Source organism: Paraburkholderia sp. LEh10, from assembly GCF_017814945.1.
Classification (GTDB): domain Bacteria; phylum Pseudomonadota; class Gammaproteobacteria; order Burkholderiales; family Burkholderiaceae; genus Paraburkholderia.
In genome coordinates this window covers 1-91,047 of the sequence record NZ_JAGIPX010000032.1, presented here as the reverse complement: position 1 = coordinate 91,047, position 91,047 = coordinate 1, and the positions used below count along the sequence as shown (strand labels likewise).

The following is a 91,047-nucleotide window of genomic DNA, read 5'->3' as shown; positions in this document are numbered from 1 at the left end:
CGGCGGTCCGAAAACCGCCGCGCGCTCGCCATCGAGCACCCACACTTATCGGCTGTTGATTTTTAAAGAACATTCGCAGGAAGCGCCTTGCTTTCACCGCGTTGCTGCGTCAGCAGCAGAGAAACGAAATTATGAAGAACCTTTTTGCTGCTGTCAACTGGTTTTTTTCAACATCGCCTGAAAAAACCCGCCGACTCCACCGTCGCGCCCGTTTCTGCCGCGACCCCGTTGCGTCGCATCGACTGCCTGCGCCACAAACGAGGACGCGAATCTTAGGCCATCCCGCGCCGCATGACAAGGGTGTGACGGGAGATTTTTTCCGGTCACTTTTTTGCAGCGCCTAGCACCGCCGACAGCGGAATCGCGTCCGCCATCGCCGCATACCCAGCGTCGCTGGGATGAATATGGTCGCCACTGTCGAATGCGGGTCGCAACCTCGTCGGTTCGGCGGCATCACGCAGCGCTGCGTCGAAATCCACTACGCCGTCGAACGCCCGAGCCGTCCGTATCCAGCCATTCACCTGCGTCCGGATTGCCTCACGCTCGGACGGCAAAGCCGCCGGCGTCAACGTCGCCCCGAAAATGCGCAGTCCGCGAGCGTGCGCCGCGGCGATCACACGCTGATAGCCAGCAATCAGGCTGTCTGCCGTCACCTGGGTATGCGGGGCATCGCAATCCAGGCCGGCTCGCACCGGCATTGCAGCGAAGTTGATGTCGTTGATGCCGATCAGCAGGATCACCGTCTTTACACCGGGTTGCGCCAGTACGTCGCGTCCAAACCGCGACAGGAGCGCATCGCCATAGCAGGGCGAGTCGCTCAGCAGTCTGTTTCCGCTGATCCCGAGATTTACGACGGCCGCCGACCTGTCACCGCTTTGCGCCACTTTGCGTGCAAACGCGTCAGGCCAGCGACGATTCTGGTTCAGGCTCGAACGCATGCCGTCGGTAATGGAGTCGCCGATCGCCGCAACCGTCGAGGACGAGCCCCCGTCCACCTGCAACCCGGTCACCCAGGCAAATTGCGTGAAGCGCTGGCGGTAAGCCTCGGCCGAAGAATCGTCCACATGATCGCCAGGCGTCGACACGTAGTTCACCTGACTCGACACACGATGCCACGCGACCATCTTCTGATCACGTCCCATATAACTGCTGATCGCGTAGGCAGTTCCGGCCGAAATTCCCACTCGGACCGGATCGCTATCGATCTCTCCACCAGCGGGCAAGCTCACCGCCGTCTTCCCACCGAACGTCACCCGCGCCTCGGTACCGCTCTTCGTGGCAGCGCCCGCGCCAGCTCGAGCAATCCTGAGCTCGTCGACGGCGAGCGCCGCCTTTCCGTACGCGTTACTTATATGGATGCGCGCAACGTCCCCGGACAGCGTCGGATAAACGATCTGCCGAACCGTGCGCCCCGCGACATCGGGCGCACGGTACAGCGCGGGAGGATTGGGCATCTGGGGAATCGGCTGCAGCGCGGTCGCCCACGCAGTCACCCAGCGCGGCTGGGTGTCGGCCGCGAAAACCGGGTGCGAGGCAATCACAAGGAAAGACAGGGCAGCGCCGCACGCGGCGGCCAGAGAACGAGTGGTCATTGCGACTGATCGGTGAAAAACGGTTAAGGGCGGAAGCCGCTCATTGTGCACGATCGCATAGTGCAAACCCCTACCAACCTATCCCGAAAAATTTATTAACCGACCGGACGGTTGGTTTATACTGCCGAACACACACCCACCAGCACGAGAGCGTTCGACATGTACACGCAATCCCTCGACATTCCTGGCAACGTTGCCCCGCTCGACGCGGCCGCCAGTTCTCCCGAGCAGGCCCGCTTCGACGCGGTCATGGCCGCTGACGGCAAGATCGAGCCGCAAGACTGGATGCCCGACGCCTACCGCAAGACGCTGGTTCGTCAGATCTCGCAGCACGCGCATTCGGAGATCGTCGGCATGCTGCCGGAAGGCAACTGGATCACGCGTGCGCCGAGTCTCAAGCGCAAGGCCATCCTGCTTGCAAAGGTGCAGGACGAGGGCGGCCACGGTCTCTATCTGTACAGCGCAGCCGAAACGCTCGGCGTCTCGCGCGACGAGATGATCGACGCGCTGCACGCCGGCAAGGCGAAATACTCGAGCATCTTCAATTACCCGACGCCGACGTGGGCAGACGTCGGCGTGATCGGCTGGCTGGTCGACGGCGCGGCGATCATGAACCAGATTCCGCTGTGCCGCTGCACATACGGTCCGTACGCACGCGCAATGATCCGCATCTGCAAGGAAGAGTCGTTCCATCAGCGTCAGGGCTTCGACGCACTGCTCGCAATGATGAAAGGCACCGACGCGCAGCGCGAACTCGTTCAGCAGGCGGTGAACCGCTGGTGGTGGCCGGTGCTGATGATGTTCGGGCCGAGCGACAAGGATTCCGTCCACAGCAATCAGTCGGCGAAGTGGGGCATCAAGCGCATCACGAACGACGATCTGCGCCAGAAATTCGTCGACGCGACCGTCGAGCAGGCAAAGGTGCTCGGCGTCACGCTGCCCGATGAGAAGCTGAAGTGGAACGAGGAACGCGGCCATTACGACTACAGCGACCTCGACTGGGAAGAATTCTGGCGCGTCGTCAACGGCGACGGTCCGTGCAACAAGGAACGCCTCGCCACCCGCGTGAAGGCGCACAACGACGGCGCGTGGGTCCGCGAAGCGGCCCTCGCCCACGCCGGGAAACAGCGCCAGCGCGCGCAGCAACACGCCGCCTGAGTGGCGCCCTCGAATCTGGAAGGACAGCAAGGAGATACTGATGAACAAGGAATGGCCGATCTGGGAAGTCTTCGTGCGCAGCAAGCAGGGGCTCGACCACAAGCATTGCGGCAGCCTGCACGCGGCGGACGCGTCGATGGCACTGCGGATGGCGCGCGACGTCTACACGCGCCGCCAGGAAGGCGTGAGCATCTGGGTGGTGCCGTCGTCGGCGATCACGGCATCGGCGCCGGACGAGAAGGCTGAACTGTTCGAACCGGCTGGCGACAAGATCTATCGCCACCCGACGTTCTATCAGCTGCCCGACGAAGTCAACCACATGTAAGCGCGCCTCATGGATATCACGCCCCAACACCTCGCCTACGTGCTGCGCCTCGCCGATACGGCGCTGATCCTCGGTCAGCGCAACGCGGAATGGTGCGGCCACGGCCCGATTCTCGAAGAAGATATCGCGCTGTCGAACATGAGTCTCGATCTGGTCGGCCAAGCGCGCCTCCTGTATACGCACGCCGCCGAACTCGAAAAGACGCTCACGGGCAAGACTCGCACGGAAGACGACTACGCATACTTTCGCGCCGAGCGCGAGTTCGCGAACTACACGCTCACCGAGCTGCCGCACGTCGGGCCGCTCGCGGGCACCGCGCACGCGGACAAGGATTACGCCGTCACGATCGTGCGCAACTTCCTGTATTCGACCCTGATGCTGCACGTGTGGTCCGCCTTGACGGGCTCGACGGATGGGCAACTGGCCGCGATCGCTGCGAAGTCGATCAAGGAAACGCAGTACCACGCGCATCATTCGCGCGAGTGGCTCGTGCGCTTCGGCGACGGCACGGACGAATCGCATCGTCGCGCACAGGCCGCGCTCGACTATCTGATTCCGTACACGCGTGAGTTCTTCAGCGCCGACGCAACGGAAGACGCGATCGCCGCGGCGGGCATCGGACCAAAGACGTCCGGACTGGAAACGCTATGGCTCGAAGACGTGCGCGCCGCGCTCGACGAAGCGACGCTCAAACTGCCCGAACCCGTCAAGCACATCACGACGGGCAAACATGGCGAGCATTCGGAGCACATGGGCTTTCTGCTCGCGGAATTGCAAAGTCTCGCGCGCCAGCATCCAGACGCAAGCTGGTAATCAGTTGATCCAACAGGTGAGTCAAACGATGACTTCGACCGCTCAATCAGCAGCCGTTGCACGCGATCACGCGCTCGACCAGGCGTGGGCCGTGCTGGAAGCTGTGCCCGATCCGGAAATTCCCGTTGTGTCGATCCGCGAGCTGGGCATTCTGCGCGACGTGCGCCGCGCCGCCGATGGCGCGCTCGAAGTCGTCATCACGCCGACTTACTCGGGTTGCCCGGCAATGTCGCAGATCGCGGAAGACATCTGCGTTGCGCTCGACGCCGCCGGCTTCGCGCCGTACCGCGTTCAGACCGTGCTCGCGCCCGCATGGACCACCGACTGGATCACCGACGACGCGCGCGCCAAGCTGCGCGCCTACGGCATCGCACCGCCGACAGGCAACTGCGGCAGCAGCGCACATGACGCGAACGCCGCCGCTGGCACGAAACAGAAAGTGATCCGCTTCGTCCCGCGCTCGCTGCCCGCGCCCGCTTGCCCGCGCTGTGGTTCGGTGCACACCGAACGACTCGCGCAATTCGGCTCGACGGCATGCAAGGCGCTGTACCGCTGCATCGACTGCCGCGAACCCTTCGACTATTTCAAACCGTACTGATATGGCCACCCCGCAATTTCATCCGCTGCGCATCCGGGAAGTGCGGCCCGAAACCGCCGACGCGGTTTCCGTCGCCTTCGAAGTCCCCGTCGAACTGCGCGAGCAGTACCGTTTCACGCAGGGACAGTTCGTCACGCTGAAGACGCACATCGACGGTGAAGAAACGCGCCGCTCGTATTCGATCTGCGTCGGCGTCACCGATTACGACCGCGACGGCGAGCTGCGCATCGGCATCAAGCGCGTGCGCGGCGGCCGCTTCTCGAACTTCGCGTTCGACACGCTGCAGCCCGGCCACACGATCGACGTGATGACGCCGGACGGCCGCTTCTTCACGCACCTGAACGCGGATCATGGCAAGCAGTACGTCGCGTTCTCCGGCGGCTCGGGCATCACACCCGTGCTCGCGATCATCAAGACGACGCTCGAAATAGAGCCGCGCAGCACGTTCACGCTGATCTACGGCAACCGCAGCGTCGATCAGATCATGTTCGCCGAAGAACTCGAAGATCTGAAGAACCGCTTCATGAACCGGTTCGTGCTGTATCACGTGCTGTCCGACGATATCCAGGACGTCGAACTGTTCAACGGCGTGCTCGATCAGCAGAAGTGCGCGTCATTCCTCGAGACGCTCGTGCCGGCGGACGCGATCGACGAAGCGTTCATCTGCGGCCCCGCGCCGATGATGGACGCCGCCGAAGCCGCGCTGAAGGCAGCGGGCGTCCCGCAAGACAAAGTGCACGTCGAGCGCTTCGGCACACCGCTGCCGCAGGCGGGCGTGCCCGTCGCGGAAATCACCGACGACACGCCGACCGCCGACCTCGAGATCGTCCTCGACGGCAAGAAGCGCAAGCTGCGTCTGCCGTATCAGGGTTTGAGCGTGCTGGACGTGGGCTTGCGCGCCGGACTGGCGCTGCCTTACGCGTGCAAGGGCGGCGTCTGCTGCACGTGCCGCGCGAAGGTGCTGGAAGGCGAAGTGAAGATGGAAAAGAACTACACGCTGGAAGAGCATGAGATCCGCGACGGGTTCGTGCTGACCTGCCAGTGTCATCCCGTCAGCGACAAGATCGTGGTCAGCTACGACGAACGCTGACGCCCGCATCACGCATGGCGCGCCGTGTCGTTACCATGTGGGCGCCATGCGCCGTTTGCGCGCATCGTCGCTTTCGGCGCACACGCGATCCGCTTACACTAGGGGCCGCCCGTCACAGGAAAGTCATTTCCTTCGACGCGCGGCCTTTTCCTTTACATGACCGAGCACTGCTGACCGAAACGCTCGCTGCAATCCGCACCGCCCCTGACAATGAGCACGATCCACATCACCAACGGCGACGTTGCCGCCGAGTCACTGCGCAAGGCGCTCGAGCAGGCCGGCCGGACGGATGCCGTGCTGCCTTTGCGCGACGATCTGGCAGTCGGCCCGTTGCGCGGTGTGGATGAGACGCCGCACATGCGCGCCAACTTCTGGCGACGCGTCAGCGGCGACACGACGCGCGATTTCGTCGCCGAATTCGATGGGCAGGCGGACGTTCTGGATGCGCTAGTCCGCGGGACCTCGCATGTCGTCGTGTGGCATGGCCAGAGCGCGGCCGATCAGCTGACGCTGCGCCGCGTGTGCTTTTATCTGCGCGAGATGCCGCACCGGCTCAACGAAGTGCACCTGTCGATCGACGATCTGACGGGCGACGCGAGCGCACCTCTGCGCCGCCCCGATCGGGCGACGTCCGTCGGCATGTTTTCGCCCGATCTGCTCCAGCAATACTTGTCGCGCGCCGCGCCGATTTCGGCATTGCGCATCGGCAGCCTTGCGCTCGAATGGCAGGAGGTGAAGCTCGCCGACGCGGAACTGCGCCGCTGGCGCGGCAATACGTACACGAGCGGCACGTTCGAGGAACTGGACGCGCTGATCTTCGAGAACGCCGTCGAAGGGTGGCAGTCGGCGGGACGTGTCGCCGCGTCCGTCATGGTTGCCGATAACGGCCTGCTGATCAGCGATGCCATCGTGCTGTGGCGTCTGCGTGAGCTTGCCGCCGCCGGCCAGTTGCAACTGCGCGGCAACGCGGATATGTGGCGCTCGCTCGAAATCAACGTCACGCCCACCAATCTTTCCCCCGCTTAAAACCAACTAGAACAACCATGGCCCGTACACGAGCCCCAGACCACGAGAGCCAGCGCGACCAGATCCTCGAACTGGCCGCTGCAAAATTCGCTCAAACGAGTTACCCGAGCACGTCAATGGCCGATCTCGCAGCGGCCAGCGGCACGTCGAAGGCGCGTCTCTACCACTATTACGAGAGCAAGGAAGCGATCCTTTTCGACCTGCTCGACCGCTACACGAAGCGGCTGATGCTGATCATCGCCGAGGTGGAAGGCGCGAGCCAGCGGCGCGGACTCACCGAACGCGAGACGTTCGCCGAACTGATCCGCGCGTTCCTCTCCGAGTACGAGACGTCGCACAGCCGGCACGTGGCGTTGCTCAATGACGTCAAGTATCTGGTCGAGTCGCAGCGCGAAATCATCCTGAACCGGCAGCGCGACGTCGTCGCCGCGTTCGCGCGCCAACTGGCCCGCGCCTACCCCGAACGCGTGACACGCGAAAACCAGACGGCCCTCACGATGATGGTTTTCGGGATGATCAACTGGACGTTCACGTGGCTCAAGCCGGGCGGGCGGATGGGTTACAAGGAATTCGCGGAACAGGTGGTCGCGATGGTCGATCACGGGCTGGTCAGGGGCAAGCCGATAGCAGGCGCCGAGGGCAGTTGAGCCTCTGGCGCGTTCCAGGCGGTTGCACCCGGGCTCGCAAACAGCGGCTTGATGCTGTGATGCAGCATGCCCACCGTCCCGTTGCGGCACGACGACGCTGCGATCGCACGATCATTCTAAATTTTTCATTTCAAAATCATATAGATACGTCATTGCGTGTTTAATTTTTAGATCATCCGCTCGATTGACTTCAGGGTTTTCCCTAGTGAGAGTTCGGGTTTTCCATTAGAATGCGTTTTGCGGCGCGTCATGCCGCATGACTATAGGAGAACCCCATCCATGAGCGAGCAAACTATCCGCGCCTCCGAGCCGATCGCAGTCGATCGCTTGCTGAACGTCGCCGGTCGCGCGCCTGTTCTGGTGCGGGAGCTCGGCGAAAAAGACCGCAAGCGCCTGCTCGCCCACTTCCTCGAGTTGGGCGAAGAAGACCGTCTGCTGCGCTTCGGCCAGGTTACGCCGGACCACGTCATCGAAAACTACGTCCGCACACTGGATTTCACCCGGGATACCGTGTTCGGCGTGTTCGACCGCCATCTTCAACTGGTCGGTGTCGGCCATCTGGCCTATCTGCCCGCCGAAGGCGAAACGCGCACGGCCGAATTCGGCGTGTCGGTGTCGGAGAGCGTGCGTGGCCAAGGCATCGGTACGAAGCTCTTCGAACGCGCCGCGATTCGCAGCCGCAACACGCACGTCACGTCGCTGTACATTCACTGCCTGTCGCGCAACACGACGATGATGCACATCGCCAAGAAGGCCGGCATGAAGATCGAATACGCGTACGGCGAAGCGGATGCCTATCTGACGCTCGCTCCGGCGGATCAGAACAGCATCATTTCGGAAATGCTGCAGGAACAAGCGGCCGTGTTCGACTACGTGCTCAAGCGCCAGGCGCGTAGTACGTCCCAGCTGATCGAATCGTTCATTCCGACCGCGATCGCCGCGTAAGCGCAGCAAGACGCAATAGCACCGCAGGGCGGCTCGTCAACGAGCCGCCCTTTTTCGTTTTTGCACGCCGCGCTCAATAGCCAGCCGATCACAAACGCAGCGCGGTCGTCTCCTTGAACTTCTCCAGCGAAAAGCGGCGAAGGCATTCAGCACATCGCGCTCGGCACGAACGATATCTACAGGACAATCGACGGCCTGCGCGGCGCGAACATCTCGCTGCTCGATACGATCGATACCTACTACGAACTCGTCGACCGCCGCGTGTCGAATGACAGCGAGCCGCTGGAAGAACTGCGCAAGCGCAAAATCCTGATCGACGGGGCGCGCGAAGAGCTGCTGCTGCAAATCTTCACCGAAAACCAGATATGGCCGATCTTCTTCGAGATCATCCGGCGCAAGGGCAGTCAGGGATTTGGCGAGGGCAACTTCAAGGCGCTGTTCGAATCGATCGAACTGGATCAGATTCGTCGCGGAGTCGTGCGGGACAAAGCCTAAAACGCGCTTCAGCGGATCCGCCGATAGAGAAAAGGCGAGGATCGCACGATCCTCGCCTTTCGGTTTCTGAAACCAGTGACTTCGCGTCGACCGGCCCTCATTGTTCACAAGCGGGCGATCGCGCCGATCACCCGCGACCGAGTCAGCCACGCCGCTGCGCGTCTTCGGACGAGCGCCTCTGGTTCACGGCGACCGACGTCGCTCCGACCTGCGTGGTGCGCGTGACGGCATTCGCAAGCGCATGAGCGCCGCTGTTCGGGCGCATCGACGCGCTCATCGCGAAGAATGCCGCTGAGACCATCAGGAAGGTCTGAATGTGTTTCGTGTTCATGCGTACTCCTTTTTCGACTGCACAGCGAAGCTCCGCAACATGCGGAACGTTGCGATTCGTGCAAGTGGGGAGTTTAGACCGGCATCTCAAGCGCCGTTCCTGCCGTTTCATGCTCTTACACGCTGTTACACGACGACACCGAAAAGCCCGCGAAACGTCATACGCGTGACATTTTTGTCCGTGTTCCATCCCGCATTGTGGTGTTTTCAACGATAGGCGGCGGGTTTTCACCAGTGCTACCATCGCGAAAAAGCCGTCAATATGGCGACCCCGGCCGGAGCATTCACAAGATGCCGAGGCCTATAAGGTTTTGGCGATCCCAAACTGGGTGGAGGAGTACACATAATGAATGCCCCGCTAGACGCTGGTCAGCGAGCCTCGCTCGAAGCCGCGTTGACTTCCGTCACGCTCGACGACAAATACACGCTTGAACGCGGCCGCGCGTACATGAGCGGCATCCAGGCGCTGGTCCGCCTGCCGATGCTGCAGCAGGAACGCGACCGGGCCGCCGGGCTCAATACCGCCGGGTTCATTTCGGGCTATCGCGGGTCGCCGCTCGGTGGTCTCGACCTGTCGCTGTGGAAGGCGAAGAAGCATCTCGCCGCGCACCAGGTCGTATTCCAGCCAGGCGTCAACGAAGACCTCGCCGCCACCGCCGTGTGGGGCTCGCAGCAGGTCAATCTCTATCCAAGCGCCAAGTACGACGGCGTGTTCTCGATGTGGTACGGCAAAGGCCCCGGCGTCGACCGCTCGGGCGATGTGTTCAAGCACGGCAACTCGGCGGGCTCGTCGCGACATGGCGGCGTCCTCGTGTTGGCCGGCGACGATCACGCGGCCAAATCGTCGACGCTCGCGCACCAGTCGGAACACCTGTTCAAGGCATGCGGCCTGCCCGTGCTGTTTCCGTCGAACGTGCAGGAATACCTGGACTTCGGCCTGCACGGCTGGGCGATGAGCCGCTACTCGGGCCTGTGGGTCGCGATGAAGTGCGTCACCGACGTCGTCGAGTCGTCTGCTTCCGTCGATATCGATCCACACCGCACACAAATCATCCTGCCGACCGACTTCGATATGCCCGAAGGCGGTCTCAACATTCGCTGGCCCGATCCGCCGCTCGTGCAGGAAGCGCGTCTGCTCGACTACAAGTGGTACGCCGGCCTCGCCTACGTGCGCGCGAACAAGCTCGATCGCGTCGAGATCGATTCGCCGCACGCGCGTTTCGGCATCATCACGGGCGGCAAGGCGTATCTCGACGTGCGTCAGGCGCTGACCGATCTCGGCCTCGATGACGAAACCTGCTCGCGCATCGGCATTCGCCTGTACAAGGTCGGCTGCGTGTGGCCGCTCGAAGCGCAAGGCGCGCAGGCGTTCGCGCGCGGGCTGGAGGAGATTCTGGTCGTCGAAGAGAAGCGGCAGATTCTCGAATACGCGATCAAGGAAGAGCTGTACAACTGGCCCGACGCACAGCGACCGCGCGTGTTCGGGAAGTTCGACGAAAAGGACGGCGCAGGCGGCGAATGGTCGGTGCCGATGGGCAACTGGCTGCTGCCCGCTCATTACGAGCTGTCGCCGGCGATCATCGCAAAGGCAATCGCGACGCGGCTAGAGAAGTTCGACCTGCCGTCGGATGTGCGCGCGCGCATCGCCGCGCGCGTTGCCGTGATCGAAGCAAAAGAGAAGGCGCTTGCCCGTCCGAAGGTCGCGATCGAGCGCAAGCCGTGGTTCTGCTCGGGCTGTCCGCACAACACGTCGACGAATGTGCCGGAAGGCTCGCGCGCGATGGCGGGCATCGGCTGCCACTACATGACCGTGTGGATGGACCGCAACACGAGCACGTTCAGCCAGATGGGCGGCGAAGGCGTCGCGTGGGTTGGCCAGGCGCCGTTCACGAACGACAAGCACGTGTTCGCCAATCTCGGCGACGGCACCTACTTCCATTCGGGCCTGCTCGCGATTCGCGCGGCGATCGCGTCGAAGGCGAACATCACGTACAAGATTCTGTATAACGACGCCGTCGCGATGACGGGCGGCCAACCCGTCGACGGCACGCTGACCGTGCCGCAGATCACGCATCAGCTCGCCGCCGAAGGCGCGAAGAAGATCGTCATCGTGACCGACGAGCCCGAGAAGTACGACGCGAACGTCGGCCTCGCGCCCGGCATCGCGATTCACCATCGCGATCAGCTCGACGACGTGCAGCGCCAATTGCGCGAAATAGAAGGCACGACGATCCTGATCTACGACCAAACCTGCGCAACGGAGAAGCGCCGCCGCCGCAAGCGCGGCGCCTATCCCGATCCGGCAAAGCGCGTCGTGATCAACGAAGCAGTGTGCGAAGGCTGCGGCGACTGCTCGGTGCAGTCGAACTGCCTGTCCGTCGAGCCGCTCGAAACCGAGTTCGGCACGAAGCGGCAGATCAACCAGTCGACCTGCAACAAGGATTTCTCGTGCCTGAAGGGCTTCTGCCCGAGCTTCGTGACCGTCGAAGGCGGACAGTTGCGCAAGCCGAAGGCGGCGGGTGCGTCCGGCGCTTCGGGCGACGCGATGCCGCCCGTACCCGATCCGGAGGTTCCGGCGATTGCCAAGCCGTATGGCGTGCTGGTGACGGGTGTCGGCGGAACGGGTGTCGTGACGATCGGCGCGCTGCTCGGCATGGCCGCGCACCTCGAAAGCAAGGGCGTCACGGTGCTCGATGTGACGGGCCTCGCGCAAAAGGGCGGCGCCGTGATGAGCCACGTGCAGATCGCCAATCATCCCGCGGATATCCACGCGACCCGCATCGCGATGGGCGAGGCGAACCTGGTGATCGGTTGCGATTCGATCGTGACGGCGAGCGATGAATGCGTGTCGCGGATGCAGAACGGACGCACGCGCGTCGTGCTGAACAGCGCGCCGACGCCGACAGCCGAGTTCATCAAGAACCCGAACTGGCGCTTCCCGGGCGCGAGCGCGGATGCGGACGTGCGCGCAGCGGCGGGCGACGACAACGTATCGGCCGTCGACGCAAACCATTTCGCGGTCGCGCTGCTCGGCGATGCGATCTACACGAACCCGTTCGTGCTGGGCTACGCCTGGCAGAAAGGCTGGCTGCCGCTCACGCACGAGTCGCTGATTCGCGCGATCGAGCTAAACGCAGTGCAGGTCGAAAAGAACCGCGCAGCGTTCGAATGGGGCCGCCGCGCCGCGCACGATCTGGCTGCCGTGCGCATGCTTGCGCGTTCGCAGGACGGGATCGACGACGCCAACACGGCCAACGCCGCGAACGGCAAGATCATTTCGCTGCACACGCCGAAGTCGCTCGACACGCTGATCGACAAGCGCGCGCAATACCTCGTCGCGTATCAGAACGATGCGTACGCGACGCGCTACCGCAAGCTGGTCGACGAAGTGCGCACCGCCGAATCGAAGCTCGATGCCGCCGACGGCCAGATGCCTTTGACGGAAGCCGTCGCGAAGAACCTGCACAAGCTGATGGCGTACAAGGACGAGTACGAAGTGGCGCGTCTCTATTCGGACCCAGCGTTCGTCGAGAAGCTGAAGGCGAATTTCGAAGGCGACTGGAAGCTGAAGTTCCATCTCGCCCCGCCTTCGGCAGCGAAGAAGGACGCGCACGGCCATCTGGTGAAGAAGCAGTACGGCCCGTGGATGCTCAACGCGATGCACGTGCTCGCGAAAATGAAGTTCCTGCGCGGCACCGCGCTCGATGTGTTCGGCAAGACGGAAGAGCGTCGCACCGAGCGCACACTGATCGTCGAGTACGAAGGGCTGGTGCGCGAGCTGATCGGCGGGCTGACGGCTGACAAGCGCGCACTCGCCGTCGAACTGGCGAATCTGCCCGACGGCATTCGCGGCTACGGCCACGTGAAGGAGAACAACCTAAAGGGCGTGCGCGCGAAGTGGACGTCGTTGCTCGCGAAGTGGCGCGCGCCGGCGGGCAGCGTCGAACGGCACGTCGCGTAAGCGTCATTCGGGCGTTTTCCGGTTGCAACAAAAAGGGCACCTCGCGGTGCCCTTTTTTCATTGCATCAACGCAGTGAGATTACTTCGCTGCGTGTCGGTTCGCGCTGGCGTTCGCCGAAGCGATCGCCGTCATGTTGATGATCCGGCGCACGGTCGCAGCCGGCGTCAGGATATGCACCGGCTTGGCTGCGCCGAGCAGGAACGGGCCGACCGTCACGCCCTCGCCGCCGATCATCTTCAGCAGGTTGTACGTGATGTTGGCCGCTTCGACGTTCGGCATGATCAGCAGGTTCGCTTCGCCCGTGAGCGTCGTGCCGGGGAATGCGGCCTTGCGCACCGCTTCCGACAGCGCCGCGTCGCCGTGCATTTCGCCGTCCACTTCGAGGTGAGGCGCGCGTTCGGCGATCAGCTTGCGCGCCGTGGACATGCGTTGCGACGAAGCCGACGGAGCGCTGCCGAAGTTCGAATTCGACAGCAGGGCGACCTTCGGCACGATGCCGAACTTCTCGATCTCGCGCGCGGCGAGAATCGTCATGTCGGCGAGCTGTTCCGCCGTCGGCACTTCGTTCACGTACGTATCGCTGATGAAGAGGTTGCGGCCCGGCAGCATCAGCAGGTTCATCGCGGCGTAGTTGTCGACGTGCTCCGCCTTGCCGAGCACCTGTTCGACGAACTTCAGATGCTCGTGGTACGTGTCGATCAGACCGCAGATCATGCCATCCGCGTCGCCGAGATGCACGAGAATCGCGCCGATCAGCGTGTTGAACTTGCGCATCGCGGCCTTCGCGACTTCCGGCGTCACGCCTTCGCGCGCGCCGATCTCGTGATACGCCTGCCAGCTCTTGTGATAGCGCGGATCGTCTTCCGGGTTGACGATCTCAAGGTCTTCGCCGCACTTGAGCTTCGAGCCCATCTTCTTCAGGCGCATCTCGATCACGCTCGGACGGCCGACCAGAATCGGTTTCGCGATCTTTTCGAGCAGCACGAATTGCGCCGCGCGCAGCACGCGTTCGTCTTCACCTTCAGCGAATACGATGCGTGCCGGTTGCGCCTTCGCCGCCGCGAATACCGGGCGCATCACCATGCCAGTGCGGTAGACGGTTGCACCGAGTTGCTCGCGGTACGCGTCCATGTCCTGGATCGGACGCGTGGCGACGCCAGAATCCATTGCCGCCTGCGCGACGGCGGGCGCGATCTTGATAATCAGGCGCGGATCAAACGGCTTCGGAATCAGATAGTCAGGACCGAATTCGAGCGAGTGGCCTTCATAGGCCTTCGCGACCTCATCGCCCTGATCGGTTTCTTCCGCGAGTTCGGCGATCGCGCGCACGCACGCGAGCTTCATTTCTTCCGTAATGGTCGTTGCGCCGACATCCAGCGCGCCGCGGAAAATGAACGGAAAGCACAGCACGTTGTTGACCTGGTTCGGATAGTCCGAACGGCCCGTCGCGATGATGCAGTCCGGGCGCACCTTCTTCGCTTCTTCCGGGCGGATTTCCGGCTCCGGGTTCGCGAGTGCGAGGATTAGCGGCTGCGTGCCCATCTCCTTGACCATTTCCGGCTTCAGCACGCCTGCGCTCGAGCAGCCGAGGAACACGTCGGCGCCCTTGATCGCGTCAGCCAGCGTGCGCGCTTCCGTATTCGCCGCGTAGCGCTCCTTCGACGGGTCCAGATTGCCGCGGCCTTCGTAGATCACACCCTTCGAGTCCACGACCAGCACGTTCTTCTTCGACAGACCCAGATTGACGAGCAGGTCCAGACACGCGATCGCCGCCGCGCCCGCGCCGGAGCACACCAGCGTGACTTCTTCGAGTTTCTTGCCGACCACTTTCAGGCCGTTGAGAATCGCCGCCGACGCAATGATCGCGGTGCCGTGCTGGTCGTCGTGAAAAACGGGAATCTTCATGCGCTCGCGCAGCTTCTTCTCGATATAGAAGCATTCGGGCGCCTTGATATCTTCGAGGTTGATGCCGCCGAGCGTCGGCTCCAGCATCGCGATCGCTTCGACGAGCTTGTCGGGATCGGACTCACTCAGCTCGATATCGAACACGTCGATGCCGGCGAACTTCTTGAAGAGACAGCCCTTGCCTTCCATCACCGGCTTCGCGGCGAGCGGCCCGATGTTGCCCAGCCCCAGCACGGCCGTGCCATTCGTGATTACGCCGACCAGGTTGCCGCGCGACGTGTACTTCTGCGCGTCGAGCGGTTCATCGTGAATCGCCATGCACGCGGCTGCGACGCCCGGCGAATACGCCAGCGACAGGTCCAACTGGTTCGAAAGCGGCTTGGTCGGCGTGACCGAAATCTTGCCGGGCTTCGGATTCTGGTGATATGCGAGAGCGCTTTGCTTAAGTTGTTCGTCCATTTTCTAACCTGCGAGACGTTGATAATTGGGCCCGACTCAATGTCACGTGCTGCGCTGGCCATTGTCGAAAAATTGCTCGACGGCGGCGTTTCTCGCGTGCGCCCGTCAGGCGCGGCGTCAAACCTCAGCGGAAAGCAAGCAACGCTGAGCTTTTTCGGGTCGATTAGTGTACACCCCGGATGAGTCGGTTCGGGGTAGGTTTTGTACTGGATAGATAAAAACGCAGCCGGGCCGGACCTTGCTGCGGCGCGGTATGAAAGCCCTTCCACCCGCTTGCCGACAGGCTGCGGCGGGGCCTCACTCGAGCACTGCGCCGCGTCGTTCGGGGATAAGAAAGAGCGTCGCGAAGATATCGAGCAGATAAATCGAAGCGAGCACGCCGAGGGCCGCGCCAAACGAGAAGCGTGCGGCCAGTGCGCCAACGGCGACGGGTCCGAACCCGCCCACCGCGCGGCCGATGTTGAACAACACGTTTTGCGCGGTGGCGCGGGCGTCCGTTGGATACAGTTCGGAAATCAGCGCGCCGTAACCACCGATCATGCCGTTCACGAACACGCCCATCACCGCGCCGCCGACCAGCAATGCGAGCGGCGCGCTCAAGTGCGCGTAGACGAACACCATCACGACTGCGCCCGCCTGATAAAACAGAAACGCAGGCTTGCGGCCGAAGCGGTCGGCAGCGACGCCGAACAGCCAGATGCCAATGGCCATGCCGAGCACGGTTGCAGCCGTCCAAAAACCGGAGCGCGTCAGCGAATAGCCGAAGTTCTTCGACAGATAGGTCGGCAGCCAGATCATCAGGCCGTAGTAGCCGAAGTTCTGCACCGAGCAGAGAACCGCCACGCCGAGGCTCGCGCGGGCCGCGCGGGCATCGGCGACGAGCAGTTTCAGCGGCGCCTTGGGCATGCCGCGCGCGGCGCGTTCGGTGAAGAGCGCCGGCTCCTCGACGCGCCGCCGCACGAAAAACGACGCCACGGCCGGCAGCAACCCGAGCGCGAACATCCCACGCCAGCCGATCAGCGGCAACAGCCATGGCGTCAGCAACGCGGCCGCCAGCACGCCCAGTTGCCAGCCCAAGCCGACATACGACGACACGCGTGCCCGCTGCGCCGCCGGCCACGCCTCGGCGACGAGCGTCATGCCGATGCCGAACTCCCCGCCGAGACCGATCCCGGCGATCGTCCGGTACGCGAGCAGATCCGCGTAGCCGCGCGCGAGCGCGCACAGGCCCGTGAAGACCGCGAAGATGAGAATCGTCCATGTGAGCATGCGCACGCGCCCGAAATAGTCGCTCAGCACGCCGAAAATCATGCCGCCCATCACCGCGCCGACCAGCGTCCATGTCACCAGCGACCCGGCTTGCGTCGATGAAAGATGCAGATCGGCGGCGATGGCGGGCAGCATGAAGCCGAGAATCAGCAGATCGAAGCCGTCCATCGCGTAGCCGAGCACCGACGCGATCAACGCCCGCGCGGCATAGCCGGGACGGACGTGCTGCATGGCAGATTTCGGGCAAGTGGCGATATTCATGGGCGGCAAGGTCGATACGGACATGGGCGGAAGGCCGTTCGCGGGCCGTCCGGGGAAATTTCGCGTGAGTGTAAAGGCCGCATTCCGGCGTCACAACCTGGCCGAAAAGCATAGGAACGGTGTGCGCCCAGCCGCCGCCCCTACCCGCTTGCACCGCCCAGGCGCCCTAAGAACAGTCCGAATCGGGTAAAATATCGGGCTACGCGCGCAGCGAACCGGCCCGTTTTTTCAACTTGTCCGGCACGTTTCGCCCATCAGGGCGCGAAAAGTCACGCTCGCTGCGCCATCGGGCCGTGCGCCCGCCCTCCCAGCTCACCACACCCAAGGATTCCGCCCATGACAGGCTTCGATCGCCAGACGATCTCCGACACGACCGCAAAAATGCTGCTGGAAGTCCAGGCAGTGCATTTCAACGCGGACAAACCGTACATCTTCACTTCCGGCTGGGCGAGCCCGGTGTATATCGATTGCCGCAAGCTGATCTCGTATCCGCGCGTGCGACGCGGCCTGATGGAGATGGCTGAAGCCACGATTTTGCGCGACGTCGGTTACGAACAGATCGACGCTGTCGCCGGCGGTGAAACGGCCGGCATTCCCTTCGCCGCCTGGCTGTCGGACCGCCTGATGGTGCCGATGCAGTACGTGCGCAAGAAGCCGAAGGGTTTCGGCCGCAACGCGCAGATTGAAGGGCTGCTGACGGAAGGGCAGCGCGTGCTGCTGGTCGAAGACCTGACTACCGACAGCCGCAGCAAGATCAACTTCATCAACGCGCTGCGCACGGCGGGCGCGCGGGTGAATCACTGCTTCGTGCTGTTCCACTACAACATCTTCAAGGAAAGCGTGTCGGTGCTGAAGGATATCGACGTCGATCTGCACGCGCTCGCTACGTGGTGGGACGTGCTGCGCGTCGCGAAGGAGCAGGGCTACTTCGAGACGAAGACGCTCGACGAGGTCGAAAAATTCTTGCACGCACCCGCCGAATGGTCGGCTGCTCATGGCGGCGCCACGGCAGCACCGCAGTAAGCGTAATGCGCGGGGCTGATCCGCGAACGTAACGAAAAAAACCGCCTGTTGCGTAGACAGGCGGTTTTTTGTGAGATCCGTATAAGTGGACCTGAAGAACAAAGCAAGCGCGTGAGACTACTCCGGCGCCGCGCTTCCCGTATCCGCGTCACCGGGCGCATACGACGACAGATTCATTAAGCCGTTACTCTGCGCATACTGAAAAAGTTCGGAGTCCCTTTCGAGTCCCAGCTTGCGCATTGCGGTGTTCTTTTGGGTGCTGATCGTCTTGATGCTGCGGTTCAGCTGCTCGGATATTTCCTTGATGGTCATGCCCGACACAAACAGCCGCACGACTTCCAGTTCGCGCTTCGACAGGATCACCTCGTCGCTCTTGCCGCCCGCGTTCATTCGCAGCGTGTCCAACGACGCCTTCACCGACGGGCTCATATATTCGAGGTGACGACTGACGTGCTGCACCGCAAGCCCGATGTGGCTCAAATCGTCTGATTTATTCACCACGGAAACAACGCCGAGCTCGTTCAGGCGCTTCAACAGTGCGGCGTTTTCGAGCATCGTCAGCACGACTATCGGCAAGTCCGGAAAATTCCGACGCAGATAGCCGATCAATGGCAAGCCATCGCCGTATTGTCCGCCGGGCATCGCGAGGTCTGTGACGAGCACATCGCATGGCGTCGTCTGCAGCACCTTCACCAGTTCTGTCGACTGCTTCGCGCGCGCGACCACGCGTATGCCCTGAAACTTGAGCAACGCCTGTTCGGCACCAAAGAGAATGACCGGATGGTCATCGGCGACCACGACCCTGATGGGATCTTGCATGGCCTTTCCTTCAACTGACAATCCGCGCTCCGAAACTTCAGTCATGCAACCGTTCTTAGTTCTAAATTTATAGGACTTGTCTGCTTGCATACAACCGCCGACGATTGCAGCGACTATAGCCGATTTCGGGCCCCCACGCCCCTCTTCGAGCACAAATGCCTTCATAACACGTAATGTTAGACTCAACCTGTCGCCGGAGCACAAAAATGGACAATAATCGCTCATAAGGACAATTCTTTACGAGCCTGACAGGAGATTCGGCACATGCGCTTGCGTTGCCCGGTCGTTACACCTGCTTCGCCCCATTCGTTCCTGCCGCTTCTGTCTCTCGCGCCATTGCGCACCGCGTTCGCCATCGCGCTCGTGGCCACGCTTCAAGCGCCCGCCGTTTTCGCCGACACCGTGTTCACGGTCACGAGCGCCAACTTCCGCGCCGGCGGCACGGTCGACAATGCCCAGGTGTTCGACCGCGACGACTGCAAAGGCGGCAACCGTTCGCCCCAGCTTACCTGGCACAATCCGCCGGACGGCACGCGCAGTTTCGCCGTCACCATCTTCGATCCGGACTCGCCCGGACGCGGCTGGTGGCATTGGGCGGTGGTCGGCATTCCCGCGACCGTCGATCGCCTTCCGGAAAACGCAAGTGCATCGGGCTTTCTTAAGAAGCTCGGCGCAGTCGAGGCGCGCAACGACTTCGACATCGACGGCTATGGCGGCCCCTGCCCGCCGCCGGGCAAGCCTCATCGCTACGTGATCACGGTGTTTGCGCTGAACACGCCGAACCTGAGGCTCGCGCAAGGCAGGCCGTCGCTGATGTTCGATCACGAGATCAGCACCGCGACGCTCGGCTATGCACGCATGATCGTCACGTACGGCCGCTAGCGTTCCGGGACGCGGCCAGCGGCGCTGCCGCGCCTTTCCAAGGCGTCTGAAACAACTCGCGTCTGGTGACAGAATGAATGCGGCTGCGGTTCCCCCTCACGCTTTCGCTACTTCTTTTTCTTGCAACGACGGAGCTGTTCATGTCGAAGATCATGATCGTGTATCACAGCGGCTACGGCCACACGAAGAAACTCGCTGAAGCCGTCCTCGCGGGCACGCTGGACGGCGGCGCCGACGCGAAGCTGATTGCCGTCGGCGAACTGGACGATGCGGGCTGGGCCGAGCTGGACACGGCGGATGCGATCATTTTCGGCGCGCCGACTTACATGGGCGGACCGTCCGCCGATTTCAAGAAATTCGCCGACGCGAGTTCCAAGCCGTGGTTCGCACAGAAATGGAAGGACAAAATTGCTGCCGGCTTCACCAATTCGGCAACGATGAACGGCGACAAGTTCTCGACCATCCAGTATTTCGTCACGCTCGCGATGCAGCACAGCATGATCTGGGCTGGCACGGGCATCATGCCGTCGAACACGAAAGCGGCGACGCGCAACGATCTGAACTACGTCGGCGGCTTTACGGGGCTGCTCTCGCAATCACCCGCCGACGCCACGCCCGACGAAGCGCCGTTGCCCGGCGACCTCGAAACGGCCAAGGTGTTCGGCGCGCGAATCGCGGCCGTCACGGCACGCTGGAAGGCCGGGCAGCCGGCCTGAGCGCGTCGCGTCCGGGGGCGGGAACTCGCGCTGTCATGGCGCTGTCACTGTGGCGGGGCAACGTGCTTTTACAGTGAATCCGCACACGCGCCGCCCAGCAGTCTTAAAATGGCGTTCCGGCGCAACCAGCGCCCCGTTTTTTCGTAAGCCAGCGAGATCCAGATGAGCACGAAAGTTTTTGTCGACGGACAGGAAGGCACGACCGGCCTGAAGATTTTCGAATACCTGTCGCAGCGCGCAGACGTTGAAATCCTCCGCATCGAAGAAGCAAAGCGTAAGGATATCGACGAGCGCCGTCGTCTCATCAATGCTTCCGATGTCACGTTCCTGTGCCTGCCGGACGTCGCGTCGCGCGAATCGGCGTCGCTCGTCGAGAATGAGCGCACCGTCCTCATCGACGCGAGCACCGCCTTTCGCACCAGCGCCGACTGGGCGTACGGCCTGCCCGAACTGGCCCGTGCACAGCGCGAGCGTCTGCGCGCGGCCAAACGCATCGCCGTGCCGGGCTGTCATGCGTCGGCATTCGTGCTGGCCATGCGGCCCCTCGTCGATGCGGGCGTCGTGTCGGCGGATTTCGCCGCGCACAGCTACTCGATCACCGGCTACAGCGGCGGTGGCAAGAAAATGATTGCCGACTACGAGGCGGGCGGCAACGCGAAACTCGACAGCCCGCGCCCCTACGCACTGGGCCTCACCCACAAGCACTTGCCGGAAATGGCGGCACACACCGGCTTGAAGAACGCGCCGATCTTCACGCCGATCGTCGGCAACTTTTACAAAGGCCTCGCCGTCACGACGTATTTCACGCCGGGCCAACTGGCCAAACAAGCCACGCCGAAAGAAGTGCATGCGCTCTTTGCCGAGTACTACAGTGGCGAGCAGTTCGTGCGCGTCGCGCCGCTCAACGCCGACGACAACCTCGATAGCGGCTTCTTCGATGTCCAGGCGAACAACGACACGAATCGCGTCGACCTGTTCGTCTTCGGCAATGACGAACGGTTCGTCACCGTCGCGCGACTCGACAATCTCGGCAAGGGCGCGTCGGGCGCGGCGATTCAGTGCATGAATCTCGCCATCGGCGCGGACGAAGCCACGGGATTGAAACGCTGACACGACGCGGCGGACGGCATGCGCCGTCGGTCAGTGAAAAAGCCGGCATCCAAACGCCGGCTTTTTTTCTTTTGGGATTGCCCTGATCTCGTCCGGCAATTGCCGCGAAAGGGTCGTGTGAATCTGCTTCGGGACGGGACGCGGGCAAAAAAAAGCCCGCCTGGTTGGCGGGCTGAATCCATATCAGAGGAGACATGGAGGAGACAAAACGAACTATAGCAAAATGTTTGGTGCGACGCAACAAACGATACTAGAGCGCCTCTTCTACCCTGGCAAAGGGCGACCTATCGCCGCGGGGTGCCGATTTCGCCCGTTTATTGTGCTTCGCATCATGAAGGCGCGAGCGTCAGTGGCGCACCAGCGCCATCATCGCGCCGAAGCCGACGAACACGCCGCCCGTCAGCCGGTTGAACGCTTTCGCGACGCTGCGGCTCTTCAGCTTCGCGCCGATCCGCGTGCCGCAGCCAGCATAGACGATGTACCAACCCACTTCGAGCACCGCCGTCGTCGCGACGAGAATCCCAAACTGCGGAAGCGTCGAGCGCGTCGCATCGATGAACTGTGGCAGCAGCGCGGCCGAAAACAGGATCGCCTTCGGGTTGCTGCTGCCGACGAGAAATCCGTTGCGAAAGAGCGCGCCGCGCGAACGGACGAGCTTGCCGCCCGGCTGCCCGGACGAAGCATCCAGTTGCGCTGCGGCGATCTCGCTGGCGGGCGCGCGCCACGCCTTCACGCCGAGCCGGACCAGGTACCCCGCGCCGAGCAGACGCAGCACGTTGAACATCGTCGGCCAGGCTTTCAAAAACACGCCGAGGCCGGCGACGGAAACAGCGAGCATCAGCATCAGCGACATCAGACAGCCGGCCATCGCGGCCGTCGTCTGACGCATGCCGTAGCGCGCACCGTGCGTCATCATCAACAGCATGTTCGGACCGGGGATCGCGCAAACAACGAAGACTGTGGCCACGTACAGCCACCAGGTATGCAAACTCATGATTCGTATTGCTCGATGAAGGAAAGCGGACGGACATTATGCCCCGCCCCGCCCGCTCCAAGCCGACGCGTCGCGCTCGCCACCGCTAATGACAGCAAGGAACGACAAGTTGGCCGGGCCGCTAACCCGCTTCCCAGCCGCAGCAGACGGCCAGCAAACAATCGACAGATGACAAACAGGCGGCGAGTTGCAGCCCGCCGACAACCCGCACTCAGCGCCCCGCGCGACGCGACGCGACCTGCCCCAGTACCGCGAAATCCTTTTCGCCGTCGCCATGTGCAACGGCTTCGATCAGGCTGTCGCGCACGACGCTCGCCACCGGCAACGGCGTCGACACCGTCTCGGCGGCCGCCAGCGCGAGACGCACATCCTTCAGCCCGAGGCGCGCCTTGAAGAGCGCCGGTTCATACCGTTGTTCGGCGATCATCTTGCCGTAGCCCTGGTACACGGGGCCCGGGAATACGCTATTCGTGATGACATCGAGAAAGTCCTGCATCGCGACGCCATGGCCCCCGAGCAGCGCCGATGCTTCGCCGAGCGTCTCCACCGCCGATGCCAGCATGAAGTTGGCCGCCAGCTTCACGACGTTCGCCTGCTGCGGCAGCGAGCTGATGCGCCAGGTCTTCTGGCCGATCGAATCGAACACCGGCTGCACGCGGTCGATCGCCTCGGCGGGTCCGGCGGCGACGATCGTCAGCTTCCCGGCCGCCGCGACATCCGGCCGTCCCATCACGGGCGCCGCCACGTAGTTCAGGCCGCGCCCGGCGTGCGCCGTCGCGAGTTCCTCGGCGAGCGCAACGGAAATCGTCGCCATGTTCACATGAATCAGTCCGCGCGGCGCGTGCTCGAGCAGCGACGCGCCGATCACCTCGCGCAGCGCGGTATCGTCGGCGAGCATCGAGAATACCGCGTCGCCCGTGAAAGCCTCGACGGGAGAACCGACCACCCGCGCGCCCAGCGCGGCGAGCGGCTGTGCCTTGTCCGGCGAGCGGTTCCACACGCGTACGGCATGCCCGGCTTTCAACATGTTTGCGACCATCGCGGCGCCCATTTCGCCGAGACCGATAAAACCGATGTCCATCAATAGCTCCTGTTCAACTGAACCAGAAGTAGAGCACAGCCGCGCGCGCCGTGCAGGTAATTGCCCATCGGCACGGCGCGGGACGCAGTGCGATACTCGCGTCATGGTCACCGCGACTTTCCGCTTCTACGAAGAATTGAACGACTTCCTGGCGCGGCCGCTGCGTCGGCAGTCGTTTGCCTGCGAGTGCGCGCGCGCCGCCACGACGAAGCACATGATCGAGGCGCTCGGCGTGCCGCACACGGAAGTCGAGCTGATCCTCGTGAATGGAGAATCGGTCGGCTTCGAGCATCAGTTGCGGGACGGCGATCGCGTGGCCGTCTATCCGAAGTTCGAGGCGCTCGACATCCAGCCGCTGTTGCGCGTGCGCGAGCGGCCCTTGCGCGTCGTGCGCTTCGTCGCCGACGCGCATCTCGGCGGGCTCGCGCAACTGCTGCGGCTCGCCGGCTTCGACACGCTCTACGACAACCACTACGCGGACTCGCATATCGAGTCGATCGCGTCCGATGAAGACCGCATCGTCCTTACGCGCGACCGGGAACTGCTGAAGCGCCGTACGATCACTCACGGCTGCTATGTGCGCGCGCTGAAGCCGCAAGCGCAGTTGCGCGAGATCTTCGACCGGCTCGACCTGGCGGGCAGCGCGCGGCCGTTTCGGCTGTGCCTCACGTGCAATGCGCCGCTGCGGCGCATTGCGAAAGACGAGGCCGTTGGACGCGCGCCCGATGGCGTACTCGAACGGCATTCGCAGTTCGTCACCTGCGACGTGTGCAGGCGCGTCTTCTGGGAAGGCTCGCACTGGCGGCGCATGCGCGCGCTGATGGATGCCGTGACGGGCGTGCAGTCACCTGTGAAATAGCCGCGCACAGCTCTCGTCGCGAGGCCCCGCCTTCCGGCAGCGCGCGATGCGTACAATGGCGGATTGCTTATCCGTTAGAGGCCCTCCGCATGGCAATGAAGAAGTTCGACCTTGAGAAGAACAAGGCGCTGAAGCTGGGCAACCAGATGAAACAGTCCCTCGCCGCCGACCGCTTCGGCAAGGCGTCCTCGCAACAGACGCAACTCGACCGGCGCGAGCAGCGCAAGCTCGATCAGGCGGCCGGTCTGGTGCCGTTCGCGTGCAAGCTGCCTGCTGCACTCGTCGATCAGTTGAAGGCGCGCGCGGCAACGCATCCCGAAGGCATGAACGGGCTGGTCGCGGAACTGATGGTCAACGGACTCGCGTCGCTCGCTTGAGCCGCGCATCCAGTGCGCGACGCGTGCGCTCCTGCATCACGCGAGCGCGATCGACGCGCGCCAGAATGCAAAAGGCCGAAGCATCCGCTTCGGCCTTTCTTGTTGCTGCGCCAGCTTCGCCGCAAAGGGGCCGCCGACGCGACAAAAGGGCTGCTTAGTTCTGCGTGCCCTTGTCGTTCGTGCCTGCAGCCGAAGCGGCGCTCGACACGTTGGCACGCTTGCCGTGCGTCTTCAGTTGCTTGTGGGCCTGCTTCGGCTTCGCGGCGCTAGCTGCTGCCGGCGCTGCGTCGGATGCCTGTGCGAAAGCTTGAACGGACACCACTGCGAGCGAGGCGGTGACGAGCGAGGCGATGATCTTCTTCATGTGTGTTATCCCCAAACCTGACGACTTTAAGTCAAATGTGAATTGGAACAGCATGCTGGCGAAGCCGACCGGGCCACACAGCGCCTTGCGGCTCCCCGCGGGGAGTATCACGCAGCGTAGGCGGTTTGTCATCTCATAAGGTTCGATATGTATTTTCCGTGAGACAGCTTCCTTACTTAATGCTTTCGTTGCGTCGACGCTTGGCCGACAGCGCGCGCAGGTATCATGTCGGCTGCCTTCGATGTCGTCATGAACGATCGTTTTGTCTGAACAGACTTGCAGAATACGCAGCACGCGTCGCGCAAAACGACTTGCCTTGCCAGGAATCTCCGCTTGAAAACCGCCACCCGCCAACACCTGCGCGCGAATCTTCTGATGCTCGTCGCCGCGATGATCTGGGGCAGCGCGTTCGTCGCGCAGCGTCTGAGCCTCGATGCGATCGGACCGTTTCTCTTCACCGGGCTGCGCTTCCTGCTGGGCGCGTTCGTTGTGCTGATCGTGTGGTCTGTCGCGCGACGCCGCAGGAGCGGCCGGCAATCCGACGCGGCCCCCGCTTCGTCACCGTCGGACACGCGCACGCTCTGGCGCGACGGCGCGCTGCTCGGCCTGCTCGTCGCGGCATCGATTTCCTGCCAGCAGATCGGCCTGCAATACACGAAGGTCGCAAACGCGGGCTTCATCAGTTCGCTGTACGTCGTGATCGTGCCGCTGATGGGCGTCGTGCTGCGTCATCAGACGGGCATTGGCGTATGGCTCGGCGCATTGCTGGCTGCGCTCGGCATGTACTTCCTGAGCGTCGACGAGCATTTTTCGATTCTGTACGGCGACTGGCTCCAGTTGGCGGGATCGATCGTCATCTCCGTGCAGGTCGTGCTGGTGAGCCGCTTCGCGCGCCGGCACGATCCGCTCGCGCTCGCGCTGGTGCAGTTCGTGGTGTGCGGCGTCGTGAGCCTCGCGATCGGGCTTGCCGTCGATCCGCTGCGCCTTGGCGACATCGTCCGCGCCGCGCCGACGATTCTCTACGGCGGCGCGCTGTCGGTGGGTGTCGCGTACACGATTCAAGTCGTCGCGCAAAAAGATGCCGCGCCCGCGCACGCAGCCGTGATCTTCAGCATGGAAGGCGTGTTCGCGGCGTTCGCAGGCTGGCTCGTGCTGGGCGAAACGCTCGCGGCGCGCGCGATGCTCGGTTGCGCGCTGATGCTCGCAGGGCTGATCGTCTGCCAGGTGATGCCGATGTGGACCGCGCGACGCGACGTGTCGTCGGATTCGGCGGAACCGGCCTGACGCACGGCCCACTGGAAAATCCGGCAGGCCCAGGCTGCGTACCTACGCAGCCGCCTGCGCAGCCTCCGCGCGACGCCAGCTGTCGACGGGACGCTGCCTCGCCGACGTCGGCGGGAACACGCACCAGCAGCCATCGGCGTGACGAAAGAAGAACAACGAGCGCAAGCCGTCCGGCGGCGACGTCTCGACGCGCACGAAACGGGTGCTGTCCCATTTCGTGCGGCCGAACTGCGTGACGTGCACGGGCGCGGCAACGGGCGCCAGCCACTTTTCGACGAGAAAACGCAGCGATTGCTCTGTTGCGGCTCTCATGACGTTCTCCACGTCACCTTGTCGCGGATGCCTTCGCGCGCAGTCTCCGGCTTTTCCTGCTCCTCTTCCGCTGCCTCTGCCGCAGCGAGCTCCATCGCCCGTTGCGTTGCAGCCGCGCGCAGCGCCCTGCAATCTGCCGCGTGCCGCATGTCCGACAGCAGCCGGACCAGTTGTCGCGCGTTTCTGCGTTTCATAAGCACCCCCGCACCGCACAAAAGACTTGAGAAAGCACTTTAACTTTATGCCTTGATCTCGCGTCTCTCTAGTTGTTTTGACGAAATAGCAACAGTCAAATTCGAATGCGCTGACTGAGTAATTCATCGGTTTTCATCGTGCGCCCGGCATCACGCGCGGTCTGTGCGCTGGACACCGCAATGCGCGCTCCGCGCCGGCCGCACTGCGCTTGACGTGGCATCCAATATGCAGTCGTCAGTTCCCCGAATCTATTGGCTGCGTCAGCGCTCGCTGGCATGCGGCCAGCACCGCGCCGAATGCCAGCAGACATGCGGAATAGATCAGCGCTCGTTCGAGGCCGACACCGTCCGACACCCACCCGATCACGGTCGGCCCGACAATCTGTCCGAACGCGAACACGATCGTGAACGCACTGATGCCGCGTCCCCAATGTGCGACGGGAAAGTTGTGGCGCACGAACGCGGTCGTCGATGCGACAGCCGACAGGAACGTCGCGCCGAAGAGCACGCCCGAAGCAAAGGCGGCGACGGGATGCGTGACGATCGCGGGCAGCAGCGTCGCGAGCGCGAGCAGTGCGTTGAGCAGCGCCAGCGCCTGCCCGCCGCGCATGCGGTCGAGCAGTCTCGACCAGATGCGCGCCGACACGATCGTCGCGACGCCCAGCAGCACATAGAAGCCCGTGACGACGCCTTCGCTCATCCCGCCGTCACGCAAGAGCGCGACGATGAACGTCATGTAGCCGATATAGCCGACGCCGAAGAGCCCATAGCCCGCGAGCGCAAACATATAGCGAAGCATGGGTGCAGCCTGCTGCGCGGTTCCTGTGGCCGCGGCTGTACTTGCGCGCAGCGCGTGCTGGCCGTCGATGCGCCGCGCGGCGCCCGTCGCGATCACAGACAACGCGACACACGCCGCGGCGAGCGCGAACCACGCGGCCTGCCAGCCGCGCGGCGCATGCACGAGCGTGGCGGGCACGAGCAGCGCCGACGCGACGATGCCCCATCCCGTGCCGCCGTAATACAGGCCGAGAATCAGCCCGGCGTCGCGCGGACTCGATGTTGCGAGCCGCGCCGCCAGCACCCCGCCGCTCACGAAGATGAACGCGCTCGCAATGCCCGTGGCGACGCGCTGCGCGAACAACGCGTTGGCGCTCGATAGCACGCCCGTGGCGGCCATCAGCAGCGCCGTCGCCACGCATCCGCCAATGAAGAGCGCCCCGGCCGGCCAACGGCGCGACAGACGCGGAAACGCGAGCGCGCCGAGCAGGTAGCCGACTGCATTCGCCGTGTTCATCGCGCCCGCCTCGGCGAAGCTCCAGCCGAGGTCGCTCTTCATTGGCGGCAGCAGCAGCGCATAGGAAAAGCGCGCAAGCCCCAATGCGATTGCGCTGCCCATCGACAGGCTCACGGCGAGCCAGCGCGCCCGTCCACGTCCATGAGGAAGACCCGCCTGCGTGGCCGGAGAAGCCGCGCGTCGCCCCCGTCGCCGGCTCTGTTCGATGAGATCGTTGAGGCAACTGCCCGCGCGGCAATCACGCGTCGGGCGAAACCAGTCGTCATGTCGTTGTTTGTATCGATCGATTCGGCTATCACTGTACATCGCGGACGTGCGTTTTAGCGTGCGCGGATACCGGCGGCGGACACGCCGGCACGATCCGCGAAGCATCGTTCGCGCCAGACAGGGCCGCTCGCTTGCTGTGCGCTTCGCAACCCCGCTTCGCAACCCCGATAGCGTAACGGCACAATCACGACGGAGGTCGCGCTCGTGTTGAATCCGCTTTTCGTCATGCGTCAATGGTTTCGCCAGATCGCGCGCAGGCGGGGGGCAGCCGTGTCGCGGGCGGTCGGCAATCGGCCGTTTCTGACGGGCATCGCGGGCACGCTGATCGCCACCGCGATGGCCGGCCTCACGCTCGCCACCCTGTATTCGGGTCGCACCGACGCGCTGAACCATGCGCGCGAGACGTCTGCGAATCTCGTCTCGCTGATTTCCAGCGATCTTGCGCGCAACGTCGAAATCTACGATCTGTCGCTGCAGGAAATCGCTCACCGGTCGCAGGAGCCGACCGTCTGGAAGCTGCCGGACGCGCTGCGCCGCACGGTGCTGTTCGATCGGGCGACGATGGCCGCCTACCTCGGCGGCGCCTATGTGATCGATCCGCATGGCGTTCTGAGGGCGACGCAGGAGGGACCCATCGACCGGTCAGTGAAAGTCGACGACCGCGATTACTTCATCGTCCATCAGCGTAATCCGCATGCCGGCCTGTTCGTGTCGCGTCCGTTTCGTTCGCGGCTTCACGAGCAGGAGCTTTCATTTGCGCTGTCGCGCCGCATCGACGCGCCCGACGGCACGTTCGGGGGCGTCGCACTGCTCGCCGTGCGCACGGCCTATCTCCAGCGGCTGCTCGACAAGGTCAGCACGGGCAGAAACGGCACGGCCTTCATCGTGCTCGACGACGGCGCGCTGCTCGCGCGCAAGCCTTATGTCGAGAGCATGATCGGCCGCGACATGGCGGAATTTCCGGACTATGCGAGCGCGCGCGCCGGATCGGCGGGTTCGTACATCGGCGAATCGCCCGTCGATCATGTGCGGCACATCTTTGCGTACGCGCAGGTGCCCGGCACGCCGCTCGTCGTGATCGTCGCGCCCGCCGTCGATGACGTGCTCGCGCCGTGGCGCAAGCGCAGCGCGATCGCGGGCGGGCTCACGTTCATGTTGGGCGCCGTCGTCGCGCTGGTCTGCTGGACGCTCGCATTCACGCTGCGCGACAAGGTGCGCGCGCAAACGCGCCTTGCCGAGCTTGCCGCCACCGATCCGCTGACAAGGCTGAACAACCGCCGCACGCTCGACCGGCATCTCGACGAAGAATGGCGCCGCGCGCGGCGCAGCGGCGGCGTGTTGTCGGCGCTTTTCATCGACATCGATCATTTCAAGCGCTTCAACGACACGTACGGCCACGCGGCCGGCGACGAAGTGCTGACGGCCGTGGCCGATTGCATCGCGTCGGTCGCGCGGCGCTCGATCGACGTGGCCGCGCGCTACGGCGGCGAGGAATTTGCCGTCGTGCTGCCGGATACGGCTTCGGGCGCCGCGCGGCATGCCGCCGAGAAAATCCGCCGCGTCGTGGAGGCGATGCGGGTCGCGCAACTGCCTCGCGATGCGGGCGCGGTAACGGTGAGCGTCGGCTGCGCGACGTGCCGTCCCGCCGACGGCCACAACGGCCCCGAACTGCTCGCCGCGGCCGACGAGCAGCTCTACGCGGCGAAGGCCGCTGGACGCAATCAGGTGAAATGGGTGGACTGGACACAAGCGCATGCGCGGCAGGACGACATGCACGATCACGCCGATCCCGCAAAGCGGCACGCTTAGGCGCCTGGGTTTCGCTGCGCGTGACGCGCGGAATTGCGGGCAAAACGGCTCACTGTTCGCGCAATGACCGTGCGCGCTGCCCGCCTAGACTTGATCCTGTCTCCACGTTCTCCATGATTCTCCACGCAGTCGGAATCATCGGGACGCTTCGCGCCACGGTCTGTTGTCCGTGGCGTTTTTCTTTGGCGAAGCGGCCGCCGCACGGAAACGATGGACGCCGCAGTCCTGCGCTACGTCTTGCGTTCGTCGCGCCCGGCGAAGCGCCGGACCACTTCGAGCGGGATGTTCTCCGGCGTCACGGCCACCACCGACGAAGACCCGCTCACCGCCGACAAAGGCAACAGCTTGTGATAGCTCATCACGTGCTGGCACGCGGAGCGCATGTCCTGCCGCAAGTCGTGATGCAGGATTGCGGTGATCGCGCGCTCACGCAGCAACTGCACGTTCTCGCGATCCAGATCGTGGCCGAGAAAGCACTTGGGAGACTGGTTCAGCGCCTTGAGCGCGCGCAGAATCGCCGCGTTGCCGCCGCCCATCGAGTAGACGGCGGCGATCTTCTGGCCCGCGCCAATTGCTTTGCGCACGCGCTCTTCCGTTTCCGCGTCGAGTCCCTGCCCGCCGCTCGCGTCGATCAACGTCAGATGCGCATAGCGCTCGCGCAGCATCGCGCGAAAGCTCGCCTCGCGTTCCTCTTCGCCGCGAAAACGCTCGTTGCTCATCGTCACGAGCACGTTGCCCGCGCGCCGGCCAAGCCAGTGGCCGATCAGGTAGGCGGCCGTCGCACCGCCGACGCGATTGTCGAGCCCCGCATACGCGACGCGCTCCGACGCCGGGATATCGGTGAACATCGTCACGACGGGAATCTCACGCTGCTTCAGTTCGGCGATCGCCTGTGCGATAGCGGGCACGTTCCGCGCCTTCAGAAAGACGCCGTGACTGCCGCGCCGTGCGACAGCATGCAACGCGTCGACGACTTGCGCCGTCGTCATCGTCTCCTGCATCAGGAAGCGCGGCCTGAAGATCGCCGGATGCAGCCCCGGAATGGTGTCTTCGAGCGCGTCGCGGATCTCGTCCGCGAAACGCCGCGGCGCCTCGACGACCACATCGACGACCAGCTTGCGGCCGCTCGTCGCCATCGTCATCTGCTGCTTCTCCAGTTCCTTGATCGCCTGCTGCACGCGCCGCCGCGTGTGCTCCCGGACATGAGCGCGGCCGTTGAGCACGCGGTCCACCGTCGCCGTGCCGAGGCCCGCCTGCAACGCGATTTCCTTGATCAGAAAAGGATGACCCATCGGCAACGCACCTGTCTTTGATGTGTTTTTGATGTTTCGATGGTAACGCGGCGCCGAAGTTTGGGGATAAGCTGGTTCGCAACATGAAGGAGACGAGATGAGCCAGCACCCTCAGCATCGGCCATCGGACGCGCAAGTGTGGTTTCGCGAAGCCGATTGTTCCGTCGACGACTTCGCGACGCTGATCGAAACCTCGCGTGCAGCGTGTCCGCACCCGCGCCTCGCCGCCGATGTCCTGCAAGGCATTCCCGTATATGACTGCGATGCGCTGCGCCCGCTCGTGCTGGATCGCGCCCGTCGTCCCGAGCTGCTGGCTGAATGGGCCGGCGTGCTGCTGGACGGAGCGGGCGTGTTCGTGCTGCAACGCGCATATGCGGACACGGCCGCCATCGACGACGCGGCCGCGATCTTCGAATCGATCATCGGCAACGAGCGCAAGGCAGGCGGCGGCGCCGATCATTTCGCGAAGGCGGGCGCGAACGACCGCATCTGGAATGCGCAGGAAAAGCTCTGCCTCGGCGCGCCGGAGGTGTTCGTCCGTTACTTCGCGAATCCCATCCTGATGGCGGCTGCAGAGGCGTGGCTCGGGCCCGGCTACCAGATGACATCGCAAGTGAATGTCGTGCGTCCGGGCGGCGAAGCGCAACAGGCGCATCGCGATTTTCATCTCGGCTTTCTCACCGTCGACGAAGCGCAGCGCTTTCCCGCGCACGTGCATGCGATGTCGGCACAACTGACACTGCAAGGCGCCGTCGCGCACAGCGACATGCCCGTCGATAGCGGCCCGACCAAGCTGCTACCGTTTTCCCAGCACTATCCGCAAGGCTATGTCGCGTGGCGCCGCGAAGACTTCCGCGCGTATTTCGAATCGCACTACGCGCAATTGCCACTGAAAAAAGGTGATGCGCTGTTCTTCAGCCCTGCCCTCTTTCACGCAGCCGGCGCGAACCGCACGCGCGACGTGCAACGGATGGCGAATCTGCTGCAAGTGTCATCGGCTTATGGACGCGCGATGGAATCGCTCGATCGGACGAGCATGTGCAACGCGGTATATCCCGTGCTGCGGACGCTGCGCGCGCAACGGCGGGTCGACGCGACGGAAATAGCCGCCGTCATCGCATCGTGCGCGCAAGGCTACGCGTTCCCGACCAATCTCGATCGCAATCCGCCCGTAGGGGGACTCGCGCCCGCGAGCCAGCAGCAGATCTTCGCGAAAGCGCTCGATGAAAACTGGTCTGATCACACGTTTGCCGAAGCATTGCGCGATCTCGAGTTGCGCAACGCGACGCACTGAATTGCACGTTTTCAAGGCAAGCGCGCTTGCAGCCGCTTGAAACTGCTCGAAACCGCTTGAAAGCGCTTGAAACCGCTTGAAACCGCTTGAAACCGTTGGAGACGACATGACGACAAACACAATCGGCAGGCGCATCCGCCTTGGCCTGATCGGAGGCGGTCCGGGTTCAATCATCGGTGAAACGCACCGTATCGCGGCTCGGCTGGATGGCCGCTATGACATCGTCGCGGCCGCGCTGTCCTCCGATCCGCAGCGCGCGCGCCAGGCGGCGCTCGACCTCGGAATAGCGAGCGAGCGCGCCTATGCGTCGTGGCAGCAGATGCTCGACGCGGAAGCGGCGCGGCCCGACCGCGTCGATGCAGTCGCGGTGATGACACCCAACGACTCGCATCACGCGATCTGCATGCTGGCGCTCGAACTCGGCTTTCACGTGATCTGCGACAAGCCGCTTGCCAACGATCTCGCACAGGCGCGCGACATCGCCGCGGCCGTGCGGGCCGCGAACGCGGAGTTCTGTGTGACGTATTGCTACTCCGGCTTTCCGATGGTGCGCCAGGCGCGTGACATGGTCCGCGCCGGCGAGCTCGGCGAGATACGCCAGGTGCATCTGCAATACGTGCAGAGCTATCTGGCGGGTCGCGAACTGCCGGGCGGCTGGCGCACGCAAGCGGGGCGCGCCGGCAGTTCGCTCGTGCTGATGGATATCGGCACGCATGCGTTTCATCTGGGCGCGTTCGTCACCGGGCTCGATGCCACGCGCGTGTGCGCGGATGTCGGCTCGGCGATTCCGGGCCGCACCATCGACGATTACGTTTCGGCGCTGTTGCGCTATGAAAATGGCGCGCGTGGTTCGCTGTGGGTGACGAATGCGGCGGCGGGTTCCGAGCACGGCTTGAGCTTTCGCATTCACGGCGACAAAGGCGGGCTCGAATGGCATCAGGAAGAACCGAACCGGCTGGTTCATCGCCGGCAGGATGCGTTCGAGCAGATCATCACGCGCCGCCTCGGTCCGACGATGAGCGAAGGCGCGCAACGTTCGACGCGCATCGCGATCGGCCATCCCGAAGGTTATCTGGAAGCGTTCGCGAATCTTTACTCGGAGTTTGCCGGGCGGGTTGCGGGGCGTATCGATGACCGCGCCGCAGAAGACAGCCCAACGCTGTTTCCGGGCGTGCTCGATGGCGTGAAGGGACTCGCGTTCGTCGCGGCGTCGGTGAAGAGCATGGCGACGGGCGGCTGGCAGGACGTCGAACGCGTGTAGCGATCTCGCGTAAAGCGCTCGCTGCACGAAAAAAATGAGCCCTGTTCCGCGGGGGAACAGGGCTCGGTGGATGAGTCATATCGAACAGGCGCGTGGATGCTTGCCGATTGCTTCTCATCACATGAAGCTTGTTATTGGTGTGACTTCTTTTCGCTTCGATTGGCCCCGCGCCTACTCCTTGCTGCTAACCCCGACTGCATTTGTCAAATTGGTAAATCGATTGGTCGTTACTGCTATTGCTATTGCTATTGCTATTGCTATTGCTATTGCTATTGCTATTGCGAAGACGACTGCCACTGCTGCCAAAACAACTGCATCTGCGAAGACGACTGCTGGTACTGCAACTGCGAAGACGACTGCCGCTACCGCGACTGCTACTGCTACTACTGCTGCAACGAGAACTTCAAACTGCTGATCCGACTACTCTCCGATACCGCGTGCACTGCGACTGCCAGGACTACGACTGCTCATGCTTCCGTTACTGCAAACTACGACTGCCAGCAACCTACGGTCATGCGCAACGCGGAGGGGAACCGCGTCGATGGGCTCGTTGATTCGTCGCTCCATGGAAAGAAGTATACGAGCGGGCACGTGCATTCAATTGGCGGAAGCGAGGGCGATTCGCCGCGCAGTTCGCCGGTTTGTCGACGGGAACCCAACGTCGCTCGACACAGTCAGCTCGCGAAGCCCGCGCTCGTCAGATGCGGACGAACAGGGCTGCCGAACAGCACGTCCGGATCGGCGCGGTCTTCTACGGGCGTTTCACTGAGTTCGCGAAACGTCGCGACGAGGCTCTGCCACGAGGCGCACCAGCGCGTCTCACGAAGACGGCTGCCCGTGCTGTCGGTGATGCGCAAAATTTCGGTGTCGGGAAAGAAGGTCAGCGTGACCGCGATCCCATCGATGACACATGTCGCAGTACACGATTTTGTTGCCAGCACGATTGCCTCCGGTGTGTAGTCTGTTTCGCCGCTTAGTGGCGCCGCGCACTAAAAAGCAATGTGTATGCCCGTATGGCCATCGTCGCCGGTGAAGCCCGCTGCGCGGCGGTCGTGGCCTTCACATCGCCGCTACCGGTTCAATCGGCGCGAACAAGTGTTGGCTCGTGCCCGACAGCCGTCGTTGATCCGTCCGGTTCCTCCGCACATGCGATGTCCGATGAAAAGGCAAACGCCCTGCGCTGCCGCGTTGGCACGCGAAGCATCCGCGTTGCTTACTGTTTTTTAGTTGATGAATACGTATACGTAGTAGCAGTTAACAAGCACTGCGAGTTTCTGTGGACAAACGCCGAATCTGCTTTGCGCTCAACGGATTGCCAAACGGATACCCTTGCGCATAAACGTGGGACCGATCGCGTCAAGCCTGAATAACTTTTCCCGCGTTTGAGCCCGCGGCCTGTTTACCCAGAATCTGCCCACAGCAATCGCCTCCGCGATGTCCCCATGTTGTCCAGAGCATCGTGTGGACATCTGGATGTGTAGGCGAACCGCGCGCCGCGCTTGCGAAGAATGCGCGTTGACCTCTTGCGCCGGAAGCCTATAACGGAAATGATGTGCGAAGCCGTTGCGGTGGGTGTGCCCGCACATGGCCTCGTCAACGACAAACAAGGTTCCGTACCGGCCTGCAGTACTTGGGGGAGACCACATGGAAGAAACCGCATTCGGCGCATTCGAACATCGAGGTTGGGAAAGGGTCGCGCAGCCTTATCACACGTATTTCGGCAATCTGACCATTCAATCGCACGGCGCGTTGCTCGATGCGCTGGAAGTGCGTCGTGGCGTGCGTTTCCTCGACGTCGCTTCGGGTCCGGGCTATCTCGCCGCGGCGGCTGCGAACCGCGGCGCCGATGCCGTCGGCGTCGACTTCGCCGATTCGATGGTCGATCAGGCGAGGCGCATCTACCCTGCGCTGACGTTTCGTATCGGCAGCGCCGAAGACTTGCCGTTTCCCGATGAAAGCGTCGATGCCGTCGGCATCAGCTTCGGGATGCTGCATTTCTCGAATCCCGAGAAGGCGCTAGAGGAAGCGTTTCGGGTGCTCGCGCCCGGCGGCCGCGTCGGCTTCACGGTATGGGCGACACCCGACAAGACCGTCGGCTTTGGGATCGTGCTCAAGGCGATCGAAATGCATGGCCGTATGGACGTTCAGCTACCGGCCGGACCGCCGTTCTTCAGGTTCAGCGACTGGCAGGAATGCGAGCGGGTCCTGGCGGCAGCCGGCTTTCGCGAGCCGCATGTTCAGGAGGTCGGCCAGACTCTGCGTATCGCCTCTCCGAACGCGCTGTTCGAGATGGCGCTGCGCGGAGGCGTGCGCATATCGGCGATACTGAACGCACAGACGCCGGAGGAGTTGGCGGGCATCGCAAAAGCGATATCGGAAGGGGCTGCGCAGTATGCGACGGCCGGCGAGGTGCGCATGCCGATGCCGTGTGTGCTTGCCTACGCGAGAAAACCTTGATTGTCTGCGCGGTGGGTGCGGCTCATCGCGAGCACGGGGTATTGGCCTGCGGTAAGCGGCGAGTCAATCACGATTAACACGATCAACCGACGACGAATCGACGACGAATCGACGACGAATCGACGACGAATCGACGACGACCCGCCGCACCGCGAGCAGCCTTACTCCACCGTTACCGACTTCGCGAGATTGCGCGGCTTGTCGACGTCCGTCCCGCGTGCGCAAGCCGTGTGATACGCGAGCAATTGCAGCGGTACGACGTGCAGGATGGGCGACAGCAGACCATAGTGCTCCGGCATGCGGATCACGTGCAGCCCTTCGTCGTTGACGATCTTCGTGTCGGCGTCAGCGAACACATACAGCTGGCCGCCGCGCGCGCGCACTTCCTGAATGTTCGACTTGAGCTTTTCGAGCAGCGCGTCGTTCGGCGCGACCGTCACCACGGGCATCGCCTCCGTCACCAGCGCGAGGGGCCCGTGCTTCAGTTCGCCAGCCGGATAGGCCTCGGCGTGGATGTACGAGATTTCCTTCAGCTTGAGCGCGCCTTCCAGCGCGATCGGATAGTGCATGCCGCGCCCGAGGAACAGCGCGTTTTCCTTGCGCGAGAACTCTTCCGACCACGCGATGATCTGCGGCTCCAGCGCCAGCACGCTATTGAGCGCCGCGGGCAGGTGACGCAGTTGCCGGATCGAGTCCGCTTCCTGCGCGGCGCTCAAATGACCGCGCATCTTGCCGAGCGTCGCGGCAAGCACGAACAGCGCGACCAGTTGCGTCGTGAAGGCCTTCGTCGACGCGACGCCGATTTCGCGGCCCGCGTGCGTGAGAAACGACAACTCCGTCATGCGGACCATCGCGCTCGTGCCGACGTTGCAAACCGACAGCGTGTGCTTGTGGCCCAGCGCTTGTGCATGCTTCAACGCCGCGATCGTATCGGCTGTTTCACCCGATTGCGAAATCACGACGACGAGCGACTTGGGATTCGGCACCGAGTCGCGATAGCGGTATTCGCTCGCGATCTCGACCTGCGTCGGAATCTTCGCGATCGATTCGAGCCAGTACTTTGCCGTGAGGCCCGAGTAATAGCTCGTGCCGCACGCGAGAATCAGCAGATTGTCGATCTCCGAAAACGCCTTCTCAGCGCCTTCGCCGAACAGCGACGCATCGAATGAATCGCTTTGCGGGATCGTGTCGGTGATCGCGCGCGGCTGCTCGAAGATTTCCTTCTGCATGAAATGACGATACGGTCCAAGCTCGACAGCGCCGCCATATGCCGCCACCTGACGCACTTCGCGCTCGGCGGGCTTGCCCTCGCGGTCGAACACGCGGACATTCTCCAGCGTCAGTTCGCAGACGTCGCCTTCTTCGAGGAAGATGAAGCGCTCGGTGCTGCCCGCCAGCGCGAGCGCATCGGAAGCGAGGAAGTTCTCGCCCTGCCCCAGGCCGACGACGAGCGGCGACCCCTGGCGCGCGCCCACCACCGTATGCGGCTGGTCCTTGTGCAGCACGGCGATCGCATAGGCGCCATGCAACTGTTGCGTCGCTTCGCGCACGGCCGCGAACAGGTCGCCGCGATAGAGGCTGTGGATCAGATGCGCGATCACTTCCGTGTCGGTCTGTGAGACGAACGCGTAGCCCTTGCCGCGCAGCATCTCGCGCAGCGATTCGTAGTTCTCGATGATGCCGTTGTGCACGAGCGCGAGTTCGTCGCGCGAGAAAATCGGATGCGCGTTATCGGTGACGGGCGCGCCGTGCGTTGCCCAGCGCGTATGCGCGATTCCCGTGGCGCCTTCGAGATGCGTCTCACGCACCTGGTCGTCGAGATCGGCGACGCGTGCGACGCTGCGCGCGCGCTTCGGCTCGCCGTTCGCGAGCACGGCGACGCCGCACGAGTCATAGCCGCGATATTCGAGGCGGCGCAGTCCTTCGATCAAAACGGAAACGATATTTCGCTGCGCTACTGCGCCGACAATGCCGCACATAATCAATGATCCTTTGCAGAGTTAAGGTCCGAAGCGCCGCACGCGCGGCTCGCTTCAGCCTTTCTTTTTGGTCGGGCGCACGTAGCCCGTCTTGCCCACCTGGGTCTTCTCGTTCAGTACGAGCATGCCCTCTTCCACATCCTTCCAGACCGTCGTGCCCGCCGCGATCGTCACGCCGCGGCCGACGCGCACGGGCGCCACCAGTTGCGTATCCGAGCCGACGAACACATCGTCTTCGATCACCGTGCGGAACTTGTTCGCTCCGTCGTAGTTGCAGGTGATCGTGCCCGCGCCGATATTCACGCGCGCGCCGACATCCGAATCGCCGATATACGACAGGTGATTGGCCTTCGAGCCATGGCCGAGCACCGCGTTCTTCACTTCAACGAAGTTGCCAATGTGCGTCTCGTCCGACAGCGTCGCGCCCGGACGCAAACGCGCGTACGGACCGAGCACGGCTTGCGCGCCGATCCGCGCGCCTTCGATATGCGTGAACGCATCGACCCGCGTGCCCGCGCCGATCGTCGCATTGCGGATCACGCAGTTCGGACCGATCGACACGTTGTCGGCCAGCGTGACCTTGCCTTCGAACACGCAGTTCACGTCGATCGACACATCGCGGCCGCATTCGAGCGTGCCGCGCACGTCGATGCGCGCCGGGTCCGCGATCGTCACGCCCGCGACGAGCATTTCATCGGCGACGTTGCGCTGATGGACCCGCTCGAGTTCGGCAAGCTGCTGCTTGCTGTTGACGCCGAGCGTTTCCCACTCTTCGTCCGGCTGCGCGGTGACGACGTCGATATCCGCTTCAATCGCAAGTTCGACCACGTCCGTCAGATAGAACTCGCCCTGCGCATTGTCGTTCTTAAGCGACGAAAGCCAGCCATCCAGCCGCTTCGTCGGCATCACGACGATGCCCGTGTTGATCTCGGCGATCTTCTGCTGTTCCGGCGTCGCATCCTTCTGCTCGACGATGCACGCCACCTTGCCTTGCGCATCGCGCACGATGCGGCCATAGCCCGTGGGATCGTCGAGCTTCACGGTCAGCACGCCGTAGCCGTCGTTGCCCGCGCTATCGGTGAGACGCCTGAGCGTGCCCGCTTTCGTGAGCGGCACATCGCCGTACAGGACGAGCGTCGGCGCCGACGGATCGAGCAGCGGCAACGCCTGCTGCACCGCATGTCCCGTGCCGAGCTGCTGTTCCTGCAGCGCGAATTGCACATCGGGTGCCGCGACGGCCGCGCGCACCTGTTCCGCGCCATGACCGATCACGACGACCAGACGCGTCGGATTGAGCGTGCGTGCAGTGTCGATCACATGCGCGAGAAGCGGCCGACCGGCCAGGGGATGAAGCACCTTCGGCAGCGCGGAGCGCATGCGCTTGCCGGTGCCTGCCGCCAGAATCACGATGTTCATGACGTGGGCGTATTTGACGAGTTTGGAGTGGGCGATTCTAGCACGCGGCCCGCGGCCGCCATGTTGTCCACCACACCGACAATACCGCGCAAATGCCTGTTATCAAAGGCATTTGCGCGACCGGAAAGGTTAGAGATCGTCAAACTGCACGAATGAAATCGTCTGCGACGGCGGCTGTGTCCCGTCGGCTGCGGAATCGGTGGAACACGGCTCCTCGTCGAACGCGATATCGCCTTGCGGATCGGCTTCGCCCGTTGCGCGCAAACCCGCGAACGGAAACAGCGTGTGATCCATCAGATGCGACGGCACGACATTCGACAGCGCGTTGAACATATTGTCCACGCGGCCCGGGAAGCGCTTGTCCCATTCGCGGATCAGCGCCTTCATTTCGGCGCGCTTCAAGTTGGGCTGGCTGCCGCACAGGTTGCACGGAATGATCGGGAATTCGCGCATCTCCGCGTATTTCTCGAGATCCGTTTCCTTCACGTACGCGAGCGGACGGATCACGACGTTCTTGCCGTCGTCCGATTGCAGCTTGGGCGGCATGCCCTTCAGCTTGCCGCCGTAGAACAGGTTCAGCAGCAGCGTCTGCAGGATGTCGTCGCGATGGTGGCCGAGCGCGATCTTGGTCGCGCCGAGTTCGCCCGCCACGCGGTACAGGATGCCGCGCCGCAGACGCGAGCACAGCGAGCACGTCGTCTTGCCCTCGGGCACGAGGCGCTTGACGATGCTGTACGTGTCCTGGTTCTCGATATGGAACGGAATATCGAGCTTGCCCAGATACTCGGGCAGCACATGCTCGGGAAAGCCCGGCTGCTTCTGGTCGAGGTTCACGGCGACGAGATCGAAGTCGATCGGCGCGCGCTCGCGCAGGCGCATCAGGATGTCCAGCATCGCGTAGCTGTCCTTGCCGCCCGACAGGCACACCATCACCTTGTCGCCGTGCTCGATCATGTTGTAGTTGCCGATCGCCTCGCCGACCTGGCGCGCAAGCCGCTTGAACAGTTTGTTGTTCTCGTACGCTTCTTTTTGCTCGCGACGCGTCAGCGCACGCTTGCGCCCGGCGGCTTCCGTTTCGGCTTCGGTATCGGGCGCGTTCGCTTCGAGGCCCGTCAGGGTTTCGGGAGCGTTCATCGCTCAGTCCTCTTTGACATGGAAGACTTCGACGCCCACGGCGTCGCAGTCCGGATAAACATCGGGCTTTTCCGTCGACAGGCGCACGCCGCGCACTTGCGGATGCGCGAGCAACGCCTTCGCGAGATCGTCGCAGAGCGTTTCCTGCAGATGGATATGCCCTTGGCTCACGCGCTGCGCGATGGTCGAGCGCATGAAGTCGTAATCGACGACTTCGCGCAGCTTGTCTTCGACGGGCGTGGACAACGCGAGCGGCACGAACAGTTCGACGTTGATCACCACGCGCTGCTCGCCGCGCTTTTCGAAATCGTGCACGCCGATGTTGATGTGCACCTCGTAGTTGCGCAGAAAGAGCCGGCGGCAATCGGCGAGCCGGGGATGAAGCAGGACGGCAGACATGTTCGTTCCAGTACAAAAGGGCGCGTGCGAACACGCACGCAGTTGCAAATTGAGCGCGCTTTCCGGCGCGCCGCCAGGCACGTTGATCAGCGATCGGCGCCCGTCAAAAACATCACGTCGCGCGGCAGCGGCACGAGATGCTGGCCGCCATCGACGACCAGCGTCGTACCCGTGACGCCGCGCGCATCCGCGAGGTACAGCGCCGCCGCGACGAGATCCTCGATGCGCGACGCCCGGCCCAGCGGCGTTACCTTGTGCGCGGCCGCGAAGCTTTCCGGCGTCTGATCGCCGGATTGCAGCGTGAGGCCGGGCGCGAGGCCGACGACGCGCACCTTCGGCGCAAGCGCCTGCGCGAGCGCGACAGTCGCGGTTCCGAGCGCGGCCTTCGACAGCGTATACGACAGGTAATCCGGATTCATGTTGTACAGCTTCTGATCGAGCACGTTGATCACCGCGGTGCGCAGCGATTCGTCGTGCCGCGCCGCCTCCGGCGTGATTTCGTGCAGCATCCGCGCAAGCACGAGCGGCGCGCCGACGTTGATCGACGTCAGATGCAGCAGCTTCGTGTAGCCGACGTCGAGCGCGGTGTCCTCGTCGAACAGCGACGCATTGTTGACGATGCACGACGGACGCCCGAGCGCCGCCGTGCAGTCCGGCACGAGCCGCTCGACTTCCGCCTCGACGGACAGATCCGCGCCCAGCGCCACCGCGCGCCGCCCGAGCGCGGAGATTTCCGCGACCACCTCGTCGGCTTTTGCCCTCGACGAGCCGTAATGCACCGCCACGTCCCAGCCCGCAGCCGCGAAGCCGACGGCCAGCCCGCGGCCGATCCGGTGCGACGCGCCTGTGACGAGGACGACGCGGGGAGGACGGGCGTTGGCGGCGGAAGTGTCGTTCGAGGCGCTCATTTACAATGCAGGAATGAATCCAAAAGCTCACCAACCCGATAGTTTACCTGCTCCCGGCCCGACCGCGCTCGCGCAGTCGGAAGCCCTCGTTGCGCAGATCCGCGCGGCGATCGAAGCGGACGGCGGCTGGATGCCGTTCGATCGCTACATGGAGCGCGCGCTGTACACGCCGGGACTGGGCTATTACAGCGGCGGCGCCGTCAAGTTCGGCCGCCGCGCGGAGGATGGCAGCGACTTCGTGACGGCCCCCGAGCTGTCGCCGCTTTTCGCCGCGACGCTCGCACGGCCGGTCGCGCAGGCACTGGAAGCGAGCGGCACGCGCCACGTGATGGAGTTCGGCGCGGGCACGGGCAAGCTGGCGTCGGGCGTGCTCAACGCGTTGCACGAGCTGGGCGCGCCGTTGGAGACGTATTCGATCGTCGATCTGTCGGGCGAGCTGCGCGAACGTCAGCGCGAGACGATCGAAGCGCACGCGCCCGGGATGGCCGCGCGCGTGCGCTGGCTCGACGCGTTGCCCGAGCAGTTCGAAGGCGTGGTGATCGGCAACGAAGTGCTCGACGCGATGCCCGTGCGGCTTTTCGCGCTCGACGGCGGCGTATGGCACGAACGCGGCGTCGCGCTGAGGGACGGCGCGCTGCATTTCGAGGACCGCGCCGTTCAGTCGACGCACGACGCCGCGTTCCTGCGCGATCTGGAGATCGACGGCACGGGCGCTTATGTGACGGAAACGCACGAGGCCGCGCTCGCCTTCACGCGCACCGTCTGCATGATGCTCGCACGCGGCGCGGTGTTTCTGGTCGACTACGGCTTTCCGCGTCACGAGTACTATCACGCGCAGCGCGTGCAAGGCACGCTGATGTGCCACTACCGGCACCGCGCGCACGGCGATCCGTTTCTCTACCCCGGCCTGCAGGACATCACCGCGCACGTCGAATTCACGGGCATCGCCGAAGCAGGCGTCGATACGGGCGCGGATCTGCTCGGTTACACGTCACAGGCGCGTTTTCTGATGAATTCGGGCATCACGGAAGCGTTGAGCGCCATCGACCCGTCCGACATTCCCAACTTCCTGCCCGCCGCAAACGCCGTGCAAAAGCTGTTGTCCGAGGCGGAGATGGGCGAATTGTTCAAGGTGATCGCGTTTTCGCGCGGCATCGACGCCACGCTCGACGCGTTCGCGCGCGGCGACCGTTCACATACGCTCTGAGTTCGAGGCACACAGGATGATCCGCTGGCTGCTCACCACGTTTGTCGCAGTGGCCGTGCTGTCGGCGTGCTGGCCGTGGCTGCGCAAGCTCGGCATCGGCAGGATGCCGGGCGATGTGACGCTGCGGCTGTTCGGGAAAGAGTATCCGTTTCCGTTCATGTCGACGCTGGTGCTGTCGATACTGTTGTCGCTGATTGCGCGGCTGCTTTAGCTCATTCGTCTTTCGAAGCTTCGTCTTCCGAAGCCCCCTCGCCCAGTGCTTGCGCGACCGCGCGCACCCGTTCGCGATGCACGACGTCCTTGATCTTCGCGGGGTTGTCCGCATACGCCTGCGCGACGGCGCCGGCATCGACGGCGCGCGCCGCGACGAGCGCCTTGCGCAGACGTTCCGCCTGCGGATAAGCCGCTGCCTCGAAGCCGAGACGGCCGCGCGCGTCGGCTTCGCACGCCTGGAGCGCTTCGGCGAAACGCGCGGGCTTGCGCAACGCGTCGCAACGCTCGAACAGCCGCACGAGCCCCGCCGCTTTCGTCTCCATCACGCGATGAATATTGCCGTGCTCGCGCGCCACCAGCAACGCGAGGTCGCGGCATTCGTTCGGCACCCGCAGACGTTCGCACAAAGGCTTGAGCAGATCGATGCTGCGCCCTTCGTGACCGATGTGACGCGGCAACACGTGCTCTGGCGTGGTTGCCTTGCCGAGATCGTGCGTGAGCGCGGCAAAGCGCACCGCTAGCGCGTAGTTCTGCGCGGCGGCGTGATCGACGACCATCATCACGTGCACGCCCGTATCGACTTCCGGGTGATAGTCGGCCCGTTGCGGCACGCCGTAGAGCGCGTCGATTTCAGGCAGGATGCGCGCGAGCGCGCCGCATTCGCGCAGCACCTCGAACATCCGCGACGGCTTCTTTTCCATCAGGCCGCGCGACACTTCCTGCCACACGCGCTCGGGCACGAGCGCATCCACTTCGCCCGCTTCGACCATCTTGCGCATCATCTCCATCGTCTCGGGCGCGACGGTGAAATCGGTGAAGCGCGCCGAAAAACGCGCGACGCGCAGAATGCGCACGGGGTCTTCGAGAAACGCGTCGCTGACATGCCGGAACACGCGGCTCTTCAGATCGGCCTGACCGTCGAACGGATCGATCACCGGGCCGATCAGTTCACCGTCGGGCGTCACTTCGCGCGCCATCGCGTTGATCGTGAGATCGCGCCGCGCGAGATCTTCTTCGAGCGTAACGTCGGGCGCGTAGAAAAACTGGAAGCCGTGATAGCCCGCCGACGTCTTGCGCTCGGTACGCGCGAGCGCGTATTCCTCGTGCGTGTCGGGATGCAGGAACACAGGGAAATCCTTGCCGACGGCACGAAAGCCCTTTGCGGTCATCTGCTCGGGCGTCGCGCCGACCACCACGTAGTCGCGATCCTGCACAGGCATGCCTAGCAGCTCATCGCGGATCGCGCCGCCTACTGCGTAGATATTCATGCGCAGACGTCGTACTTGGCTATGACGTGCGCTTCGCGCAACGCATCGCTGATCCACGCGGCGACGGCGGGTTCCTCCGTCACGCGGCGCGCGTAGGCGGCGGCCGCTTCCGACAGCTTCGGTTGCCACGTGTTGAACCGCATCACGACAGGTGCGTACATCGCATCGGCAATGCCGAACTCGCCGAACAAAAACGGGCCGCCATATTTTTCCAGACAGCTGCTCCACATCGCGTCGATGCGCGCGACGTCGGCGAGCGTCTCCGGCGTCGCGCCCTTGCCCGGAAACGACGCGCGAATGTTCATCCACATGTTGTTGCGCAGATCGCCGAAGCCCGAATGCATCTCGGCGCTGATGCTGCGCGCGTGGCCACGCGCGGCGGCGTCGCGCGGCCACATCGGATGCTGCGGATAGCGCTCAGCGAGCGTCTCGCAGATCGCGAGCGAATCCCAGACGGTGACGCCGTCACCCGTCAACAGGCACGGCAGTTTGCCCGAAGGCGAATGCGCGAGGATCGACGCCTTGGTCTCTTCCTCGGCCAGCGGAATCACGGTCTCTTCGAATGCGATGCCGAAGTGTTTCAGCACGAGCCACGGCCGCATCGACCACGACGAATAGTTCTTGTCACCGATAACGAGTTTCATGCTTCGCCAGAAAGTGGATTGAACTGAACGGTTGAACGACGCAGTTTAACGGCCCGCGCTCGCGCGGAACGCGTTGAAGCGCGAGCGGAACGACGAGCCCGTCAGATACAGGGGTGCGATCGTTTCAATGCTGGCCGGCTCGATATCGAGTTCGGGCGCGAGCGGCGCGCTCAGCACGGCGTCGATTTTCATCGAGTCGAGATTGTCGCGCGACAGCACGGGTTCGCCGGGCGCCAGCTCGAACGACAGCGCCTGCAGCCGCGCCAGCGAATCCGGCAGCCGGATGATGCGCGCGTGCTTGCCGATCACTTCGCCGCAGTAGTCGACGAGCGCCTCGAGCGTGTAGACGGAAGGACCGCCGAGCTCATATGTGCGTCCCGTCGACGCGTCGAGATCGAGCACGTTGACGATCGCCTTCGCGACATCGCCGACGAAGATCGGCTGAAAGCGCGCGTTGGCCTTCGCGAGTGGAATCACGGGGAACATGCGCTGCAGGAAAGCGAACTTGTTGAGCAGTTGATCTTCGGGGCCGAACACGACAGACGGGCGAAAGATCGTCGACGCAAGCATCGACGACGCATGCACCGCGCGCTCGCCGTCGCCCTTCGAGCGCAGATACATGCTGGGCCCGCGCGTGTCGGCGCCGATCGCGCTGATATGGATCAGCCGATGCACGCCCTTGCCTTCGCATGCGGAGACGATTTTGGTCGGCAGTTCGACATGCGCCTTCGCGAACTCCGGGCCATAAGGATCGCCGCGATGGCCATGCAGGATACCGACGAGATTGATCACCGCATCCGCACCCTCGACGAAGCGCGCAAGCTGGATCGGATCGAACACATCCGTTTCGACGACATCGATGGGAAGCAGCGTGAGATGCCGCGCGTTATAGCGCCTGCGGGTGGCGAGGCGCACTGTCTTGCCGAGTTCGACGAGCGCGTTGACGAGATGACTGCCGATAAAGCCGGAACCGCCGATGACCGCGATGGTTTGATGTCGCATTTTTCGACTCCCTGATGGAAGCCGCGGCAACGGCTGAGATTCGAGCGCCGCCGCGTGCGTGACGTGTCACGCGGCGGCGGCCTGGCGCACCGTTACTGCAAGGGCGAGATATAACCCAGACGCGCCTTCAGCGATTGCGGACGGCCTTCGAACAACGCCGCATAGTAGACGGTGTTGGATAACACGTTCTTCACGTAGTCGCGCGTTTCCTGGAACGGAATGGCTTCCGCGAAAATCGCACCCTCGACGCCGCGCGGCAACGTTGCACGCCAGTTGCGCGGACGGCCCGGGCCTGCGTTGTAACCGGCTGTGGCCAGCACGGCGGACCCGTCGAAATCATTGTAGATCATCGACAGATAGTTCGTCCCGAGCAGGATATTCGTGTTGATGTCGTTCATCTGCGCGCGCGAGATCGGGCCGAGGCCGATCTTCTTCGCGACGAGTTGCGCCGTGCCCGGCATCAGTTGCATCAGGCCGCTTGCGCCGACTTCCGAGCGCGCGTTCATGATGAAGCGCGATTCCTGGCGAATCAGACCGTACGCCCATTCGACGTCGAGCCCGTTCGACTGCGCGTCGCGCTCGACGATATCGCGGAACGGCGACAGAAAACGCAGCGAAAAGTCGTGTTCGCTCTTCGTGCGATCGGCCGTGTTCACCGCCCGGTCATACAGTTCGATTCGGCGTGCGTACTCGGCGGCGGCGATCAGTTCACGGTCGGTCATGCTGCGCAGCGGCCAGTTCCATTCGCGGTTGCCTTCGAGGCGCAGGTTCAGCTGATAGAACTTCTGCGCAAGCGCGAAGCCGGGCGTATTGCCCGCCTGTTCGACTTCGGCATCGGAAACGGCGGTCTTCGGCGGCACGACGATCTTCTGGCCGAGTTCTTCGGCGGCAAGCTGGCCGTAGAAGTTGAAGCCCTGCGAGATCGATTCGAATTCCTGGTTCGCCGTGACGACCTCGCCCGCCGCCTTGAGCGCGCGCGCGTGCCAGTAGACCCACGACGGCTGGCTGCGCAGCGAAGGCGGCATCTGCTCGATCGACCAGCGCACCATCGTCCAGTCGCCGGCGACAAGCGCAACGCGCGTGCGCCATTCGTAGGCGGGATTCGACAGCGGCGCGTTCGCCGACAGCCGATACCAGTCGACGGCGCCCGGCATCTGCTTCGCTGCTGCCTGATATGCAATCGTGCCCCAGCCGATCGCGCGCTCGGGTGAACTCAGCGATGGCGCAACCGAGCCGAAAGTGGCGGCCGCCATCGCGGGATCGTTGCGGGCCATGCGCGTGATTGCGAGCAATGCGAGCTGATGCGATTGCGGATCGGGACCGATGCCGCGCGAGAGCAACAGCGGCGGCGTGCTCGCCGCCTGATCGAACAGCGCCGGATCGGGGCGGTTGTTGCCGAGCGCGTCGACGAGCTTCGCGCCGACGTTCGTCTGATTCTGTTCGTAAGCGACGCGGATCTGCTGCCACACGTCGTCGGCGCTGAACTGCCGGTTGATCGCGAGCGCGGTGATCAGATCGACGCAGCCGTCGCCGTAGTAGCGCGGCTCAACGAGCAGCGCGCGCGCCGCGTCGGCAACGTTCTCGCCTTTCGCCGCGCGCGATTCGAGTGCATAGCACTTCACCTGCGTGTCGTCGTTCAGGACGAAGCGCGCGTATTGCTCATCAAAGTTGCGCCAGTCGTGGCGCGCGCCGAGCACGACGAGGTAGTCGTTGCGCATGCGGTCCGCGATCGCCTGGCCGTCGTAGCGCTTCAGGAACGACAGCGCGGGCGCGTCGGCCGCGTCGATGCGCGGATGACCCTGAGCATCGAACAACTGCGGCTTCAACTGGAAATACTCCAGATAGGAAGGCGCCGGATAGTCCGGAATCATCGCCGCGAGTTGCGCGGCGCGCGCGGCATCGTTGTTGCGCGCGGCTTCGCGCAATTGCACGAAGGTCTGATCGTCGTTGGTGAGTGGGGAAAGCTGGATCGGCTTGACGGCGGAAGCCGTGCTGCATGCGACGAGTGCCGCCGCGGCAAGCGCCAGACTAGCCGCGCGATATACTCGGAAAAGGCGTTTTGACATCGTTATTTCTGGAGCGTTTTTTGGAGCGCGAATTGAACTCAAGCATAGCATGCAACCTCGTCGCGAAATCGAAAAAGGAACTGCGTACAACGCTTCTGGAAGCGCGTCTGCATGCGGCTCGCGACCAGGCGGGCAACGATGCATTGAGCCGTCGCGTACTCGATGCATTGAAGCGCTACGCGCCGCAAAGCGTGGGGTTGTACTGGCCGCTGTCGGGCGAGTTCGACATACGCGCGGCGATCGCGGTCTGGCTCGCGCCCGGCACCGCGCGCCGCGCGAGTCTGCCCGTCATCACGGGCCGCGACCAGCCGCTCGAGTTTCATGTGTGGACGCCCGACATGCCGATGCAACTCGGCGCCCATCGCATTCACGAACCGACTTCGGGCGAAGTGATCTTGCCCGATCTGCTGTTCGTGCCGTGTGTCGGTTTCGATGAAGACGGCTATCGGCTCGGCTACGGCGGCGGCTATTACGACCGCACGCTCGCCACCTTTCGCGCCGCCGGGAAAGTGCCCATCACGGTAGGCGTTGCGTATGAAGCGTGCCGTACGGAGGCGCTGCAGCGCGAAGCGCACGACATTCCGCTCGACGCGATCATCACCGATGCAGCGTGGTATCCAAAACAGGCCGCGTGAAGCGGCGGTCGGATTTCCGTTGAATGTCTTAAAGCGACGCGGCCGCGCGTGCCGCCGTGTCGTAGATACCTGAGGCATTGCGCATCAGTTGTGCAGCGTCTCCGATCTGTTCATTGGTCAGGCCGCTTTCCCTAAGCGTTGCGATCAGACAGCTCTCACGCACCTCGCGGTACTTCATGCATAGATCGCGCCCCGCCTGCGTTGCGGAAAAGAACACTTCCTTGCCGATCTTTTCGCTTTTTACATACCCTCTAGCTACGAGCTTCTTGAGCGCATAGGTCGCGACGTGCGTGTCCTCGATATTCAGCACGAAGCAGATGTCGGCAATCTTCTTGCGCCGCTCGCGATGGCTCACATGATGCAGCAGCGAGACTTCGATCGCCGTCATGTCCTTGTCGCCGGCCGCCGCCATGCAACGGACCATCCAGCGGTTGAACGCGTTGCTCGCCATGATCAGTCCGTATTCAAGCTCGGACAGCTCCGCACTGAAGTCGGAGACCAAATGTTCCGATGACACGATTTTGGTCGGATGACGCGCCATGATGTTTTTCTAAGCGTGATGGTTGGTTGGAGTGTACGACTTCCCCCGAGCCCGGGCGAGCCTGGGGAGATCGCTTATTGATAATTTGTCGATATTTTATTGAGAATGTACGCTATCTTATCGCGAGCGACGGGCGGCATCGTCAGACGAATCTGCCTGATCTGTCCAAGCTGCCATTTCTCGACCTGATCCACGACATCGATGACTGAACCCCGCATCTATCCGTTCGGCGATAGCGCGCTCGTCTGCGAGGCGCCGCCGCCTGCCACGCTCGACTGCCAGCGCCGCGTCTGGGCGGCCGCGCATGCCGCGCGCGACTGGCCGCACGTGCTCGAAGTGGTGCCGGGCATGAACAATCTGACCGTGATCTTCGATCCGCTCCAGGCCGATCCCGACCAACTCGCTGCGCTGCTCCAGAGCGCATGGGACAGCGCCGCCAGCGCGCCCGACACGGGCCGCGAAGTGGAAATTCCCGTCCAGTACGGCGGCGAGTTCGGTCCCGATCTGAACGCCGTGGCCGAGCACACGGGCTTGTCGGTGAAGGAAGTCGTCGAGCGGCATTCGTCCGGCCACTATGTCGTGTTCTTTCTTGGCTTCCAGCCAGGCTTCGCGTACATGGGCGGGCTGGACGAAGCGCTGCACACGCCGCGCCGCGCGGAACCGCGTCTCGAAGTGCCTGCAGGCTCCGTCGGCATCGGCGGCGCGCAGACGGGCATCTATCCGGCGACGTCGCCAGGCGGCTGGCAGCTGATCGGCCGCACGGCGCTCAAGCTGTTCGACCCGTCGCGCAATCCGCCCACTCTCCTGCAACCGGGCGATCGCGTCCGCTTTACCATCGCGAGGCTGCACGCATGATCGACGTGATACGCGCGGGTCTGTTGACCACGATCCAGGACCTCGGCCGGCACGGCTACCGGCATCTCGGCGTCGCCATGGGCGGCGCGCTCGACCGGCTGTCGCTCGAAGTCGGCAACCGGCTGGTCGGCAACCGGCCCGATGCCGCCGGACTCGAAATCACCTTCGGTCCGACCGTGCTGCGGTTTCTGCGCGCGACACGCGTCGCGATCACGGGCACCGAGTTCGGCGCGACGCTCGACGGCAAGCCCGTCTATTCGTGGTGGAGCCTGCCCGTGAAGGCGGGGCAGGAACTGACGCTGAACGCGGCGAAACGTGGCATGCGCGGCTATGTTTGCATCGCGGGCGGCATCGACGTGCTGCCGATGCTCGGCTCGCGCAGCACCGATTTGCAAGCAGGCTTCGGCGGCCTGGGCGGCCGCGCGCTCTGCGACGGCGACCGGCTGCCCGTCGGTGCGCCGCGCGCGGGTACGGGCTCGGGATTTTCGCCCGACGCGCCCGAATTCGGCGTGAAGGCGCCCGCCTGGTGCAAGTTCGTGGTCGTCGACGAACCGGTGCGGCGCGGGCGTCATTCTTCGGGCGTCGCGTGGGCGCCGCCGATCCGCGTGCTGCCCGGCCCCGAGTACGCGAGCTTCACCGCCGACGCGCAAAAGGCGTTCTGGAACGAAGAATGGCTCGTCACGCCGAACAGCAATCGCATGGGCTACCGGCTGTCGGGCACAGAACTGAAGCGCACGCAGAAGACCGATCTGCTGTCGCATGCGGTGATGCCCGGCACGATCCAGGTGCCGCCCAACGGCCAGCCGATCATCCTGATGAGCGACGCGCAGACCACGGGCGGCTATCCGAAGATCGGCGCGGTGATTCACGCGGACTTGTGGAAGCTCGCGCAGGTGCGCCTGAACGGCGCAGTGCGCTTCGTTCCGACTACCGCGTATGAGGCGCGCCGGGCGCTGATCGAAGAACGCAAGTACCTGCGGCAGATCGATGCCGCGATCGGCATGCATGAGGAACGCTGCGCGCGGCTCGCCGCGACGGCAGCGGTGTAACACCCAACGAGGACATCATGGAAATCGATTTGAACGCCGATCTCGGCGAAGGATGCGGCTCTGACGAGGCGCTGCTCGATCTCGTCAGTTCGGCGAACATCGCGTGCGGCTGGCATGCGGGCGGACCCAACGCGATGCGCGAATGCGTGCGCTGGGCCGTCGAGAAAGGCGTATCGATCGGCGCGCATCCGAGCTTCAACGATCCGGAAAACTTCGGCCGCAAGGAAATGGACTTGCCCGCGGGCGAGATCTACGCGGGCGTGCTGTATCAGCTCGGCGCGCTGTCGGCGATTGCACAGGCCGAGGGCGGGCGCATCGCGCACGTGAAGCCGCACGGCGCGCTGTATAACCAGGCCGCGCGCGATCCGGTGATCGCCGATGCGATTGTGTCGGCCGTGCACGACTTCGATCCTTCCGTCGTCGTGTTCGCGCTCGCGAACAGCGGGCTCGTGACGGCCGCGCGCAACGCGGGCCTCGTCGCGATCGAGGAAGTGTTCGCCGACCGCGGCTATCGCGCCGACGGCTCGCTCGTGCCGCGCAAGGAGCCGGGCGCGCTGCTCGACGACGAAGACGAAGTGCTCGAACGCACGCTGGCGATGGTGCGCGAGCAGCGCGTGAAGGCCGTGAGCGGCGAATGGGTGCCCCTCAACGCGCAGACGATCTGCCTGCACGGCGACGGCCCGCATGCGCTGGCGTTCGCGCGCCGCATCCGCAAAGCGCTCGAAGAAGCGGGCATCGGCGTGCACGCGGCCAGCGCGGCGCGCGTCTGAAGCGAATCCACAGAAAACGCCCCGCCTTTCGCGGGGCGTTTGCCAGAACGCGTCACCCGCTGTTGCCAACGGATTTTTGATGCATCAGAAGTTCGGCAGTACCCGCAGCAACGACAGGCAGTGCGCCACGCGGCCGCCGAAGAGCCGCACGGCAACGAGGGCATCCCGGCCCGCATGGCTGAGAAGGCTGGAAACATGATAGTTCGCCGCCACGAGCGGTGTCCCAATGCAGGACCACCTCTGGAGATCTAGATGCAGTCAACCGTCAACCTATGGCCGCTCATTGGCGTCGCGGTCATCATCATCGGGTTTGTGTTGCGCTTCAACCCGATGCTGATCGTGGCCGCCGCCGCGGTCATCACCGCCATCGCCGCGCACTTTCCGCCGGAGAAAATTCTCGCCGCGATCGGCGCCGGCTTCATCAAGACGCGCAATATCCCGCTCATCATCCTGTTGCCGCTCGCGGTGATCGGGCTGCTCGAACGGCACGGGCTGCGCGAGCGCGCGCAGGCCTGGATCGCGAGCATCAAGGCGGCAACGGCCGGGCGTCTGTTGATCGTCTATCTGCTCGTGCGCGAGCTGACGGCGGCCGTCGGCCTGACGGGCCTCGGCGGCCATCCGCAGATGGTGCGTCCGCTGATCGCGCCGATGGCCGAAGGCGCAACGGAAACGCGCTTCGGCAAGCTCACGGATGCCGTGCGCTACAAGCTGCGCGCGTTCTCGGCGGCGACGGACAACGTCGGCCTCTTCTTCGGCGAGGACATCTTCGTCGCGTTCGGCGCGATCGTCCTGATGGTCACGTTCCTGAAGGAAGCGGGCATCACGGTCGAACCGATGCACGTCGCGCTGTGGGGCATTCCGACGGCAATCAGCGCATTCGTGATTCACGGCTTCCGGCTCTGGCTGCTCGACCGCAAGCTCGAGCGCGAACTGCACGGCAACGCCGAATCGCAAGCCGCCATGCATTCCGACAATAACAGCAAGACAGGCCAGTCCGCCGCACAATCGACCACGCATCCGGCAACGGGAGACCAGCCATGACACTCACCATCAACTATCTGTTCTGGCTGCTCGGCATCGTGCTGCTGGTGATCGGCGGCATGATCGCCACCGACAAGGAACATCCGCGCCGCTTCACGGCGGGCGGCTTCTGGATCATTTACGCGCTGATCTTCCTGATCGGCGACAAGCTGCCCGTCGAGCTCGTCGGCGCGCTCGTCATCGTGATGGCGCTGATCGCGGGCTTCGGCGGCGTGACGGCCGGGAAGCCGAAAGTGCTGTCGGAAGCCGCGCGCAAGGCGAGCGCCAAGCGGCTGCGCAACAAGCTGTTCTTTCCCGCGCTGACGATTCCCGTCGTCACGGTGATCATCACGCTATCGGCGAGTCATCTGGTATTCGGCGGCACGCCGTTGATCGAGCAGAAGAATGTCACGCTGATCGGCTTCGGCATCGGCTGCGTGATCGCACTGGCATTCGCCTGCATGATGACGCGCGACACCGTCGGCCAGTCGATGAAGGAAGCGCGGCGTCTCGTCGATGCGCTGTCGTGGGCGGCCGTGCTGCCGCAGATGCTCGGCATGCTCGGCCTCGTGTTCTCCGACGCGGGTGTCGGCAAGGCCGTCGCGCACGTGACGACGGCGTACATCAGCCTCGACTACCGGCTGATCGCGGTGGCCGTCTACTGCATCGGCATGGCCCTCTTCACGATGGTGATGGGCAACGGCTTCGCGGCGTTCCCGGTGATGACGGGCGGCGTCGGCGTGCCGATCCTCGTCAATGTGTTTCATGGCAACCCGGCCGTGATGGTCGCGATCGGCATGTTCTCCGGCTACTGCGGCACGCTGATGACGCCGATGGCCGCGAACTTCAACATGGTGCCCGCCGCGCTGCTCGAATTGCCCGACAAGAACGCGGTGATCAAGGTGCAGGTTCCGACGGCGCTCACGCTGCTCGTCGTGAACATCTTGCTGCTCAACTTCCTGATGTTCCTGTAGCGCAGGCGTCCCGTTCGAACTGCAGGCGGCTCGCCACAATCCATTTTCGGGACAAGCGAGCCGCCCTTGCGCCAGCCTTCAAAAGGCGCGAGGCCGTTTTTAGGATGCATCTGATAGTTTGTCCGAGGCCCCGGACCTAACCTGTGAACGTTGCATCGTTCACGGTCCGGCGCTTAGCGGGTGTGCGCCGGCTCTTTCGAGAGTCTGGAGAGCATCGCCATGCAAGCGCAATCTGCCGTCGCTTCCCCTTCCTTTGCAGCACACGTTTTCCCCGTCACGCTGGCATTCGCGCTCGAAGCGCATCGTTCCTGCCGCTTCAGCGAAGCCGAGGCGCTATACCGCGAGGCGCTCGACCTGTGCCCCGACCATCCGGACGCGCTGCATTACTACGGCGTGTTGCTGCATCAGCGCGGCCAGCATGCCGAGGCGCTCGACTACCTCGACCTTTCGCTCGAACTCGAACCGGATAACGCCGAGTGCTGGAACGACCGTGGTTTCGTTGCGGGTGCGCCGGGAGAGCATGCGCTGGCGCTGCGTTGCTATCGTGTGTCGCTGGCGCTCGACCCGCGCTCTGCCGACGTGCACAACAACATCGGCGTCGCGCTCGAGGGCGAAGGCAGGCTCAGTGAAGCCGTGAATCACTACCGCGCAGCGCTGAAAATCGCCCCCACGCTCGCCGACGTGCATCTGAATCTCGGCTCGGCGCTCGACCGCCTGATGCGCCTGGACGAAGCAGACGTGCATTACCGCGCATTGCTGTCGCTGAATGCGCGTACCACCCATGTCTGTCTGAAGACGGGCGGCGCGAAGGGACTCATCGCGCGGCGCGCCGAAGATGCCGTGACCGCCTGGCGGCAGCCTCAGTAAGGCTCGACCACAAAACCGCGCTGCCGCAACAATTGCAGCACGCCCTTTTGCCCACCCAGATGCAGCGCGCCGATCGCGACGAAAACGGGCTTGTTCGGCGCTGCGATTGCCAGCATCCGGTTGACGAAGCGCCGGTTGCGATCGAACACGATCTTGTTGTCGATCTTCGTGGAAATGCGCTGGTCGCGCGCGAGCTTCTCCGACTTCGCCGCTTCCCACGCTGCAATCGCGTCGGCGTCGCCGACGCGCCATAGGCGGTGCAAGGTCTGCACATCGGCGACGTTTTCGGCGGGCGTCTGCACGAGATCCTGTGCGAGCATTTCGCGCTGCTGCGCGAGCGTGAGCCCCGTGAATGCGCGCATCTGCTCGGCCAGCGTCTCCAGTCCGACGACCTTCCCCTTCTGACGCAAATACACGTTCTGCAACTGTGCTTCCGTGCCGTACTCGGTTTGCAGCCCCGCGCTCAACGAATCGTAGGTTTCGACCAGCAACGCGGCGAGCCACGGACGCATCTTCCTGATCTCGTCGAGCGCGGCGGGATTGCCGCGCAGCCGCATCGCCAGCTTGTGCCATAGCGGCTCGGGCAACAACTTCGGCAGGCATTGATACGCGCACACGCCGTATTTCGACACGTCGTCCTGCGAGATGAGCAGATCGTCGGGCGACAGTTCGAGCGCGAGCGTAGGCGATGCGGCGAGCGCACCGAGGATCGGCGCGCGAAACGGCTGGTTGGGCGGATAGTCGTTCGGATCGCCGACATGCAGCGTGCCCAGAAGGTAGATCGTCGTCCTGCCGCGCGTCGCGGCGTAGAAAGGCATGCGCGCCGGTTGCGCGCGCACCGGACCGCTTGCCGTCGTGCCGCTCGCATAGGACGGCGGCGGATTGAAACCGGGCAGCGCCGCGCGCGGTTGCGACGGCGCATGCGGCACGGGAACGGCCGGGCGGCCGACCTGATTGGCCTGCGCGCCCTGAATGGGCGTATTTGCCGCTGCGCCCGCCGCGTGTGCCGGGGCGATCGCAGTCAGCCAATGAAACGGACACTGCGCCGCTGTGACGAGCGCCGCACCCGCGAGGATGCGCGCCGCTCGACGCCAGCCGGACGCAGCGCGCACGCCACCCGCATGCACATGATGCGAACGACGCGCGTGACGGCGCGCGAGACCACGCGCCGCCACCCCATCATGCATTCGCGTCGTCCCCCACCTCCTCGGCGCGATGACACGACACCTGACGGCCATCCACTTCGCGCAGCTTCGGCTCCTCCTTGCGGCAACGCTCGATCGCATACGGGCAGCGCTGATGGAACGTGCAGCCCGACGGCGGATTGAGCGGCGAAGGCATTTCGCCCTGCAGCTTGATCTGGATGCGGCGGTCGGCTTCGAAGATAGACGGCGTCGCCGACATCAGCGCCCGTGTGTACGGGTGACGCGGCTTGCTGAAGATGCGCTTCTTGTCGCCGAGTTCGGCGATGCCGCCGAAGTACATCACCATCACGTCGTCCGCGATGTGCTCGACCACCGACAGGTTGTGCGAGATGAACACATAGCTCGTCTTGAACTGATCCTGCAGGTCCATGAACAGGTTCAGGATCTGCGCCTGGATCGACACGTCGAGCGCGGAGACGGGCTCGTCGGCGACGACGATCTGCGGATCGAGAATCATCGCGCGCGCAATCGCCACGCGCTGACGCTGGCCGCCCGAGAACATATGCGGATAACGCTTCGCGTGCTCGGGCCGCAAGCCGACGACGCGCATCATGTGCGCGATCCGCTCGGCGCGCTCGCTCGCGCTCAGTTGCGTGTTGATCGCGAGCGGCTCGCCCAGCGTCTGCTCGACGGTCTTGCGCGGATTCAGCGAGGCAAACGGGTTCTGGAACACCATCTGCACGCGTCGGCGCAACTGCGCGATCTTCTCGTGACCTGCGCCCGCCACGTCTTCGCCGTCGATCAGAAGGCGGCCCGACGACGGCGCTTCGATCATCGTCAGTTGGCGCGCGAGCGTCGACTTGCCGCAGCCGGATTCGCCGACCACCGCGAGCGTCTGGCCGCGCTCCAGATGAAACGACACGCCGTTCAGCGCCTTCACGGTGCCGTGGCCGAACATGCCGCGCCTCACGTCATAGTGACGCGCGAGGTTGTCGGCGACCAGCACGTGGTCGCCAGCGGGCTTGCCACCATCCTGGCGGCGCGTTTCGGGTACTGCATTCATCGTGCGCCTCCGTGTTGAATGGCATCGCGAACCAGGTTCAGCGGCTTGATGCAGCGAACCTGGGCTGCGGGGTCGTGATCCGCGAGCGGCGAGAGCGCCGGCCGCGCCTTATTGCAGTCGTCGACGACGTACTTGCAGCGCGGCGCGAACAGGCATCCCTTCGGGCGATCGTCGCGTCCCGGCACCATGCCCGGCAGCGCGGCGAGACGCACCGCGCCGACGTTGTGCTCGGGAATCGCCGCCAGCAGCGCTTCCGTGTACGGATGATGCGGCGCGTTGAAGATATCCGGCACGCGGTTCGTTTCGATCACTTCGCCCGCGTACATCACGGCCACGCGCTGCGCGACTTCCGACACCACGGCCAGATCGTGCGAAATCAGCACTAGCGCCATGCCGCGATCCTTCTGCAATTGCACGAGCAGCTGCATGATCTGCGCCTGAATGGTCACGTCGAGTGCCGTGGTCGGCTCGTCGGCGATCAGCAGCTTCGGGTTGCACGCGACTGCCATCGCGATCATCACGCGCTGGTTCATACCGCCCGACATCTGATGCGGGAACGTATTGATGCGGTTCTTCGCATCAGGAATGCCGACCTGATCGAGCAGTTCGAGCGCGCGTTTGTTCAGCGCATCGCCGCGCAGCCCTTCGTGCAGCTTCAGCACTTCCTTGATCTGATAGCCGACCGTGTAGCTCGGGTTCAGGCTCGTCAGCGCGTCCTGGAACACCATCGCCACGTCCTTGCCGATGATCCTGCGGCGCTCTTTCGGCGTCGCGTTCAGCAGGTCTTTGCCATCGAACGTGACTTCGTCGGCGGTGACCTTGCCGGGCGCGTCGATGAGGCCCATCAGCGCCATCATCGTCACGCTTTTGCCCGAGCCCGATTCGCCGACGACGCCGACCACTTCGCCCGGCGCCACGTTCAGATTGATTCGATCCACAGCAGCCAGGCCGCTGAAGTTCACCGCGAGATTGCGGATGGTCAAAAGGTTACCGTTGCTCATGTCAGGCCAGCCGTTTGAGTTTCGGGTCGAGTGCGTCGCGCAGCCCGTCGCCGAGCAGGTTGATCGAGAGCACCGAGATCAGGATGGCGAGACCGGGCATGGTGACGATCCACCATGCGCTGTCGATGTAGTCGCGTGCCGACGCGAGCATCGCGCCCCACTCCGCCGACGGCGGCTGCACGCCGAGGCCGAGGAAGCCGAGCGCGGCGGCATCGAGAATCGCCGACGAAAAACCGAGCGTGGCTTGCACGATCAGCGGCGCCGTGCAGTTCGGCAGCACCTGCGAGAACATCAGGCGAATGGTGCCGGCACCCGCGACGCGCGAGGCCATCACGTATTCCTTGTGCAACTCGCCAAGCGCCGACGCGCGCGTCAGACGCACATAGCCCGGCAGCGCGACGATCGCGATGGCGAGCATCGTGTTCACCAGACCCGGACCGATGATGGCGACGACGGCCACCGCGAGCAGCAGCGACGGCAGCGCGAGCAGCACGTCCATGATGCGCATGATGGGGGTGTCGGCCCACTTCTCGAAGAACGCGGCGATCAGGCCGAGCACGATGCCCGGGATCAGCGCGAGCATCACCGATACGAAGCCGATCCAGAACGACAGGCGCGCGCCGTACATCAGACGCGAAAGAATGTCGCGGCCCGCTTCGTCGGTGCCGAGAATGAACTTCCAGCTGCCGCCGTCGAGCCATGCGGGCGGAACCTTCACGGAATCGCGGTATTGCTCGATGGGACTGTGCGGTGCGATCAGCGGCGCGAAGATCGCGACGAAGATCAGGATCAGCACGACGATGCCTGCGCCGACGGCGCCGCGGTTGCGCGAGAAGTTGGACCACAACTCGCGGGCGGCGAGCGCGCGGCCGCTAGGCGGCGTCACTGCCTGGGGGACTGTATTTTGGATGTCTGCCACGGTTTTACCTCGTATGGCGAATGCGTGGATTCAGCACGCCGTACAACAGGTCGACGACGAGGTTCACGACGATCACGAGCGTCGCGATCATCAGGATACCGCCCTGCACGACGGGATAGTCGCGCCGGCCGATCGCGTCGATCAGCCATTTGCCGATGCCCGGCCACGAGAACAGCGTCTCCGTCAGCACCGCGCCTGCAAGCAGTGTGCCGACCTGAAGACCGATCACGGTCACGACGGGAATCAGCGCATTGCGAAGCGCATGCACGACGATCACGCGCGCGGGCGACAGGCCCTTCGCGCGCGCCGTGCGGATGTAGTCTTCGCGCAGCACTTCGAGCATCGACGAGCGCGTCATCCGCGCGACCACCGCGAGCGGAATCGTGCCGAGCACGATCGCGGGCAGAATCAGGTGCGACAGCGCCGAGCGGAACGAGCCTTCGTCCGTGCCGGGCAGCAGCGAGTCGATCAGCAGGAAGCCGGTGACGTGCGGAATGTCGTATTCGACGGCAATGCGGCCCGACACGGGCGTCCAGCCAAGCTTCGAAGAGAAGAACATGATGAGGATCAAGCCCCACCAGAAGATCGGCATCGAATAGCCGGTGAGCGCCGTGCCCATCACGCCATGATCGACGACGGTGCCGCGCCGCAGCGCCGCGAACACCCCCGCCGGCAGCCCGATGATCAGTGCGAACAGCATCGCGCAGAGCGACAGTTCGACGGTCGCGGGGAAACGGGCCAGGAATTCGCCCATCACGCTGGTATTGGTGATGATCGATGTGCCGAGGTTCCCCTGCAGCGCGTGACCGACGTAATGGATGTACTGGATGGGCAGCGGCTCGTCGAGCCCGAGCCGATGCATAGCGGCTGCGTGCATGGCGGGATCGACGCCGCGCTCGCCCATCATCACTTCGATGGGGTCGCCCGGAATCAAATGGATGAGCGCGAACGCCAGGATCGTGATACCGATGAAAGTCGGTATGACCATCCCAATGCGGCGCAAAACGAATCGGAACATGGTTCGTCCCTTTGGTCTTGGTGAGAAAAAACGCAACCGGCGACGAGGGCTCGTGACCCCGGTCGCCGGACCATTTCGACCAGTCTTCTAACCGAACGAAAAGCGTACTGCGTATGGGACGCAGCGAGCAACGAAGCCCGCCGCATCACGAGATTTACTTCATGCTCACGCCGTCGAAGCGCGCGTAGCCCAGCGGCTCGATACGCATGTCGACGACCTTCTTGCTGACGGGCTGATACACCGTCGAGTGAGCGATGGGCGAGAACGGCAGCTGCTGCGCGAAGATCTGCTGAGCCTGCTGGTAGTACTTCGTGCGCTCGGCCTGACCCGTCGTTTCGCGGCCCTTCTGCACCAGCTCGTCGAACGGCTTGTAGCACCACTTGCCGAAGTTGTTGCCGTTCACCGCGTCGCAGCCGAGCAGCGTGCCGAGCCAGTTGTCGGGGTCGCCATTGTCGCCCGTCCAGCCGATCAGCATCGAGTCGTCTTCGCCCGCATGAGCGCGCTTGATGTACTCACCCCACTCGTACGTGACGATCTTCGCCTTCACGCCGATCTTCGCCCAGTCGGCCTGGATCATTTCCGCCATCAGGCGGCCGTTCGGGTTATACGCGCGCTGCACGGGCATCGCCCACAGCGTGATGTCGAAGCCGTTCGGGAAGCCTGCCTTCGAGAGCAGCGCCTTCGCCTTCTCCGGATCGTACGACGCCATCTTCAGGTTCTTGTCGTAGGACCACTGGGTAGGCGGCATCGGATTCGTCGCTGCCTGGCCTGCGCCCTGGTAGACGGAATCGATGATCGCCTTCTTGTTGATCGCCATGTCGAGCGCCTGACGCACTTCGAGCTTGTCGACGGGCTTGTGCGTCACGTTGTACGACAGGTAGCCCAGGTTGAAGCCCGGCTGCGACGGCATGTCGATGTTCGAATCGGCCTTCAGCGGCGCGATGTCGGCGGGACGCGGATAGCTCATCACCTGGCATTCGTCGCGCTTGAGCTTCTGCACGCGCACGCCCGGATCAGGCGTGATCGAGAAGATCAGCTTCGACAGCTTGACCGTGTTCGGCTTCCAGTAGTCCGGGTTGCCGTCGAAACGGATCGTCGCGTCCTTCGTGTAGCTGCGGAAGATGAACGGGCCCGTGCCGACCGGCTTCTGGTTGATGTCGGCGGCCTTGCCGTCCTTCATCAGCGAATCCGCATACTCAGCCGAGAGGATCGACGCGTATTCCATCGCCAGATTCTGGATGAACGGTGCGTTGACTTCCTTCAGCGTGAACTTGACCGTGTACGGGTCGACCTTTTCGATCTTGTCGATCAGCTTGTCGAGGCCCATGTCGGTGAAGTACGGGAACTGCACCGGGTATGCCTTGCGGAACGGCTGGTTCGTATCCAGCATGCGCTGGAACGTGAACACGACGTCATCCGCGTTGAATTCGCGGGTCGGCTTGAACCAGGACGTCGTGTGAAATTTGACGCCGTGGCGCAGATGGAACGTGTACGTCTTGCCGTCCGGCGAGACATCCCACTTTTCCGCGAGGCCCGGCTCGACCTTCGTGCCGCCACGTTCGAACTCGACGAGGCGGTTGTAAACGGTAAACGTGTTGGCCGTGAAATCCACGCCCGTGGTGTACTGCGCCGGATCAAAACCCGCGGGGCTGCCTTCCGAGCAGTAGACGAGGGTTTTGTTCGGGATATCGGCGGCGTTCGCCAGTTGGGTCCCCGCCATCGATGCCGCTGCCGTCGCGACCAGCATCGTGAGCCGTGCCGCGCGCAACAGTTTGTTTTGCTTCATGTTTCCTCCAGGTTCAGCGCCGGCAAAAACCAGCGTAGCGCGATATTACTGACGTTTCCCAGGGGCCACAAGCAGAGGAAATTGTTTGTGTTGACGATCGGAAACAACTGAAACCGGGTCTGCCGCGCGCCGCGCGGCAGCCTGTCCGAACTAGAGCGAAATTGCGTAAAGAAGCGTCAAATTGGTTACTTCAGGCCGACGTTCCAGAACTGCGTCGGACCAAACGGATCGATCTTGAACCCGGTGATGGCCTTCGACAGCGGCTGATAGACAGTCGAGTGTGCAATCGGAGTGAAAGGTACTTCCTGCTTGAAGATCTGCTGAGCCTCGGTGTAGTCCTTGGTGCGCACGGCCATGTCGGTGGTGGCGCGGGCCTGCTTGATGAGGTCGTCGAACGGCTTGTAGCACCATTTGGAGAAATTGCTGCCGTTCACGGCGTCGCAGCCGAGCAGCACGCCGAGCCAGTTGTCCGGGTCGCCGTAGTCGCCCGTCCATCCGATCAGCATCGCCTCGTGCTCGCCGCTATGCGCGCGGCGAATGTACTCGCCCCATTCGTACGTGACGATTTTCGTCTTGACGCCGATCTTCGCCCAGTCCGCCTGCAGCATTTCGGCCATCAGGCGCGCGTTCGGGTTGTAGGGGCGTGAAACGGGCATCGCCCACAGCGTCAGGTCGAAACCATCCGGATAGCCCGCATCCTTGAGCAGCCCTTTCGCCTTGTCGACGTCGTACGGCGCATCTTTCAGGCTCCTGTCGTAGCCCCACTGCGTCGGCGGCATCGGGTTGGTCGCGGCCTGGCCCGCGCCCTGATAGACCGAGTCGATGATCGCCTTCTTGTTGACGGCCATATCGAGCGCACGGCGCACCAGCACGTTGTCGAGCGGCTTTTTCGTCGTGTTGTACGCGATGAAGCCCAGATTGAAACCGACCTGATGCGGCAGCGCCAGCGAAGAATCCGCCTGGATCTGCGGGATATCGGCGGGCTTTGGGTAGCTCATCACCTGGCATTCGTTGCGCTTGAGCTTCTGCAGGCGCACGGACGGATCGACCGTGATCGAGAAAATCAGCCTGCTCACCTTCACGACGCCCGGCTTCCAGTAATTCGGGTTGCCGTCGAAGCGGATCGACTCGTCCTTCGTGTAGCTGCGGAAGATGAACGGACCCGTGCCGACCGGGAACAGGTTGATGTCGGAGGCCTTGCCCGCCTTTAGCAGCTGATCCGCGTATTCGGCCGACAGGATCGACGCGAACGGCATCGCGGTCTTCTGCAGGAACGGAGCGTCGACTTCCTTCAGCGTGAAGCGGACGGTGTACGGGTCGAGCGCCTCGACCTTGACGATGTTCTTTGCGAGGCCGAGATCGTTGAAGTACGGGAATGGCACAGGGTAGGCCTTGCGGAACGGCAGCTCGGGATCGAGCATCCGCGTATACGTGAAGACGACGTCATCGGCGTTGAAGTCGCGCGTCGGCGTGAAGAACGACGTCTTGTGGAACTTCACGCCGTGACGCAGGTGAAACGTGTATTGCAGGCCGTCGCTGGAGACTTCCCATTTTTCGGCGAGCCCCGGCTCGATGTCGGTGCTGCCGTGGCCAAACTCGACCAGCCGGTTATAGATCGTGTATGAGCCCGCGCTGAACTCGACGCTCGTCGTGTACTGCGCAGTGTCGAATCCGGCTGGACTTCCTTCGGAACAGAAGACAACCGTCTTGTCGGGCAGCGACGCCGCGACGCCCTGATTGGGCGCGAGGCAGGCCGCGGCAAGCGTGACGGCGGACAAAGCGGACAAGCAGGACTTTCGAACCGCAAACAGCGTCGATGACATTGGCATGTTGTTCTCCGCGAGGCAGTTGGGTCGAGTGCCTTTGGATCATAGTCAGCCAATATTCGGATTCAATATGGGTTTTCACCCCGCTTTCATGACAGGAAGGTGAAAGCTCGACTGCGATGGCGGCGTCACGCGAAATGAAACGGGCGGCGCATGCTCGCACATGCGCCGCCCGTAAACGAGTCGAACGGTAGCCGTCAGACGCCCAGCCGCTCGCAGATCGCCTTGCTCGCCGCCGCGCCGTTGAGCGTGTAGAAATGCAGGCCCGGCACTTTTGCGTCGACGAGGCGGCGGCACAGGTCCGTCACCACGTCGAGTCCGAAGGCGCGGATCGCGTCGCGGTCGTCACCGAAGCTTTCGAGGCGCTTCGCGATCCAGCGCGGCACCTCCGCGCCGCACATTTCGGAGAAGCGCATCAGCTGCGAGTAGTTCGTGATGGGCATGATGCCCGGCACGATGGGCACATCGACGCCTAGCTTGCGCGCTTCATCGACGAAGCGGAAATACGCATCGGCATTGAAGAAGTACTGCGTGATCGCCGAATTCGCGCCCGCCTTCACCTTGCGCGCGAAGTTCTCGAGATCGTGCCGCGGCGAGCGCGACTGCGGGTGATACTCGGGATATGCCGCGACCTCGATGCGAAACCAGTCGCCGAACTCGGCGCGAATGAAGCTCACCAGCTCCGACGCATAGCGCAGTTCGCCAACCTCGCCCATGCCCGACGGCAGATCGCCGCGCAACGCGACGATATGACGGATGCCGTGCGAGCGGTACTCGTTGAGAATCGCTCGCAGGCTTTCCTTCGACGAGCCAATGCACGACAGATGCGGCGCGGCTTCGAGGCCGTCCTTTGACATGTCGAGCACGGTATCGAGCGTGCCTTGCTGGGTCGAACCGCCGGCGCCGAACGTGACGGACACGAATTTGGGCTTGAGCGGCAACAGTTGCGCGCGCGTGGCGCGCAGCTTATCGAGCCCTTCCTGCGTCTTCGGGGGGAAGAATTCGAATGAAAGTTCGATGGGGTTCATGGTTCTGTTCGCAACCCGTCAGCCGATGCTGCGGTTGCCGAAGATGAGCGCGGACAACAGCCACGAAACGATGCTGTACAGAATCGAGCCGAAGAACGCCGACCAGAAACCCGACACTTCGAAGCCCTTCAGCAGCGATGCGCACAGCCAGAAGCACAGCGCGTTCACCACCAGTATGAAGAGCCCGAGCGTGAGTATCGTGACGGGCAGCGTCAGCAGGATCAGCACCGGCCGCAGAACGGCATTGATGAGCCCGAGCACCAGCGCGACGATCAGCGCAGTACCGAAACTGCGGATGTGAATCGACGGCACGAGGTAGGTGATGATCAAGAGCGCGAGTGCGTTGATCACCCAGGTCAGCAATACAGTCATGAGCAGCTCCTGGTCGTCTGTGGGTGTGAAGTCCGGGTTGAACTCTGGGTTGACCTCATGCAGCATGCGCTAAGCGCCGGCCCACGCGCGGCATCGCGTCGAGCCGCCTTGCCGGCCTGCTTCGTGGTCCGATGCGGCCGCACGCGATGGCGCGCGGCCGCATCTGTCATGCCGCGTGGCGTCAGCTTAGTAACGGTAGTGGTTCGGCTTGAACGGACCGTTCTTGTCGACGCCGATGTACTTCGCCTGATCCGCCGACAGCTCCGTCAGGTTCGCGCCGATGCGCGCGAGGTGCAGGCGCGCAACCTTTTCGTCGAGTTGCTTCGGCAGCACGTAGACCTTGTTCTCGTACTTGTTGCCTTCGACGAACAGTTCGATCTGCGCGAGCGTCTGGTTCGTGAACGAGTTCGACATCACGAACGACGGGTGGCCCGTCGCGCAGCCGAGGTTCACGAGGCGGCCTTCAGCCAGCAGGATCACGCGCTTGCCGTCCGGGAAGATGATGTGGTCGACTTGCGGCTTGATGTTTTCCCACTTGTACTGACGCGTCGACGCAACGTCGATTTCCGAGTCGAAGTGGCCGATGTTGCAGACGATCGCGTTGTGGCGCATCGCCTTCATGTGATCGTGATTGATCACGTGGTAGTTGCCCGTCGCCGTCACGAAGATGTCGGCCTTGTCGGCGGCGTATTCCATCGTCACGACGCGGTAGCCTTCCATCGCGGCCTGCAGCGCGCAGATGGGATCGATTTCCGTGACCCACACCGTCGCGCCCAGACCGCGCAGCGATTGCGCGCAGCCCTTGCCCACGTCGCCGTAACCTGCGACGACGGCGATCTTGCCCGCGATCATCACGTCGGTCGCGCGCTTGATGCCGTCGACGAGCGACTCGCGGCAGCCGTACAGGTTGTCGAACTTCGACTTCGTGACGGAGTCGTTCACGTTGATCGCCGGGAACGGCAGACGGCCTTCCTTCTCCATCTGATACAGGCGATGCACGCCCGTCGTCGTTTCTTCCGTGACGCCCTTGATGTGCGACAGACGCGTCGAGTACCACGTCGGGTCTGCGTCGAGATGCTTCGCAATCGCCTTGTACAGCGCGACTTCTTCTTCGTTGGTCGGCTTGCCGATGACCGTGCGGTCCTTCTCGGCCTTCGCGCCGAGAATCAGCAGCAGCGTTGCGTCGCCGCCGTCATCGAGGATCATGTTCGCGAATTCGCCGTTCGGCCATTCGAAGATGCGGTGCGTGAACTCCCAGTATTCGTCGAGCGACTCGCCCTTGAACGCGAACACGGGCGTGCCGCCCTTGGCAATCGCGGCGGCAGCGTGGTCCTGCGTCGAGAAGATGTTGCACGATGCCCAGCGCACATCCGCGCCGAGCGACTTCAGCGTTTCGATCAGCACGCCCGTCTGGATGGTCATGTGCAGCGAACCCGCGATGCGCGCGCCCTTCAGCGGCTGCTGCGTCTTGTACTCTTCGCGCGTTTGCATGAGACCGGGCATTTCGGTCTCGGCGATGGTGAGTTCCTTGCGGCCCCAATCGGCGAGCGACAGGTCGGCAACAATGAAATCCTGGGAATCTTTGGAATCGTAAACTGCGGCGTTCATCACGCCCTCCTTTCTAAAAAAGACTAGAAATGTTGACGTGAGCGCCGTTCGATGCGGTTGGTTTGTAAGCGCGGCGCGCATCCAATCCTTCCGATTGAAAGCCTTCGAGCCTGGCGGGCCGAGCCCGTCGCAACGCTCCTCGAAGACGAACGGCGATTGTAGCAAAACGAGATGGCGTGCGGTGTGACGATTCCGGCTATGCCGACTGATTCCGCGCGGAATCCGCGTCCAGTTGCGCGCGCAGTTGCGGCGCGAGTTCGAAGCCGCGCAGCTCGCTGATCGCCGCATACGCGCGGCGCACGAACGCCCACGATGCGTCGCGAGTCGAGGTGATGAGTTCGTCGGACACGTCGGCCATGCCCATCGAAATGCGGAAATAGCGCTCGGCGTGGATCTTCGGGTGATAGTGCATGAGCACGCGCTTGCGGTCGTCGAGGCGCGGATTGTCGAAGATATTGAGCAGCGCGAGCGAAAACGCGCCGTCTTCGCCGCCGTGACGGCGGAACACGTCGTCGAACGGAAAACCGCCGAACGCCGCATAAACGGAACGGCGAATCACGAGACTGCTCGGCACCGTGTTGCTGAGGGTCGCGGCATGCTCCGGGTATTGCGGATGGCCGGTGATATCGGCGGGAAATCCGCAGAACTCGACGTCGAGCCGGACGGACGGCTGGCCCGGATGCTCTTGCAGGTACGCGACGGGCCCGGCGAGCGCGCCGGGCAGATATTCGTCGTCGGCGTCGATGAAGGCCAGCAACGGATAGCGCGCATGCATCGCGCCCCAGTTCCGCGCGCGCGCCGCGCCGCCGTTGTGCGGCATGCGCAGCAGTTCGATCTGCGGATACTGCTGCGCATGACGCAGCGCGACGTCTGGCGAGCCGTCCTGTGAACCGTCGTCGACCACGATGATCTGTGCTGCTTCGGGCTGTGCGACGCAGCTGTCGAGCGTCCGGGCAAGAGTTTGTTCGGCGTTGTAACAGGGAATGATGATGGAGATCGGCAACATCGCTTTAACCGGCTGTCGTGGAGTGTCTGCGCCGATAATCATAGAACCAGTCCGCCGCAGGCCATCTCCAAAATAGACGCGACTAGCCGCTACGTGCGTTTGCGTGCCTCTACGTCACAGCGGCAGCATCCCGAACACAGGCGCCAGCAGCACCATCACGACGCCCGCGATCATCATCGTCAGGCTTGCGACGACGCCCTCCTCACTGCCCAGCTCGCGCGCCTTCGCCGTGCCGACGCCGTGCGCCGCCGCGCCGAACAGCGCGCCGCGCGCGAGCCGCGTGCGCAGCGGCACGAGCGCCAGCACGATTTCGCCGAACAGCATCCCGCAGACGCCCGTCGCGATCACGAACAGCGCGGTCAGATCCTTCGGCGCGTGAAGCTTGTCGGAAACGGCGAGCGCGAACGGCGTCGAGATCGAACGGGTCATCAGGCAACGCTGCAGTTCCGGTGAAAGATGCAGCAGCCTCGATAGCGCGAGCGAGCCGCCCACCGCGACGACAATGCCGACCGTCACGCCGACGGTGAGCGAAATCCAGTGGCGTTTGAGCAAAGTGCGGTATTCATAGATCGGCACCGCGAACGCGACAGTCGCCGGCCCGAGCAGCCACATCAGCCAGCGCGTGTCCTGAAAGTAGACGGCATACGGAATCCGCGCGACCACGACGATCGCCGCGAGCACCGCCGGCACCGCGAGCAGCGGCGTCAGCCACGGCGACCTGAAACGCGCATACAGCGCCTTCGACGCGAAATAGAGCGCCACCGTCAGCACGAAGCAGCCGGCGGCGGTCAACCGGGATGCGTCATCGGCGAAAAGCGACGTATAGAAGGCGAAGGCGCTCATGACAGGTGAATTACGAAGCGTGAATTAGCGGAAGTTTCTGGAGGCAGCACGGCCTTCGACAGGCGCGCGCTGAACCATCACCGGCGTAACGCGAGGCGCCGTTCGAGGCGCGCGGCCTGTTCGACGGCAAACGCGACGGCCACCATCACCATCAGCGTGCCCGCGACCACCACCAGCGCGAGGCGCCAGCCGTCTTCGCGGAACAGGCCGCCGTACTGGACAGCGGCCACAGCGGCGGGAATGAAGAACAGCAGCATGTCCGACAGCAGCCAGTCGGCGCCCGCCTTCACCCAGCGCGGCGCGACACCGCCGCAGAACAGCAGCGCCAGCAGCATCACGAGCCCGACGACGCCGCCCGGAATCGGCAAGCCGAAGCGGCGCACGATGAAATCGGCGGCAAACCAGACGCCCGCGAGCGCAGCGCTCTGCACCGCGATCCGGCTGACCTTCGCGACGGGCGACGTCGAATCGAGACGGACGGAAGCGGCAAGACGAGCGATGAGCGGCGAGATCATGGCAAACCCTAGGTGACTTTCAGATAGAGTTCAGTATAGGTTGCGGTGCAGCATAAATATAATGACTTAGGATTATTCACTTCATTCCGATATGGAATCCAAGGGCAACGACTATGGAACTGCGCGCGCTACGTTATTTCATCGAGGTCGTCCGGCAGCAAAGCTTCACCGTCGCGGCCGAGCAGATGTTCGTCACGCAGCCGACCATCAGCAAGATGGTGAAGTCGCTGGAGGATGAGATCGGCTCGCCGCTCCTTCTGCGCGACGGCCGGCAGATGGTGCTGACGGACGCCGGACGCATCGTCTATCAACGCGGCCAGGAAGTGCTCACGTCGTATGCGCAGTTGCAGGCCGAACTGAACGACCTCGACAAGCTCGGGCGCGGCGAACTGACGATCGGCATTCCGCCGATGGGCGGCTCGCTCTTCACGCCCGCGATCGCCGCGTTCCGGCAGCGCTATCCGAAGATCGAGCTGAAGCTGTTCGAGCAGGGCTCGAAGGCGATCGAGGCCGCGCTGATCGCTGGCGAACTGGAACTCGGCGGCGTTTTGCAGCCAGTCGATCCCGACATGATCGACGTGCTGCCGATGACCCGCCAAGTGCTGTGGCTCGTCGCACGCCACGGCTCGCGCTGGGACGCGCTGCAGGAAGTTCCGCTTGCCGAGCTGGCGAACGAGCCGTTCGTTTTCTACGGCGAAAGCCTCGCGCTGAACGACGTGGTGCTGGCCGCGTGCCGCACGGCGGGTTTCGCGCCGACCATCGTCGGACGCAGCGGGCACTGGGACTTCATGGCGGCGCTGGTGCTGGCGGGCGTCGGCATTGCGCTGTTGCCCGCGCCGTATTGCCGGCGGCTCGACGACGCACAATTCACCTGCCGTCCCGTCGTCGCGCCGGAGATTCCATGGGAAATGGCGATCGGCTGGCGGCGCAACGGCTATCTGTCGCACGCGGCGCGCGCGTGGCTCGACGTCGCGCGCGAGACGCTGCCGGGACTGACGACGGACAACTTCACGCATCCGCCGACCTTCGCCGTTCCATCGCCGTCGCCGGATCACCCGAAGCCGCCGCAGAATTAAAAACGCCGCCCGGATTGCTCCGGGCGGCCTCGTGCTCCCCTCTTGACTGCTTGCGAACGCGTGGCGCTTATTGCGCCTGAGCCTGCGTTTGCGCGGCTTGCGCGGCATCGAATGCGCTCACCTGATACGGTGCGCCGAGCAGCGACTTCACGCGGTCGAGCCAGCCCGACTTCGCCTCGGCGGCCGCGCCGCTCAACTCGACGCGCGTGCCGTCGATCTTCATCTCGGCGCCCGGCGTTGCCAGCAGCGGCATTAGCGCGTCGATATGCGCGAGCCAGTCGGCGGCCTTCGTGTTGTCGTCGGCGGTGATGTCGGCGCTGAATCGCCCAGCGCCGAATTTCTTCGTCAACGCGTTCAGCAGCGCGGACCTTTCGGCGATGGACTGCACGGTCGCGGTGACCGTCGGCTTGCCGCGCTTGTCGACGGTCACGACCAGTTGCGAGTCCTTCGCGGGATCGGCCGCCGTCTCTGTCTGGACCTTGCCCGAGGCGCTGGCCGCGCTGTCGCGCGCCGCTTCCGGAGTGGCGGAACTGGAAACCGTTGCGGTCGTCGCGGCAACTGCATGGTGGGCGAAGAAATCCGTCGCCGACGGGCAGTAGGCCAACGCCACCCAGGTCAGCATCGCGACGATCGCGCCGACCAGCGCGGACAAGGCCGCGATGCCGAACCAGTGCTTCGCGCTCGGGCCGGCATAGCGCACTTCGCGCGCGGGCTGCGGAACGGCAGCGACCGCAGCGGGTGCAGCCGCTGCGGCTGGCCCGGCGGTGGAGACGGCCGGCTCGGCCGGGCTGCGCACGGGCGCGGGCGCAGCGGCGGGATGCTCGAAATGCGCGGAAACTGCGCGCACCTGCGCACCGATCGTGTTGACAAAAGCGGATACGCCGCCCAGGCCGAGGACCGTGGTGAGTCCGTCGTTCAGGTAAGGCGCGATGATGGGCAACTGCTGGCCAAGCATCGTCGGCAAGACGCCGATATTGCCCCGATGGTCAAGGAGGTGGCGCTTGAGCACGCCCATCAGGATGCTGCAGGCAATGCCCGTGACCGCGTGCGTCGCGTGTGCGGGCACGCCCGTCTGCATCGACACGGTGTCGCTCAATCCGTCGATGCGGCGCTCGAACGTATGCTCCAGCAACTGCCGGCCCGTCGACGACAACTGCGTGACGCCCGTGGTGCTCGCGAAGATGCGCGGCAGTTGCTCGCCGATATCGGCATGGACTTCTTGCCCGAGGATGGTTGCGAACAGCGCGCGCGCGCCGTCGAGCGTCGTGCATTTGTTCATCAGCCCGGCGACGAGCGCCGGCGTGGCCACGTCCATGACTCTCGCCGTCGCGTCCGGCGGCAATCCGAGGCAGTTCGACAGCTGCCGAACCACGGCGTCCGGCAATGCAGACCGGAACAGTTGAATCACATTGACACTCATCGATTCGTTTCCCTGAATTTCGGAATTTCGAACACGCGCCCATGCGCCCTTCGTTGGGCGGCGATTATAGGAGCGGGAAAATCTCAGAAATGAAGCAATGAACGATTTTTAAACTTTGTAGGATTTCTCTCATATGGATTCTTATCAACTGTCAAAATTGGCTACCCGCGCGTAATGAAAACCCTCAGCGAAGAATGATCGCTGCTCGCGTCGCGCGGCGTTGCTGGCGGCATTTGTCTCGCGCACACTTGTCCACGCATCTTGTCCGCGCATTGCTGTGAGCGCCCCCGCTCGCGTGATGTCGCCATAAGAACGATCGCTCTAAGCGGAACGCACGGCGCGCCCCTATGATGAAAGCTGCCGCCCGCGCGATCACGCGCGCCCGGATGTCGTTCAAACATGGTCTTTCGCGCGCCGCCGCCGTCCACGTACATCGCCCGCGCGCCCCAATCGAACAGCGCCGCACAACAAGCGGCGCGCGCCTGTCAAACGGAGACATCAGATGGAACGGTTCGGCCCCGGCAACACGCATCAGGTGACCAATCAGGTCCCGCCGCTCGCGAACTACAACCTGTTTTCGAGCGACGCTGCGCTCGCTGCCGCCGTCGAGCGCGAAGGCGCGGCGTGGCATCGCGACGCGCTGATCCGGGACGGCGCCGCGCTGAGCGCACCCGACGTGCTCGCGCTCGCCGATCTCGCGAACCGCCACCCGCCCGAACTCGCGACATTCAGTCCGCGCGGCGAACGCATCGACGCGCTCGAGTTTCATCCCGCGTGGCATACGCTGCTAGGCCTGCTGCGTCGCGAAGGACTGCATGCGCTGCCGTTCTCCGATCCGCGACAGGGCGCGATGGTCGCGCGTTGCGCGGGTTACTTCCTGCATGCGCAACTCGAATCCGGCTCGCTGTGCCCGGTGACGATGACCTTCGCCAGCATTCCCGTGTTGCAACGGGAGCCGGCGCTCTTCGATACGCTTCGCGACAGGCTGTACTCGCGCGTGCACGATCCGCGCGACCTGCCGCTCGCTCAGAAGACGGCGATCATGATCGGCATGGGCATGACCGAAAAGCAGGGCGGATCAGACGTGCGCAGCAACCGCACGCAGGCGTTCGCGATGAGCGGCGAAGGCGGCGAAGGCGGCGGACGCGGCGCCGCCTATCGGCTGGTCGGCCACAAGTGGTTTTTCTCCGCGCCGCAATGCGACGCGCATCTCGTGCTCGCGCGCACCGACGATCGCGAAGGCCTGTCGTGTTTCTTCGTGCCGCGCTTCGCACCCGACGGCAGCAAGAATGCGGTACGCGTCCAGCGCCTGAAGGACAAGCTCGGCAACCGCTCGAACGCGAGCAGCGAAGTCGAATTCTTCGATGCCTACGGCGTGATGATCGGCGACGAAGGGCGCGGCGTGCCAACCATCATCGAAATGGCGAACTACACACGGCTCGACTGCGTGATCGGCAGCGCGGCATTGATGCGCGCCGCGCTCGTGCAGGCGATCCACCACGCGCGCCATCGCAGCGCATTCGGCAGGCATCTCGCCGATCAGCCGTTGATGCGCAATGTGCTCGCCGATCTGTCGCTCGAATCCGAAGCGGCGACCGTGCTGTTCATGCGGCTTGCGCGCGCCTTCGAAGACACGACGAACGCGCCCGAGGAACGCGCGTGGCGGCGGCTCGTCACGCCCGCCGCGAAGTACTGGGTATGCAAGCGCACGCTCGAATTCACGGGCGAAGCCATGGAGGTGTGGGGCGGCAACGGGTACGTCGAAGAAGGCCCGATGGCGCGCTTCTATCGCGAAGCGCCCGTGAACTCGATCTGGGAAGGCTCGGGCAACGTGATGTGTCTCGACGTGCTGCGCGCGATCGAGCGCGAACCCGACGCCGCGCATGCACTGCTCGACGCATGGCGCAAAGAGGCGCAGGCACATCCCGCGCTGAATGCCGCGCTCGGGCGTCTGATGAGCGCGCTGACGTCGGCGCCCGAGACACGCGAAGCATCGGCGCGCCGCATCGCGCAGCAGATCGTGCTGATCGCGCAGGCCGTGCTGCTCGTCCAGCATGCGCCGTCAGTCGTCGCCGATGCGTTCATCGCGACGCGCGTCGGCGAAGGGTGCGGCGAAAGCGGCCGCGTGTACGGCACGCTGCCGTCGGTGTTCGATCATGCGGCGATCGTCGATCGCGCCTTTGCGAGCTGAAATCGAACAACGAACCAGCACCCAACAACGACAAGGCGACGATCGGCCGCTTCGCGCGCGAAACGATCGAAGGCGGCATGCCCGTCAACGAAACGCTGAGCTGATGCACCTCGCGTGCGAAAGCCTGCTGTTCGGCGGTGTCGGCGCGAGCGGGATGAGCGCGTATCACGGCTACGAAGGCTTCGTGACGTTCTCGAAGATGAGGCCGGTATTTACGCAGACGCGCCTGAACGCGTGCGGCCTGAGCGCGCCTCCATATCGCCGGCGCGTGCGCGCGCTGCCCGGGCTGATGATGCGGCTTCGAGGCGGCTTTGATGCGGCTTCGATGCGGCTTCGATGCGGCTTTGAGGCGACTTCGATGCGGCTTCGAGGCCGGCGCTTTTCGCCTAGCGCGGCGCGTCTTGCCGCGAGGCGGAAATGACCACGTCGGTGGACTGCGCATCGTCCGCTGCGCCGCTTTCCAGCCGATGCAGCCAAGCGAGCAGTTCCGCAACGGCCTGATATAGCTGCGGCGGAATGCGCGAGTCGACATCGACCTGCATCAGCAGCGAAACCATCTCGGGTGCTTCGTGCACGTACAGGCCCGCTTCCTTCGCGCGCTGCACGATCATGTCGGCGACGAGCCCGTAGCCCTTCGCGACGACGCGCGGCGCCTCGTCGTACCCCTGTGTGTCGTAGGCGAGTGCCGCCGCGCTCTTGCGATGCGTGCGGCTCATTGCAGGTCCCAATCGAAGTCGTCGTCGACTGCGTCGTTCGCTTGAGGCCTGGCCGCCGAATTCTCCGACGAGCGCGCGTACGCCGATGCCGCAGCGGCCGCCGCGCTGCCCGCGTGCAGGCTTGCGCCGATCTCGCGAATCGACAGCCCCGTCAATTCGATGCCCGCCTGGGCAAGCCGCTGCCGGAACGTCTCGCCCTGCGCCGAGAGCCGAGCCGCGCCGCCCGGACTCGCCTGCACGCGCGCAGCGAGCCGCGCCCCCGTGAGCGTGAGTTCGGCGTCGACGGTGCCGAGCGTGGGCAGCGACAGCGTGAGACGCGTGCGCCACGGGTATTCTTCATCGGCGGATGCGACGCCGTTGCCGCTGCGCCGCCATTCGTCGCCTTCCTGCTCGATCGTCCAGTCGAGCCGCGCGCCCGGCCACGCTTCCCCTGTCCAGCGGAATTGCCCTGTCGCGAGCAGATCGAGCTGCTGGCGCACGAGAGGAATCGTCGCGGGATGCAGCGCGGCCGGCATCGCCTGCTGCTGGGGCACGCTGGCGCCGCCCGTGCCGGCTGCGTTGCCCGGCGCGCCATGCAACGGCGCGTGCGGGGGCTCGTCCGGCATCTCGATGATGTCGTGCGTGACCAGGTCGAAGGTCGTGAAGCGCGCCGACTGCGCGTGCGGACCTTCCGTCGCGCCGCGCGCGGCGAGATTCGACGCGGCGGCGGCCGCCCAGCCCGTGCCGCCCGGCGCGCCGCCGGGCTGGCGGCCTTGCGCCCACGACAGCGGATCGTCGGCGGCCTCGCTCCAGTCGAGGGGCAATTGCGACACCGCGTCGGCAAGGTGATTCTGCGGCTCGGCGGCGAGCGACTCGACGGACCGCTGCCCCGACAGCCATTGCGCGAGATGCGATTCGTAGAACAGCCCGCTTTCGCTGACGGTCTGCCTGAGCGCCGCAGCGAGTTCGGCGACGGGCAGTTGCGCGGCCACGACGGTCGCGGCCGCATTCGAAGCCTGAGCCGCATTCGCCGCCTGCGCCGTATTCGAACCCTGCCCCGCATTTGAAGCCTGCGCCGCATTGGAAGCCTGCGCCGCATTGGAAGCCTGCGCCGCATTGGAAGCCTGCGCCGCGTTCGAAGCCTGCGCCGCGTTCGCGCCGCCCGTGCCCTGCGATTCCGAAGCGGCCGCGCTGCCCGAAGCGGCAGCGGCCGACGCACCCGCGTCGAACAGCGGCAACGGGGCGATATCGAGAGCCGGCGCCGCTGACCAGATCGGCGCCTGACCGACGAGTGCGGACGTCGCCTCGCCGCCCGAGCGCGTGATCGCGTCGAGCGTCAGCGCGACGGCGGACAACGCCGTCTGCGCGGAAGCAGGCAAAGGACCAGCTGTCGCCGTGACGGGCGCGGCGGGAGGTGTCTTGACGTTGAGCGATGCGTCGGCCTGCGACGCAGTTGCGCCGGCGCGCGCGCTCACGGAGAGCAGGCTGTCGATGCGGCTGGCCTGCAGCGCGGCCACCGCCGTGTCGATTCCGTTCATGCCCGCTTCCTCTCGCGCATTGACGACGCGTGGCCGCTAGCGGCGCGCCGCGACGGCTCGTATAAAAAGCGCGCTCAGCGCGCCTGGTAAAGTTCCTTCAGTACGATGGCAGGCCGGCCCGGTGCGAACAGCGCCTGCAGCTTCGCCATGCGCGGGTTCGCGAGATCGCGGACCGTCGCGTCGTTTGCGAGGATCTGGCGGATCAGGTCGAATTTGCGAGCGCGCTCGACGTCGGACAGACGCACGCCCGTCTCCGCGTTCTTCAGCGCGTCGACGAGATGCCGGTATTCGTCCTGCAGCAGGACGAGCTCGTTCCACAGCGCGTTTCGCGCTGCCATCACCATCTGGACTGAAATCGCTGCGATCGCCTCGTAGCGGGCGAAATAGTCTGCGTTCGAATTCATCTCATGCTTTCGGCGGACGACTGCATCGCCATCCGCGCAATCTCCGGCGCGATTCCGATCCAGGCTTCCTCGAGCGTGGCCAGCAACCCGTCGACTTCGACGAGCATCGCCTCGCTCTGTTTCAGGTTCGCCTCGAGCAGCCGCCGTGTCATATAGCTGTAGAGCGCGTCGAGACGCTCTGCGATTTCTCCGCCGGCATCCCGGTTGAGCGCCTGCTGCAACCCGTCGCCGATGATCTGAATGGCCTTGCCGATCGCCTCGCCGCGCCCAGCGATGTCACCCTGCTGCAGATGCATGCGGGCCTGCGCAATCGCCTTGCGCGCGCCCTGATACAGCATCACGATCAGGCGATGGGGGCTCGCGCCCATCACCCCTGTCTCCACGCCGACGCGAGCGTAGGCATTGGCTCCAGAGTGTCCCGGGGAAAACATCGGCGCTCCTCCTGTATTGCAGATAACGATCGGACTGACAGCGGACGGTTCGCCGCAAAGCGCTGCTTTACCTTGCAGCATGGTTTCCCGCCAACCCTTGTACCAAGGTTATCGGATCGTGCGAATAAAGCTTTAGCCCGCTGGAAGGAAGCGTCAGGAAAGGCAGACGGCCTGCGCTGCGCGGCGCGTCCCGTCCCGCGATCGCGCTGGCCGCGCAACCACCGTACGCCGCCGTACGCCGCCGCACGGGCGCGCAGCTCGCGCAAGACGCCCGGGTGATTCGCCCGGCAAACGCGTGCTTCGCGAACAGGCCGCTCAGACGGCCATCTGCATGATGTCGTTGTAGGCCGATACGAGCTTGTTGCGCACCTGCAGGCCGAACTGAAAGCCGACGTTGGCCTTCTGCATGTCCACCATCACGTCATTCAGCGACACATTCGGCGCGCCCAGCTCGAAAGCGTGCGCTTCGCCGATCGCCGTCTTCTGATTGGCGCTGATCTTGTCGATCGACGCCTTCAGCGCGGAAGCGAACCCGCCCGCCGTGGCCGCGCCGGATTCGTTCGCGACACCCGGGCTGCCGCCTGCGGCCTGCGTGGCCATCGACTGCATCTGCTGCAAGGCCGCGGCGAGCGGATTGATAGGCACAGTCATGTTCTCTCTCCCTGGTCGATCGGAGTTGGCGCCTTGACGCCCGGATGGTTGCTGAAGCGGGATGCGGCGCGCGGTCGCGCCATGCACCAATTGGACAGGAAGCATAGCAGCGGGCCCTTTCCGAAAGCCGTGAAAGTAAGGGGGAAACCCCCCGCTATTCGGCGCATCGGGTTGCGGGGCCATGCGGATAATCCCTAGCGTGAAAGTCTCTGTCGATACGCGCCGCAGGCCCGGGCGCCGCAGCCGGCAGAACGCAAAAGCATCCCGGAGAAAACCGACGCATGGATTCGTCAGCCAACTCGTTGATCAACCCCGATGCCCGCATGGGCCTCGCCGGCGCGCAGCCGGGCACGGCAGCAGCGGCCCAGGCGGGTGCGGCAGGCGTCGACCTGGGCGGCTCGGGCGGCGGCTTCGCCACGCGCTTCCCGGGCATCCCGGCGTCGCTGTCGCAGATGCGCGGCAACCCGCGCGCACCGCTGATCTTCGCCGTCGCCGTGCTGGTCGCCGTGGTGGCGGGGCTGATCCTCTGGTCGCGCGCCCCCGACTACAAGGTGCTGTACAGCAACGTCTCCGATCAGGACGGCGGCGCAATCGTTGCCGCGCTCCAGCAGGCGAACGTCCCGTACAAGTTCTCCGACGGCGGCGGCGCGATCCTGATTCCCGCCGACCAGGTGCATGAAATGCGCCTGCGCCTTGCTTCCCAGGGGCTGCCCAAGAGCGGTTCCGTCGGCTTCGAACTGATGGACAACCAGAAGTTCGGCATCAGCCAGTTCGCCGAGCAGGTCAACTATCAGCGCGCGCTGGAAGGCGAGCTGCAGCGCACGATCGAATCCATTTCGACGGTGAAGACGGCGCGCGTCCATCTGGCGATTCCGAAGCCCACCGTGTTCGTGCGCGACCGCGAAGCGCCGTCGGCGTCCGTGCTCGTCAATCTGTATCCGGGCCGCATGCTCGATGAAGGCCAGGTTGTCGCGATCACGCATATGGTGTCGTCGGCCGTGCCCGACATGCCCGTGCGCAACGTGACGATCATCGACCAGGACGGCAACCTGCTCACCCAGCCGGGCGCCAACGGCAGCGGCCTCGACGCGACGCAGCTCAAGTATGTGCAGCAGATCGAGCACAACACGCAGCAGCGCATCGACGCGATCCTCGGCCCGCTGTTCGGCGCCGGCAACGCGCGTTCGACGGTCAGCGCCGACATCGATTTCTCGAAGAACGAGCAAACTTCCGAAAACTACGGCCCGAACGCGACCCCGCAGCAGGCCGCGATCCGCAGCCAGCAGACCAGCACGGCGACGGAAATGTCGCAAGGCGGCGCCTCGGGCGTGCCGGGCGCGCTGTCGAACCAGCCGCCGCAGCCCGCCTCGGCGCCCATCGTCGCGGGCGCGAACGGCGCGAGCGGCGTGAGCACGACGCCGATCAGCGACCGCAAGGATTCGACGACCAACTACGAGCTCGACAGGACCGTGAGCCACACCGAAAAGGCGATCGGCGGCATCAAGCGCCTGTCGGTGGCCGTGGTGGTGAACTACATGCGCGTCGTCGACGCGAAGGGCCACGCGACGATGCAGCCGCTGCCCGCCGACAAGCTCGCGCAGGTCACGCAGCTGGTGAAGGACGCGATGGGCTACGACCAGGCGCGCGGCGACTCCGTCAACGTGATGAACAGCACGTTCACGACGATCGCCGATCCCGACGCCGACCTGCCGTGGTGGCGCACGAAGGACATGATCGCGCTGTACAGGCAGATCGCGCTGTACGCAGGCATCGGCGCGGTCGCCCTGTTCCTCTACTTCGTGATGGTGAAGCCGGCCCTGCGCCGCGCCTTCCCGCCGCCGCCCGAGCCCGTCGCCGCGCTGCCCTCACCCGACGAGCCGGTGCTCGACGGCCTGCCGAGCGCAGCCGCCGCAGCCGCCGAAGACGAAGTCGAAGGCTCGCTGGTCGCGCTGGAAAGCGACAAGGCCAAATATGAGCGGAACCTCGAATACGCGCGTCAGATCGCGCGTCAGGATCCGAAGATCGTTGCAACCGTCGTGAAGAGCTGGGTGTCCGATGAGCACTGAAGGCGTACTGAAGAGCGCGCTCCTGCTGATGTCGATCGGCGAGGAAGAAGCCGCGAGCGTGTTCAAGTTTCTGGGGCCGCGCGAGGTCCAGAAGATCGGCGTCGCGATGGCGTCGCTGAAGAACATCACGCGCGAGCAGATCGACGAGGTGCTGCACGAGTTCGTCTCCGAGGCGGACAAGCACACTGCGCTGTCGCTCGATTCGAGCGACTACATCCGCTCGGTGCTGACGAAGGCGCTCGGCGACGACAAGGCGGGCGCGATCATCGACCGCATCCTTCAGGGCAGCGATACGAGCGGCATCGAAGGGCTGAAGTGGATGGACTCGGCGGCCGTTGCCGAACTCATCAAGAACGAGCACCCGCAGATCATCGCAACGATTCTCGTGCACCTCGATCGCGATCAGGCGTCGGAAATTGTCTCCTGCTTCACGGAGCGGCTGCGCAACGACGTGCTCCTGCGCATCGCGACGCTCGACGGCATCCAGCCCGCCGCGCTGCGCGAGCTCGACGACGTGCTGACGGGCCTGCTGTCCGGCAGCGACAACCTCAAGCGCAGCCCGATGGGCGGCATCCGGACGGCGGCGGAAATCCTCAACTTTCTGCCGAGCAACCACGAAGAATCCGTCATCGACAACGTCCGCCAGTACGACGCGGACCTCGCGCAAAAGATCATCGACCAGATGTTCGTGTTCGACAACCTGCTCGATCTGGAAGACCGCGCGATCCAGCTGCTGTTGAAGGAAGTCGAGTCGGAGACGCTGATCATCTCGCTGAAGGGCGCGCAGCCCGCGCTGCGCCAGAAGTTCCTGTCGAACATGTCGCAGCGTGCAGCCGAGTTGCTCGCGGAGGACCTCGACGCGCGCGGCCCCGTGCGCGTGTCGGAAGTGGAAACGCAACAGCGCAGGATCCTGCAGGTCGTGCGCAATCTCGCCGAATCCGGAGCAATCGTGATCGGCGGCAAGGCGGAAGATGCATATGTCTGACCAGGACCCCATGCGCGAGGGAAGCCTCCCGGCCTACCAGCGCTGGGAGATGGCCTCGTTCGACCCGGTGCCCGAGCCGGAGCCCGAGGTCGATGACGGCGCGTTCGAAGCCGAACTGCAGCGCCTGCGCGACGCCGCGCACGCGCAAGGCGTCGCGTCGGGCCACGTCGCCGGTCAGGCGCTCGGTTATCAGGCTGGCTATGAGCAAGGCCGCGCGCAAGGTTTCGAGCAGGGCCAGGCGGAAGCGCGCGCGGAAGCCGCCCAGCTCGCCGCGCTCGCCGAGACCTTCAAGGCGGCGCTCGACAACGCGCAGCACGAACTGTCGGAAACGATCGTCGCGCTCGCGCTCGACATCGCGCAACAAGTGGTGCGCCAGCACGTCCAGCACGACCCGACGGCGCTCATCGCCGCCGCGCGTGAAGTGATGGCGACCGAGCCGGCGCTGGTCGGCGCGCCGGCTCTGATCGTGAGCCCCGCCGATCTGCCCGTCGTCGAAGCGTATCTGCTCGAAGAGCTGCAGACGCGCGGCTGGAACGTGCGCACCGACCCCGCGATCGAACGCGGCGGCTGCCGCGCCATGTCCACCACGGGCGAAGTGGACGCCGGCATCGGCACGCGCTGGGAGCGCGTCGCGGCTGCGCTCGGCAGGGCAAGCACATGGTAAAGCCGACCATCGAAGACATTCAGCACAGCGACCTCACGCCGCTCGAGCGCGAGCTGGCGCTGGCGTCGTTCGGCGCGGAAGCGCTCACTGTCGCGCAGATGGAAGAATCGCTCGCCGCGCTGGAGTCGGCGATCTCGTCGGCCCATGCGGGCATGGACGCAGCCGGCGACCACACGACCCGCGCGCCGCACCCCGCCGCCGCACCCGCGAGCCGCGATTCGTCGGCGAGCGCGAATCCCGCTGCGAACACGGCTGCCCATCCCGCGCCGAAGCGCGCGCCCGATCCCGCGCTCGCCGGCAATCCGCATCTGCAAGCCTGGCGCAGCCGGCTGAACGGCTTGCGCGAACGCAACCAGATCGCGCGTCCGTTGCGCGCCTGCGGGCGCCTGACGCGCGCGGCCGGGCTCGTGCTCGAAGCCGTCGGTTTGCGTCTCGCCGTCGGCGCGGAAGTGATGATCGAGTTGCCGCCCGGCAGCACGCGCTCGATGGCCGAGGCCGAAGTGGTCGGCTTTTCGGGCGACAAGCTCTTTTTGATGCCGACGACGGAAGTCGCGGGTCTCTTGCCGGGCGCGCGCGTCTATCCGCTGGAGACAGCGCCCATCGCCGATCCGATGGCGGGTGCGAAGCGTCTGCCCGTCGGCTGGGAACTGCTCGGACGCGTGGTCGATGCGTCGGGCAAGCCGCTCGACGGCTTCGGCCCGCTCAATTCTCGCAACGACGCGCCGCTCACCGCGCCGGCCATCAACCCGCTGCATCGCGAGCCGATTCATAGGGTGCTCGACGTCGGCGTGCGCGCGATCAACGCGCTGCTTACGGTCGGACGCGGCCAGCGCATGGGATTGTTCGCGGGGTCGGGTGTCGGCAAGTCGGTGCTGCTCGGCACGATGGCGCGCTACACCAGCGCTGAAGTGATCGTGATCGGCCTGATCGGCGAGCGTGGCCGCGAAGTGAAGGAATTCATCGAACAGATTCTCGGCGACGAGGGTCTCGCGCGCTCCGTCGTCGTGGCCGCGCCCGCCGACGTGTCGCCGCTTCTGCGGATGCAGGGCGCGGCGTACGCGACCTCGCTTGCCGAATACTTCCGCGACCAGGGCAAGCATGTGCTGCTGCTGATGGATTCGCTGACGCGCTACGCGATGGCTCAGCGCGAGATCGCGCTCGCGATCGGCGAGCCGCCCGCGACCAAGGGCTATCCGCCTTCCGTGTTCGCGAAGCTGCCCGCGCTCGTCGAGCGAACGGGCAACGGCCCCGAAGGCGGCGGCTCGATCACCGCGTTCTATACGGTGCTGACGGAAGGCGACGACCAGCAGGACCCGATCGCCGACTCGGCGCGCGCGATTCTCGACGGTCATATCGTGCTGTCGCGCGCACTCGCCGAAGCGGGCCACTATCCCGCCATCGACATCGAGGCGTCGATCAGCCGCGCGATGACGGCGCTCATCAGCGACGCGCATCTGGACCGCACTCGCCAGTTCAAGCAGATGTTGTCGCGCTATCAGCGCAACCGCGATCTGATCAACGTCGGCGCGTATTCGACGGGGCGCGATGCGGTGCTCGACCGCGCGATTTCGCTGTATCCGCGCATGGAAGCGTTCCTGCAACAAGGTTTTCGCGAAAGCGCCGGGTTCGAAGCCAGCGTCGCGCACCTCGATTCGCTGTTCGGCTAGGGGAAACTGAATGAGCAAGCACTTTCCGATCAAGACGCTGATTGGCCTTGCACAAGACGACGTCGACGCCGCCGCGCGCAAGCTCGGCCGCGTGCAGCGCGAGCGCAACGAAGTCGAGACGCAGTTGAATTCCCTGATCGAATACCGCGACGAATATCACCGCCGTTTCACGGAGACGGCGAAGGCGGGCATGCCCGCCGGCAACATGCGCAACTTTCAGGCGTTCATCGACACGCTCGACACCGCCATTCAGCAGCAGCGCCAGTTGCTGGCGACGGCGACGGCGCGTGTCGAGGCCGCGAAGCCCGAATGGCAGCGCAGCAAGCAGAAGCTCGGCTCTTACGAAGTCCTCGAAGCGCGCGGCATCGCCGCCGAAGCGAAAATCGCGGCGCGCCGCGAGCAGCGGGACGCCGATGAGTACGGCGCACGAATTCTCCGGATGCGCGCGGAAGGCGCATGAAGACGCCTCGCGCAGCACGTCATGCCGCGCAACGGGACTGACACGACCATACGAGATCCAGCATGTCGCCTCTTTCACTGATCAACTCGCTGCTCGGCGCAACGAGCGGCACCTCGGGCAGCAATGCATCGAACGGCGCGAACGCGAACAGCGCGCTGCCGTTCTCGACGACGCTGCAACAAAGCATCGACGCGCAGAACCACGCAGCCGCCGCGCCTGCGCCGACGCCCGCGCCGGCACCGTCGTCGGGCACGCCGTCCGCTCAGGCGCCGTCGTCGGGCGCGCCGTCCGCGCCGGCGCAATCCGTATCGAACGGCTCCGGCGGCAGCGTGCACGACGCGCCTCCGGCCAACGACGCATCGAAGAACACCAGCGCCGCGGACGATTCAGGCAGCACGGGCGGCTCGAAGTCCGCGACCTGGAGCGATGGCACGCAGCAGACGGGTTCGGCCAACGGCGCGAATGGAGCGAATGGAGCGAACGGCGCCGACGGCACGAATGGCACGAAGGGCGCGAACGGCGCCGACTGCACGAAGGGCGCGAGCGGCGCGAACGGCAAGGACAACACGGATACGGCATCAAAGCCGAACGGCGACGCGCCGACCACGAGCGCAGCCGCCGCTGAAGCGGCCGCGGCAGCAGCGGCCGCAGCCGCCGCCGTGCAGGCGCAAACCCAGGCGAGCAACGCGGCAAATGCCGCGAACGTCGCCGACGGCGCTACGCGGCAGACCGCGTTCGCGACGACCCCGGCGGCCGGCAACCCGACGACGCCCGTCATCCAGACGCCGTCGAAGAAGATCGCTTCGCTCGATCCGAAAGCGACACAAGATGCATTGCAGGCCGCGTTCGCCGCGTTGGCGGGCGGCCAGGGCGCAGCGCCCGCGACGGGTGTGGCCTCGTCCGTGAAAGGCGCCGCGCCGGGCGCCGCCGACGCGACGCTCGGCGGCCGTGGCGCGGGTGCCGGCAAGGCCCTTGCGCCCGCCGACTTGCGCAACGCGAAGGGCAATACGGCTGCCATGAACGCCGCCACCACCGCCAGCACCGCCGCAACCAGCACGGCAACGGCGACGGCCGCCAGCGGCGCAGCCACGCCGCCAAGCCCCGCCGATGCGCTCGCCGCCGCAGCCAGCGCAAGCGTCTCTCAAGCTGCTGCCGCGCCTGCGGCGAACGCCGGATCGAACGCCGCGCTCGCGGCCACCCAGGCCGCATCCGCGGCTGCGGCTGCGAGCGCATCGACGACGGCGACGCAGGCGTCCAACCCGGAGACGGCCGCGATGGCAAACGCCGTTGCCCCGCACCTCGGCACGCCAGACTGGGAAGACGCGTTCAGCCAGAAAGTCGTGTTCCTCACCAATGCGCATCAGCAGACGGCGGAACTCACGCTCAATCCGCGCGACCTCGGCCCGCTACAGGTCGTCCTCCAGGTTGCCGATAACCATGCACATGCCCTTTTTGTTTCGCAGCATCAGCAGGTGCGGGACGCGGTCGAAGCCGCGCTGCCGAAACTGCGTGAAGCGATGGAGCAAGGCGGCATCGGGTTGGGAAGCGCAAGCGTCAGCGATGGCTTTGCACGGCAGACCAGCCAGCAGGGCCAGGACCAGAGCGGCGGCGCTCGGGGCGGCCGCGGCGGTGGCCGTGGCAGCGCGGCCATCGATCTCGCGGGCGGCAGCACGACGGCCGTGAGCATGCCCGTGCGCCGCACCGTCGGACTGGTCGACACGTTCGCCTGATACCGCGCGAACCGCAAACGCGGCCCGCCGTGACGGCGGCAGCCGCGCCGTGCTTCCCTGATAACGATTGAAGGCGAGCGCCGCATCGTGCGCGACGGACACGCTGCGCCGCCGATGACGAAAACGAACAGGAGCTCAGCGCGCGGCATACAGCGCACATCAGCGAGCAAGAAAGGGGGCGGCCACGACGGGCGCCGAAGACGTCCCGGACATGGGCGGCGCTTGCGACCGCAGCGGCGCACATTCATGGGCGCGGTTGCGTCCACGCGACGCGCCGGGCGACGCGCGCGTTGCTGCGCCAAGCCTGTCAACCGGCAAGGCGGGCGGCGATTCGGGTGGCGATTCGGATGGCAACCCGGTCGGCGATCCAGGCGGCAAACAAACGAGCTAAACCTGAATATCCCTTCTTTTCGACACATCGCAGCATCGTCAGACACCTGAAAATTCACCTATAGCATCGAGGCAATCAATTCCATGGCATCCACGACCGCAACCCAGCAAGCCAACGCAAAGCCGTCTTCTCCGGGCCTCGTCAAGCGCATTGTGGTGATCCTGCTGATCGTACTGGTCGCGGCAGGCGCAGCCGGCGCAGCCACCTGGTTCTTCATGTCGAAGCGCGCGCCCGCCGCCGCAGCGGCTGCAGGTCCTGTGCTCGCGCCCGCTCCGATCTTCTTCCCGCTCGAATCGATGACGGTGAACCTGCAGTCCGACGACGGCCAGCAGCATTACCTGCGCATCGGCCTGACGCTGAAGCTCGCCGACCAGAAGGTGCAGGAGCACCTGACGGAGCACATGCCCGAGATCCGCAGCCGCGTGCTGCTCGCGCTGTCGAACAAGCATCCCGAGCAACTGGCGACGCTCGACGGCAAGAAAGCGCTCGCCACGGAACTCGAAAAGCTGATCGAAGAGCCGACCGAGCCGAACGCTCAACCGGTGCACGTCTCCGACGTGTTGTTCACCGAATTCGTCGTCCAGTAATAGCGCCTCGCGCTGACTGACTTGATATTCAACCGCGCCATCAATCGCGAAGGGACGCACGAGGAATAGGAATGGGCCACGAAGAGTTCATGTCCCAGGAGGAGGTCGATGCCCTCCTCAAGGGCGTCACGGGCGAATCCGACTCGCAATCGAGCGAGGCCGAGCGCAGCGGTGTCCGCCCGTACAACATTGCGACACAGGAACGCATCGTTCGCGGCCGGATGCCCGGCCTCGAAATCATCAACGACCGCTTCGCTCGCCTGTTGCGCGTCGGCATCTTCAACTTCATGCGGCGCACGGCCGAGATCTCGGTCGGCCCGGTGAAGGTGCAGAAGTACGCCGAATTCACGCGCAACCTGCCGATCCCGACGAACCTCAATCTCGTCCAGGTGAAGCCGCTGCGCGGCACGTCGCTATTCGTGTTCGATCCGAACCTCGTGTTCTTCGTGGTCGACAATCTGTTCGGCGGCGACGGGCGCTTTCATACGCGCGTCGAAGGCCGCGACTTCACGCAGACGGAGCAGCGCATCATCAGCAAGCTGCTCGGCCTCGTGTTCGAGCACTACACGACGGCATGGAAGAGCGTTCGGCCGCTGACGTTCGAATACGTGCGCTCCGAAATGCACACGCAGTTCGCAAACGTTGCCACGCCAAACGAGATCGTGATCGTCACGCAGTTCTCTATCGAATTCGGCCCGACGGGCGGCACGCTGCACATCTGTATGCCGTATTCGATGATCGAGCCGATCCGCGACGTGCTGTCGTCGCCGATCCAGGGCGAAGCGCTCGAAGTGGACCGCCGCTGGGTCCGCGTACTGTCGCAGCAGGTGCAGGCAGCCGAAGTCGAGCTGACTGCGGATCTCGCGCAGATTCCCGTGACGTTCCAGGAAATTCTCAACATGAAGGCGGGCGACGTGCTGCCCATCAACATTCCCGAGCACATCACCGCGAAGGTCGACGGCGTGCCGGTGATGGAGTGCGGCTACGGTATTTTCAATGGTCAATACGCGTTGCGGGTCCAGAAGATGATCAGCGCAGCGGAACAGATGAAGGAAGCGGGATATGACTGAGCTGAACTCGACACCCGATATGGACATGCCGGATCCGGCCAAGGTGGATGAAACGATCGCCGCCGCAACCACGGACGATGCAGCGATGGACGACTGGGCGAGCGCTCTGGCGGAACAGAACGACAACACGTCGGTGAGCGCGACGACGGCGGGCGTGTTCCAGCCGCTGTCGAAAGTCGAGCCATCCTCGACGCGCAACGACATCGACATGATCCTGGACATTCCCGTCCAGATGACCGTCGAACTCGGTCGCACGAAGATCGCGATCCGCAACCTGCTGCAACTCGCGCAAGGCTCCGTCGTCGAACTGGACGGCCTCGCGGGCGAGCCGATGGACGTGCTCGTGAACGGCTGCCTGATCGCGCAAGGCGAAGTGGTCGTCGTGAACGACAAGTTCGGTATCCGCCTCACCGACATCATTACGCCGTCGGAGCGTATCCGGAAGCTGAACCGATGAAACACGCAGTAACCCGGGCCGCGTCCCACGAGAGCGGCATGCCGCTCGAGCGCCGCGCCCGTTTCATGTCGGCGCTGGCGTTGGCGGGTGCGACGCTTGCCGCCTGCGCGCTGAACGTGGCGCACGCCGCCGACATGAATGCCGTCAACAATGCCGCGAAGATCGCTTCGAGCGTCGGCGCGGGAACGGCGGTTCCGTCCGTCGGCTTCGGCGCGGTGTTGCAGACGATCGTCGGACTCGCCGTCGTGATCGGCCTCGTATTCGGCTGCGCGTGGCTCGCGCGGCGACTCGGACTGCAACCGGGCCATCGCGGCGGAATCGTGAAGACGATCGGCGGCACGTCGCTGGGCGGCAAGGAGCGCGTGGCCGTCGTCGAGATCGGCGATACCTGGCTCGTGCTCGGCGCGGCGCCCGGCAATGTGCGCCTGTTGCACACGATGCCCGCCGGCTCGGCCACGGGCGTAACGCTTCCCACGGGCACGCCCGCGGCGCCCGGTGCGCGCCGTGACTTCACGCCCGGCGGCCCGGTCCCGTTGAGCGGCACCTTCGGACAACGCTTTCGCGACGCGCTCAAACACGAAGCGGGCAAACGTTTCCAGCGACGCGCGAGCGGAGAACAGTAATGCAGTACGACCGATCCGACGCGCAGCGCGGCTGCGCTCGGGGCTTCCACGCCCTTCGCCACGCCCTTCGCCACGCCCTTTCCGACGCCTTGACTCAAGCCCCTACTTCCACGCGACGACGCATTCTGAAGTGTGCCGCGCTGGCCGCGCCGCTTGCCTTGCCTGCGTTGCTGCTCGCGCTGCCGACGCTTTCGTTCGCGCAAGCGGCGGGACTGCCCGCCTTCAACACGAGCCCCGGCCCGAATGGCGGCACGACGTATTCGCTGAGCGTGCAGACGATGCTGCTGCTCACGATGCTGTCGTTCCTGCCCGCGATGGTGTTGATGATGACGAGCTTCACGCGCATCATCATCGTGCTGTCGCTGCTGCGCCAGGCAGTCGGCACGCCGACCACGCCGCCCAACCAGGTGCTGGTCGGGCTCGCGCTGTTTCTGACGCTGTTCGTGATGTCGCCTGTGCTCGACAAGGCGTACAGCGACGGCTATAAGCCCTTCTCCGAAGGCACGATCCAGATGGACGAAGCCGTGAAGCGCGGCGTCGCGCCGTTCAAGGCGTTCATGCTGAAGCAGACGCGCGAAAGCGATCTCGCGCTGTTCGCGCGCGTCTCGCATGCCGCGCCGATGCAGGGCCCGGAAGACGTGCCGCTGTCGCTGCTGGTGCCGTCGTTTGTCACGAGCGAACTGAAGACGGGCTTCCAGATCGGCTTCACCGTGTACATTCCGTTCGTGATCATCGACATGGTGGTTGCGAGTGTGCTGATGTCGATGGGCATGATGATGATCTCGCCCGCGATCATTTCGTTGCCGTTCAAGCTGATGCTGTTCGTGCTGGTCGACGGCTGGCAGTTGATCATCGGCTCGCTCGCGCAGAGCTTCGTGTAAATCCATTCAGGCAGGGAGCGTTACGCCATGACGCCGGAAACCGTCACCACCCTCGCGCACGAAGCGATGTACATCGCGTTGCTGCTGGCCGCGCCGCCGCTTTTGGTGGGGCTGGTCGTCGGTCTTGTCGTGAGTCTTTTCCAGGCTGCGACGCAGATCAACGAATCGACGCTGTCATTCATTCCGAAGCTGTTCGCGATTGCCGTGACGCTTGTGCTGATCGGCCCGTGGATGCTCGCGAAGATGCTCGACTACATGCGCCACATGTTCACGAGCATTCCGACGCTCGCCAACTGAGCGCGCCCGTTCTGTCCTTACGCGACACGCGATGTTTTCCGTCACCTACGAGCAGCTGAATGTCTGGCTGACCGCGTTTCTATGGCCGTTCGTGCGGATTCTTGCGCTCGTTGCGTCGTCGCCTGCGTTCGGCGACAAGTCGCTGCCGATTCGCGTGAAGATCGGCCTTTCCGCTTTCGTCACGATCATCGTGGCGCCGACGCTTGGCGCATTGCCGCAGGTGACGGTGTTTTCCGCGCAGGGCGTGTGGATCATCATCAACCAGTTTCTGATCGGCGTCGCGCTTGGCTTCACAATGCAGCTCGTGTTCGGCGCGGTGCAGGCGGCGGGCGACATCATCGGCATGAGCATGGGTCTGGGTTTCGCGACGTTCTTCGATCCGCATTCGACGGGGGCGACGGACGTGATGTCGCGCTATGTGTACATGATCGCGATCCTCACGTTTTTTGCGCTCGATGGTCATTTGCAGATGTTGTCTGCGCTGATCCAGACGTTTCAGGCGCTGCCTGTTTCAGCGAACGTGCTGGGCGCGACCGGCTGGCGCGTGCTGGCTGGCTGGGGCAGCACGGTGTTCAATGCGGGGTTGCTGCTGGCGCTGCCGATCGTGACGGCGCTGCTCATTACCAATCTCGCGCTTGGGATTCTTAATCGCGCGGCGCCGCAGATCGGTGTGTTTCAGGTGGGACTGCCATTGACCGTCATTACCGGGTTGCTGTTGATTCAGTTGATGTTGCCGAACATGATGCCGTTTTTTTCCCGCCTGTTTGATGGCGGGATTGCGGAGATGGGGCGGGTGGTGGCGGGAATGCACTAAAGGCTTGAGTGTGCTTTTTGTATTTGTTTTTGATTTTGCTTGCAGCCGCTATGAGATTCGCTTTGCCACTGTCGCTGGCATCCGCGATGAGGTTTGTTTTGCTACTTTCGCTGGCATCCGCGATGCGATTTGTTTTGCCACTGTCGCTGGCATCCGCGATGAGGTTTGTTTTGCCACTTTCGCTGGCATCCGCGATGCGATTTGTTTTGCCGCTGTCGCTGGCATCCGCGTTAGCGCCTCGCGGCGCAGGCGTTGCCCCTGTGCGGGGCGGCACCTACTTTCTTTGCCGCGGCAAAGAAAGTAGGCAA

Annotated in this window: 90 protein-coding genes, 2 pseudogenes and 1 riboswitch; of the genes and pseudogenes, 49 read left to right on the top strand and 43 right to left on the bottom strand. The window is 64.3% G+C overall.

The annotated features are described in order from the left end of the window. The coding region (locus tag J8I87_RS25095; RefSeq protein WP_209934723.1) for a hypothetical protein at positions 1–181 on the top strand (181 nt) is incomplete at its 5' end. A 142-nt stretch (positions 182–323) separates the two neighbouring features. On the opposite strand, the gene J8I87_RS25090 is transcribed toward J8I87_RS25095, so the two are convergent. After that, positions 324–1,592 (bottom strand): SGNH/GDSL hydrolase family protein, encoded by a 1,269-nt coding sequence (locus tag J8I87_RS25090; RefSeq protein WP_209934727.1) that lies wholly within the window; start codon positions 1,590–1,592, stop codon positions 324–326. Between the two features lie 159 nt (positions 1,593–1,751). On the opposite strand from J8I87_RS25090, the gene paaA reads away from it, so the two are divergent. From paaA to J8I87_RS25045, 9 genes and pseudogenes are all read left to right on the top strand, one after another. Further along, the gene (gene paaA, locus J8I87_RS25085) at positions 1,752–2,750 is read left to right on the top strand and encodes a 1,2-phenylacetyl-CoA epoxidase subunit PaaA (RefSeq protein ID WP_209934722.1); all 999 of its coding nucleotides are present in this window, start codon (positions 1,752–1,754) and stop codon (positions 2,748–2,750) included. A gap of 40 nt (positions 2,751–2,790) precedes the next feature. Next, on the top strand, positions 2,791–3,075 hold the full coding sequence (paaB, locus tag J8I87_RS25080) for a 1,2-phenylacetyl-CoA epoxidase subunit PaaB (RefSeq protein WP_012402209.1): 285 nt from the start codon (positions 2,791–2,793) through the stop codon (positions 3,073–3,075). Positions 3,076–3,084: 9 nt separating this feature from the next. Continuing rightward, positions 3,085–3,888: a 1,2-phenylacetyl-CoA epoxidase subunit PaaC gene (gene paaC / locus J8I87_RS25075; protein ID WP_209934721.1), complete on the top strand. Its 804-nt coding sequence runs from the start codon at positions 3,085–3,087 to the stop codon at positions 3,886–3,888. Between the two features lie 28 nt (positions 3,889–3,916). Next, positions 3,917–4,486, top strand: coding sequence for a 1,2-phenylacetyl-CoA epoxidase subunit PaaD (gene paaD, locus J8I87_RS25070; RefSeq protein WP_209934720.1), 570 nt, complete (start codon positions 3,917–3,919; stop codon positions 4,484–4,486). A 1-nt stretch (position 4,487) separates the two neighbouring features. Next, positions 4,488–5,576, top strand: a complete 1,089-nt coding sequence (paaE, locus tag J8I87_RS25065) for a 1,2-phenylacetyl-CoA epoxidase subunit PaaE (protein WP_209934719.1) — start codon at positions 4,488–4,490, stop codon at positions 5,574–5,576. A 210-nt stretch (positions 5,577–5,786) separates the two neighbouring features. Then, positions 5,787–6,602, top strand: coding sequence for a DUF1835 domain-containing protein (locus J8I87_RS25060; RefSeq protein ID WP_209934718.1), 816 nt, complete (start codon positions 5,787–5,789; stop codon positions 6,600–6,602). Between the two features lie 17 nt (positions 6,603–6,619). Continuing rightward, entirely contained in the window at positions 6,620–7,249 is a 630-nt protein-coding gene (locus J8I87_RS25055) for a TetR/AcrR family transcriptional regulator (protein WP_209934717.1), read from the top strand. A 279-nt stretch (positions 7,250–7,528) separates the two neighbouring features. Then, the gene (locus tag J8I87_RS25050; protein WP_209934715.1) at positions 7,529–8,194 is read left to right on the top strand and encodes a GNAT family N-acetyltransferase; all 666 of its coding nucleotides are present in this window, start codon (positions 7,529–7,531) and stop codon (positions 8,192–8,194) included. A gap of 126 nt (positions 8,195–8,320) precedes the next feature. Next, a pseudogene (locus tag J8I87_RS25045) lies at positions 8,321–8,689 on the top strand (4-hydroxyphenylpyruvate dioxygenase); the annotation flags it as partial. A 142-nt stretch (positions 8,690–8,831) separates the two neighbouring features. Here the strand turns inward: J8I87_RS25045 and J8I87_RS25040 are convergent. After that, the gene (locus J8I87_RS25040; RefSeq protein ID WP_209934714.1) at positions 8,832–9,020 is read right to left on the bottom strand and encodes a hypothetical protein; all 189 of its coding nucleotides are present in this window, start codon (positions 9,018–9,020) and stop codon (positions 8,832–8,834) included. A gap of 345 nt (positions 9,021–9,365) precedes the next feature. On the opposite strand from J8I87_RS25040, the gene J8I87_RS25035 reads away from it, so the two are divergent. Then, the gene (locus tag J8I87_RS25035; protein ID WP_209934713.1) at positions 9,366–12,980 is read left to right on the top strand and encodes an indolepyruvate ferredoxin oxidoreductase family protein; all 3,615 of its coding nucleotides are present in this window, start codon (positions 9,366–9,368) and stop codon (positions 12,978–12,980) included. Between the two features lie 79 nt (positions 12,981–13,059). Here the strand turns inward: J8I87_RS25035 and J8I87_RS25030 are convergent, their stop codons facing one another. Continuing rightward, positions 13,060–15,345: an NADP-dependent malic enzyme gene (locus J8I87_RS25030; protein WP_209934712.1), complete on the bottom strand. Its 2,286-nt coding sequence runs from the start codon at positions 15,343–15,345 to the stop codon at positions 13,060–13,062. 297 nt (positions 15,346–15,642) lie between these two features. After that, complete coding sequence (locus J8I87_RS25025; RefSeq protein ID WP_245254138.1) at positions 15,643–16,845, bottom strand: MFS transporter; 1,203 nt, start codon at positions 16,843–16,845, stop codon at positions 15,643–15,645. Positions 16,846–17,211: 366 nt separating this feature from the next. On the opposite strand from J8I87_RS25025, the gene J8I87_RS25020 reads away from it, so the two are divergent. Next, positions 17,212–17,898, top strand: a complete 687-nt coding sequence (locus J8I87_RS25020; protein ID WP_209934710.1) for an orotate phosphoribosyltransferase — start codon at positions 17,212–17,214, stop codon at positions 17,896–17,898. Positions 17,899–18,015: 117 nt separating this feature from the next. Here the strand turns inward: J8I87_RS25020 and J8I87_RS25015 are convergent, their stop codons facing one another. After that, positions 18,016–18,717 carry a response regulator gene (locus tag J8I87_RS25015; RefSeq protein ID WP_209934726.1) on the bottom strand — a complete coding sequence of 234 codons (702 nt, stop codon included), beginning with the start codon at positions 18,715–18,717 and terminating at the stop codon, positions 18,016–18,018. A 264-nt stretch (positions 18,718–18,981) separates the two neighbouring features. Between J8I87_RS25015 and J8I87_RS25010 the strand changes: the two genes are divergently transcribed. The 3 genes from J8I87_RS25010 to argC all read left to right on the top strand — a co-directional run bounded on the left by J8I87_RS25010 (position 18,982) and on the right by argC (position 21,425). Further along, complete coding sequence (locus J8I87_RS25010) at positions 18,982–19,599, top strand: YbhB/YbcL family Raf kinase inhibitor-like protein (RefSeq protein ID WP_209934708.1); 618 nt, start codon at positions 18,982–18,984, stop codon at positions 19,597–19,599. A 140-nt stretch (positions 19,600–19,739) separates the two neighbouring features. Next, positions 19,740–20,315, top strand: a complete 576-nt coding sequence (locus J8I87_RS25005; RefSeq protein WP_209934707.1) for a flavodoxin family protein — start codon at positions 19,740–19,742, stop codon at positions 20,313–20,315. Between the two features lie 162 nt (positions 20,316–20,477). After that, positions 20,478–21,425 carry an N-acetyl-gamma-glutamyl-phosphate reductase gene (argC, locus tag J8I87_RS25000; RefSeq protein WP_209934706.1) on the top strand — a complete coding sequence of 316 codons (948 nt, stop codon included), beginning with the start codon at positions 20,478–20,480 and terminating at the stop codon, positions 21,423–21,425. A gap of 346 nt (positions 21,426–21,771) precedes the next feature. Here argC and J8I87_RS24995 read toward each other — a convergent pair whose 3' ends face one another. Both J8I87_RS24995 and J8I87_RS24990 read right to left on the bottom strand, forming a co-directional pair. Further along, a complete protein-coding gene (locus J8I87_RS24995) occupies positions 21,772–22,419 on the bottom strand; it encodes a LysE family translocator (RefSeq protein WP_209934705.1) in 648 nt (215 codons plus the stop codon). A 211-nt stretch (positions 22,420–22,630) separates the two neighbouring features. After that, complete coding sequence (locus tag J8I87_RS24990; protein WP_209934704.1) at positions 22,631–23,500, bottom strand: NAD(P)-dependent oxidoreductase; 870 nt, start codon at positions 23,498–23,500, stop codon at positions 22,631–22,633. Positions 23,501–23,603: 103 nt separating this feature from the next. Here J8I87_RS24990 and J8I87_RS24985 point away from each other — a divergent pair, with 103 nt between their 5' ends. Together J8I87_RS24985 and J8I87_RS24980 are read left to right on the top strand one after the other, a co-directional pair. Then, positions 23,604–24,359: a Mut7-C RNAse domain-containing protein gene (locus J8I87_RS24985; protein WP_209934703.1), complete on the top strand. Its 756-nt coding sequence runs from the start codon at positions 23,604–23,606 to the stop codon at positions 24,357–24,359. Positions 24,360–24,448: 89 nt separating this feature from the next. Further along, positions 24,449–24,736, top strand: a complete 288-nt coding sequence (locus J8I87_RS24980) for a hypothetical protein (protein ID WP_209934702.1) — start codon at positions 24,449–24,451, stop codon at positions 24,734–24,736. Between the two features lie 154 nt (positions 24,737–24,890). Here the strand turns inward: J8I87_RS24980 and J8I87_RS24975 are convergent, their stop codons facing one another. Further along, entirely contained in the window at positions 24,891–25,100 is a 210-nt protein-coding gene (locus tag J8I87_RS24975) for a hypothetical protein (RefSeq protein ID WP_209934701.1), read from the bottom strand. A gap of 333 nt (positions 25,101–25,433) precedes the next feature. Between J8I87_RS24975 and J8I87_RS24970 the strand changes: the two genes are divergently transcribed. Further along, positions 25,434–26,384 (top strand): DMT family transporter, encoded by a 951-nt coding sequence (locus tag J8I87_RS24970; protein ID WP_209934700.1) that lies wholly within the window; start codon positions 25,434–25,436, stop codon positions 26,382–26,384. 42 nt (positions 26,385–26,426) lie between these two features. On the opposite strand, the gene J8I87_RS24965 is transcribed toward J8I87_RS24970, so the two are convergent. From J8I87_RS24965 to J8I87_RS24955, 3 genes are all read right to left on the bottom strand, one after another. After that, positions 26,427–26,696, bottom strand: a complete 270-nt coding sequence (locus J8I87_RS24965) for a hypothetical protein (protein ID WP_209934699.1) — start codon at positions 26,694–26,696, stop codon at positions 26,427–26,429. Next, entirely contained in the window at positions 26,693–26,890 is a 198-nt protein-coding gene (locus J8I87_RS24960) for a hypothetical protein (RefSeq protein ID WP_209934698.1), read from the bottom strand. Before J8I87_RS24960 ends, J8I87_RS24965 begins: the two co-directional genes overlap by 4 nt. A 235-nt stretch (positions 26,891–27,125) precedes the next feature. Continuing rightward, positions 27,126–28,286: a YbfB/YjiJ family MFS transporter gene (locus J8I87_RS24955; protein ID WP_209934697.1), complete on the bottom strand. Its 1,161-nt coding sequence runs from the start codon at positions 28,284–28,286 to the stop codon at positions 27,126–27,128. 369 nt (positions 28,287–28,655) lie between these two features. On the opposite strand from J8I87_RS24955, the gene J8I87_RS24950 reads away from it, so the two are divergent. Beyond that, the gene (locus J8I87_RS24950) at positions 28,656–30,260 is read left to right on the top strand and encodes a diguanylate cyclase (RefSeq protein ID WP_409518797.1); all 1,605 of its coding nucleotides are present in this window, start codon (positions 28,656–28,658) and stop codon (positions 30,258–30,260) included. Positions 30,261–30,490: 230 nt separating this feature from the next. Here the strand turns inward: J8I87_RS24950 and J8I87_RS24945 are convergent, their stop codons facing one another. Further along, positions 30,491–31,552 carry a LacI family DNA-binding transcriptional regulator gene (locus tag J8I87_RS24945; protein ID WP_209934696.1) on the bottom strand — a complete coding sequence of 354 codons (1,062 nt, stop codon included), beginning with the start codon at positions 31,550–31,552 and terminating at the stop codon, positions 30,491–30,493. Positions 31,553–31,649: 97 nt separating this feature from the next. Here J8I87_RS24945 and J8I87_RS24940 point away from each other — a divergent pair, with 97 nt between their 5' ends. From J8I87_RS24940 to J8I87_RS24930, 3 genes are all read left to right on the top strand, one after another. Next, positions 31,650–32,846 carry a phytanoyl-CoA dioxygenase family protein gene (locus tag J8I87_RS24940; protein ID WP_209934695.1) on the top strand — a complete coding sequence of 399 codons (1,197 nt, stop codon included), beginning with the start codon at positions 31,650–31,652 and terminating at the stop codon, positions 32,844–32,846. A 106-nt stretch (positions 32,847–32,952) separates the two neighbouring features. Further along, positions 32,953–34,107 carry a Gfo/Idh/MocA family protein gene (locus J8I87_RS24935; RefSeq protein WP_209934693.1) on the top strand — a complete coding sequence of 385 codons (1,155 nt, stop codon included), beginning with the start codon at positions 32,953–32,955 and terminating at the stop codon, positions 34,105–34,107. Between the two features lie 70 nt (positions 34,108–34,177). Then, entirely contained in the window at positions 34,178–34,522 is a 345-nt protein-coding gene (locus J8I87_RS24930) for a hypothetical protein (RefSeq protein ID WP_209934692.1), read from the top strand. Positions 34,523–34,781: 259 nt separating this feature from the next. Here the strand turns inward: J8I87_RS24930 and J8I87_RS24925 are convergent, their stop codons facing one another. Continuing rightward, a complete protein-coding gene (locus tag J8I87_RS24925) occupies positions 34,782–35,048 on the bottom strand; it encodes a hypothetical protein (protein ID WP_209934691.1) in 267 nt (88 codons plus the stop codon). A gap of 703 nt (positions 35,049–35,751) precedes the next feature. Between J8I87_RS24925 and J8I87_RS24920 the strand changes: the two genes are divergently transcribed. Continuing rightward, complete coding sequence (locus J8I87_RS24920; RefSeq protein WP_209934690.1) at positions 35,752–36,564, top strand: class I SAM-dependent methyltransferase; 813 nt, start codon at positions 35,752–35,754, stop codon at positions 36,562–36,564. Between the two features lie 161 nt (positions 36,565–36,725). Here J8I87_RS24920 and glmS read toward each other — a convergent pair whose 3' ends face one another. The 5 genes from glmS to J8I87_RS24895 form a co-directional block, all read right to left on the bottom strand. Beyond that, positions 36,726–38,543 carry a glutamine--fructose-6-phosphate transaminase (isomerizing) gene (gene glmS, locus J8I87_RS24915; protein ID WP_209934689.1) on the bottom strand — a complete coding sequence of 606 codons (1,818 nt, stop codon included), beginning with the start codon at positions 38,541–38,543 and terminating at the stop codon, positions 36,726–36,728. A gap of 54 nt (positions 38,544–38,597) precedes the next feature. Then, entirely contained in the window at positions 38,598–39,959 is a 1,362-nt protein-coding gene (glmU, locus tag J8I87_RS24910) for a bifunctional UDP-N-acetylglucosamine diphosphorylase/glucosamine-1-phosphate N-acetyltransferase GlmU (RefSeq protein WP_209934687.1), read from the bottom strand. Positions 39,960–40,088: 129 nt separating this feature from the next. Then, positions 40,089–41,093, bottom strand: coding sequence for a tRNA 2-thiocytidine(32) synthetase TtcA (ttcA, locus tag J8I87_RS24905; RefSeq protein WP_209934686.1), 1,005 nt, complete (start codon positions 41,091–41,093; stop codon positions 40,089–40,091). A 3-nt stretch (positions 41,094–41,096) separates the two neighbouring features. Then, complete coding sequence (locus J8I87_RS24900; protein WP_209934685.1) at positions 41,097–41,492, bottom strand: dihydroneopterin aldolase; 396 nt, start codon at positions 41,490–41,492, stop codon at positions 41,097–41,099. Between the two features lie 86 nt (positions 41,493–41,578). After that, on the bottom strand, positions 41,579–42,400 hold the full coding sequence (locus tag J8I87_RS24895; RefSeq protein ID WP_209934684.1) for an SDR family oxidoreductase: 822 nt from the start codon (positions 42,398–42,400) through the stop codon (positions 41,579–41,581). Between the two features lie 13 nt (positions 42,401–42,413). Between J8I87_RS24895 and J8I87_RS24890 the strand changes: the two genes are divergently transcribed. Then, a complete protein-coding gene (locus J8I87_RS24890; RefSeq protein WP_209934682.1) occupies positions 42,414–43,607 on the top strand; it encodes a class I SAM-dependent methyltransferase in 1,194 nt (397 codons plus the stop codon). A gap of 16 nt (positions 43,608–43,623) precedes the next feature. Continuing rightward, the gene (locus J8I87_RS24885; RefSeq protein WP_209934681.1) at positions 43,624–43,818 is read left to right on the top strand and encodes a DUF2905 domain-containing protein; all 195 of its coding nucleotides are present in this window, start codon (positions 43,624–43,626) and stop codon (positions 43,816–43,818) included. Between the two features lies 1 nt (position 43,819). Here the strand turns inward: J8I87_RS24885 and J8I87_RS24880 are convergent, their stop codons facing one another. The 4 genes from J8I87_RS24880 to J8I87_RS24865 form a co-directional block, all read right to left on the bottom strand. Next, positions 43,820–45,088: a multifunctional CCA addition/repair protein gene (locus J8I87_RS24880; protein WP_209934680.1), complete on the bottom strand. Its 1,269-nt coding sequence runs from the start codon at positions 45,086–45,088 to the stop codon at positions 43,820–43,822. Beyond that, a complete protein-coding gene (locus tag J8I87_RS24875; protein WP_209934679.1) occupies positions 45,085–45,732 on the bottom strand; it encodes a glutathione S-transferase family protein in 648 nt (215 codons plus the stop codon). Before J8I87_RS24875 ends, J8I87_RS24880 begins: the two co-directional genes overlap by 4 nt. Before the next feature lie 45 nt (positions 45,733–45,777). Beyond that, positions 45,778–46,734: a complex I NDUFA9 subunit family protein gene (locus J8I87_RS24870; RefSeq protein WP_209934677.1), complete on the bottom strand. Its 957-nt coding sequence runs from the start codon at positions 46,732–46,734 to the stop codon at positions 45,778–45,780. Between the two features lie 92 nt (positions 46,735–46,826). Continuing rightward, positions 46,827–48,800, bottom strand: a complete 1,974-nt coding sequence (locus tag J8I87_RS24865; protein WP_209934675.1) for a lytic transglycosylase domain-containing protein — start codon at positions 48,798–48,800, stop codon at positions 46,827–46,829. 32 nt (positions 48,801–48,832) lie between these two features. On the opposite strand from J8I87_RS24865, the gene J8I87_RS24860 reads away from it, so the two are divergent. Further along, positions 48,833–49,435: a 5-formyltetrahydrofolate cyclo-ligase gene (locus tag J8I87_RS24860; protein ID WP_245254137.1), complete on the top strand. Its 603-nt coding sequence runs from the start codon at positions 48,833–48,835 to the stop codon at positions 49,433–49,435. A 28-nt stretch (positions 49,436–49,463) separates the two neighbouring features. Here J8I87_RS24860 and J8I87_RS24855 read toward each other — a convergent pair whose 3' ends face one another. After that, positions 49,464–49,976 (bottom strand): winged helix DNA-binding protein, encoded by a 513-nt coding sequence (locus J8I87_RS24855; protein ID WP_209934673.1) that lies wholly within the window; start codon positions 49,974–49,976, stop codon positions 49,464–49,466. 201 nt (positions 49,977–50,177) lie between these two features. On the opposite strand from J8I87_RS24855, the gene pxpB reads away from it, so the two are divergent. Genes pxpB through pxpA form a run of 3 tightly spaced genes read left to right on the top strand, consistent with a single transcriptional unit; the run spans position 50,178 to position 52,650 of the window. Next, entirely contained in the window at positions 50,178–50,831 is a 654-nt protein-coding gene (gene pxpB, locus J8I87_RS24850) for a 5-oxoprolinase subunit PxpB (protein ID WP_209934672.1), read from the top strand. Further along, complete coding sequence (locus J8I87_RS24845; RefSeq protein WP_209934671.1) at positions 50,828–51,880, top strand: biotin-dependent carboxyltransferase family protein; 1,053 nt, start codon at positions 50,828–50,830, stop codon at positions 51,878–51,880. Before pxpB ends, J8I87_RS24845 begins: the two co-directional genes overlap by 4 nt. Before the next feature lie 17 nt (positions 51,881–51,897). Continuing rightward, entirely contained in the window at positions 51,898–52,650 is a 753-nt protein-coding gene (pxpA, locus tag J8I87_RS24840; protein ID WP_209934670.1) for a 5-oxoprolinase subunit PxpA, read from the top strand. 84 nt (positions 52,651–52,734) lie between these two features. On the opposite strand, the gene J8I87_RS45725 is transcribed toward pxpA, so the two are convergent. Continuing rightward, a complete protein-coding gene (locus J8I87_RS45725) occupies positions 52,735–52,863 on the bottom strand; it encodes a hypothetical protein (RefSeq protein WP_280923094.1) in 129 nt (42 codons plus the stop codon). Between the two features lie 39 nt (positions 52,864–52,902). Between J8I87_RS45725 and J8I87_RS24835 the strand changes: the two genes are divergently transcribed. From J8I87_RS24835 to J8I87_RS24825, 3 genes are all read left to right on the top strand, one after another. Continuing rightward, a complete protein-coding gene (locus J8I87_RS24835; protein ID WP_209934668.1) occupies positions 52,903–53,691 on the top strand; it encodes a DUF969 domain-containing protein in 789 nt (262 codons plus the stop codon). Next, on the top strand, positions 53,688–54,644 hold the full coding sequence (locus J8I87_RS24830) for a DUF979 domain-containing protein (protein WP_209934667.1): 957 nt from the start codon (positions 53,688–53,690) through the stop codon (positions 54,642–54,644). Before J8I87_RS24835 ends, J8I87_RS24830 begins: the two co-directional genes overlap by 4 nt. Before the next feature lie 219 nt (positions 54,645–54,863). Continuing rightward, the gene (locus tag J8I87_RS24825) at positions 54,864–55,511 is read left to right on the top strand and encodes a tetratricopeptide repeat protein (RefSeq protein ID WP_209934666.1); all 648 of its coding nucleotides are present in this window, start codon (positions 54,864–54,866) and stop codon (positions 55,509–55,511) included. Here the strand turns inward: J8I87_RS24825 and J8I87_RS24820 are convergent. The 13 genes from J8I87_RS24820 to J8I87_RS24760 all read right to left on the bottom strand — a co-directional run bounded on the left by J8I87_RS24820 (position 55,505) and on the right by J8I87_RS24760 (position 69,641). Next, positions 55,505–56,698 (bottom strand): TraB/GumN family protein, encoded by a 1,194-nt coding sequence (locus J8I87_RS24820; protein ID WP_209934665.1) that lies wholly within the window; start codon positions 56,696–56,698, stop codon positions 55,505–55,507. The two genes, J8I87_RS24825 and J8I87_RS24820, sit on opposite strands and share 7 nt — an antisense overlap. Further along, on the bottom strand, positions 56,691–57,719 hold the full coding sequence (locus J8I87_RS24815) for a peptide ABC transporter ATP-binding protein (protein ID WP_209934662.1): 1,029 nt from the start codon (positions 57,717–57,719) through the stop codon (positions 56,691–56,693). Before J8I87_RS24815 ends, J8I87_RS24820 begins: the two co-directional genes overlap by 8 nt. After that, positions 57,716–58,720, bottom strand: coding sequence for an ABC transporter ATP-binding protein (locus tag J8I87_RS24810; RefSeq protein ID WP_209934661.1), 1,005 nt, complete (start codon positions 58,718–58,720; stop codon positions 57,716–57,718). Before J8I87_RS24810 ends, J8I87_RS24815 begins: the two co-directional genes overlap by 4 nt. 1 nt (position 58,721) lies before the next feature. Then, a complete protein-coding gene (locus J8I87_RS24805; RefSeq protein WP_209934660.1) occupies positions 58,722–59,639 on the bottom strand; it encodes an ABC transporter permease subunit in 918 nt (305 codons plus the stop codon). A gap of 4 nt (positions 59,640–59,643) precedes the next feature. After that, complete coding sequence (locus J8I87_RS24800) at positions 59,644–60,657, bottom strand: ABC transporter permease subunit (protein WP_209934658.1); 1,014 nt, start codon at positions 60,655–60,657, stop codon at positions 59,644–59,646. 154 nt (positions 60,658–60,811) lie between these two features. Further along, positions 60,812–62,443 carry an ABC transporter substrate-binding protein gene (locus J8I87_RS24795; RefSeq protein WP_209934657.1) on the bottom strand — a complete coding sequence of 544 codons (1,632 nt, stop codon included), beginning with the start codon at positions 62,441–62,443 and terminating at the stop codon, positions 60,812–60,814. 185 nt (positions 62,444–62,628) lie between these two features. Further along, positions 62,629–64,272, bottom strand: a complete 1,644-nt coding sequence (locus tag J8I87_RS24790; protein ID WP_209934653.1) for an ABC transporter substrate-binding protein — start codon at positions 64,270–64,272, stop codon at positions 62,629–62,631. 194 nt (positions 64,273–64,466) lie between these two features. Continuing rightward, complete coding sequence (metF, locus tag J8I87_RS24785) at positions 64,467–65,297, bottom strand: methylenetetrahydrofolate reductase [NAD(P)H] (RefSeq protein ID WP_209934651.1); 831 nt, start codon at positions 65,295–65,297, stop codon at positions 64,467–64,469. 18 nt (positions 65,298–65,315) lie between these two features. Further along, positions 65,316–65,669: a phage holin family protein gene (locus J8I87_RS24780; RefSeq protein ID WP_087736270.1), complete on the bottom strand. Its 354-nt coding sequence runs from the start codon at positions 65,667–65,669 to the stop codon at positions 65,316–65,318. 186 nt (positions 65,670–65,855) lie between these two features. Then, complete coding sequence (gene ahcY, locus J8I87_RS24775) at positions 65,856–67,277, bottom strand: adenosylhomocysteinase (RefSeq protein WP_209934650.1); 1,422 nt, start codon at positions 67,275–67,277, stop codon at positions 65,856–65,858. A 32-nt stretch (positions 67,278–67,309) separates the two neighbouring features. Beyond that, a riboswitch (S-adenosyl-L-homocysteine riboswitch) is annotated at positions 67,310–67,424 on the bottom strand. 49 nt (positions 67,425–67,473) lie between these two features. Further along, complete coding sequence (locus J8I87_RS24770) at positions 67,474–68,283, bottom strand: glycosyltransferase family 2 protein (RefSeq protein ID WP_209934649.1); 810 nt, start codon at positions 68,281–68,283, stop codon at positions 67,474–67,476. 114 nt (positions 68,284–68,397) lie between these two features. Beyond that, on the bottom strand, positions 68,398–69,126 hold the full coding sequence (locus J8I87_RS24765) for an LrgB family protein (protein WP_209934648.1): 729 nt from the start codon (positions 69,124–69,126) through the stop codon (positions 68,398–68,400). A gap of 77 nt (positions 69,127–69,203) precedes the next feature. Continuing rightward, the gene (locus tag J8I87_RS24760; protein WP_209934646.1) at positions 69,204–69,641 is read right to left on the bottom strand and encodes a CidA/LrgA family protein; all 438 of its coding nucleotides are present in this window, start codon (positions 69,639–69,641) and stop codon (positions 69,204–69,206) included. A 113-nt stretch (positions 69,642–69,754) separates the two neighbouring features. Here J8I87_RS24760 and J8I87_RS24755 point away from each other — a divergent pair, with 113 nt between their 5' ends. Beyond that, complete coding sequence (locus J8I87_RS24755; RefSeq protein ID WP_209934645.1) at positions 69,755–70,717, top strand: LysR family transcriptional regulator; 963 nt, start codon at positions 69,755–69,757, stop codon at positions 70,715–70,717. A 67-nt stretch (positions 70,718–70,784) separates the two neighbouring features. Here J8I87_RS24755 and J8I87_RS24750 read toward each other — a convergent pair whose 3' ends face one another. Further along, positions 70,785–72,137 carry a DUF937 domain-containing protein gene (locus J8I87_RS24750; protein ID WP_245254136.1) on the bottom strand — a complete coding sequence of 451 codons (1,353 nt, stop codon included), beginning with the start codon at positions 72,135–72,137 and terminating at the stop codon, positions 70,785–70,787. Between the two features lie 502 nt (positions 72,138–72,639). Between J8I87_RS24750 and J8I87_RS24745 the strand changes: the two genes are divergently transcribed. Beyond that, positions 72,640–74,328: an isovaleryl-CoA dehydrogenase gene (locus J8I87_RS24745; protein ID WP_209934642.1), complete on the top strand. Its 1,689-nt coding sequence runs from the start codon at positions 72,640–72,642 to the stop codon at positions 74,326–74,328. Positions 74,329–74,354: 26 nt separating this feature from the next. Next, positions 74,355–74,626: pseudogene (locus J8I87_RS44915) on the top strand (coniferyl aldehyde dehydrogenase); the annotation flags it as partial. 88 nt (positions 74,627–74,714) lie between these two features. Here J8I87_RS44915 and J8I87_RS24740 read toward each other — a convergent pair. The 5 genes from J8I87_RS24740 to fliE form a co-directional block, all read right to left on the bottom strand. Next, positions 74,715–75,044, bottom strand: coding sequence for an EscU/YscU/HrcU family type III secretion system export apparatus switch protein (locus tag J8I87_RS24740; RefSeq protein WP_209934641.1), 330 nt, complete (start codon positions 75,042–75,044; stop codon positions 74,715–74,717). Beyond that, positions 75,041–76,561, bottom strand: coding sequence for a flagellar hook-length control protein FliK (locus J8I87_RS24735; protein ID WP_209934639.1), 1,521 nt, complete (start codon positions 76,559–76,561; stop codon positions 75,041–75,043). Before J8I87_RS24735 ends, J8I87_RS24740 begins: the two co-directional genes overlap by 4 nt. Positions 76,562–76,635: 74 nt before the next feature. Further along, positions 76,636–76,965, bottom strand: a complete 330-nt coding sequence (locus J8I87_RS24730) for a flagellar protein FliT (protein WP_209934638.1) — start codon at positions 76,963–76,965, stop codon at positions 76,636–76,638. Further along, entirely contained in the window at positions 76,962–77,396 is a 435-nt protein-coding gene (gene fliS / locus J8I87_RS24725) for a flagellar export chaperone FliS (RefSeq protein ID WP_209934637.1), read from the bottom strand. The genes J8I87_RS24730 and fliS overlap by 4 nt, the downstream gene beginning before the upstream one ends. Positions 77,397–77,711: 315 nt before the next feature. Continuing rightward, a complete protein-coding gene (gene fliE, locus J8I87_RS24720; RefSeq protein ID WP_209934636.1) occupies positions 77,712–78,047 on the bottom strand; it encodes a flagellar hook-basal body complex protein FliE in 336 nt (111 codons plus the stop codon). A gap of 281 nt (positions 78,048–78,328) precedes the next feature. On the opposite strand from fliE, the gene fliF reads away from it, so the two are divergent. The 14 genes from fliF to J8I87_RS24650 form a co-directional block, all read left to right on the top strand. Next, positions 78,329–80,113: a flagellar basal-body MS-ring/collar protein FliF gene (gene fliF / locus J8I87_RS24715; protein WP_209934635.1), complete on the top strand. Its 1,785-nt coding sequence runs from the start codon at positions 78,329–78,331 to the stop codon at positions 80,111–80,113. Beyond that, complete coding sequence (fliG, locus tag J8I87_RS24710) at positions 80,103–81,098, top strand: flagellar motor switch protein FliG (protein ID WP_209934633.1); 996 nt, start codon at positions 80,103–80,105, stop codon at positions 81,096–81,098. Before fliF ends, fliG begins: the two co-directional genes overlap by 11 nt. Continuing rightward, positions 81,085–81,762: a flagellar assembly protein FliH gene (gene fliH, locus J8I87_RS24705; protein ID WP_209934632.1), complete on the top strand. Its 678-nt coding sequence runs from the start codon at positions 81,085–81,087 to the stop codon at positions 81,760–81,762. Before fliG ends, fliH begins: the two co-directional genes overlap by 14 nt. After that, on the top strand, positions 81,756–83,429 hold the full coding sequence (gene fliI, locus J8I87_RS24700; RefSeq protein WP_209934630.1) for a flagellar protein export ATPase FliI: 1,674 nt from the start codon (positions 81,756–81,758) through the stop codon (positions 83,427–83,429). The genes fliH and fliI overlap by 7 nt, the downstream gene beginning before the upstream one ends. 10 nt (positions 83,430–83,439) lie before the next feature. Continuing rightward, entirely contained in the window at positions 83,440–83,889 is a 450-nt protein-coding gene (gene fliJ / locus J8I87_RS24695; RefSeq protein WP_209934628.1) for a flagellar export protein FliJ, read from the top strand. Positions 83,890–83,951: 62 nt separating this feature from the next. Then, positions 83,952–85,619, top strand: coding sequence for a flagellar hook-length control protein FliK (locus tag J8I87_RS24690; RefSeq protein ID WP_209934627.1), 1,668 nt, complete (start codon positions 83,952–83,954; stop codon positions 85,617–85,619). A 474-nt stretch (positions 85,620–86,093) separates the two neighbouring features. Next, positions 86,094–86,597 (top strand): flagellar basal body-associated protein FliL, encoded by a 504-nt coding sequence (gene fliL, locus J8I87_RS24685; protein WP_209934625.1) that lies wholly within the window; start codon positions 86,094–86,096, stop codon positions 86,595–86,597. A gap of 71 nt (positions 86,598–86,668) precedes the next feature. Continuing rightward, on the top strand, positions 86,669–87,667 hold the full coding sequence (gene fliM, locus J8I87_RS24680; protein ID WP_209934623.1) for a flagellar motor switch protein FliM: 999 nt from the start codon (positions 86,669–86,671) through the stop codon (positions 87,665–87,667). Then, positions 87,660–88,124, top strand: coding sequence for a flagellar motor switch protein FliN (gene fliN / locus J8I87_RS24675; protein WP_209934622.1), 465 nt, complete (start codon positions 87,660–87,662; stop codon positions 88,122–88,124). Before fliM ends, fliN begins: the two co-directional genes overlap by 8 nt. Next, positions 88,121–88,747, top strand: a complete 627-nt coding sequence (gene fliO, locus J8I87_RS24670) for a flagellar biosynthetic protein FliO (protein ID WP_209934620.1) — start codon at positions 88,121–88,123, stop codon at positions 88,745–88,747. The genes fliN and fliO overlap by 4 nt, the downstream gene beginning before the upstream one ends. Next, positions 88,747–89,628 (top strand): flagellar type III secretion system pore protein FliP, encoded by an 882-nt coding sequence (gene fliP / locus J8I87_RS24665; RefSeq protein ID WP_209934618.1) that lies wholly within the window; start codon positions 88,747–88,749, stop codon positions 89,626–89,628. Before fliO ends, fliP begins: the two co-directional genes overlap by 1 nt. Positions 89,629–89,655: 27 nt before the next feature. Then, positions 89,656–89,925 (top strand): flagellar biosynthesis protein FliQ, encoded by a 270-nt coding sequence (gene fliQ, locus J8I87_RS24660; RefSeq protein WP_209934617.1) that lies wholly within the window; start codon positions 89,656–89,658, stop codon positions 89,923–89,925. A gap of 31 nt (positions 89,926–89,956) precedes the next feature. Beyond that, the gene (gene fliR, locus J8I87_RS24655) at positions 89,957–90,739 is read left to right on the top strand and encodes a flagellar biosynthetic protein FliR (protein ID WP_209934615.1); all 783 of its coding nucleotides are present in this window, start codon (positions 89,957–89,959) and stop codon (positions 90,737–90,739) included. A gap of 17 nt (positions 90,740–90,756) precedes the next feature. Next, a partial coding sequence (locus tag J8I87_RS24650) for a hypothetical protein (protein ID WP_209934614.1) occupies positions 90,757–91,047 on the top strand: 291 nt, incomplete at its 3' end.

Excerpts from the sequence above, each read along its gene's own strand:
- fliF (WP_209934635.1), top strand. The coding sequence starts at position 78,329 with ATGGATTCGTCAGCCAACTCGTTGATCAACCCCGATGCCCGCATGGGC.
- J8I87_RS25020 (WP_209934710.1), top strand. The coding sequence starts at position 17,212 with ATGACAGGCTTCGATCGCCAGACGATCTCCGACACGACCGCAAAAATG.
- J8I87_RS24900 (WP_209934685.1), bottom strand. The coding sequence starts at position 41,492 with ATGTCTGCCGTCCTGCTTCATCCCCGGCTCGCCGATTGCCGCCGGCTC.
- J8I87_RS25030 (WP_209934712.1), bottom strand. The coding sequence starts at position 15,345 with ATGGACGAACAACTTAAGCAAAGCGCTCTCGCATATCACCAGAATCCG.
- fliE (WP_209934636.1), bottom strand. The coding sequence starts at position 78,047 with ATGACTGTGCCTATCAATCCGCTCGCCGCGGCCTTGCAGCAGATGCAG.
- J8I87_RS24740 (WP_209934641.1), bottom strand. The coding sequence starts at position 75,044 with ATGAGCCGCACGCATCGCAAGAGCGCGGCGGCACTCGCCTACGACACA.
- glmS (WP_209934689.1), bottom strand. The coding sequence starts at position 38,543 with ATGTGCGGCATTGTCGGCGCAGTAGCGCAGCGAAATATCGTTTCCGTT.
- J8I87_RS25090 (WP_209934727.1), bottom strand. The coding sequence starts at position 1,592 with ATGACCACTCGTTCTCTGGCCGCCGCGTGCGGCGCTGCCCTGTCTTTC.
- paaB (WP_012402209.1), top strand. The coding sequence starts at position 2,791 with ATGAACAAGGAATGGCCGATCTGGGAAGTCTTCGTGCGCAGCAAGCAG.
- fliL (WP_209934625.1), top strand. The coding sequence starts at position 86,094 with ATGGCATCCACGACCGCAACCCAGCAAGCCAACGCAAAGCCGTCTTCT.
- J8I87_RS24820 (WP_209934665.1), bottom strand. The coding sequence starts at position 56,698 with ATGCATGATGGGGTGGCGGCGCGTGGTCTCGCGCGCCGTCACGCGCGT.
- J8I87_RS24885 (WP_209934681.1), top strand. The coding sequence starts at position 43,624 with ATGATCCGCTGGCTGCTCACCACGTTTGTCGCAGTGGCCGTGCTGTCG.
- pxpA (WP_209934670.1), top strand. The coding sequence starts at position 51,898 with ATGGAAATCGATTTGAACGCCGATCTCGGCGAAGGATGCGGCTCTGAC.
- J8I87_RS24965 (WP_209934699.1), bottom strand. The coding sequence starts at position 26,696 with ATGAGAGCCGCAACAGAGCAATCGCTGCGTTTTCTCGTCGAAAAGTGG.
- fliI (WP_209934630.1), top strand. The coding sequence starts at position 81,756 with ATGGTAAAGCCGACCATCGAAGACATTCAGCACAGCGACCTCACGCCG.
- J8I87_RS25040 (WP_209934714.1), bottom strand. The coding sequence starts at position 9,020 with ATGAACACGAAACACATTCAGACCTTCCTGATGGTCTCAGCGGCATTC.
- J8I87_RS24960 (WP_209934698.1), bottom strand. The coding sequence starts at position 26,890 with ATGAAACGCAGAAACGCGCGACAACTGGTCCGGCTGCTGTCGGACATG.
- J8I87_RS24920 (WP_209934690.1), top strand. The coding sequence starts at position 35,752 with ATGGAAGAAACCGCATTCGGCGCATTCGAACATCGAGGTTGGGAAAGG.
- J8I87_RS24855 (WP_209934673.1), bottom strand. The coding sequence starts at position 49,976 with ATGGCGCGTCATCCGACCAAAATCGTGTCATCGGAACATTTGGTCTCC.
- J8I87_RS24755 (WP_209934645.1), top strand. The coding sequence starts at position 69,755 with ATGGAACTGCGCGCGCTACGTTATTTCATCGAGGTCGTCCGGCAGCAA.
- paaD (WP_209934720.1), top strand. The coding sequence starts at position 3,917 with ATGACTTCGACCGCTCAATCAGCAGCCGTTGCACGCGATCACGCGCTC.
- fliP (WP_209934618.1), top strand. The coding sequence starts at position 88,747 with ATGCAGTACGACCGATCCGACGCGCAGCGCGGCTGCGCTCGGGGCTTC.
- J8I87_RS24835 (WP_209934668.1), top strand. The coding sequence starts at position 52,903 with ATGCAGTCAACCGTCAACCTATGGCCGCTCATTGGCGTCGCGGTCATC.
- J8I87_RS24825 (WP_209934666.1), top strand. The coding sequence starts at position 54,864 with ATGCAAGCGCAATCTGCCGTCGCTTCCCCTTCCTTTGCAGCACACGTT.
- J8I87_RS24735 (WP_209934639.1), bottom strand. The coding sequence starts at position 76,561 with ATGAACGGAATCGACACGGCGGTGGCCGCGCTGCAGGCCAGCCGCATC.
- J8I87_RS24995 (WP_209934705.1), bottom strand. The coding sequence starts at position 22,419 with ATGAGTTTGCATACCTGGTGGCTGTACGTGGCCACAGTCTTCGTTGTT.
- metF (WP_209934651.1), bottom strand. The coding sequence starts at position 65,297 with ATGAACCCCATCGAACTTTCATTCGAATTCTTCCCCCCGAAGACGCAG.
- J8I87_RS24795 (WP_209934657.1), bottom strand. The coding sequence starts at position 62,443 with ATGAAGCAAAACAAACTGTTGCGCGCGGCACGGCTCACGATGCTGGTC.
- J8I87_RS25015 (WP_209934726.1), bottom strand. The coding sequence starts at position 18,717 with ATGCAAGATCCCATCAGGGTCGTGGTCGCCGATGACCATCCGGTCATT.
- fliJ (WP_209934628.1), top strand. The coding sequence starts at position 83,440 with ATGAGCAAGCACTTTCCGATCAAGACGCTGATTGGCCTTGCACAAGAC.
- ahcY (WP_209934650.1), bottom strand. The coding sequence starts at position 67,277 with ATGAACGCCGCAGTTTACGATTCCAAAGATTCCCAGGATTTCATTGTT.
- J8I87_RS24780 (WP_087736270.1), bottom strand. The coding sequence starts at position 65,669 with ATGACTGTATTGCTGACCTGGGTGATCAACGCACTCGCGCTCTTGATC.
- ttcA (WP_209934686.1), bottom strand. The coding sequence starts at position 41,093 with ATGAACGCTCCCGAAACCCTGACGGGCCTCGAAGCGAACGCGCCCGAT.
- fliG (WP_209934633.1), top strand. The coding sequence starts at position 80,103 with ATGAGCACTGAAGGCGTACTGAAGAGCGCGCTCCTGCTGATGTCGATC.
- J8I87_RS24985 (WP_209934703.1), top strand. The coding sequence starts at position 23,604 with ATGGTCACCGCGACTTTCCGCTTCTACGAAGAATTGAACGACTTCCTG.
- paaE (WP_209934719.1), top strand. The coding sequence starts at position 4,488 with ATGGCCACCCCGCAATTTCATCCGCTGCGCATCCGGGAAGTGCGGCCC.
- J8I87_RS24745 (WP_209934642.1), top strand. The coding sequence starts at position 72,640 with ATGGAACGGTTCGGCCCCGGCAACACGCATCAGGTGACCAATCAGGTC.
- J8I87_RS24690 (WP_209934627.1), top strand. The coding sequence starts at position 83,952 with ATGTCGCCTCTTTCACTGATCAACTCGCTGCTCGGCGCAACGAGCGGC.
- fliM (WP_209934623.1), top strand. The coding sequence starts at position 86,669 with ATGGGCCACGAAGAGTTCATGTCCCAGGAGGAGGTCGATGCCCTCCTC.
- J8I87_RS25035 (WP_209934713.1), top strand. The coding sequence starts at position 9,366 with ATGAATGCCCCGCTAGACGCTGGTCAGCGAGCCTCGCTCGAAGCCGCG.
- J8I87_RS24890 (WP_209934682.1), top strand. The coding sequence starts at position 42,414 with ATGAATCCAAAAGCTCACCAACCCGATAGTTTACCTGCTCCCGGCCCG.
- paaC (WP_209934721.1), top strand. The coding sequence starts at position 3,085 with ATGGATATCACGCCCCAACACCTCGCCTACGTGCTGCGCCTCGCCGAT.
- J8I87_RS25005 (WP_209934707.1), top strand. The coding sequence starts at position 19,740 with ATGTCGAAGATCATGATCGTGTATCACAGCGGCTACGGCCACACGAAG.
- J8I87_RS24975 (WP_209934701.1), bottom strand. The coding sequence starts at position 25,100 with ATGAAGAAGATCATCGCCTCGCTCGTCACCGCCTCGCTCGCAGTGGTG.
- J8I87_RS24730 (WP_209934638.1), bottom strand. The coding sequence starts at position 76,965 with ATGAATTCGAACGCAGACTATTTCGCCCGCTACGAGGCGATCGCAGCG.
- J8I87_RS24810 (WP_209934661.1), bottom strand. The coding sequence starts at position 58,720 with ATGAGCAACGGTAACCTTTTGACCATCCGCAATCTCGCGGTGAACTTC.
- J8I87_RS24935 (WP_209934693.1), top strand. The coding sequence starts at position 32,953 with ATGACGACAAACACAATCGGCAGGCGCATCCGCCTTGGCCTGATCGGA.
- J8I87_RS24790 (WP_209934653.1), bottom strand. The coding sequence starts at position 64,272 with ATGCCAATGTCATCGACGCTGTTTGCGGTTCGAAAGTCCTGCTTGTCC.
- J8I87_RS25025 (WP_245254138.1), bottom strand. The coding sequence starts at position 16,845 with ATGCAGCACGTCCGTCCCGGCTATGCCGCGCGGGCGTTGATCGCGTCG.
- pxpB (WP_209934672.1), top strand. The coding sequence starts at position 50,178 with ATGACTGAACCCCGCATCTATCCGTTCGGCGATAGCGCGCTCGTCTGC.
- J8I87_RS24875 (WP_209934679.1), bottom strand. The coding sequence starts at position 45,732 with ATGAAACTCGTTATCGGTGACAAGAACTATTCGTCGTGGTCGATGCGG.
- fliO (WP_209934620.1), top strand. The coding sequence starts at position 88,121 with ATGAAACACGCAGTAACCCGGGCCGCGTCCCACGAGAGCGGCATGCCG.
- J8I87_RS25060 (WP_209934718.1), top strand. The coding sequence starts at position 5,787 with ATGAGCACGATCCACATCACCAACGGCGACGTTGCCGCCGAGTCACTG.
- glmU (WP_209934687.1), bottom strand. The coding sequence starts at position 39,959 with ATGAACATCGTGATTCTGGCGGCAGGCACCGGCAAGCGCATGCGCTCC.
- fliQ (WP_209934617.1), top strand. The coding sequence starts at position 89,656 with ATGACGCCGGAAACCGTCACCACCCTCGCGCACGAAGCGATGTACATC.
- J8I87_RS25010 (WP_209934708.1), top strand. The coding sequence starts at position 18,982 with ATGCGCTTGCGTTGCCCGGTCGTTACACCTGCTTCGCCCCATTCGTTC.
- J8I87_RS24940 (WP_209934695.1), top strand. The coding sequence starts at position 31,650 with ATGAGCCAGCACCCTCAGCATCGGCCATCGGACGCGCAAGTGTGGTTT.
- fliN (WP_209934622.1), top strand. The coding sequence starts at position 87,660 with ATGACTGAGCTGAACTCGACACCCGATATGGACATGCCGGATCCGGCC.
- paaA (WP_209934722.1), top strand. The coding sequence starts at position 1,752 with ATGTACACGCAATCCCTCGACATTCCTGGCAACGTTGCCCCGCTCGAC.
- J8I87_RS24765 (WP_209934648.1), bottom strand. The coding sequence starts at position 69,126 with ATGAGCGCCTTCGCCTTCTATACGTCGCTTTTCGCCGATGACGCATCC.
- J8I87_RS24760 (WP_209934646.1), bottom strand. The coding sequence starts at position 69,641 with ATGATCTCGCCGCTCATCGCTCGTCTTGCCGCTTCCGTCCGTCTCGAT.
- J8I87_RS24750 (WP_245254136.1), bottom strand. The coding sequence starts at position 72,137 with ATGAGTGTCAATGTGATTCAACTGTTCCGGTCTGCATTGCCGGACGCC.
- J8I87_RS24815 (WP_209934662.1), bottom strand. The coding sequence starts at position 57,719 with ATGAATGCAGTACCCGAAACGCGCCGCCAGGATGGTGGCAAGCCCGCT.
- fliH (WP_209934632.1), top strand. The coding sequence starts at position 81,085 with ATGCATATGTCTGACCAGGACCCCATGCGCGAGGGAAGCCTCCCGGCC.
- J8I87_RS24990 (WP_209934704.1), bottom strand. The coding sequence starts at position 23,500 with ATGGACATCGGTTTTATCGGTCTCGGCGAAATGGGCGCCGCGATGGTC.
- J8I87_RS24955 (WP_209934697.1), bottom strand. The coding sequence starts at position 28,286 with ATGGGCAGCGCAATCGCATTGGGGCTTGCGCGCTTTTCCTATGCGCTG.
- J8I87_RS24895 (WP_209934684.1), bottom strand. The coding sequence starts at position 42,400 with ATGAGCGCCTCGAACGACACTTCCGCCGCCAACGCCCGTCCTCCCCGC.
- J8I87_RS24845 (WP_209934671.1), top strand. The coding sequence starts at position 50,828 with ATGATCGACGTGATACGCGCGGGTCTGTTGACCACGATCCAGGACCTC.
- J8I87_RS24930 (WP_209934692.1), top strand. The coding sequence starts at position 34,178 with ATGAGTCATATCGAACAGGCGCGTGGATGCTTGCCGATTGCTTCTCAT.
- J8I87_RS25055 (WP_209934717.1), top strand. The coding sequence starts at position 6,620 with ATGGCCCGTACACGAGCCCCAGACCACGAGAGCCAGCGCGACCAGATC.
- J8I87_RS24870 (WP_209934677.1), bottom strand. The coding sequence starts at position 46,734 with ATGCGACATCAAACCATCGCGGTCATCGGCGGTTCCGGCTTTATCGGC.
- J8I87_RS24830 (WP_209934667.1), top strand. The coding sequence starts at position 53,688 with ATGACACTCACCATCAACTATCTGTTCTGGCTGCTCGGCATCGTGCTG.
- fliR (WP_209934615.1), top strand. The coding sequence starts at position 89,957 with ATGTTTTCCGTCACCTACGAGCAGCTGAATGTCTGGCTGACCGCGTTT.
- J8I87_RS24770 (WP_209934649.1), bottom strand. The coding sequence starts at position 68,283 with ATGTTGCCGATCTCCATCATCATTCCCTGTTACAACGCCGAACAAACT.
- argC (WP_209934706.1), top strand. The coding sequence starts at position 20,478 with ATGAGCACGAAAGTTTTTGTCGACGGACAGGAAGGCACGACCGGCCTG.
- J8I87_RS24945 (WP_209934696.1), bottom strand. The coding sequence starts at position 31,552 with ATGGGTCATCCTTTTCTGATCAAGGAAATCGCGTTGCAGGCGGGCCTC.
- J8I87_RS24980 (WP_209934702.1), top strand. The coding sequence starts at position 24,449 with ATGGCAATGAAGAAGTTCGACCTTGAGAAGAACAAGGCGCTGAAGCTG.
- J8I87_RS24865 (WP_209934675.1), bottom strand. The coding sequence starts at position 48,800 with ATGTCAAAACGCCTTTTCCGAGTATATCGCGCGGCTAGTCTGGCGCTT.
- J8I87_RS24880 (WP_209934680.1), bottom strand. The coding sequence starts at position 45,088 with ATGAATATCTACGCAGTAGGCGGCGCGATCCGCGATGAGCTGCTAGGC.
- J8I87_RS25050 (WP_209934715.1), top strand. The coding sequence starts at position 7,529 with ATGAGCGAGCAAACTATCCGCGCCTCCGAGCCGATCGCAGTCGATCGC.
- J8I87_RS24800 (WP_209934658.1), bottom strand. The coding sequence starts at position 60,657 with ATGTTCCGATTCGTTTTGCGCCGCATTGGGATGGTCATACCGACTTTC.
- fliS (WP_209934637.1), bottom strand. The coding sequence starts at position 77,396 with ATGTTTTCCCCGGGACACTCTGGAGCCAATGCCTACGCTCGCGTCGGC.